Raw genomic sequence first — 111781 nt, 5'->3', positions numbered from 1 at the left:
AATTTCGCCATAGGCGCAGACGATCCCGTCCGGACCTCGGCGACTAGCTTCGTCCAGCCCAGTTTGGCCGTAGCGTTCAGTACGCTAGGTTGCTTGAACGTGCGCCAAGGATTCACAAACATATTGAAGAGTATTCCGGAGATCCAGACGCACGCTGTTTGCTTTGGCGAGCTACAACTCGGGGCCCGGCAATATTTCAAGGATGGCCTGCGGCCCTTAGCCCCGCTGCGCGGAGTTAGCCTGCGCTGAAACCCTGGGTGTTACGCCTTCACGTGAAGGCCACACTCCTTGGACTCGGGGTTTTCCCACCACCAGCGTCCTGAGCGGACGTCTTCCCCAAGCGAGATCGCGCGGGTGCACGGTGCGCAGCCGATGCTCGGGTAGAACTTGTCGTGCAGCGCGTTGTAGGGCACGGCATGCCGCTTGATGTAGGTCCAGACTTCCTTTTCGCTCCAGTCGGCGAGCGGGTTGAATTTTTCGAGGCCGTTGCCGTCGTCGTATTCGCGGAAGGGCAGGCCGACGCGGGTGGCTGCCTGCTGGGCGCGCAGGCCGGTGATCCAGGCCTTCTTGCCGGCGAGGGCGCGGCGTAGCGGTTCGACCTTGCGCATGAAGCAGCAGCCCTTGCGCAGTTCGATGGATTCGTAGAAGGCATTGATGCCGTTGGCGCGCACGTAGGTCTCGACGGCTTCGGACTGCGGGAAGTAAATCTTGAGCTTGAGGCCGTATTGCTGCTGCACAGCGGCCATCAGGTCGTAGGTTTCGAGCGGCAGGCGGCCGGTGTCGAGGCTGAAGATTTCGATCGGCAGGCCGGACTTGACGATCAGGTCGGTTAGCACCATGTCCTCGGCACCGAGGCTGTTGGCGAAGGCGGCCGGCGACCACTGGCCGGCGATGTCGGCGAGCAGCGCCTGCACGGCGGTAGACTTGGTCGCGACGCTGGCGGTCAGTTCGGGGGTGATGTTGAGCAGGCTCGGGGTCATGGCGGGCTTATCGTGGCAATCAGGCGCGGCGGCGGAAATGGGGTTGCGGCTGGCTGGTCGAGGCCTGATAGGCGTCGCCGAAGGTGGTGAAGCCGGCGGCGATGGCGTAGACCACATCCTTCTCGCCCTTCAGGGCATAGGCGTCGAAACCGACACGGCGCATGAAGAAAAGCTGGTCGTGCAGGACGTCGCCGACGGCGCGTAGTTCGCCCTGGTAGTGGTAGCGCTGGCGCAGCAGGCTGGCCGTCGAGTAGCCGCGGCCATCGACGAATTTCGGGAAGTCGACGGCGATGACGATGAAGTAGTCGAGGTCGCCGGCGATGTCCTCGATGCGGTCATCCCCCTTGAGCAGCAGGCCGATGCGCTTGTGGCAGGAGACGATCTCGGCCTTGCGCGCCTGCCAGACGGCGAGCGGGAAGATGATGTCGCCGGCAGGCAGGACGACGCTTTCCGGCGTTTCGCCTTCGGCCAATTCCAGCGTTTTCCAGGGGTCGACCGCAACTGCCTGGTTCTTGATAATGTGGGCCATCATGCAGCCTCCTTCTGTGCGACCTTCGCCTTGCCGTGGGCACGGCCTTCGTAAACGCGGTTCTTGAACGGGTCGATGCCGATGCGGTCGAGGGTGTCGAGGAAGCGCTCGTCAGCATGGCGGTTCTCGATATAGACCTTGATGATCTTGTCAACGACATCGGGCATTTCCTCGGCCGAGAACGAGGGGCCGATGACCTTGCCAAGCTTCGCGTCGTTGCCCTGGCGGCCGCCGAGCGTGACCTGGTAGAACTCGGCGTCGTTCTTGTCCACGCCGAGCACGCCGATGTGGCCGACGTGATGGTGGCCGCAGGCGTTCATGCAGCCGGAGATGTTGAGGTCGATCTCGCCGATGTCGAACAGGTAGTCGAGGTCGTCGAAGCGCTGCTGGATGGCGGTGGCGATGGGGATCGACTTGGCGTTGGCGAGATCGCAGAAATCGCCGCCCGGGCAGCAGATGATGCCGGTCAGCAGGCCGATGTTCGGCGTCGCCAGGCCCGCGGCCTTGGCCTTCTGCCAGACTTCGTAAAGGTCGGACTGCTTCACGTCGGCGAGGATGATGTTCTGCTCGTGGCTGATGCGCAGTTCGCCGAAACTATAGCGGTCGGCGAGGTCGGCGACGGTTTCCATCTGCTCGGAGGTGATGTCGCCCGGTGCGATGCCGTGCGGCTTGAGCGAGAGGGTGACGGCGGCGTAGCCGGCGACCTTGTGCGGGTGGGTGTTGCGGTCGACCCACTTTTGAAAGGCTTTTTCGTCGGGCAGCGCGACGTCGCCGACGGCGGCGTAGGCGGGCGCCGCGAAGTGTGCGGCGACGCGGTCGTATTCGGCCTGGGTGAGGGTCGCCGGGCCGTCCTTGAGGTGCGCCCATTCGGCTTCCACTTGTCTGGCGAATTCCTCGACGCCGAGCGCTTGGACGAGAATCTTGATGCGCGCCTTGTAGGCGTTGTCGCGGCGGCCGAAGCGGTTGTACACGCGCAGGATGGCCTCGCAATAGGTGAGGATGTCCTGCCAGGGCAGGAAGTCGCGGACGATCTGGCCGCGGATCGGCGTGCGGCCGAGACCGCCGCCGACGATCACGGTGAAGCCGACCTGGCCGTCTACCTCCTTCAGGTGCAGGCCGATGTCGTGGAACCAGGTGACGGCGCGATCCTCGCGGGTGCCGGAAATGGCGATCTTGAACTTGCGCGGCAGGAAGGCGAATTCGGGGTGGAAGGTGCTCCACTGACGCAGGATCTCGGCCAGCGGACGCGGGTCGATCACCTCGTCGGCGGCAACGCCGGCAAACTGGTCGGTGGTGACGTTGCGGATGCAGTTGCCGGAGGTCTGGATGGCGTGCATCTCGACCTCGGCCAGGTGCGCTAGCATGTCGGGCACGTCCTCGATCTTCGGCCAGTTGAGCTGCAGGTTGTGGCGCGTCGTGAAGTGGCCGTAGCCGCGGTCGTAGGTGCGGGCGAGGAAGGCCAGCTTGCGCAGCTGGGCCGAATTCAGCATGCCGTAGGGCACGGCGATGCGGAACATCGGCGCGTGGCGTTGCACATAGAGGCCGTTCTGCAGGCGCAGCGGGCGGAACTCGTCGTTGCTCAGCTCGCCCGATTTCCAGCGGCGGACCTGATCGCGGAACTGCTCGACGCGCTCGTTGACGAGTTGGCGGTCGATGGCATCGTATTTGTACATCGTACTTCCTTAAGCAAAGACCAGCTTGCTGCCGATCAGCACAAGCATGGAGGCCAGGATGCGGCGCAGGATGTGCTCCGGCACCTTGGCGGAAACGTGGGTGCCGAGCCAGATTCCGGGCAGCGAACCGAGCAGCAGCGCGCCGAGCAGCGACCAGTCGACGCCGCCGAGCATCCAGTGGCCGAGGCCGGCGACGAGGGTGAGCGGCACGGCGTGCGCCACGTCCGATCCGACAATGCGGACCGGCGAAAGTTTGGGGTAGAGGAAGAACAGCGCGGCGACGCCGAGGGCACCGGCGCCGACCGACGAGATCGTGACCAGCACGCCGAGGATGGCGCCGACGGCGACCGTGATCTTGCCCAGGCAGCACTGGCGCAGCGCAGAGTCCTCGTGCTTGCTGGCGTAGTCGCGCAGCTTGCGGCCGAACAGGATGGCGATGGCGGTGAGCAGCAGGGCGAAGCCGAGGCCATTGGAAATCACGGCGCCGATGGCGTTGCTGCCCTTGGGCAGTTGCGACAGGATGTAGATGGTGATGGCGGCGGCCGGGATGCTGCCGAGCGCCAGGCGGCCGGTGATCGCCCAGTCGATATGCCCCTTGCGGCCGTGCGCGATGGTGCCGCCGGCCTTGGTCAGCGCCGCGTAGAGCAGGTCGGTGCCGACCGCGGTGGCCGGATGCACGCCGAAGACCAGCACCAGCAGCGGCGTCATCAGCGAGCCGCCGCCAACGCCGGTGAGGCCGACGATGGCGCCGACGGCAAAGCCGGAAAGGGTGTAGAGGGGATCCATGGCGCGCATCGTAGCAGTGGCCATTTGAAACAAAAAGAATATTGGGTTAGATTGTTATATCCATGAGTTATTAAGCGCCGCCATGAAACTTCAGCAACTGCGTTACATCGTCGAGATCCAGCGCCAGGGCCTCAATGTCTCGGAGGCGGCGGAGTCGCTCTACACCTCGCAGCCGGGCATTTCCAAGCAGGTCAAGCTGCTCGAGGACGAGCTTGGTATCGCCATTTTCGAGCGCAGCGGCAAGCGCTTCACCGGCGTCACCGAGCCGGGCCGGGTGGTGCTGGCGATCGCCGAGCGCATCCTGCGCGAAGCCGAGAACCTGAAGCGCGCGAGTTCCGAATTCGCGACCGGCGACAGCGGGCGTCTGGTGCTGGCCGCCACGCACACCCAGGCGCGCTACGCGCTGCCCGTCGTGGTTCGCGATTTCGTCGCCCGCCATCCCAGCGTCAAGTTGGAGATGCACCAGGGCAGCCCGACGCAGATCGCCGAGTGGGTGCTGGCCGGCGACGCCGACATCGGCATCGCCACCGAGGCGCTCGACCAGTATCCGCAGCTGATCACGCTGCCGGTGCGCCAGTGGAGCCATTGCGTGATTGCGCCCGAGGGCCATCCGATCCTCAAGTCGGCGCCGCTGTCGCTGGCCGAGCTGGCGCGCTGGCCGCTGATCACCTACGACACCGCGTTCACCGGCCGCTCGCGCATCAACCGCGCCTTTGAGCGCATCGGCGTCTCACCCAACGTCGCGCTGACCGCCCTCGACGCCGACGTGATCAAGACCTACGTCAGCCTTGGCCTCGGCCTCGGCATCATTTCGGCGCTCGCCTTCGACGCGCAGCGCGACAGCGGGCTGGTCGCGGTCGACGCCGCGCACCTGTTCGAATCCAACACGACGCGGCTGGCCCTGCGCCGCGGCACCTACCTGCGGCGCTGCGACTACGACCTGATCGCCCTGTTCGCCCCGCACCTGTCGCAGCGCGTGGTCGAGATGGCGATGCAGGGCGGTGGCGCGGAATATCAGTTGTAGGGGGTGATCGGCGGCCGCATGCGCGGCGCCGTGTCGCGCAGGATCAGGGCGGGGGCGGAAAAGGGCGCCAGCCGTTCGAGAAAATCGAGTAGTTCGAGCACCGGCGAGTTGCGGAAGAAGCGGGCGGCCGGCGTTTCCATCCAGATGCGGTCGGCGTATGCCAGCAGGTCGTAGGGGCGGTCGCCGAAACCGTCGCCGTCGCCGTCGAAGCCTTCGTAGCCGTCCCAGTAGTTGCCCCACCAGGTGTCGTTCAGCGGGTCGCCGTCGCCGATGACGGTGACCGGCCACAGGTTGCTGCGGAAGGTGTTGGCGATGGCGATGTGGCCGCCCTTGGCACCATAGAAATAGACGCCGGTGATGTTGTGGGCAACCAGGTTGCCGATGAAGACGATGCGGTTGGTGGGGTTCATCGGCGAGTCGGCCATGATGCCGTGCGCGCAATGGACGATCTCGTTGTTCTCGACCAGCGCCGCCGAGGTCTCCTTGAGCGCGATGCCGGCGCCGGAAGCGTCCATCGCATGCAGGATGCGGTTGTTGCGGATGGTCAGGCCGTCGGAATTGAGGGCGATGATGCCGGTCGAGTTCATTTCGAGATGGTTGCGGTCGACCAGGCTGCGATGGGCAAAAAGGAAGTTGAAGGCGCGCCGGCTGTCACGGATGGTGTTGCCGGTGAAGCGGTTGCGCGGCGAGTTGGTCACCGTCACGTCTCGGATCTGCGCGATGTCGTTGTCCTCGATGCGGTTGTGCGTGCTGTACCACAGGCGCAGGCCGTCGCCGCGGTCGGCGGAATCGACCGGGCGCGAGCGGATGCGGTTGCCGCGCACGACGCTGTTGCTGGTCCGGTGCAGCGAAATGCCGAACAGCACATCCTCGATCACGTTGTTCTCGATCAGCAGTGCACTGCCCTCGGCCATCAAGCCGCCGTCGAGCTGGTCGTGCGAGTCGCCGCTGTTGCGCAGGGTCAGGCCGCGCAGCGTGACGCGGTCGGCGCGGACGGTGAGGACGGTGCCGTGGCCGCCGGCGTCGATGACGACCTGGCCGTCGCCTTCCAGCGTCAGCGGCTTGGAAATGACGGCCGGCCCCTCGTAGACGCCGGGCGGCAGGCGAATGCTCGCGCCCGGCAGGGCGGTGTCGAGCCAGGGCTGGAGCGGCAGCGCGGCGAGCGCCGGCAGCGCTTGGCCGAGGCAGAGGAAAAGGGCAAGGCGAAAAAGGCGCATCAGGGCGCAATTTAGCTGCCGGGGCCAGCTTCTGGCGTGAATCTGCATCAAGTTTTGCGCCGATCCCCCGCGCTGGCGATATAGAATGCTGCCTTGGCCCTGTCTCCGGAATGGTCTTTCGCGTCGCCGCCGCCTTCCGGACGTGGATTCCCGCTGCATCCCAGTGATCGCCCATGTCGATGGCTTCTTTCCGGTGCGCCTTCCTTTTCAGCCTGAGCCTGGCCTGCTGTCTGCTCGCCGGTACGGCGCGGGCAGAAGCGCCGGCGCTCCGCGTGGCGGTGCTGGAAGAGTCGCCGCCGCTCGGCTACCGGGATGCCAACGGCAACCTGACGGGATTCGCCACCACCATCGCCCGCGCCCTGTGCACCGAAATCGGCGCCCGCTGCGAATTCGAGGCGACCCGGCTCGACTCGCTGATCGACCGGGTGGCGGCCGGGTACTTCGACATCGCCGCCATCGGCCTGCTCAACACGCCGGAGCGCAGCCGCAAGGTCGTATTCACGAAGCCGGTCTACCGTTCGGTGACCCTGTGGGTCGCCCGCCCCGGCATCCAGCCCGGCGACGTCGCGGCGCGCGTCTCGATCTTCCGCGGCTCGGCCCATGAAACCTACGCCCGAGCCCAGCGCTGGCAGGTGATCGGCGCCCAGAACGAAGTGCAGATGATCGAACAACTGGCCGCCGGCGTGGCCCAGGCGGCCATCGTGCCGCTGATGACCAGCCTCAGCCTGCGGCGGCATCCGCTGTTCCAGCAGCTCGGCCTCAGCGCAAGCGTGCTGCAGCAGCCGGAACTGGCCGGCAACGCCTCGTTCGCCATCAATCCGCAGCGCGCCGAGCTCAAGGAAGTGCTCGACGTCGCGCTGGAGAACATCAAGCGCAACGGTACCTACGACCGCATCAACACGGAATTCCTGCCCTTCCGGGTCGAGTGACGCAGCGTCACAGAACGATCTGCGACCCCAGTTCGACGACGCGGTTCGACGGAATCCGGAAGAAGGCGGTGGCGCTGCCGGCGTTGCGGAACATGGCGACGAACAGCAGTTCGCGCCAGTAGGCCATTTCCGAGCCGAGCCTGGGGATCAGCGTTTCGCGGCCGAGGAAGAACGAGGCGTCCATCATGTCGATGTGCAGCCCGGCGTCGGCGCACAGGGCGAGAGCCGCCGGGATGTCGGGTTCGTCCTTGAAACCGTACTGGACGATGACCTGCGCGAAATTGCCGGGCAGCCGATGCACTTCGACGCGGTCGATATCCGGGACGCAGGGCACGTCGAAGACGCTGACGCTGAGGATGACCACCTGCTCGTGCAGCGTCTTGTAGTGCTTGAGGCTGTGTAGCAGGGCGTGCGGGACGGCATCCGGTGCCGGGGTCATGAAGATCGCGGTGCCGGGCGTGCGCCCGACGCCGCCGGCCATGACATTGTCGATGAAGGGCCTGAGTTCGAGCGCATCGGCGGCGAGCCGGCTGTGCAGCAGTTCGCGGCCGCGCTTCCAGGTCGTCAGCAGGATGAAGACCGCCAGGCCGAAAGCGAGCGGGAACCAGCCGCCGTCGGGAATCTTGATCGAATTGGCGAGGAAGAAGCCGAGGTCGATGCAGATGAAGGGCAGCGCCCCGAGCACGGCGCGCAGCGGGCTCCATTGCCACAGGCGCACGGCGACGGCGATGGCCAGGAGGTTGGTGATCAGCATGGTGCCGGTGACCGCGATGCCGTACGCAGCTGCCAGGTTCGACGAGCTGCCGAAGCCGACGACGAGGGCGATGATGGCGACCAGCAGCAGCCAGTTGAGCGCCGGCAGGTAGATCTGGCCGATTTCCTCGTCGGAGGTGTGCTGCACTTCCAGGCGTGGCGTGTAGCCGAGCTGGATGGCCTGCCGGGTGATCGAAAAGGCGCCGGAAATGACGGCCTGCGAGGCGATGACCGTGGCGACGGTGGCGAGGACGACCAGTGGGTAGAGCGCCCAGTCCGGCGCCAGCAGGTAGAACGGATTTTCGATGGCGGCCGGGTCGGCTAGCAGCAGCGCGCCCTGGCCGAAATAGTTGATGAGCAGGGCCGGCAGCACGTAGCCCAGCCAGGCATACTGGATTGGTTTCGCGCCGAAATGGCCCATGTCGGCGTAGAGCGCCTCAGCGCCGGTGATGCAGAGGACGACGGCGCCCAGCGCGAAGAAGCCGAGCGCCGAATTGCCGAGCAGGAAATTGACCCCGTACAGCGGGTTGACCGCAGCAAGCACCGCCGGATGGCGGACGATGGCGAAGGCGCCGAATACGGCGAGGGTGGCGAACCAGAGCAGCATGATCGGCCCGAACAGGGCGCCGACGCGCGCCGTACCGTGGCGCTGGAAGAGAAAGAGGCCGATCAGGATGCCGAGCGTGATCGGCAGGATGTAGGGCTTGAAGGCGGGCGTGATCAGTTCCAGCCCCTCGACGGCGGAGAGCACCGAGATCGCCGGCGTGATCACCCCGTCGCCGTAGAACAGGGCGGCGCCGAACAGGCCGAGGGCGACCAGCAGGCGCTGCCGGCGCGAGGCCGGGTCGCCGTTGTGCAGGGCCAGCGTCATCAGGGCGATGATGCCGCCTTCGCCCTTGTTGTTGGCGCGCATGATGAAGGCCACGTATTTCAGCGTGACGACGACGATCAGCGACCAGAAGAACAGCGACAGGATGCCCAGCACGTTGTCGGGGTTGATCGGCACCGGATGGTGCGCGCCGCCGAACACCTCCTTGATGGCGTAGAGCGGGCTGGTGCCGATGTCGCCATAGACGACGCCGAGCGCGGCCAGGGTCAGCGTCGCCAGACGCTTGTTGTCTTGCGTTTGCATGGAGTTTCCTTCAGGGCTGGAAGCGGTAGCCGACCCCGGTTTCGGTCAGAAAGTGTTTGGGCTGGGTCGGGTCGTCCTCGAGCTTCTGGCGCAGGTGGCCGACATAGACGCGCAGGTAGTGGCTGCTCTCGACGTAGGACGGACCCCAGATTTCGCGCAGCAGGTTGCGCTGGGTCAGCACCTTGCCGGGGTGGCCGAGCAGGGTGGCCAGCAGGCGGTATTCGATGGGCGTCAGGTGCACCGCCTCGCCGGCCCGGGAAACCCGCCTCTGGGAGAGGTCGACCGTGACCGTTCCGAACTCGACGACCGGCGTCACCGCCTCGCCGCTGCGGCTGCGCCGGCGCAGCAGGGCGCGCACGCGGGCGCGCAGTTCGCCGACGCTGAAGGGCTTGGTCAGGTAGTCGTCGGCACCGGCGTCGAGGGCATCGATCTTGTCGTTTTCCTGCGAACGCGCCGAGAGAATGAGGACTGGGACGTCAGACCAGCCGCGCAGGTCGCGGATCAGGTCGATGCCGTTGCCGTCCGGCAGGCCGAGATCGAGGATCAGCAGGTCCGGCTTGCGCGACCCCGCCTCGATCAGGCCGCGGGCGACGGTTTCCGCCTCGATCACCTGACAACCTTCCTCCTCGACGGCGACCCGGACGAAACGGCGTATCGGCTTTTCATCCTCGATCAGCAGGACCTTGGGGGCGGGCGCGTTCATGCCTTTTCCTCCTCCAGCACCGGCGGCACGCCGCGCGGCAGGGTGAAGCGGACACTGGCGCCGCCGGCCGGGCGGTTTTCGGCGCCGATGGTGCCGCCGTGCGCTTCGACGATGGCGCGGCAGATCGCCAGCCCGAGCCCGCTGCCCGGCTTGCCGGCGGCGCCGGTGCCACGTGCGAACATGTCGAACAGCGCATCCAGGTTGCCGGCCGGGAAACCCGGGCCGTGATCGCCGACCCGGATTTCGACGCTGTCGCTGCCCAGGGCGGCGGTGATTTCGATGTCCGTGCCGGCCGGCGCGTACTTGGCGGCGTTTTCCAGCAGGTTGCAGAACACGCGTTCGAGCAGCACCGCGTCGAACTCGAGGAGCGGCAGGTCGGCGGGCAGGGCGACACGGACCGGATGGCCGGCGAGCGCGTTGCCGAGCAGCTTGATGCTGGCGCCGATGACTTCCTCGAGCGGCTGCCACTCGCGGCCCAGGGTGACGTTGCCGGCGTTCAGCCGGGCCATGTCGAGCAGGTTGCCGACCAGGCCGGCCAGGCGGGCCGCCTGCTCGTGCATGGCCTGCGCCGTTTCCAGGGCGGGCGGCGGCAGGGTCGGGCGGATCAGGAACAGCGAGTCGGCGAGGCCGACCAACGCCGTAAGCGGCGTGCGCAGGTCGTGCGAGAGGGCGGAAAGGATGGAGCTGCGCAGCCGTTCGGAAACCATGTCGACCTGCGCGGCCTGCGCCACATCGACGTAATGCAGGCGTTCGACGGCAATGGCGACCAGTGACGCCAGGGCTTCGAGCAGGGCGAGGTCTTCCGGCGACAGGTCGGGCGAAGCGGGTGCGCAGGCAACCGCCAGCACGCCGCGCACCCGCATCGAGGCGCGCAGCGGCAGGTAGAGCGAGGCGTAGCCGCTGCCGGCGATCTCGTTGTCGCGGACCGGCTGCCCGCTGTCGAGCGCCACCCGGGCGAGGTGCGGCTCGCAGCGGAAGCCGTCGGCGGGCGCCGCCTGAGTCAGGGCGCCGACGGTATCGGGCAGCAGCACGGTTGCCTCGGCTGCGAGTTGCATGCGGATGTATTGGCGGGCGATGTCGATCACCTGCTCGACGGCGATCGTGCCGGCCAGCTGGCGGGCCACATCGTAGAGCGCCCGGGTGTTCCGCTCGCGGGCCTGCGCCTCGTGCGCCTTCTGCTTGAGGCCGGCGGCCAGCTGGCCGACGACGAGGGCGGTCGCCAGCATGACGGCGAAGGTCACCAGGTACTGGATGTTGCTGACCGCCAGCGAGAAGCGCGGCGGCACGAAGAAGATGTCGAACAGGAGAACGCTCAGCACCGCCGCCAGGATGGCGGCGCCGCGCCCGAGGCTGACGGCGATGAGCAGTACCGTGAGCAGGAAGAGCATCACGATATTGGCGAGGTCGAGATGACCGAGCAGCGGCGTCGCCAGCAGCGTCGTCGCGGTACAGGCCAGCACCGTGAGCAGGCCGCGCTGCCAGGGGGCGAAACGTTCCGCCTTGTGCATGGCCAGTTTGCCTTCGCTTTGCATGGATTGCGTCCGCTGGTTCAGTGCTTCCAGACTAGGTTACCGGTCGTAAAAATGCTGCAGATTCTGGCAAGGCCGCCGTAAAAATGTTGTAAAGATTGAAACTGGAAACCGCACGGCCTGTTCCGGGGCCGGAAATGAAAAATGCCCGCCGGTGAGGGCGGGCATTTCAGGGGGCGGGGCAGGTCGCTTAGTTGACCTTGGCGCCTTCGCGCAGTTTCTTGACCAGGGCCTCGACCTGCTGCTGGCTGGCGCGCTGCTGCAGTTGCGGCTTGACCTGCTCGTAGGGCGGCGGGGTCAGCGGGCGGGTGTCGTCGAGCTGGATGACGTGGTAGCCGAAATCGGTCTTGACCGGCGTCTTGGTGTATTCGCCCTTCTTCAGCTTGGTCATCGCCTCGGAGAACGGCTTGACGTAGGCGTTGGGGGCGCTCCAGCCGAGTTCGCCGCCGTTGTCCTTGGAACCGGGATCCTTGGACTGCTTGGCGAGGTCGGCGAACTTGTCGCCCTTTTCGAGCTTGGCGATGATGCCCTTGGCTTCGTCCTCGCTCGCCACCAGGATGTGCCTGACCTTGTATTCGGTGGTGCCGAGGCTGGCCTTGATCGCTTCGTAGTCCTTCTTCAGCTTGTCTTCGCTGACCGGGTTAGCGCGCACGTAGTCGGAAAGATAGGCGCGGATCAGCACGGCCTGCTTGGCGAGTTCCATCTGGCCCTGGATTTCCGGCTTCTTGTCGAGGCCCTTCTTCTTGGCTTCCTGGGTCAGCAGTTCACGACGGACCAGTTCTTCCTTGACGGCGTTCTGCAGTTCCGGGGAATCCGGCGCACCCTGCGCCTTCTGCTCGGCGACGAAGGCGTTGTAGGTGTTTTGCGAGATGGCCTGGCCGTTGACCGTGGCCACGGTGCCGGCGGCGCTGCCCTTGTCGGCGGCGAGGGCCGGGGCGGAAACGATGGCGCTGGCGACCAGCAGAGCGGCCAGACGGGAGAGCTTGATCATTAGGTTTTCCTTACTCGGGGGGTAAAAACGTGAAGATTATACTTCGTCGGGTGAAAATGCACGGATGCTGAGGGCATGGATGCGTCCGCGCATCAGGTCGCCGACCGCTGCGTGGATGAGACGGTGGCGCTTGACCGTATTCTGACCGGCGAAGGCGGCGGCGACTATGGTGATTTTGTAATGGCCGCCTTCCTTGGCGCCGGCGTGGCCGGCATGCAGGTGCGATTCGTCCTCGATGGCGAGCGATTGCGGCGCCAGCGCCGCCAGGCGTTCGCGCAGCAGGGCGGCGGTTTCGGCGCTCACGCCGGCAGGACCTTTTTGAACGGCTTGATGGTCACTTTTTCGTAGACGCCGGCGGCGACGTAGGGGTCGGCATCGGCCCAGGCCCGGGCGGCGGCCAGCGAGGCGAACTCGGCGACGATGACGCTGCCCGAGAAGCCAGCCGGGCCGGGGTCGGGCGAGTCGATCGCCGGGCAGGGGCCGGCCAGAATCAGGCGGCCGTCGGCCTGCAGCGCCTGCAGGCGCTCGACGTGGGCGGGGCGGGCGAGCATGCGCTGATCGAGCGTGCCGGGACGATCTTCACCGATGATGACGTAAAGCATTTACTGTTTGTCCTCGACATATTTCGACAACATGAGGCCCTGCCCGAGCACGAACAGGAGCAGCAAGCCCATGCCGCCGAAGAGTTTGAAATTGACCCAGGTATCGGTCGGGAAGTTGAAGGCGACGATCAGGTTGAGCGCGCCCATGAACAGGAAGAAGGCGATCCACGAGAGGTTGACCTTGCCCCACACCGGCTCGGGCAGCGTCAGCTGCTCGCCGAGCATCGCCTTGATCGGGTTCTTTTTGAGCACCAGCGCGGCGAAGGCCATGCTGCCGGCAAACACCCAGTAGAGGATGGTCGGCTTCCACTTGATGAAGGTCTCGTCCTGGAAGACGAGGGTCATGCCGCCGAAGACGACGACCAGCACCAGGCTGACCCACAGCATCCTGTCCACCTTGCCGTGGCGGAAACGGACCCAGGCGATCTGGGCGATGGTGGCGAGGATGACGACGATCGTCGCCAGCAGGATGGGCGCCTGCTTGGCGTCGACCGCGGCGCTGCCGAGCAGCGTGCCGACCAGATGGGCGGCGGATTCCGGATTGTTGCCGGAAACCTTGAAGGTGACGAAAAACAGGATGACGGGGAAAAGGTCGAAGAGCAGTTTCATGGCGGCGAATTATATACCCGCGCCCTCGGGCAGCCGGAGATGGGCGGCCGCGTCGGCCGGCCGAGCGCCCGGCAGGTGCGGCACGCAGCCGAGCAACGGCACGCCGAGGCGCTGTTCGAGCGCGGCGATGTTTTCCGCCCGGCGCGGCATCGCGGGGTCGATGCAGTTGGCGACCCAGCCGGCGAGTTTGAGACCGCGCGCGGCGATCGCCTCGGCGGTGAGCAGCGCGTGGTTGATGCAGCCGAGGCGCAGGCCGACGACGAGGATCACCGGCAGGCCGAGGGCGACCGCAAGGTCGGCGCTGTCGCAGTCGACGCCGAGCGGGACGCGAAATCCGCCGACGCCCTCGACGATGACCAGGTCGGCCTGTTGCCGGGCCTGCTCGCAGGCGGCCAGGATCGGCGCGAAGTCGATGACGACGCCTTCCTCGGCAGCGGCGATGTGCGGCGCGATGGCGGCGGCGAGGCACCAGGGATTGACGATCGCGCGCGGCAGGACGACGTTGCTGGCGGCGCGGATGCTCTCGACATCCTCGTTGCGGCCGGCGGCGTCGGTCCCGGCGGCCACCGGCTTGATCCCGGCGGCCCGGAGGCCGCGCTGCGCGGCATGGTGGAGCAGGGCGCAGGTGACGAAGGTCTTGCCGATTTCGGTGTCGGTGCCGGTCAGGAAATAGGCTTGGCTCATTTGCGGGCGTAGAGGTAGGTGACGTCGTAGGTGAGCGGCAGGCCGGCCGGCGTGCGCAGCGTTTCGCAGGCGGCCTCGGCGCGGGCGAAGGTGGCGCGGCTCATCAGGCTGGTGCGGCGGCCGCTGCCCAGCTGGTTGGCGCCGATCGCCTTGACCGCCCGGAGCAGCGTCCGGAAGTCCGGGTAGTGGGCGATTTCCAAGCCATTTTGCACGTCGACCGCAGCCAGGCCAGCGGCGGCCGCCAGTTGGCGAACTTCGGCCGGGCTGTGGAAGGCGAGCGTGTGATGGTACTCGTCGACACCGGCGAAGGCGGTGCGCAGTTCGTGGAAGGTCGCCGGGCCGAGGCTGGCGAGCGCGAGCCGGCCGCCGGGCCGCAGCACGCGCCGCGCTTCGGCCAGCGCCCGCGCCAGGTCGCACCATTGCACGGCGAGGCTGGACCAGTAGAGGTCGATGCTGGCGGCGGCCAGCGGCAGGTCTTCGAGGTCGCCGGCGAGGCGGTGGCAGGGCGTGGCGACGCGCTGCAGCATGGCCGACGAGAGATCGAGCGCAATGGCCTCGGCGGCGGGAAAGCGCGCCTGCAGCAGGGGCTGGGCGAAACCCGTGCCGCAGCCGGCATCGAGCAGGCGGGCGACCGCCGGCAGATCCGGCAGCCGTTCGGCGAGGCGGGCGCACACGTGGCGCTGGACGGTGGCGGCGCTGTCATAGGTCGGCGCGGCGCGCTCGAACGACTGGCGGACGCGCGCCTTGGAGGGTCTAGTCATTCAGGAAGCGGCGCACCCGGGCGAGGAAATCGTCCGGACGCGAGATGAACGGGGCGTGCGCGCATTCGGCGAAGGCGGCGAGCTGCGCGCCGGGGATCAGCGCGGCGAGCGCCTCGGCGGCGGGTAGCGGCATCAGCGGGTCGGCGGCGCCGTGGACGAGCAGGGTCGGCGCGGCGACCTGTGGCGCGGCGGGGCGCAGGTCGACATCGCGCAGCCAGTCCAGGCCGGTGGCCAGCGTGGCGGCCGGCGGAAGTGGGTCGGCGAGGTCGAGCAACTGGCGCGTCACCTCCTTGCTGCGCGCATCGCCGCGGTTGAAGCCGCCGACAAAGCGCGGCAGCATGGCCTCGACGTCGGCGGCAATGCCGGCGGCGAATTCGGCCAGCATGTCCGGCGGCATGGCGTGCGGCCAGCCGTCGCGCTGGACGAAGGAGGCGGTGCCGGCGACCAGCACCAGCCGGCCGACCTTGTGCGGGGCGCGGGCGGCGACGGCGAGCGCCAGCTGGGCACCGAGCGACCAGCCGCAGAGCGTGGTGCCGGGTTTCAGGCGGGCGGCGATGTCGTCGGCGGCGGCGTCGAAATCGCCGATCAGCGGCGCATCGCCGTAGCCGGGCAGGTCGAAAATCCGCCCGTGCAGCGCGTCGACCGCAGCATTCAGCGGGCCGCGGCCGAGGCACCAGCCGGGGAGGAAAACGAGGGGAGCGGTCATGACAGTTCCTTGAGAGCGCCGATCAGACGGGCGATATCGGCTTCAGTATGGGCAGCGGAAACGGAGATGCGCAGGCGGGCCGTGCCCTTGGGGACGGTCGGCGGGCGGATCGCCGGCACCCACAGGCCGCGCTCCCAGAGCGCCGTCGCCAGGGCCAGCGCCGCCTCGTTGTCGCCGACGACCATCGGCTGGATGGCGGTCGGCGAGGGCAGCAGCCGCCACGGCAGGCCGCCCAGGCCGTCGCGCAACTGGGCGATGCGGGCGAACAGGTTGGCGCGCAGGGCGTCGCCGTGTTCGATGAGGTCCAGGCTCTTGCTCAGGGCGCAGGCGATGGCCGGCGGCGCGGCGGTGGTGAAGATGTAGCTGCGCCCCTTCTGCAGCAGGTATTCGATGGCCGTTGCCGAGCCGGCGACGAAGGCGCCGCCGACCCCGGCCGCCTTGCCGAGTGTGCCCATCAGCATGATGCGCGGCGCCGCCGGCAGGTTGAAGTGGGCGAGGCTGCCCTGGCCATGCGCGCCGAGCACGCCGAAACCGTGGGCGTCGTCGACCACCAGCCAGGCGTCGTAACGCTCGGCCAGGGCGAAGAGGGCGGGCAGCGGGGCAAGGTCGCCGTCCATGCTGAACACGGCGTCGGTGACGATCAGCTTGTTCCTGGCGCCGCTGGCGGCGAGCTGGCGTTCGAGCGCCGCGACGTCGTTGTGCGGGTAGCGCTGGACATCGGCGCCGTTGGCCTTGGCCAGCTGCATGGCGTCGATCAGCGAGGCGTGGTTCAGCTTGTCGGCGAACACGGCGTCGCCGCGCCCGGCTAGGGTCGGCGTCACCGCGAGGTTGGCGAGGTAGCCGGTGGAGAAGGTCAGGGCGCGCGGGAAGCCGGTGAAGGCGGCGATCCCCCGCTCCAGCGCCTCGTGCGGGGCCAGGTGGCCGCTGACCAGGTGCGAGGCACCGCTGCCGGCGCCCCATTGGCGGGCGCCTTCCGCCAGCGCCCGGGCGATTTCCGGGTTGCCGGCCAGGCCGAGGTAATCGTTGCTGGCGAAATTGAGCATTTCCCGGCCGTCGACCGCAGCGATCGGCCCGCAGGGCGATTCCAGCACGCGCCGGCGGCGGGTGAGGCCGGCGGCGGCGAGGTCGGCGAGTTCAGTGGTCAGGTGGGTTTCGATCACGTTGAATATCCAAGCGACCAAACTACGATTCCATCGGCGCCTGATGTTTCAAAATATCCGGCGTTGTGATCGGGACTCATGAATAGCACGTAGCGATGCTTTGCTTTGGCTTTTGAAACCTTCTCAATGTCGTTGGCCAGCTTTCTGTTGTTTCGAGGGGCAACGGATGCAAATACCTCTGCGGCTATTCCGCCTTCCTCCGATGACTCGATATCCGAACCTGGACTAGTGCCAAGGTTAAGAGTCAGTTGCTTCAGGTTCTGGTGTTGTGAGAATAGAAAGGCAGCTCCTTCGAATGATGCGAGATACGTAAATGTTTGGTTTAGTTGCTCAATCAAGTTGAGTTGCCGGGAAGCCAATGGATTACAGCCGATGGCTTGAAACTTTAACTGCGACAAAAATTCAAGCGAGTCTGTACCGCAAGCGAGCCCGGAAATCTTCGTCCGCGTTTGATCAGCTGATTTGCGCAGACGCTGTTTGTAATCTTCAATTTCAGACTTGGTAACTGATATCTGTTTAGTCATGGCTCAAACTCAAGCCAACCGAAAGCGCTTCCGCCCCGGCAGACGGTAAGTTTCGAAATCGGCGCGATCCAGAGTCCAGACGTCAATGCAGCCTGTCCTTATGGCGGTGACGACCAGCGACGCATCGGCGAGATCCATCGGGCGGTCGGCGTAGCGGCTGATCCAGTCGATGGCACTGACCAGTTCTTCGCGCCCGAGCGTTGCCACTTCCATTCCGCCGCGTTCGATCCACTGATAGAGGGCGAGCGTGGCGTTGATCGAGCAGGCCAGGTGTGAAAATTCCGTGAGCACCGCCCAGGTGGTGAGCAGACGGCCGTGATAGCTTCGGAGAAACGTGCTGCATTCCTGATGGTATTTGTCCCGTTTGTTGGCGAGCGCGACGAGCGGCCCGGTATCGACGAGCAGAAGATTCATTCGCCGGCAGACCTGCCATGCTTGCGGGCGATTGCTTCCCTGGCGCGCGTTCCGGCCTGACTGGCGGTATCTTCGTCCAGTTCGAGCGAGCCGAGAAAGCCGGATTCGCAGGCGAGTTCGTAGGGGCTCTTTTCCGTTTGTTCGCCAGAGAAGCGCTGTTCCAGCAATTCGATGATGACTTCCGACTTGCTGCGGCGATGCTCGACACAGTAGCGCGCAAGCGTCTGCTCGAGGCGAGGCGGAAGGCGAACGGTGGTGGTCATGGCAGGCTCCGGGAAGGATGTGTATTAACGGTAATACAAATCCGTGCTTGCCGCAAGAATCGCTGATCGGATCACTTTGCTCAAGTCAGCGCTTCAGCCAGCGCGCCGATTGCCGACCGTGCCAGCAGTTCGATTTCCTCGTCACTGACCACATATGGCGGCATCAGATAAACGGTATTCCCGATCGGCCGGATCAGCGCTTCGCGGTCCAGCGCGGCGCGGTAGAAGCGGCGGGAAAAGTGGGGATCGTCGGTGGCGACGTCAAAGGCAGCGATCATGCCCCGCTGGCGCAGGTGCCTTACTTGCGGGTGGTTGGCGAGCGGGGCGAGGGCGGCAGCGATTTTGGCTGCTTTCCGGTGGTTGACCGCAATGATGTCGTCCTCTTCGAAGATGTCGAGTGTCGCCAGCGCAGCGCGGCAGGCGAGCGGGTTGCCGGTGTAGCTGTGCGAGTGCAGGAAGGCGCGGGCGACCGAGTCGTCGAAAAAGGCCTCGTAGATCGTGTCGCTGCACAGAACGATGGAGAGCGGCAGGTAGCCGCCGGAGATGCCTTTCGACAGGCACATCAGGTCGGGGCGGATTCCAGCCTGCTCGTGGGCGAAGAAGGTTCCGGTGCGGCCGCAGCCGACGGCGATTTCGTCGCAGATCAGGTGCACTTCGTGGCGGTCGCACAGGGCGCGGGCGAGGCGCAGGTATTCCGGGTCGTACATCGCCATGCCGGCGGCGCCCTGGACCAGCGGTTCGACGATCAGGGCGGCGATGTTTGCGGCGTATTGTTCGAGGTGCTTTTCCAGCGCGCCGGCAGCACGGCGGGCGACATCGGCCGGCGTTTCGCCATCTTCAGCCAGGCGGAAATCGGGCGACGGAACGACGGTGGCCGCGCGCACCAGCGGCGCGTAGGCGTCCTTGAAGATGGCGACGTCGGTGACGGCCAGCGCACCGACCGTCTCGCCGTGGTAACTGCCGGCCAGGCAGAGGAATTCCGCCTTCTCCGGACGGCCGACGTTGCGCCAGTAATGGAAGCTCATCTTCAGCGCGATCTCGGTCGCCGAGGCGCCGTCCGAGGCGTAGAAGGCGTGGCCGAGGGCGCCGCCGGTCAGCGCCGACAGGCGCTCGGACAGCTCGACTACCGGCTGGTGCGTGAAACCGGCGAGCATGACGTGCTCCAGCGTTTCCAGCTGTTCGCGCAGCGCCGCGTTGATGCGCGGATTGGCGTGGCCGAAGAGGTTGGTCCACCAGGAACTGATGCCGTCGAGGTAGCGCTTGCCGTCGAAGTCGTAGAGCCAGGCGCCGCTGCCGCGGGCGATCGGCACCAGCGGCAGGTGGGCGGGGCTGCCGGCGTCGGCGTGGTGCCGCATCTGCGTGCATGGGTGCCAGACGGCGGCTTGGCTGCGCGCCAGCCAGTCCTGGTTGGCCGACTTCGTGTTCACGTCAATGCAGCGCCTGTGAGTTGGCGGCGGCCTGTTCCGGCATTTCGGCGTGCACCAGTTCGGCCTCGGCGTTGGGGTAGAGCGGGGCGCCGCAGTCGTCGCAGAATTCCATCGGGAAATGATGGTCGAGGAAGAGCACGTCCTTGACGCCGGTTTCGCGCAGCACGGCTTCGATTTCGCTGGCGGCATCGGTCGCTTCGTCCTCGGCGCCGAGCAGCGGCCAGACGATGCCGTGGTAGGTCTCGTCCTTGTCCTTGGGGCCGAGGCCGACGCGGTATTCCTCCATGCGGCGATCGTAACAGGGGCCGACGACGGCGCGGACGTCGGCCGGCATCAGGCCGAGCATGGTCTGCAGGAAGGCGACCGAGGCCTTCAGCGAATACGGGCGCGACAGGCGGTCGGCGTTGCGGCAGGCGGCGTGGTAGGCGTCGGGCAGCAGCGGCTGCCAGGCGCAGCCGGTGAGCAGCGGTTCGAGGTTGGGGCCGCCCTGCCGGATCCATTCCTGCAACGCGCCGTCCTTGCTGCCGTCCTTCTCGTTCCAGCGGAACAGCGCCTTGCCGCGCGGCAGGGCGATGCAGCCGACGAGGTAGCGCACGTCTGAGAGGAAGCGGTTGGTTTCGGCCATGCCGGTAGTGTCGACCGCGAGCGCCTGCCCGGCCAGCGCGGCCTGGCCGAGCGCCTGGGTCAGTTGCCAGGTGTCGCAGAAGCTACGCGGCAGCTGGTCGGGGCTGAACAGGAAATCGGCCAGCGCGACGCGGGTGTCGGCGCCGAAGACGTGGGCGCCGAGGTGCACGGCCAGCGCGTCGACGGCGCTTTTCGGCAGCGGCGCGGCGGGGATCGAAAAGCGCGACCAGGCGAGGATGGGCGCGGCGAAGAGCTGGATGTCGAATTCCTGGCCGAGGGCTTCGAGGCGGCCGGTTTCGGCGCGCGCCTCGACCATGTCGGCGAGTTCGTCGTGGGCGCGCGGGTTGGCCTCGAACAGGCGGTCGAGCGCGGTGTTGATGTCGTCCTCGGCGCCGTTCTTGAGCAGGCTGTCGACGGTTTCGGCGAGCTGGCTTTCCCAGTAGCTGTCTTCCAGCTTGCCGCCGGATTCGGAAAGACCGCCGGCCAGGCGCTGGAGTTCTGCTGCGTCACGGGAAAGGCGGTCGCGCGCGCCGAAGCGGGTTCGTTTCATGGGTGTTCCAGAAAATTCAAAGAAAGAATTTTACCAGCCGGTAAAATCCGGCGTATCGCAATGCACAAAATTCACCCCAGGCTGCGCCCATGCTGATCTTCCTTTCCCCTGCCAAGTCGCTCGATTTCAAGACGCCGCCACATGTCGCGACGCATACCCAGCCGGCCTTCCTGAAGCAGTCGGAAACCCTGATCAGGCAGTTGCGCAAGCTGGCGCCGGCCGACATCGCCGAACTGATGAACCTCTCCGACCCGCTGGCGCTGCTCAACTTCAACCGCTATGCCGACTGGCAGCTGCCATTCACGCGGGAGAACGCCAAGCAGGCCGTGCTCGCCTTCGACGGCGATGTCTACGACGGCCTAGCCGCCAGAACGCTAAGCGCCGACGACCTCGATTTCGCCCAGCAACACGTGCGCATCCTCTCCGGCCTCTACGGCATCCTGAAGCCGCTCGACCTGATGCAGCCCTATCGCCTGGAAATGGGGACGAAATTCGCCAACAAGGCCGGCAAGGATCTCTACGAATTCTGGGGCGAGCGCCTGCTCAAGGCGATCAACACCGAACTGGCCGACGCGCCGCGGCCGGTTGCGGTCAACCTCGCTTCCGAGGAATATTTCAAAGCCGCCGTCGGCCGCAAGATCAAGGGCGAACTGATCAAGCCGGTATTCGAGGACTGGAAGAATGGGCAATACAAGATCATCAGCTTCTACGCCAAGCGGGCGCGAGGGCTGATGACGCGCTTTGCCGTGGTCAACCGGTTGCGCGAACCGGAAGGGCTGAAGGATTTCGACTACGACGGCTATGCCTTCGCGCCGGCGGTGTCGGACGATACGACCTGGGTGTTCCGGCGGCGTCAGTGAAATGACCTACAGCGCCGTCGTTGGCACCCGCCGCTACAACTTTGCCGACCTCAAGGCAGTGCTGGCGAAAGCCAGCCCGGCGCGTTCCGGCGACAGCCTGGCCGGCATTGCGGCCGACACGGCGGTCGAGCGCATGGCAGCGCGTCTGGTTCTGGCCGATCTGCCGTTGCGCCGCTTTCTCGATGAAGCGCTGATTCCTTACGAAACCGACGAGGTCACGCGCCTGATCGTCGACCAGCACGATGCCGCGGCCTTCGCGCCGCTGGCTGCGCAGACGGTGGGCGAGTTCCGCGAATGGCTGCTTGCCGAGAGCACGGGCGAAGCGCAACTGGCGGTAATCGCTCCCGGCATCACGCCGGAAATGGTGGCGGCGGTGAGCAAGCTGATGCGCAACCAGGACCTGATTTCCGTCGCCCGCAAATGCCGGGTCGTCACCGCCTTCCGCAACACGATCGGCCTGTCGGGACGGCTGGCGGTGCGCCTGCAGCCCAACCACCCGACCGACGACGCCCGCGGCATTGCCGCCTCCCTGCTCGACGGCCTGATGTACGGCGTCGGCGATGCGGTCATCGGCATTAACCCGGCCTCCGACAGCATGGCCGCGCTGACGACGCTGTGGCGGATGCTGGACGACCTGATCGGGCGATTCGCCATTCCTACCCAGTCCTGCGTCCTGACCCACGTCAGCAACCAGATTCGGGCCATCGAAATGGGCGTGCCGGTCGACCTGGTCTTCCAGTCGGTGGCCGGGACGGAGGCCGCCAACGGCGGTTTCGGCATCAATCTGGCAATGCTGCTGGAAGCCCGCGAGGCGGCGCTGTCCTTGAAGCGCGGCACGGTCGGCGACCACGTGATGTATTTCGAGACCGGCCAGGGCAGCGCGCTGTCGGCCGATGCCCACCACGGCGTCGACCAGCAGACCTGCGAGGCGCGGGCCTACGCCGTGGCCCGCCATTTCAGGCCGCTGCTGGTCAATACCGTGGTCGGCTTCATCGGCCCTGAATATCTCTACGACGGCAAGCAGATCATCCGCGCCGGGCTGGAGGACCACTTCTGCGGCAAGCTGCTCGGGCTGCCGATGGGCTGCGACATCTGCTATACCAACCACGCCGAGGCCGACCAGGACGACATGGACAACCTGCTGGTCCTGCTCGGCACCGCCGGCGTCAATTTCATCATGGGCGTGCCGGGCGCCGACGACATCATGCTCAACTACCAGAGCACATCCTTCCACGACCAGCTTTTCGTGCGCCAGGCGCTGGGGCTCAAGCGGGCGCCCGAATTCGAAGTCTGGCTGCAGACCATGGGCGTGACCGATGACGCCGGGCGTCTGCTGCCGGCCCACCCGGATCATCGCCTGTTGCGCGATCTTTCACGGGGTCTCGCATGAAGTCGGCGATCAGGCCCGATCCCTGGCGGCCGCTCGGCGCCTGGACTGCCGCGCGCATCGCGCTCGGGCGTGCGGGTTCCGCTCTGCCGACCCGCTCCGTTCTTGATTTCGACATTGCCCATGCACTCGCCCGCGATGCCGTGCAGCAGCCGCTCGATGCCGGCGGCTTGATGGCGGCTTGCCGCGAACAGCTCGCCCGGGATGTCGTCGTCGTTCATAGCCGGGCCGGCGACCGTTCGACCTACCTGCAACGCCCGGATCTCGGACGCCGGTTGGACGCTGCCGGTGTGGCCGCGCTGGGCGAGCGGCCCGGCTCCTGCGACCTGGCCATCGTCATCGCCGACGGGCTTTCGGCTACCGCCGTGCAGGCGCATGTCCTGCCGCTTCTGGAGGCGCTGCTGCCGCTACTCGATGGCCTGCAGGTGGCGCCGCTGGTCATTGCCGAACAGGGGCGGGTGGCGCTGGGTGACGAGATCGGCGCGCTGATGGGGGCGAGCCTGGTGTTGGCCCTGCTCGGCGAACGCCCCGGCCTGTCTTCCCCCGACAGCCTCGGGGCCTATCTGACCTTCGCCCCGCAGTTGGGGCGACTCGATGCCGAGCGCAACTGTGTTTCCAATATCCGCGACGGCGGACTCCCCCCCGAAATCGCCGCCCGCAAGTTGGCCTGGCTCGTCCGTGCGGCGCTGGCTTGCCGGTTGACCGGCGTCGGCCTCAAGGACGACAGCGAGGCGCCACCGGTGGCGGCGGTCGTCGGTTAGCGAATGAAACCCGCTGTCCGGGTTGGCTGGCGCGCCAGCATGAAGCCGGGGTCGAAGGTGCTGAAATCCGATTTCGGCAGTTCGGCGAGCGCCCTGTCGTTGGTGCCGAGATGCTCCTGCAGCATTCGCCACTGGTCGCGGAAGGTCTTGCTCGGGCCGATTCTCGCCAGGAGGTAGTTCGAGCCGGCCTTGGTTTCGACGACGTGAAATCCATTCACGGTATGGGCGCCGACGATGAGGCTGGTGCGGATGTGGCTGCCGTCCCGGGCCGACTTGTGTCCGTAGATGGTGCCCGTCGCCACGATACCGATCGTCGTATTGAAAAGAACGCCGTGAATCTGCAAGGCCGGCGATGCGTCGGAAATGTGCCTGGCCTGTGCGAGGAAGTATTCGATGGACTGTTTCATGGCCGGATGCTCGACGGTTGTTTCTGACGCTCCGATTGTCATTCAAGTCGGCCCGGGCAGACCGTTACGGATTTCACGGATTGCAACGAATTGCTCGGGCCAGGGGCCGCGTCCGGGGCCGCCCAGCGGATTTTCAGGGCCGCTGTCTCAGGGCGCTATCAGGGCCGCTGCCTGCGCGGGCTTGAGGATCTGAAATTCCAGCTTCGTTCGGCCGCGCAACTTGAGCAGCGCCTTGTCCTTGCTGACCAGCACGTCGGCGCTGCAGCGCGCGGCGAGTTCGAGGAACTTCTGGTCGTCGCGGTCCTTGCAGCGCGGCAGCGGCGGGGTTTCGCCCGTCGCGACGAGGCGGACCAGGCTGCTGTAGCGCGCGTAGCGCTCGGCGATCATGTTGGGCGTCAACTTGAGCTGGGGGTAGGTCAGTACGCGCTGCAGTTCGTCCAGCGTGCGTTCGTCGGCGAAACAGGTGATCCGGCCGCCTTCCAGCGCCGCCATGATCGGCACCGCATCGACGTTGCCCCAATGGAAGAGGTCGAGGACGACATTGGTGTCGAGGACAAGGCGTAGCATGTCCGGCTAGGCTGCCTGCTTGAGTTCCGCAGCCGCCTCTTCGCGCACGCGCCTGGCTTCGTCGAGCAGGTAGCGTTGGTAGTCTTCGAGGTCGCCGTCGAAGGGGCCGACGCCGCCCTTGGAGACCAGCCAGAATTCGTCGCAGACCGAGCGCAGCAGGGCACGGTCGTGGCTGACCAGCATCACCGTGCCTTCGAATTCGTTGAGCGCCACGGCCAGCGCCTCGCGGGTGGCGAGGTCGAGGTGGTTGGTCGGTTCGTCCATCAGCAGCAGGTTGGGGCGTTGCCAGACCAGCATGCACAGCACCAGGCGCGCCTTTTCGCCGCCGCTCATGGTTCCGACGGCCTGCTTGACCATGTCGCCACCGAAATTGAAGGTGCCGAGGAAATTGCGCAATTCCTGTTCGCGCCCCGGCACATTGGTCCGACCGGCGGCGATGGCTTCCTTGGCGAGGCGGATCATGTGTTCCAGCGGCGTGTCCTGCGGCCGCAGCACGTCGAGTTCCTGCTGTGCGAAGTAGCCGATGTTGAGGCCCTTGCCGACGGTGACTTCGCCGGCAATCGCCTTGAGATCGCTGGCGATGGTCTTGACCAGCGTGGACTTGCCCTGGCCGTTGGCACCGAGGATGCCGATGCGCTGGCCGGCCATCACCGAGCGGTTGATGCCGCGGACGATGACGGTCGGGGGCGTACCTTCCGGCGCATCCTCCGGCGGTGGATAGCCGATGGTGGTATCGACCATCGACAGCATCGGGTTCGGCAGATTCTGCGGTTCCTGGAATTCGAAGGTGAATTCGGCCTCGGCCAGCACCGGCGCGATTTTCTCCATGCGGTCGAGCGCCTTGACCCGGCTCTGCGCCTGCTTGGCCTTGCTCGCCTTGGCCTTGAAGCGGTTGATGAAGGATTGCAGGTGGGCGATTTTCTCGGCTTGGCGGGCGGCGGTGGCCTGCTGCAAGACGATCTGCTCGGCGCGCATGTCCTCGAACTTGCTGTAATTGCCGCCGTAGCGCACCAGCTTGGCGTTGTCGATGTGCAGCGTGACGCCGGTGATGGCATCAAGAAATTCGCGGTCGTGGCTGATCATCACCAGCGTGCCCTGGTAACGCTTCAACCAGGCTTCCAGCCAGACCAAGGCGTCCAAGTCGAGGTGGTTGGTCGGTTCGTCGAGCAGCAGGATGTCGGACGGGCACATCAGGGCGCGGGCCAATTGCAGGCGCATGCGCCAGCCGCCGGAGAAGCTGTTGACCGGGTTGTGCAGCTCGCTGACCTTGAAGCCGAGACCGAGAATCAGCGACTGGGCGCGCGCCTCGGCGTCGTGTTCCCCGGCATCGTTGAGCGCCATGTAGGCCTCGGCCATGCGCATGCCGTCGTCGCTGGCTTCGGCGTCATGGACTTCGTTGCGGGCGGCGAGCAGCTTGGTGTCGCCGTCGATGACGAAGTCGGTTGCCGACTGCTCGGTTTCCGGCATGTCCTGCGCCACCTGGCCCATGTGCCAGTTCTTCGGGATCGAATAATCGCCGCCATCCTCGTGCAGCGTGCCGTTGAGCAGCGCGAACAGCGTCGATTTGCCGGCGCCGTTGCGCCCGACCAGGCCGACCTTCTCGCCGGGATTGATGGTGACCGAGGCCTTGTCGAGCAGCACTTTCGAGCTGCGACGCAGGGTGACGTTCTTGAGGATGATCATGGGCGGAGCTTTCGGGGAAGACGCGCATGATAGCCAGCTACAGGTCGCGCACCTACGGGTATTTGCGGGTTGGGCGGCTCAGGCCGGGTCGCTGTTGTTGCGGCGCACCATATAGACGTAAAGCGACTCAACCCGCTCGCGCGCCCACGGTGTGCGGCGCAGGAACTTGAGGCTGGAGGCGATGCTCGGGTCGTGGGTGAAGCAGCGGATGTCGATCTGCCGCCCGAGTTCCTCCCAGCCGTAGTGCGCCTGCAACGCGGTCAGGATTTTCTCGAGCGTGATGCCGTGGAGCGGGTTGTTCGGCTGGGGCGTGGTCATGGGCGGATTATAATGCGCGGCTATTCAGCTTCAGCCCCGGAATTCCCATGCCCCGCATTCTTCTCGCCCCGATGGAAGGACTCGCCGACAATCTGCTGCGCGGCGTGCTGACCTCGATTGGCGGCTACGACTGGGCGATCTGCGAATTCATCCGCGTTTCCGGCAGCGTGTTGCCGGTCAAGACCTACGAGCGCATCTGCCCGGAGCTGCTCAACGGCAGCAAGACCGTTGCCGGCACGCCGATGCGCGTGCAACTGCTCGGCTCCGACCCGCATTTCATGGCCGAAAATGCCCGCCGGCTGGTCAGCCTGCATCCGGCCGGCATCGACCTCAATTTCGGCTGCCCGGCGCCGACCGTGAACCGCCATCGTGGCGGCGCGGCGCTGCTCGGCGAACCGGAGCTGCTCAACCAGATCGTCAGCGCCGTGCGCGCGGTGGTTCCGGTCGACCTCCCGTTTACGGCAAAAATGCGCCTCGGCATCGACGACACCAGCCGCGCCGTCGACTGCGCGCAAGCCCTGGCAGCGGGCGGCATCGATGAACTGATTGTGCATGGCCGGACCAAGCTGGACGGCTACCGCCCGCCGGCGCGCTGGGCCTGGATCGACAAGGTGAGGGCGGCGGTCGACATCCCGATCATCGCCAATGGCGAGGTGTGGACCGTGGAAGATTTCGTGCGCTGCCAGCAGGAAACCGGCTGCGCCGACATCATGCTCGGTCGCGGCGCCATTGCCGACCCGCTGCTGGCGCGGCGCGTACGCGGCGAGCAAACCGGCGGCTGGGAAGAAGTCATGCCCGGGGTGGCCGCCTACTGGCTGGGCGTGCGCCACAAGGTGGTGCCGGAACACGCCGGCGGCCGCCTCAAGCAATGGCTGGCGCTGCTGCGCCGCAACTACCCGGAGGCCGAGGTGCTCTACCAGCGCCTGCGGCCGATCAAGGCGGCGCACGACATCGACGCGGCGCTGGTTTCCGCCGGCATCCTCGGCGAACTGACGCTCGCGGCATGAACGGAAACTCGCGCCTCATTGTCAGCGCCCAGGACGGGCCGCATCGCGATCTGGAGGCGCTGGTACGCCGCCACATGGCGCATCCCTTCAGGAAGCCGATCCTCGACTACAACCGGGCCGCCTTCGCCGCCGCGCTGGCGGCCCGCGACGCTTGGCAAGCGGATGCGCCGCTGATCCTCGATGCCGGTTGCGGCGTCGGCTGGAGCACGCAGCGCATCGCCGAAACTTATCCCGATCATTTCGTTTTTGGCGTCGATCAGTCGGTCGACCGCATCAGTCGCGGTCGACCGCTCCCAATGCCCAAAAACGCCCTGTTGATCCGCGCCGACCTCGTCGATTTCTGGCGCCTGCTCGCGGAAAGCGGCATCGAGTTGGCTCGGCACTACAACCTCTACCCCAACCCGTGGCCAAAGATCGGCCATCTCGCGCGGCGCTGGCAGGGCCATGCCGTGTTTCCGGTGTGGCGCGAACTGGGCGGCGAACTCGAATGCCGCAGCAACTGGCGCATCTACATCGAGGAAATGGCGCAGGCGCTGACCCTGCTGACCGGCCAGCCGGTCGCCGCTGAGCCTTACGAGACCGACGACCCGATGACGCCCTTCGAAAAGAAATACGTCGCCTCCGGCCACGAACTGTGGCGTTGCCGGGTGAGTCTGCCATGAACGTCTGCCAGACCTGCGGCGCCTGCTGCGCTTCCTTCCGGGTCGACTTCCACCCCGCCGAACTGGCCGGCGGTGCTTTTGCCTGGGGGCCGGGCGTGCCGAGGGAAATGACCGTCACGGTCACGCCGGCCATCGTCCGCATGGGCGGTACCGACGCCACCGAGCCGCGCTGCGTGGCGCTGGCTGGGGAAATCGGCAAAAGCGTGAATTGCACCATCTACGACGGTCGACCGTCGCCATGCCGGGAATTCGATACGGAACATGCAGCCTGCAATCGGGCGCGGCAGAGGTGTGGCTTCATGCCATTGTAGGTGGGGACAAATGGGCAAGAGAGTGGCTTCTACTCGCCCGTTGCTGTCGTAGCAGGCATTTGGAATGCGGTCACTCAGAGCGTAAATGTACGGCGGACAGTAGTAGGAATACAAACGCCTGCCGATAGTGCGTCCGCGTCGATTGCCAAAGTAGACTACCCCACGACTGACTGCGCGTATCCCATCACGCGTGCGGCCAATGCAAACAAGTCCTTGCCTGATATTTGATGTAGCTCCGACAGAGCAAAGATCGTCTGATATTGCTCTTCTCGACCTGATCCCGGATCAGGGTAGCGCCCCGCCCAAACGAGGTAGTACGTCAACAGTTGCAACGTCGCTTTGTCTTTTTCGTTCAGATCAGGAACAAACTCGGCTAGTCGTACTAGGTCGTGGTGCTTATGCGCCCGCTCTTCAGCGACGTAGGAGTCAATGCCCTTGCGCAGGATGATCATCCCCTTGAGGCAAATTTCAAGGCTGTACCCCACAAGCATGAGCCCCACTGCAAAGTATTGGCTGTGGCAAACGCCCTTGGTGAAAATTGGTAGATGCGCCAAGTTTGGCTCACCTCGAATGACTTTCGATGCCGCTTCTGATAGCGCATTCGCGTGTGATAGCCAAAGGATGGGAGATTTCAGGTCTTGGCTCGTCGGAGGCTTTTCCGGATCGACATCGAATCCCGCTATGTTCTGTGCGATAGCCCACCGCGTCCACGCCAAACCGGCATAACCGAATGGGTCTGCCTCAAATGCAGATCGATCAGGTGCAAGAAATTGATCAAGCGATCGCATAATACTTTCTAGCAGTTGCTTTACTTCGACAAACTCCGCATCGCCCGCTCCAGCCCATCGATGGTCAGCGGAAACATCCGTTTCCCGACCAGTTGCTCGATCATCTGGATCGATGGCGTGTAGTTCCAGTGCGCTTCCGGCAGCGGGTTGAGCCAGGCGGCGTGGGGCCAGGTGGCGAGCAGGCGTTCGAGCCAGACGGCGCCGGCTTCCTCGTTCAAGTGTTCGACGCTGCCGCCGGGGCGGGCGATTTCGTAGGGGCTCATGCTGGCGTCGCCGACGAAGACGAGCTTGTAGTCCGGGCCGTAGGTGTGGATGACATCCCAGGTCGATAGTTTTTCGTTGTGGCGACGGCGGTTGTCCTTCCACACGCCTTCATAGACGCAGTTGTGGAAGTAGAAGTGTTCGAGATGCTTGAACTCGGCGCGGGCGGCCGAGAACAGTTCCTCGCAGGCCTGGATGTGGTCGTCCATCGAGCCGCCGATGTCGAGGAACAGCAATACCTTGACGGCGTTGTGGCGTTCCGGCCGCAGGTGCAGGTCGAGCCAGCCGCCGTTGCGGGCGGTGCCGGCGATGGTGCCGTCGAGGTCGAGTTCGGTCGCCGCGCCCTTGCGAGCAAAGCGGCGCAGGCGGCGCAGGGCGACCTTGATGTTGCGTACGCCGAGATCGACCGTGTCGTCGAGATTGCGGAATTCGCGCTGGTCCCAGACCTTGATGGCCGTGCGGTTGCCGACCGATTCGCCGCCAATGCGCACGCCCTCCGGGTTGTAGCCGCCGTGGCCGTAGGGGGAGGTGCCGGCGGTGCCGATCCACTTGCTGCCGCCGGCATGGCGTTCCTTCTGCTCGGCCAGCCTTTCCTTCAACTGCTCGAAAATCTTTTCGTAGCTGAGCTTTTGCAGCTTGAGCCGGTCGGCTTCCGAGAGATGGCGACGCGCCGCCAGTTCCAGCCATTCCTCCGGCACTTCCGGCGCGAAGCCGGGCAGGGCTTCGATGCCGCGAAAATACTCGCCGAAGGCGCGGTCGAAGCGGTCGTAGAGCGCCTCGTCCTTGATCAACAGGGTGCGTGACAGCAGGTAGAAATCGTCGAGGCTGCCGCTGACCAGCCGGGCTTCGAGCGCTTCAAGCAGGGCCAGCAGCTCGTTGGTGGAAACGGGGAGCTGGCGGGCCTTCAGGTGCAGGAAGAAGTCGACGAGCATTTACGGCTGTTTGCGGCGAGCCATGAAAGCCAGGCGTTCGAACAGATGCACGTCCTGCTCGTTCTTGAGCAGGGCGCCGTGCAGCGGCGGGATGGCGTCCTTCGCCTCCTTGGCGCGCAGGGCTTCGGGCGGGATGTCCTCGGCCAGCAGCAGCTTGAGCCAGTCGATCAGTTCGCTGGTCGACGGCTTCTTCTTGAGCCCGGGCACCTCGCGCAGGTCGAAGAAGACTTCCAGTGCCTCGCGCAGCAGATCGCGCTTGAGTGCCGGGAAGTGCACGTCGACGATGCGCGTCATCGTTTCCTTGTCCGGGAAGCGGATGTAGTGGAAGAAGCAGCGGCGCAGGAAGGCGTCGGGCAGCTCCTTTTCGTTGTTCGAGGTGATGATGATCAGCGGGCGGTGTTTGGCCTTGATCGTGCGGTGCAGCTCGTAGCAATGGAATTCCATGCGGTCGAGTTCGCGCAGCAGGTCGTTGGGGAATTCGATGTCCGCCTTGTCGATCTCGTCGATCAGGACCACCGACGGCTGGTCGCATTCGAAGGCCTGCCACAGCACGCCATGCACGATGTAGTGCGAAATGTCCTCGACGCGTGGGTCGCCGAGTTGCGAGTCGCGCAGGCGGGAAACCGCGTCGTACTCGTAGAGCCCCTGCTGCGCCTTGGTCGTCGACTTGATGTGCCACTGGAAGAGCGGCATGCAGAGTGCCCGCGCCACTTCTTCGGCGAGCAGCGTCTTGCCGGTGCCTGGCTCGCCCTTGATGAGCAGCGGACGTTGCAGGGCGACGGCGGCATTGACCGCCAGCGTCAGGTCGCGCGTCGCAACGTAGGTGTCGGTACCCTGGAATTTCATGGTGGCTGGTGACCGATGGTCGAGTGGATGACCATCGGATTGTACGGGCAAACCGCAGGCGCCGAATGGAGTGCTCCGAAGTGGGTGGCGTTGGCTTACGGTGCTGATTTGTTGCGGTGCAGGATATTTCCGGCAAAAAAAGCCCGCGCGGGGCGCGGGCTAATTCCAATCCTTGGAGGAGGAAGTGGAGGAGACGGTTCCACTATGCTGGAAAATTTATTGCGCTGCAACATTTATTTTCTGTCTTGCCCAGAATGCTTGTTTTCTCATGTTGCGGGCATCTTGAATGGCAGGTGCTGCGCGGCTGCCTCGGCGTAGGCGATCACCGCCGGCCGGTTGCGTTCGAGGAACTGCCCGATCAGTTGGCGCATCCGGGCATCCTCGATCCAGTGGCAGGAGCGCACGATGGTCGGCGCGAAGCCGCGTGCGACCTTGTGTTCCCCGCCGGCCCCCGGCTCGAAGGTGGTCAGCCCCTCGCGCAGGCAATACGTGATGCCCTGGTAGAAGCACAACTCGAAGTGCAGGCTGTGGAAATCACCGTTGCTGCCCCAGTAGCGGCCATAAAGGGTGTCGTCGCTGCGGAAGCACAGCGACACGGCGACCGGCGCGTCCCTCTGGCGAGCGATGAAGACCACCATGCGCCGTCCCAGTGCGGCTGCCAGATCGGCGAAGCAGGCCGCCGAGAAGGCGGCGTAATTGCCGTACTTGTCGAAGGTGGCGGTGTACAGCCGGTGCAGCGCCGGCCATTCCTCGGGCGCGATTTCGTCGCCGTGGCGGACGTCGACCGCAACGCCGCTGTCCGCGACCTTGCGGCGCTCGGCCCTGACCTTGCGGCGCTTTGCCGAAGGAAACGCGGCCAGGAAACCGTCGAAATCGCCGTAGCCGTGATCGCGCCAGTGAAACTGCACATCGTGGCTGACCAGCAGGCCGTGGGCGCGCAGCAGGTCGACCTCGTCGTCGGCGGGCAGGGCGACATGCCAGGATGAGAACCCGTTGTCGGCGACCAACGCCTTGGCCGCCTCGATCAGCTGCCCTTTCACTTCGTCGCCGCCGGCGCCCGACGCCACCAGAAGGCGCGGTCCCGAGGCGGGCGTGTGGGGCAGGCCGCTCAGCAGTTTCGGGTAGTAGGTCTTGCCGAGTTGCCCGTAGGCGGCAGCCCACGACCAGTCGCGCACGAAATCGCCGTGCGAGTTGGCCTTGATGTAGGTGGGCAGGATGCCGATGGCAGCGCCGTCCGCATCCGTCGCCAGCAGGTGGCGGGCATGCCAGCCGCAGGACGGGCCGGCCGTTCCGTGCTGTTCCAGCAGATTGAGGAAGTCGGCGTTGAGGAAGGGATGCCCGCCGGGGGCGAGGTGCTCCCACGCTTCGCGTTCGATCTGCCGCGCGGCACTCAGGGCGGTGATGGTTATGGGCGGCATCGGGGCTGGGCGGTTTCGCGCGGGTCAGGCGGGCGCGCCATTCTCGCGGGTGGTTGCGTTCGGTCCATGGTCGATCTAGGTCTGGAACTGGTAGCTGTCCGCCGGGCAGACCTGCCACTCGCTGTTTCCGGCGAGTTCAAGAACCTGCCGGTGAAATTTCACGAGGGCGGAACGGTGGCCGATGCTGATCACCGTCGTGTCGATTTTCGCCAGCTCCCGGTAGAGGCGTTCCTCGTTGGCGACATCGAGGGCGCTGGTGGCTTCGTCCAGCATCGCGTAGCGCGGCTTGGTCAGCAGCACGCGGGCAAAGGCGAGCCGCTGCTGTTCACCGACCGAAAGAACCTTCTCCCAGTCCATTTCGGTATCCAGCCCGCAGAACCGTTCGGCGAGATCGCCCAGGTTCACCCGGTCGAGCAATTGCAGGAGGTCGGCGTCGGAAACAAACCTTTCCTTGTTGGGATAGAGCAGCTGGCTGCGCAGCGACCCGATCTGCATGTAAGGCTGCTGCGGCAGGAACAGGAGATCGTCCGGCGCCGGGCGGACGATCCGGCCGCTGCCGGAGCGCCAGAGGCCGGCGATGGCGCGCAGCAGCGAACTTTTGCCGCTGCCGCTGGCGCCGACGATCATCAGGTTGGCGCCCGGATCGACGTTCAGCGTCAGCTCCCTGATCAGGATGCGTTCGTAGTTCGGCGTCTGCAGGGTGACGTTTTCCAGCGCCAGGCGGGAATCGTCGACCGATTCGATGACGCCCTGGGCGCGCGCGCGGCCCGCCGGGGGGGCGCTCATCGAGCGGGCGAAGTCGCTCAGGCGGTCGATCCCCGCCGCGAAGCGGCTCAGGTATTCGAAGTTTTCGATGACCACCGAGATGGCGGTGAGGATAGCCGCGAACGCGCCGGCCGCCTGGACGGCGCTGCCGACCTCGAGTTCGCCGGACAGTACCTGCGAGGCGATGATGGCGCTGGGCAGGACGATGGTCAGCATGCCGTAGGCGTACTGGAACAGGTTCAGGAAGAACTGTTGCCGGATGATCCGGTTGTAGTTGTTGAAGGCGTCGGTGAAGCGCCGCCGGACGGTCTGCGATTCCAGGGCTTCGCCGCGGTAGAGGGCGATCGACTCGGCGTTTTCGCGAACCCGCACCAGGCTGAAACGGAAGTTCGCTTCGCGCCGGAGTTGCTGGAAATTGAGGCCGATCAGCGGCTTGCCGAAGACGTAAACCGTGATGAACGTCCCGGCGACCGCATAGAAGGCCAGGAAATAGACGAGTCCCCGGGAGATCGACCACAGCACGTTGCTGAAGGCGACCAGTTGCAGGATCGAGCCGATCAGGATGAGCAGGAAGAACAGTGAGCGCTGGGTGAAGGTGCTGATGTCCTCGGCGATGCGCTGGTCGGGGTTGTCGATCGTGCTGTTGGAATTCAGGTCGTAGAAATGGCGTTTGGCGAAATACTTGTTCAGGAAACGGTTGGTCAGCCAGCGCCGCCAGCGGATGCCGAGCTTGTCCCGGACGTAGTAGAAGAAGGCATGGATCGGCACCGCGATGACGAGCAGTCCCAGACTTATTTTGATCGCATCCCAGAAGCGATCTTCGTTGCGGGCGGCGAGGGCGGAAGTGAATTCCCCCGTCTTTTCGTTCAGCAGCACCGCGAGTCGTGTTTGCGCCAGCAGCAGGATGACCAGGAGGGCGAGCATGCCCCACGCCTTCCATTTTTCCTCCTGGCGCCAGTAGGGCGATGCAACCCGCCAGTAGCGCTGCAACAGGTGGCGGTCCAGTGTCTTCATGGGCTTTTTCATTTTCACCCTTCATGAGGATCGTCCGCCCATGCTAGCCCACCCGGGCACGGAAAGACATCGCCCGGCCGACGAGGCGCGAGCGGCCGTTCGCATTTATCCCCGTTTCGCATGGGTAAGTCTGTGGATAAGCACTGGAAAGTTCGCCTAATCCGTTGTGCCGGAAGGGTTTTCGCTGCATTGCACAAAAAACTTGCAAAGGGCGCGACCATGCACGGCGACAGGCTCGTCGGGTCTGGTACTGCGGTGATCTAACATATAAAATATATAAGACTTGCAAGTGCCGGCCGGGAAGGTGTTACGCCGAACTATTCGGCCGCCGCAGCTGTCGTAGAATATTTGTTTCCCAGAGCAACCCCTTACGAAAGGAAGTCGCCGTGCTTGAAGCCTATCGCGCCCACGTCGCAGAACGTGCTGCCCTCGGTATCCCCCCGCTGCCGCTGTCCAAGCAACAGACCACCGAGCTGGTCGCCCTGCTGAAGATTCCGCCGGCTGGCGAAGAAGCCAATCTGGTCGAGCTGATCACCTATCGCGTGCCGGCCGGCGTCGATGATGCCGCCAAGGTCAAGGCCGAGTTCCTGGCCAAGGTTGCCAAGGGCGAGGAAGCCTGTGCGCTGATCTCCAAGGTCAAGGCCACCGAACTGCTCGGCACGATGCTCGGCGGCTACAACGTCAAGCCGTTGATCGACCTGCTGGCCGATGCCGATTGCGGCAGCGCTGCGGCCGAAGGCCTCAAGAAGACCCTGCTGGTCTTCGATTACTTCCACGATGTCGCCGAACTGGCCAAGGCCGGCAACGCCAACGCCAAGGCCGTCATGCAGTCGTGGGCAGACGCCGAGTGGTTCACCTCGCGTCCGGAAGTCCCGGCCTCGCAAAAGCTGACCGTCTTCAAGGTTACCGGCGAAACCAACACCGACGACCTGTCGCCCGCCCCGGATGCCTGGTCCCGTCCTGACATCCCGTTGCACGCCCTGGCCATGCTGAAGAACCCGCGCCCGGGTATCGAAGCCGACGAGCCGGGCCAGCGTGGCCCGATCAAGCAACTGGAAAAGCTTGCTGCCAAGGGCAACCTGATCGCCTACGTCGGTGACGTGGTCGGTACCGGTTCTTCCCGCAAGTCCGCCACCAACTCCGTGCTGTGGTTCACCGGCGAAGACATCCCCTACGTGCCTAACAAGCGCTTCGGCGGCGTCTGCCTGGGTTCCAAGATCGCTCCGATCTTCTTCAACACCATGGAAGATGCTGGCGCACTGCCGATCGAAATCGACGCCGGCCAGATGGACATGGGCGACGAGATCGAACTGAAGGTTGACGGCGCCACCGGCAAGGTCACCGCCACCAAGAACGGTGCCGTGATCGCCGAATCCCAGCTCAAGACCCTCGTCATCCTCGACGAAGTCCGCGCGGGCGGCCGTATCCCCCTGATCATCGGTCGTGGCCTGACCGCCAAGGCGCGTGAAGCCCTCGGCCTGCCGGCTTCGACCCTGTTCCGCCTGCCGCAGCAGCCGAACGATCCGGGCACCGGCTACTCGCTGGCCCAGAAGATGGTCGGCCGCGCCTGTGGCCTGCCGGAAGGCAAGGGCATCCTGCCGGGTACCTACTGCGAACCGAAGATGACCACCGTCGGCTCCCAGGACACCACCGGCCCGATGACCCGCGACGAACTGAAGGACCTGGCCTGCCTCGGCTTCTCCGCCGACATGGTGATGCAGTCCTTCTGCCACACAGCCGCCTATCCGAAGCTGGTCGACGTCAAGATGCACCGCGAACTGCCGACCTTCATCGCCAACCGTGGCGGTGTTGCGCTGCGTCCGGGCGACGGCGTCATCCACTCCTGGCTGAACCGCCTGCTGTTGCCGGATACCGTCGGTACCGGTGGCGACTCGCACACCCGCTTCCCGATCGGCATCTCCTTCCCGGCAGGTTCCGGTTTGGTCGCCTTTGCCGCTGCCACCGGCGTCATGCCGCTGGACATGCCGGAATCCGTGCTGGTTCGCTTCAAGGGCTCGCTGGAAGAAGCCGGCAAGCGCGGCATCACGCTGCGTGACCTGGTCAACGCGATTCCGCTGTATGCCATCAAGGCCGGCCTGCTGACCGTCGAGAAGAAGGGCAAGAAGAACATCTTCTCCGGCCGCATCCTGGAAATCGAAGGCCTGCCGGATCTGAAGGTCGAACAGGCCTTCGAGCTGTCCGACGCCGCCGCCGAGCGTTCCGCCGCCGCCTGTACCGTTGCGCTCAACAAGGCGCCGATCGTCGAGTACATGCGCTCCAACATCACCCTGATGAAGTGGATGATCGCCGAAGGCTACCAGGATGCCCGCACCCTGAAGCGCCGCATCAAGTCAATGGAAGACTGGATCGCCAACGGCACCCTGCTCAAGGGTGACGCCAACGCCCAGTACGCCGCAGTCATCGAGATCGACCTGGCCGAAGTCACCGAGCCGATCCTGGCCTGCCCGAACGATCCGGACGATGTCAAGGTGCTGTCCGAGGTCCAGGGCGACAAGATCGACGAAGTCTTCATCGGTTCGTGCATGACCAACATCGGTCACTTCCGCGCGGCCGGCAAGGTGCTGGACGGCAAGTCCGACATCCCGACTCGCCTGTGGATCGCCCCGCCGACCAAGATGGACGCGCTGATCCTGACCGAGGAAGGCTATTACAGCGTTCTAGGCAAGGCCGGCGCCCGCATGGAAATGCCGGGCTGCTCGCTGTGCATGGGCAACCAGGCGCAGATCCGCAAGGGCTCGACCGCCGTCTCCACCTCGACGCGCAACTTCCCGAACCGTCTGGGCATCGACACCCGCGTCTATCTGGCTTCCGCCGAACTGTCCGCCGTCGCCGCGCTGCTCGGCCGTCTACCGACCGTCGCCGAGTACCAGGAACAGGTCCAGGCCGTGAATGCCAAGGCTGCCGAAGTCTACCGCTACATGAACTTCGACCAGATCCCGGCCTTCGTGGAAGTCGCCGAAACGGTTGAAATGTAATTGGCGAAAATCGGCCGGTCTTGCCGGTCGACCGCAGCCAATTGAAAAAACCCCGGCCGGGAAACCGGTGGGGTTTTTTTGTCCCCATGAAATCTGGTTAGAATGAAACGGCGTCGCTCGTCGGGCGCCCGCTTCAACCATCGGAAGGACAATGCCGTGTTCGGGAAAACGTTTCGTTGCCGCACCAGCCTCGTATTCCTGACGACGCTGCTGGCCGGCCTGTCCGCCCTGGCGCAGGATGGCCTGCCCGGAGGCGCCGCTTACCGGGGGGAAATCCGTCGCGGACCCGATGGCAAGCTGACCGTGCAGCAAGCTGCGCCGGTGAGCGACAACCCGGCTGCCAGCGCGGGTGAGGGCTCGGCTGCCGGCAGCGACGCCGTGCCACGCAGTGCGCCGCCAGCGAAGCGCATCGATCCCGGCCCGCCCGACATGTCCTGCCTCGCCAGCGGGACGAAACTTTCCCCGACCGAGCGGGCGCTGGCCGCGATGCCTGCCGACAGCTGGTTGGCGTTGCCCGGCACGGCCTTTCGCACCTTCTGCAAGGCGCGGGAAAAGCGTGCCCTGCAGGCCAACGGCGACTGCACGATGGTGATCGGCGCGTGGTCCGGCGGCGTCTTCGACGAACGCCTCCGCCGGCTGCTGGTCATCGGCGGCGGCCACATGGATTATTGGGGCAACGAAGTCTATGGCTTCGAGCTTGCCAGCGGGACGTGGACGCTGGTCAGTACCGCCTCCGGCCTCGGCAACGCCGGCATGCCGAGCGAGCCGATGCCGGACGGCACGCCCGTCTCGCGCCATACCTACGACGGACTCGCCTACATGCGTCACCTCGGCCAGGTGTTCATGTTCGGCGGCGCCACGTCGCCAAACGGCTACTCGACGAACAACGCCTGGTCCTTCGACACGGACAGCGGCACCTGGTTGGTGCGGGCCGCCGCACCGTCGACGGGGGCGGGGCACTACTACATGGCCTCGGCCTACGACCCGGTCACGCGCAAGGTCTACGTGCGCAACCAGCACGGCTTTTACGCCTACGATCCCGATGCCGACCGCTGGTCGGGGCCGATCGTCAGCTTCAACCACCCGCCCTACTATCCGCGGATGCAAAACTACAACTATCGGCGCGGCGTGCTCCTTTCAGCGCAGCGTCTGTTCCTGGCCGCCGGCGGGAAGCTCGCCAATCCGCCGGCGCCGGATGTGTTCATCTACGACCTGGATGGCCGCGGCGACGTCACCGACGCCTATCCGATGAGCGGCGATACCAGCGTGATCTCGGTCGCCGGCCCGGGGCTGGATGCGGATGCCAGGACAGGCTCGCTGGTGGCCTGGGCGGGCGGCGCGCCGGCGATCATGGATCCGGCGACCTGGCACTGGCGGCGCGGCAGTGCGCGCGGGGCACCGCCGCAGGCGGTGGGCAACGGCACCTACGGGCGCTTCCGTTACATCCCCTACCTGAACGTCTTCATCCTCGTGAACAAGCCGGAGGAGGACGTCCATTTCTACAAGCTGTCGGCCGGCTGCGGGCCTCGGGACAGCATCTCGCCGGCACCTGCCAAGCGCTAGGCACGCCGGCCTGCGCCGGCGCCGGGGCCGGGAAAATCGGCATCTTTTCGGCGTCGACCGCAGCAGCCGGGTTGTTCGGCCGCGGATTGCCCCGCGGCCGACCGGGCCGGCGCATTGACAGACCCTGCGGCCTCGCCTAGAACTCAACAACAGGCGGCCCGAAAATTCACGCAAGCGGGGGGCGGATGTTGACGCAGCGAGACTTCGTCGAGTGGTATCTGGCCAACCGGCAGCGGTCGAGGGCGCTGTTCGATCTGCTCGATCCGGACGCCTACTTCCTGAAACCGATTCCCCTGCGCAATCCTGTCGTCTTCTACGAAGGCCATCTGCCCGCCTTCAGCACCAATACCCTGCTGCAGAAGGGGCTCGGTCGTCCGCCCATCGACCCGCATCTGGACCGCCTGTTCGCGCGCGGGATCGACCCCGCCGACGAGGCTTCCGCCCGGCCGCGCGTGCCGGGTGCGTGGCCGTCGCGGGCCGAGGTCGCGGATTATGGGCGGCAGGTCGACAACGCTGTCGTCGCCGCCCTGGACAGCGCGGATTTTGACCCCGGAGACCGCCGGCTGACCGAAATGGCGTATGCGATCCTCGAGCATGAAGCGATGCACCAGGAAACCCTGTGCTACATGTGGCACGAACTGGCGCATCGCTACAAATCGCCGCCGCCGGAGGGCGACCCGCCGGCGCCGGCGGCCGGTGGGGCGGCGGCAACGCCGCGGGTGCGGGTCGCGGCCGGGACGGCCACCCTGGGCGTGGCGCCGACGGCGATTCCCTTCGGCTGGGACAACGAGTTTCCGGCGTGCCGGGTTGCCGTGCCGGCTTTCGAGATCGACGTGCATAACGTCAGCAACGGCGATTTCATGGCCTTCGTCGAGGCCGGCGGCTACCGCGAGCGGCGCTGGTGGAGCGCCGAGGGGTGGGCGTGGCTGCAGGAAAAGGCGATTGCGCACCCGCATTTCTGGTCGCACCAGGGGAGCGGCTGGGCCTGGCGCGGCATGTTCGCGCTGCGCGACCTGCCGCTCGACTGGCCGGTCTTCGTCAGCCATGCCGAAGCGGCCGCCTACGCGCGCTGGAAGGGCGCGCGCCTGCCGAGCGAGGCGCAATACCAGCGCGCGGCGCATGGTGCGCCGGGCGGCGAGGAACGCCGCCATCCATGGGGCGACGCGCCGCCCGACGCGCGCCGCGGCAATTTCGACTTCGCGCGCTGGGATCCACTGCCGGTCGGTTCGTGCCCGGCCGGGGCCAGCGCCTGGGGCGTGCACGACCTGGTCGGCAACGGCTGGGAATGGACCACGACGCCGTTCGCCGGCCATCCCGGCTTTGCGCCGATGGCGTCCTATCCCGAGTACTCGGCGGATTTCTTCGACGGGCAGCACTACGTCCTCAAAGGCGCCTCGCCGGCTACCGCCGCGGCGCTGATCCGGCCGACCTTCCGCAACTGGTTCCGCGCGACCTATCCCTACGTCTATGCAACTTTCCGCACGGTTGGCGCCTCTGACGGGGCAGAAGGCTGAAAGACCGCGCAATCTGCCTGGGGAGGACCAGCATGTTCGCCGATGACGTTCGACAGGGACTGTCCGCCACGCCGAGGCAGCTGAATCCGGCCTATTTCTACGATGCGCTGGGTTCCTGCCTGTTCGACGCCATCTGCCAGCTGCCCTTCTACAAGATCACCCGCACCGAACTCGCCATGCTCGACGCCCATGCCGGCGCGATCGTCGCCGGGCTGCCCGATCCCGCCTGCCTGATCGAACTGGGCTGCGGCAACGGTGAGAAGATCGCCCGTCTGGTCGCCGCTCTCGATCGCGCCGGGCGGCGCGCGACAGTCCATCTCGTCGATGTCTCGGCCAGCGCCCTGGAGCAGACCACGCACCGTCTGGCGCGCTGGCACGGCGTTTCGGTCACCGCGCACCGCTGCCGCTTCGAGGCCGGCCTCGCGCAGGCCATCGCGCAGTGCGGCGCGCGCGGCGCGGTGATGATCCTGTTCCTCGGTTCGAATATCGGCAATTTCGATCCGCCGGCAGCCGCGAGCTTCCTCGCCGGCATCCGCGCCGGCCTGCGCACCGGCGACAAGCTGCTGCTCGGCGTCGACCTGGTCCAGGCCGAGGCCGAACTGCTACTCGCCTACGACGATCCGGTCGGCGTCACCGCGGCGTTCAACAAGAACATCCTGCTGCGCATCAATCGCGAACTCGGGGGAAATTTCGAACTGAGCGCCTTCGATCATCGCGCGCTCTGGAATGCCGATGCCGGTCGCGTCGAAATGCATCTGCTGGCCAACCGGCGACAGGCAATCACCATCCCCGCCGCCGACTGCGCAGTCACCTTCGAAACCGGCGAGGGTATCTGGACCGAAAGTTCCTACAAGTACCGGCCGGAACAGGTCGCGGCACTTGCCGCCGCCGGCGGCTTCGCCTGCGAAACCCGGATTCTCGATGCCGAGCGCAGCTTCTCGCTGAACTGCCTGACCGCCTGAGCGGGCGGCGTCAGGCCGCCGGGCTGCCTTCCTTGAACATGGTTTTCAGCGTTTCACGCAGGGCCGGCGAGTCCTGATGCTGGTGGACCGCGACCGCGTGCTGCACTGCGGCCTCGAGCAGTTCCTTCTCGCTGTCGGCGGACAGCGCGACCGTGCACTTGGCATCGCTGGGGTAATCCCGGCAGTCAATGTATTTGCGTCCCATGATGTTCTCCTCGTGGGTCGATGCACCCGATACCACCACGCCACGGGAATCCCTGCCCAAACTTTCCGCGCGGGTGGAACGCTTCCTCCCGGCTGGCTTCCCGGTGAGCGGGGAACAGCCTTGTTGTCGCCTTGGACTCACCATTTTCTATGTTTCAGTATAGACGCCGGGCGTGCCGATTCCAGACGGCGGCCGCAGCAAGGCACCCCGTTGGCGACAAGCGGACGGGGCGCTGGTTTTTGGCCTTTTTCGGCCGTCGACCGCAGCGGTCACTCGGCGAGCGGCGCGAACTCGATCGGTACCCAGCTATAGCCCTTGGCCTCCTTGCGCACATGGCCGATGCCGGGGAAGGGCAGGTGCATGCCGCCGACCAGCAGCCGCTCCTTCGCCGCCCGGGCGAAGATCTTCTGGCGCGTCGCGACGGCGGCCTTGCGGTCGTTGTCGAACTCGATGGCGACCTGCGGGCGGGCGAACTGGACGGCGTGGTTATGAACCAGGTCGCCCCAGATCAGCAGCTTGTCGTCATCGCTGCCGATCAGATAGGCGCTGTGGCCCGGCGTGTGGCCGTTGGCGGCGACGCTTCGGTCAGTGCGAGGCGCCGAAAAAATCCGGCGATCGGTTGCGGGAGGCGTTGGGTCATCGGGTTCTCCAGGTGGGGGATGGGGGCGCCCGGCGTTGTGCGGACGCAGGCCGCAGTTTGCCATGCCGCCGTGGGTTGACAAATGGATATCGCTGCCGTCTCATGAGGGCGTTCGCTTCGCCGCTGCGATGGATGCCCTGCGCAGTGCTCTTCCGCCCTGGAGTTGCCGATGATTGCCCGATTTCCTTCCCGTGCCGCCTGGCGGCTGTTGCTTGCCGGTCTCGTTCTTCTCGGCAATGCCGGCTGGACCTTCGCCCAGCCGGCGGGCGGCCTGCCGCGGTCGCCAGACTATCGCGGCGAAATCCGGCGCGGGCCGGATGGACGTCTGGTCGCGGTGCCGGAACCGCCGGTCATCGAAACGGCGCCGGTGGAGCCGGCACCGCCGCCGGCAGCGGCGCCGTTGCATCCGCAGTCACCAGCACAGGCGGCGCCGGTACCCGCGGCGCCGAAGCCGGCAGTGCTGGTCGTCGGCCGCGGCGAGCGCATCGCGACGATCACCGAGGCGGCGCGCCAGGCGCGCGACGGCGACGTCATCGAGATCAAGTCCGGCGAGTACCGCGGCCAGCCGGCGGTGTGGACGCAGCGCGACATCACCATCCGCGGCATCGGCCGGCGGCCGGTGATGGTTGCCGACAACCAGCTGGCCGAGGACAAAGGCATCTGGGTCGTGCGCGGCGAACGGGTGCGCATCGAGAACATCGAATTCCGCGGCGCCCGGGTCTCCGACATGAACGGCGCCGGCATCCGCTTCGACCGCGGGAGCCTGACCGTCGTGCGCTGCGCCTTCTTCGACAACGAGATGGGCATCCTGACCGCCAATTCGCCCGAGCTGTCGCTACAGGTGGTCGATAGCGAGTTCGCCGACGCGCAACGGACGACCAACGATTTCCACCACCTGATCTACGTCGGCCGCATCGGCAAGTTCGTCCTGCGCGGCAGCCGCTTCCGCAACGGCTTCTACGGCCATCTCGTCAAGTCGCGTGCCCGCGAGAACCACCTGCTCTACAACGTGATCTTCGACGGTGCCCAGGGACATGCCTCCTACGAGGTCGATCTTCCCAACGGCGGGCTTGTCTACATGATCGGCAATGTCGTCGGGCAGGGGCCGGAAACGGAAAATCCGGCGATCATCGCCTACGGATCGGAAGGCCTGCACTGGTCGCAGAATGCCATCTACCTGGCCCACAACACGGTCATCAACGATGCGTCCCAAGGCAATTTCCTGGCCATCCGGAGCAACCGCGGCCCCAATGCCGTCGAGGTCTGGGCGCTCAACAACCTGGTCGTCGGCCCCGGCGACTTCCAGCGGCCGGCGCAGGGGCGCTTCGAGGGCAACCAGACGGCCCAGCGCAGCAGCCTGGTCGAACAGGAGGGCGTGCCGACGCGCCTGCCGCCGCAGTCGCCGCTACGCGGGACGGTGCGGCCGCCCGGCGAGGCTGGCAACGTCGCCCTGGCGCCGAGCGCGGAATTCGTCTTTCCAGTGGGCACCAAGGCGCTCAAGCTGCCCGCTCAGTTGGCGCCGGGGGCGTTTCAGTAGGGCGTGTTCCCCATCGCCTCGCCCATCCGGATGGCGCGCGTCGGCGACCAGTCCGGATTGAAGGCCAGCGTATCTTTCGGGAAGAGCATGACCACCGTGGAGCCGAGCAGGAAGCGGCCCATTTCCGCCCCTTTTTCGAGGTCGACCGCAGCAGGGCCATCGTAGCGCCATTCGCGGACCACGCCGGGGCGCGGCGGATTGACGACGCCGTGCCAGACGGTGGCCATGCTGCCGACGATGGTGGCGCCGACCAGAGTCAGCACGAAAGGCCCAAATTCGGATTCAAAGACGCACACCACGCGCTCGTTGCGCGCGAAGAGGCCGGGCACGCCGCGCGCCGTGGTCGGATTGACCGAGAACAGGGCGCCGGGCACGTAGATCATCCGCGTCAGCCGGCCGGCGCAGGGCATGTGGATGCGATGGTAGTCGCGCGGGCTGAGGTAAAGCGTCGCAAAGCTGCCGTTCTCGAAACGCTCGGCCAGCGACCGGTCGCCGCCGACCAGGGCGGTGGTCGAATAGCAGTGGCCCTTGGCCTGGAAGATCTGGTCGCGCTCGATGGCGCCGAACTGGCTGATCGCGCCGTCGACCGGGCACAGGAAATCGGCAGTGGCGAGCGGGCGGACGCCAGCCTTGAGCGGGCGCGTGAAGAATTCGTTGAAGCTCGCGTAGCCGGCGATGTCCGGGTTGGCCGCCTCGGCCATGTCGACGCCGTAGCGCCCGACGAACCAGCGGATGACGCTGGTGGTCAGGCCGCCCGCTTCGGCGCTGGCGAGCTTGCCGGCGAGGACGGTGAGCGCCTGTTTCGGCAGCAGGTATTGGGGCAGGACGGCGAGGCGATCGGACACGATAGGGTCGGGCGGAAAAATGGAGGCGCAATTATACGGGCTCGCCCGGCGCCGGGCTGCCTTCGGGTTCGCCGGCGGCAATCGCCGACCAGCGCGCCTTGCGCCATTTTTCCCGTTCGCCGTTGGCACAGAAGGTCCAGGCGACGAAGCGGCTCTGCTTCTGGCCCTGCGCCATCTGAACGACGCGCGACTCGACGACCTTGGCCTTCTTCAGCGCCACCTCGATGTGTTCGAGATTTTCGGCTTTCGATACCAGGCTGGTGAACCACAGCACCCGCTTGGGAATGCCGGCGCTCTGCTCGATCATGTTCTTGACGAAGGCGCGCTCGCCGCCGTTGCACCACAGTTCGGTGCCGCCGCCACCGAAGTTGAGGCGGGGCTGCGCCGCGCCCTTCCTGGCGCCGGGTTTGCCGAGATTGTTCCATTTGCGCTGACTGACGGCGAGGACGTCGTCCGGCGAATTGTGGAAGGGCGGGTTGCAGACGCTAAGTTCGAAGCTTTCGCCCGAGCGCAGCAGGCCGACGAAGATGTTGTCCCAGACCGGCTGGTGGCGCAGTTCGATGGCTGCGGTCGACGCCGGATTCTTGGCCAGAATGGACTGCGCATTGGCCAGCGCCGCGGCGTCGATATCGACGCCGAGAAAACGCCAGCCGTATTCGGCATGACCGATCAGCGGGTAGACCAGGTTGGCGCCGGTGCCGATGTCGAGCACGCGGACATTCGGCCCGGTCGGGACGACCTGCCGGTTGCAGCTGGCCAGCAGGTCGGCGACGTGGTGGATGTAGTCGGCGCGGCCGGGAATCGGCGGGCACAGGTAGCCGGCCGGAATCTCCCAGCCGCGCACGCCGTAATGCAGGGCGAGCAGCGCGCGGTTGAGTGCCCGAACGGCGGCCGGGTTGGCGAAATCGACGCTCGGCGCGCCGCCGGGCGTGCTGACCAGGTATTTGGCGAGCCCCGGCGCGACGGCCGTCAGCGCGGCAAAATCGTAGCCGGCGGCATTTTTGTTGCGCGGGTGGAGTCCGGGTTTCCGGGTGGGGGCCGTCATCTGCTGTCTTCCGGTCGTGAGCGAGGGGCGGAGTATCCCACGGATCGATTGTCGCGGGTCCGACAAAGTCCGGTTTGCCAAGTGATTGTTTCAACGCCGCTTTGTCCACCTTCCCGCTCGGCATGGAATTCGCTCGCTTCCCTGGAACAAACCATCAGGGAGTGGCATTCATGAAGCTGCAAATCGAGCGCGCGCACATCGAGGCGATGCTACAGGTCTTTCCGCGCCTGGCCTTCGTGCTGGAACAACTGCGCTTCGGCAACCGGGTCGAGCTTCCCTTCGGCCAGTTGAGCAACGAGGAACTCGATTTTCTGCGCGGCCTCTACGCCGCCGGCGGGCCGGAACTGCGCGCGCGCGGCGCGCAGATCGCCACGCTGCAGAAAGCGCTGCACGAAGGCGGCAAGCGCTTTGAGCCGGAGGAACTGGAAATGGCGGTGCCGGCCATCGCCCGTTACCTGGCCGAGGGGGCGTCGCGCGGCTGGCTGTTCTCGGCCGGCATCACCGGCAAGCCGCTGGCCTACGTGGTGACGCGGCTGGATTTCACGCCGCCGTCGGAGGAGGAAACCGGCAAGATCTTCCTCGAACTGAAGGCCAACGCCAGGGCGCGGCTGGCGACGGCGACCCTGCGCATCACCGGGCCGGACATCGCCGGGCGGACGATTCCGGAAATCCTGGCCACCAAGGGCTTCGTCAAGGAAACGCCGGAACTGCTCAAGAGCTACGACGAGGGCGCCGAACGCTATTTCGAGTGGCGGGCGCAGTACGGCGCGCAGTTTTCCGGCACCGGCGTCGGCTACTTCGCCGAGAACCCGACGGCGACGCACCGCGACACCGACTATTCGCGCAAGGACGTCATCATCCTGTCGTCGACCGGCAGCCCGGCGCGCCTGGTCAACGACGAGAGCATCCTCGGCGAGCGCGTGCTGGCGCTCGATGCGACCGGCGACATCCTGGCCAAGTTCGTCCGCCGCGTGGCGCGCAATTCACGGCTCTCCGGCAAGGAGGAGGCCGAGGTCGAGGCGGCCCACGAAAGCATCGGCAAAGGCCTGTTCACCGAACTGCCGGTGCATTTCTACATGCTGATGTTCCACCTCGACCTGCACCACTACGTCTGGGTGCACGTCGACGACATGGCGCCCTACGCCTACCAGCCGGAACTCAAGGACAAGCTGGTGCTGCCGCCCGAACAGACCGACCTGATCGACATCCTGACCGCCGAAATGGACGTCCTGATGGACGATGTGGTCGCCGGCAAGTCGGGTGGCACGACGGTGCTCTGCGCCGGGCCGGCCGGGGTCGGCAAGACGCTGACCGCGGAGGTGTACTCGGAGATCATCCGCCGGCCGCTTTACCGCGTGCATTCCGGGCAACTGGGGCTCAACGTCGCGGCGATGGAGACGGCGCTCAAGGAGGTGCTGACCCGCGCCCAGCGCTGGGGCGCGGTCATGCTGATCGACGAGGCCGACGTCTACATCAAGAAGCGCGACGACAACATCACGATGAACGCCGTCGTCGGTGTCTTCCTGCGCGTGCTCGAGTATTTCAACGGCCTCCTGTTCCTGACCACCAACCGCGTCGACGACATCGACGAGGCCATCGTCTCGCGCTGCATCGCGCTGATCCGCTTCCACCCGCCCAACCGCGATGACCGCCGGAAAATCTGGGGGGTGATGACGGCGCAGTTCGGTCTGGCCGTCGAACCCGAACTGCTGGAGCGGCTGCCCGTGATCTTCCCGGAAGCGACCGGCCGCGACATCAAGGGCCTGGCCAAGCTGGTGGCGAAATACTGCAACCAGAAACAGGTGCCGCCGACGGCGGAAGTGTTCCGCCGTTGTTCGATCTTCCGCGGGATGGAGGTGGCGACGGCTTAGGCGACGCTCTCCGCTTCCGGCAGCAGCGCGGCGACCACCGAGCCGCCGATGCCGTCTTCCGGGTCGAGGCGTAGCAATACTTCGAGGGCGTTCGCCGCCGCGGCGACGTTGCCGCGCCGCAGCTCGATGAAGGCATGGGCCTTGAGCGCGGCGAGCGCTGCGCCGGGGGCTGCGGTCCACTGCCGCCAGTCGGTCGAAATGCCGGCCTGGCGGGCGGCTTCGGCCAGCCAGTCGAGGCCGGTGATATGGGCTGCTTCGAACTGGCGCTTGCGGTTGTAATGCTTGAACAGGCAGCGGTAGGCCGGCAGGACGCTCGGGTCGTGGGCGATGGCGGCGCGGAATGCCGCCTCGGCCACAGCCGGATCGGTGAAGTGGGCAGCCGCGCCTCGCTGCAGCAGTATGTCGACGGCGGGCGGCAGGGCGCCGAAGTCGAGCTTGTCGTCGTTGTCGAAGTCCATTCTGGAGTATTTTGTAGTCGGGTTGGGGAAGCGCCATGGTACGGAATCAGGCGCTATTTGTCCCTATATTTTGTAAGGTTATTTTGAGGAAGAAGCCCATGTTTCTGGCAATGAACCGGCTCAGGATCGCGCCCGGCAAGGAGGATGCATTCATCGAGCACTGGCGCAAGCGCAACAGCTATCTCGACAAGGTGCCGGGCTTCGTCAGCTTCAACCTGCTGCGCGCCGAGAGCAACGACGAGTACACGCTGTTCGCCTCGCACACGGTCTGGGCATCCGAACAAGCCTTCGCCGACTGGACGCAGTCGGAAGCCTTCCGCAAGGCACACATGGCGGCCGGCCAGTCGCCGCGCGATTTCTACCTCGGCCCGCCGCAACTGGAGTTGTTCGAGGCGGTGCTGTAGCGGACAGTCGTTTCGGATCGAATCCCGGGAAAGAGACGCTTCGCGGGCGGCGGGTGCGAACCTTCCGCGCCGGGGGCTGTTCCAATGGTCGGGTCCGGTGATGCAGGTGCCGTCCGCCCTGATTTATCGCTGTGAAGGCACGCATGATGCTTCACATTGGCGTAAAATCCTGCGCTCAGCCATGCTTGTGAACACAGAACAGGGCCCGGCTGCTTTCCTGAAGGATGACGATGAAGCGTGTGGACGATTTCCGCTTGCGGTTGGGCAAGCACGAGCTGGTTCCGATCATGATCGGTGGCATGGGGGTGGATATTTCCACCGCCGACCTGGCGCTCGAAGCTGCTCGTCTGGGAGGGGTTGGTCACATCTCCGACGCGATGATCAATACCGTCGCCGACCGCCGCTACGACACCAAGCACGTCAAGGAAAAGCTCGCGCTCTACAAGTACAACGTGCATAACGAGGACAAGTCGTCGGTCAAGTTCGACCTCGGTCGCCTCGTCGAGGCGACCCGCCTGCATGTCGAGGCGACGATGCGCCGCAAGCAGGGCGACGGGCTCGTCTTCATCAACTGCATGGAAAAGCTGACCATGAACGCGCCGAAGGAGACGCTCAAGGTTCGCATGTCGGCGGCGCTCGACGCCGGCATCGATGGCATCACGCTGGCGGCCGGCCTGCACCTCGGCTCCTTCGCGCTGATCGAGGACCATCCGCGCTTCCGCGATGCCAAGCTGGGTATCATCGTTTCGTCCGTGCGCGCCCTGCAGTTGTTCCTCAAGAAAAGCGCCCGTACCGGTCGGCTGCCCGACTATGTCGTCGTCGAGGGCCCGCTGGCCGGCGGCCACCTCGGCTTCGGGATGGACTGGGCGCAGTACGACCTGGCGACCATCGTCGCCGAGGTGCTGACCTACCTGAAGGGCGAGAACCTCGACATCCCGGTGATTCCCGCCGGCGGCATCTTCACCGGCAGCGACGCGGCCGGCTTCCTCGATGCCGGAGCCGGGGCCGTCCAGGTGGCGACGCGCTTCACCGTCACCGAGGAGTGCGGACTCCCGGCCGAGGTCAAGCAGGAATACTTCAAGGCCAACGAGGACGACATCGTGGTCAACGAAATTTCGCCGACCGGCTATCCGATGCGCATGATCCGCAGCAGCCCGGGCATCGGCGACGGCATCCGCCCGAACTGCGAAGCCTACGGCTACCTGCTCGACGCCAATGGCAAGTGCTCCTACGTCACCTCCTACAACCGCGAGGTGGCGGCGCATCCCGGCGCGCGCAAGGTCCAGGTCTGGGACAAGACCTGCCTGTGCACCCACATGCGCAATTTCGATATCTGGACCTGCGGGCAGATGACCTGGCGTCTGAAGGACACCACGCTTCGGCTGGCCGATGGCAGCTACCAGATGCTGTCCGCCGAACACGTCTTCCACGATTACCAGTTCAGCACCGACAACAAGGTGGCACTCCCGGCTGCCGCGACAGTCTAAAAGCCATTGATCCGGGCGGCTCAGGCGAAGTGGCGGTTGCCCCGCTGGATTGCTGTTGCGGGCGAGAAGATGGGGGTTGATATGACGAAAATGAAGCGCTGGGTTTCCCTTGTCTGTGTATCCATGTCGCTGTTGTTCGCCGTGCCGGCGCATGCGCAGCAGGTACTGGGGGCCAACGACCAGCCGATTCACGATGCCGCGCGTGTCGGCAATGGCCAGGAGGTTGGCGCCATTCTGAAGGCGCAGCCTGCGGCGCGGGATGCGAGAACCGCCCAGGGGTCGACGCCGCTGCATCTGGCGGCCACCAACCCGGACATCACGGCCCTCAAAGTGCTGATTGCCGCCGGTGCCGACCCGAACGCCAGGGATGGAGAAGGTGCGACGCCGCTGCACATGGCGGCTTACACGCAGAATGCCAGGCATGCGCAGCTGTTGCTCGAAGCCGGCGCCGATCCCTATGCCAAGACCAACGCCGGGCGCGACCCGACTTCGATGGCGCGCAAGGTCATGGCCAACGAGGCGGCCGGCGTCATTTCCCTTTGGATATTGAAGGGCTGCCAGGCCGGCAAACCCTGCTGACCGCAGCTTGCTTCCGGCATGACGAAGCGGTGGTGGGCGGCTGAATTTCGATGAATATCGAACTGATCGGCATAATCGTTGTCTTCTTGGTTATAGCGATCATTGTCATAAAGGCGCAATAGCCCTGTGGCATGGTTGCAAGACAGGACCAATCGGGCGACTATTGCGGTACCTAAAAAACCACAAAGGAGACAAACATGCCAAACAGACTCATTAGCGACATCATTGCCGGACGCCCTCTGGTTTCCGGTTCGAGCGACATGACCGTCCGCGCGGCTTGCCGGCTGATGGCGGAAAAGAAGATCGGCGCCTTGCTGATTGTCGACCGCAGCCAGATCGCAGGCATATTTACCGAGCGCGACGCCCTGAACAAGGTGCTGGCCGGTGGCCTCGATCCGGATGCGACGCAAGTCGCCCAGGTGATGGTCGGGAATCCGCAAACGATTCGCGAGGACAAGCCGCTGGGCTATGCCCTCCAGTTCATGGTCGATGGCGGTTTCCGCCATGTGCCGGTGGTCGATGCCAGCGGCGCGCCGCTGGGCATGGTGTCGGCCCGCGATGCGCTCGGCCAGGACATGGTCCAGCTCGAGCGCGACCTGCAGTTCCGGGAGCATCTCGAAGAAAATATCGCCTAGCGATCCCTTGGGTTCCAGCCAAAGCGCGCCAGTGTCGCGGCGAATTCGCCGGACACTGGCGCTTTTATTTCCAGCCGGCGGCCGCTGATCGGGTGGTCGAAGCCAAGCTGCGTACAGGCCAGCAACAGCCGGTGGCACGACAGGTGCTCGGCGAAATAGCGGTTATGGCGCCCCTTGCCGTAGGTCGCATCGCCGATGATCGGGTGGGCGATATGTTTCAGGTGGCGGCGCAGCTGATGCCGACGGCCGCTCAGCGGCGTCAGTTCGAGCAGGGCGTAACGGCTGCTCGGGTAGCGGTCGACCGTTACCGGCAGCTCGATTTCGGCCAGCTTGCGAAAACGGGTCAGTGCCGGCTGGGCTTCCATGCTGCTGCGCTCGTCACGAAATTCGTAGGGGTCGCGCTGGCGGCGGAGGGGATGGTCGATCGTCCCGGTGGCCGGCGGGTGTCCGCGCACGACGGCCCAGTAGCGTTTGTCCACCGTTCCGGCCTCGAATTGCCGGCCGAGCAGGCTGGCGATTCCGGGGTTCAGTCCGAACAGCAGGACGCCCGAGGTGCCGCGGTCTAGGCGATGCGCCGGCCAGACGCGCTGGCCGATCTGGTCGCGCAGGATCTGGATGGCGAAGCGTGTTTCGTGGCGGTCGATTTCCGAACGATGGACAAGCAGGTTCGGCGGCTTGTCGATGACGACGATATATTCGTCGCGGTAGAGGATGGTCAGCGGTGCTTCGTTCTGCCGTTCGCTGCGGTCGACCACGTTTTCAGGCAAAAAACCGTTCCCTTGCCACATCCGGAAGTTCCATGCCGGTCACTTGGGCGCGGTCGAGCAGTTCCCAGTAGTAGCGGTAGGAGGCACGGTCGTGCAGCTTGCCGTCGTGCTGGATCGGCCCCCAGTCCCTGTCCTGGGCGGCGATCAGGATTTCGGCGGCGGTCCGGACTTCGGAAAAATCGGGACGCATGGCCTCGACGATCGGCACGATCTGGTTCGGGTGGATGCTCCACATGCGCAGGTAGCCGAATTCCTTGCGGGCGCGCAGGGCGTCGTTGCGGATGTAGTCGATGTCCTTCAGTTCGGTCGTCACGTTGTGCGAGGGAACGACTCCGCAGGCCAGCGCCGCGGCGCTGATTTCGCACTTGGCGCGGGCGACCAGCGGGTGTTCGAACTGGCCCGGGCTTTTCATCGCCGAGCCGGGAATGGCGCCGTGGTGGCCGGAAACGAAATCCATGAGGCCGAAATCCAGGCTCTCGACGCCGGGCAGGGCGGCGATGTCCCAGACCTCGCGCAGCGCGCCGTGGGTTTCGATCAGTACATGGACGGGAATCCTGCGGTCGACGCCGAAATTCTGCTCGATTTCGCGCAGCGCCTCGATCTGCACCTGAACGTCGCCGGCGCTGCAGGGCTTGGGCAGGGTGATGAAGGGCAGGCGGCTGCCGGCGCGGCCGACCAGAATCTCCATGTCCTGCTGCCAGTGGGCGTGGGTGACGTCATGCACGCGGGCGCCGACCCGGTTGAACAGGTTGTCGTCGCTCATGATCACGGCGGCCGCCATCTCGGCATGTTCGCGCTCGGCACCGGCATGGGCGCCATCCTCGCAGTCACAGGTGATGTCGAAGATCGGCCCGAGTTCCTTCTGCAACTGCAGGGCCTTGCGCATCAGCTTTTCGGAACCGGCGTAATGGTCGACCGCAGGCAGGACGGGGAAGGGCTTTTCGCCGGCAAAGAGAACCGCTTTCGGATGGCGCATGTTGGTCGTTGGTTACGGGTTATTAGTTGCGAGCAAAAAGAAAAGGCCGCGGTATTCTACCGCGGCCCCTGGCTTTGCTAGCAGCTAGTGACTAGCAACCAACAGCTGTTACAGCATGTCCTTGACCGCTTCGGCTTCGTCGGTCAGTTCCTTCAGGGTGATGTTGATCTTTTCCTGGCTGTAGGCGTCGATTTCCAGACCCTGGATGATCTTGAAGGAGCCGCCCTTGCACTCGCACGGGAAACCGAACACGATGCCCTTCGGAATGCCGTAGGAGCCGTCGGACGGGACGCCCATCGTGACCCATTCGTCGGAACCCAGCACCCAGTCGCGGATGTGGTCGATGGCGGCGTTGGCAGCGGAGGCAGCGGAAGACAGGCCGCGGGCTTCGATGATGGCGGCGCCGCGCTTGCCGACGGTCGGCAGGAAGACGTCGTTGTTCCAGACGGCATCATTGACCAGGGCCTTGACGCTGTCGCCGTTGGAGGTGCAGTAGCGGTAGTCGGCGTACATCGTCGGCGAGTGGTTGCCCCAGACGACCAGTTTCTTCAGGGAAGAAACTTCGCGGCCGGTCTTGGTGGCCAGTTGCGACAGGGCGCGGTTGTGGTCCAGGCGCAGCATGCCGTGGTAGTTGTTCGGGTTGGTGCGGCCAACCTTCCTGGCGGCGGCGGCGGCGATGTAGGCGTTGGTGTTGCAGGGGTTGCCGACGACCAGAACCTTGACGTCCTCCTTGGCGTTCTCGGCGATGGCCTTGCCCTGGACGGTGAAGATGGCACCGTTGGCGGTCAGCAGGTCGGCACGTTCCATGCCCTTGGTGCGCGGACGGGCGCCGACCAGCAGGCAGACGTCGGCATCCTTGAAGGCGACGTTCGGGTCATCGGTGGCGACCATGCCGGCGAGCAGCGGGAAGGCACAGTCTTCCAGTTCCATCATGACGCCCTTGACGGCCTGCTGAGCCTGCGGCAGGTCGAGCAACTGGAGGATGACCGGCTGGTCTTTGCCGAGCATTTCGCCGGAGGCAATGCGGAACAGCAGGCTATAACCGATCTGGCCGGCGGCGCCGGTGACGGCAACGCGCATGGGGGCTTTGGACATGTATCGCTCCTGTATGAAACAGCGTGGTTGAAATTGTTCGATTCAACTCGAATGCCGGCCCTGGTCACACACCTGGAGGGGGCGGGCACGAGAACTGAAGATGTTAGAAGTTCGCCGTGCGACTGTCAATTCATCATGTGTCTTATATAAGACAACTTTTCGTGGACGGTCCGCCTGAAATGTGCTGAAATTTCCGGCCATGAACCGTGACCCCGCACGTCCGTCCTTTCGCGTCGCTTCGCCGACGTTCAGCCCGCTGTACCGCCAGATCAAGGACTTCATGATCCGCAGTCTGGAGGCTGGCGAGTGGGGGCCGGGCGACGCCATTCCCAGCGAGGGGGAGCTTGCCGCGCGCTTCAACGTCAGTCAGGGTACGGTGCGCAAGGCGATCGACGAAATGGCGGCGGAAAACCTGCTGATCCGGCGCCAGGGCAAGGGAACCTTCGTGGCGAGCCACGACGACCCGCGTTCCTTCTACCGTTTTCTCCGCCTGGTGCCCGACGATGGCAACGCTGCGCATGCAGTCAGCGTGCCGCTTTCGTGCTCGACCCGGGAGGCCGGTCCCGAGGTTGCTGCTGCGCTCAGGATCAAGGTCGGCGATCCGGCGATCTATGTCGAGCGCCTGCTGCGCTTCAACGGCGAGGCGGTGGTTTTCGACCAGATTCACCTGGTCAGCGAACTGTTCGCCGGCCTGACGCTCGACAGCCTCAGCGGCGGCGACCGCTCCCTCTACAGCGTCTTTGAAAACGATTACGGCGTGCGCATGATCCATGCCGAAGAACACCTCCGTGCCGTGGCTGCGGACCCGTACAGCGCCGGGCTTCTTGCCGTTTCCCCCGGGGCGCCGCTGCTGCTGGTGGAGCGCACGGCATACACGTATGGCAACAAACCGGTCGAATGGCGACGCGGCCTGTATTGCACGAACCGGCACTATTACCGGAACGATCTTGGCTAACATGAATAGTGCTTTGTTACTATCCCGGAAAACACGTAGCATGCCGTGTTTCACCTGATTTTGAATGTATAATTACCGTTCTTTTCAAACCACGTAAAAGCGGAAAAACCGCACCTTTTCGCGAGGGATGACGTTCATGGCAGAAATGACCATCAAGAAACGTCCAAAAAATTTGGACTTGACCACAATCCGGTTGCCTTTGCCGGGAAAAGTATCAATCCTTCATCGCGTCAGCGGGGTTGGCTTGTTCCTTTGTTTCCCCCTGCTGCTCTGGCTTTTCTCGGCTAGTCTGAATTCAGCTGAAAGCTTCGCCACCTTCAAGGCGGTGTTTGCCACCCTTCCGGCCAAGGTGATTCTGGCGGGATTGATCTGGGCCTTCGTTCATCATTTTTGCGCCGGTATCCGTTTTCTCCTGCTCGACCTGCATGTCGGCATCGAAAAGGAGGCGGCGCGCAAATCGGCTGCCGTGGTGTTCGCGGTCAGCATTCCGCTGACCCTGATTCTCTGGGGGATTCTGCTGTGATCAACCGTATCGTCGTAGGTGCTCATTACGGCCTCAAGGACTGGATCGCCCAGCGTGCGACCGCCGTCATCATGGCGGTTTATTCGGTGCTGATCGCAGCGGTGCTGCTGGTCGTTCGTCCCGGAACCTTCGAGGCATGGCAGGGGATTTTTGCCAACGGCATCATCAAGTTCCTGACCTTCCTGTTCTTCGTCAGCCTGTTCTACCACGCCTGGATCGGCGTGCGTGACATCTGGATGGATTACGTCAAGCCGGTCGGCCTGCGCCTGACCCTGCACGTGCTGACCATTACCGCGCTGGTGGGCTACACCGCGTGGGCTGCTGCGATTCTCTGGAGGCTGTAAGCGTGAGTATTCCCGTTCTGAAGTTCGACGCAGTCATCGTCGGTGCCGGTGGCGCCGGTCTGCGTTCCGCGATCCAATTGTCCGAGGCCGGTCTGAAGACGGCCGTACTCTCCAAGGTCTTCCCGACCCGTTCCCACACCGTCGCCGCCCAGGGTGGCGTTGCTGCGTCGCTCGGCAACTCCGAGGAAGATCACTGGCACTGGCACATGTACGATACCGTCAAGGGTTCCGACTGGCTCGGCGACCAGGACGCGATCGAGTTCATGGTGCGCAAGGCCAACGAGTGCGTCGTCGAGCTCGAGCACTACGGCATGCCCTTCGACCGTACCGACAACGGCAAGATCTACCAGCGTCCGTTCGGCGGCCACATGTCCAACTTCGGCGAGAAGCCGGTGCGTCGCTCCTGTGCCGCTGCCGACCGTACCGGTCACGCCATGCTGCACGCCATGTACCAGCGCAACGTCAAGGCCAACACCCAGTTCTTCGTCGAATGGATGGCGCTCGACCTGATCCGCGACGAGGCGGGCCACGTCGTCGGCGTCACCGCGATGGAAATGGAAACCGGCCAGGTCGTCATCTTCCATACCCGTGCCACCATTTTCGCGACCGGCGGCGCCGGCCGCATCTTCTACTCGTCGACCAACGCCTTCATCAACACCGGTGACGGCCTGGGTATGGCGGCGCGTGCCGGCATCCCGCTGGAAGACATGGAATTCTGGCAGTTCCATCCGACCGGCGTCGCCGGTGCCGGTGTGCTGATTACCGAAGGCGTGCGTGGCGAGGGCGGCATCCTGCGTAACAGCAGCAAGGAACGTTTCATGGAACGCTATGCGCCGAACGCCAAGGACCTGGCGTCGCGCGACGTGGTTTCCCGCGCCATGACGACCGAAATCAACGAAGGCCGTGGCTGTGGCGTCAACAAGGACTACGTCCTGCTCGACATCACCCACCTCGACCCGAACACCATCATGAAGCGCCTGCCGGGCATTCGCGAAATCGGCCTGCAGTTCGCCGGCGTCGATTGCATCAAGGAACCGCTGCCGGTCGTGCCGACCTGCCACTACCAGATGGGCGGTATTCCGACGCATTACTCCGGTCGTGTCGTCACGCCGCAAAACGGCGATCCCAACACCATCGTCCCGGGTTTCTACGCTGCCGGCGAATGCGCCTGCGCCTCGGTGCACGGCGCCAACCGCCTGGGTACCAACTCGCTGCTCGACCTGCTGGTCTTCGGCAAGTCGGCCGGCGATTCCGCCGTGGAAGACCTCAAGGCTGGCAAGGCGCATCGCGAATTGCCGAAGGATGCCGCCGAGAAGTCGCTGGCCCGTATCTCCGCCATCGACAACCGCAAGGGCGGTGCCAACGTTCACGAAACCCGTCTGGCCATGCAGCGCACGATGCAGAACCACGCCGGCGTGTTCCGTTTCGGCGACCTGCTGAAGAGCGGCGTCGACAAGATTCTGGAAGTCGAGAAGGCGGCACGCCAGCTCGAGATCAAGGACAAGTCGATGGCCTGGAACACGGCGCGTACCGAAGCCCTCGAAATGGAAAACCTGATCGAGGTCGCCAAGGCCACCATGCTCTCCGCCGAGGCCCGCAAGGAATCCCGCGGTGCTCACGTCCGCGACGATGCGCCGGATACCCCGGAATTCCCGAATGGTCGTAACGACAAGGAATGGCTGAAGCACACGCTGTTCAACCCGGTCGACAACACCATCAGTTACAAGCCGGTGAACATGCAGCCGCTGACCGTCGAAACCATCGCGCTGAAGACGCGCTCGTACTAATCGGAGAAGAACATGAGCAAACGCATGGTTCAATTCAGCATCTACCGTTACGATCCGGACAAGGATGACGCGCCCTACATGCAGGACATCTCGGTCGAACTCGAGCCGACCGATCGCAAGCTGCTGGATGCGCTGACCAAGCTGAAGGCGAAGGACGACACCCTGTCCTATCGTCGTTCCTGCCGCGAAGGCGTCTGCGGTTCCGACGCCATGAACATCAACGGCAAGAACGGCCTGGCCTGCCTGACCGATATCGACGAACTGAAGCAGCCGATCGTCCTGCGTCCGCTGCCGGGCCTGCCGGTCATCCGCGACCTGATCGTCGACATGACCCAGTTCTTCAAGCAGTACCACTCGATCAAGCCCTACCTGATCAACAACGATCCGCCGCCGGAGCGCGAGCGCCTGCAGTCGCCGGAGGACCGCGAGGAGCTGAACGGCCTCTACGAGTGCATCCTGTGCGCCTGCTGTTCGACGTCCTGCCCGTCGTTCTGGTGGAACCCGGACAAGTTCGTCGGCCCGGCCGGCCTGCTGGCTGCCTACCGCTTCATTGCCGACACGCGCGACCAGGCGACCAACGAGCGCCTCGACAACCTCGAGGATCCGTACCGCCTGTTCCGTTGCCACACCATCATGAACTGCGTTGACGTGTGCCCGAAGGGTCTCAACCCGACCAAGGCGATCGGCAAGATCAAGGACATGATGGTCCGTCGTGCCGTCTGATGGAGCGTCCCGACTACGAACGCCTGCGTTGGCGCTGCATCCGGCGCGCGCTTCTCGAACTCGATATCACGTTGACGCGTTTTCTCGATGACGGATTCGACAAGCTGAACGAAGCGCAACAGCAGGCGTTTGTGGAACTTGCCGACATGGAGGATTACGATCTCTGGGATCTGCTGACCGGCAAGGAGGAGACCGATGATCCCCGGCTGGCGCCGATCGTGGCCATGCTACGTAAGAGTTAAGTAAGGTTGGCATTTTAACTTCCAAATGTTGACCGCTTTTTTTTGCAGTGCAGTGACAACCAACACCTGACAAGGGAAGACACCATGACGACCGAACGCAAGGCAACTCTGACAATCGATGGGATGGCACCTGTCGATTTCCCGATCATGACCCCGACGCATGGCAACGACTGCGTCGATATCCGTACGCTGGGTGCCAAGACCGGTTTGTTCACCTACGACTCCGGTTTCCTCTCGACCGCCAGCTGCAAGTCGAAGATCACCTTCATCGACGGAGATGTCGGTCAGCTGTTGTACCGTGGCTACCCGATCGAGCAACTGGCCGAGAACTGCAACTTCCTGGAAGTCACCTATCTCCTGAAGAATGGCGAGCTGCCGAACGCCAAGCAGAAGGCCGATTTCGAAAGCACCATCAAGAAGCACACCATGGTGCACGAGCAACTGTCCAAGTTCTACTCCGGCTTCCGTCGTGATGCTCACCCGATGGCCGTCATGACCGGTGTCGTCGGCGCGCTCTCCGCGTTCTACCACGACGCGATGGACTTCTCCGACGTCGAACACCGCAACGTCAGCTTCAATCGCCTCGTCGCCAAGCTGCCGACCATCGTCGCGATGGCCTACAAGTACAACACCGGCATGCCGTTCATGTACCCGGACAACGATCTGGACTACACCGCCAACTTCATGCGTATGATGTTCGGCAACCCGTGCGAAAAATATGTCCCGAACCCGGTGCTGGTCAATGCGCTGGATGTCATCTTCACGCTGCACGCCGACCACGAACAGAACGCCTCGACCTCCACGGTGCGTCTGGCCGGTTCGTCCGGTGCCAACCCGTTCGCCTGCATCGCCGCCGGTATCGCCTGTCTGTGGGGCCCGGCGCACGGTGGTGCCAACGAGGCCTGTCTGCAGATGCTGGAACAGATCGGTGACGTCTCCCGCGTCGGCGAGTACATCAACCGCGCCAAGGACAAGAACGATTCCTTCAAGCTGATGGGCTTCGGTCACCGCGTCTACAAGAACTTCGACCCGCGCGCCAAGCTGATGCGCAAGGTCTGCGGCGACGTTCTCCAGGAACTCGGTCTGCAGAACGACCGCCTGTTCAAGCTGGCGATGGAACTGGAAAAGATCGCCCTGGAAGATCCGTACTTCGTCGAGAAGAAGCTGTACCCAAACGTCGACTTCTACTCCGGCATCGTCCAGAAGGCGATCGGCATCCCGACCGAGATGTTCACCTGCATCTTCGCGCTGGCCCGTACGGTCGGCTGGATGACGCAGTGGGAAGAAATGATCACCGATCCGGAATACAAGATCGGCCGCCCGCGTCAGCTCTACATCGGCGCCGCCAAGCGCGACGTCGTGCCGCTTGCCCAACGCGGCTGATCGACAGAATCGGGCGGCCGCTTGGCCGCCCTTTTTTTACTTGCGGAGGGATGGAGCTCCGCAACCCGCAGCCGCAGAGAAAGAAAACACCCTCAAGGGGACGCCTATGACTACGATGAATCAATTGTTCGACAGCACCATGTTCTTCGGCGGCAACGCGCCGTTTGTCGAAGAGCTGTACGAAAACTACCTGCATGACCCCACTTCCGTGCCCGCGGAGTGGCGTGACTACTTCGACCGCCTGGCGCAGATGCCGGGTTACGTTGCGCGCGATGTCGCGCATGCGCCGGTGATCGCCGCATTTGCGGAATTGGCGAAGGACGGCGGTTTCCGTCCGTCGGCGCCGGCTTCCGCTTCTGCCGAGCACAAAAAGCAATCCGCCGTGGGCCAGCTGGTCACCGCCTATCGCGCGCTGGGCACCCGCTGGGCCGACCTCGACCCGCTCAAGCGTCTGGCTCGCCCGAAGATCGACGAGTTGGAGCCCTCGTTCTATGGGTTCACCGACGGCGACCTGAACCAGACTTTCAGTGTCGGCTCGCTGAAGGGGCTGCCGGACACCGCGAAGCTCGGCGATATCCTGGAAACGCTGAAGCAGACGTACTGCGGCACCGTCGGCGTCGAGTACATGTACATGACGGACTATAACGAGAAGCGCTGGCTGCAGGAGCGTCTCGAAAGCATCCGCTCGCGCCCGTCGTACTCCGCCGACCAGAAAAAGCGCATTCTGGAGCGGTTGACCGCAGCCGAGACGCTGGAACGTTACCTGCACACCAAATATGTCGGCCAGAAGCGCTTCTCGCTCGAAGGCGGCGAATCGCTGATCGTCGCCATGGACGAGGCGATCCGCGTCGGCGGCAAGCTCGGCGTCGATGAAGTCGTCATCGGCATGGCGCACCGCGGCCGCCTGAACGTCCTGGTCAACACGCTGGGCAAGGCGCCGTCGATGCTGTTTGCCGAATTTGAAGGCAAGAAGAAGAGCGATCTTTCCGCTGGTGACGTCAAGTACCACATGGGCTTCTCGTCCGACGTCTCCACCCCGGGCGGTCCCTGCCACCTGACCCTGGCGTTCAACCCGTCGCACCTCGAGATCGTCAATCCGGTCGTCGAGGGCTCGGTCTATGCCCGCCAGCTGCGCCGCGGCGCCGAAGGCAAATCCAAGGTCCTGCCGGTCATCATCCATGGCGACTCGGCGGTCGCCGGCCAGGGCGTCAACCAGGAAATGCTCAACTTCGCGCAGACCCGCGGCTACGGCACCGGCGGCACGCTGCACATCATCGTGAACAACCAGATCGGCTTCACGACCAGCGACCCGCGCGACTACCGTTCGGGCCACTATTGCACCGATATCTTCAAGATGGTCGATGCGCCGATCTTCCACGTCAATGGCGACGATCCGGAAGCCGTCTCGCTGGTGACCCAGCTGGCCGTCGAGTATCGCCAGCAGTTCCAGAAGGACGTCGTGGTGGACATCATCTGCTTCCGCAAGCTCGGCCACAACGAGCAGGACGAGCCGATGGTCACCCAGCCGCTGATGTACAAGATCGTCAGCAAGCATCCGGGCACCCGCAAGGTGTATGGCGACCGGCTGATCGCTGAGGGCATTCTTGCGGCCGACGGTCCCGACCAGATGATCGCCGAGTACCGCGCCCACCTCGACAAGGGCGAGTTGCTCTATAACCCGGTGCTGGCCGGCTACAAGCATCCGAACACCATCGACTGGACGCCGTTCCTGACCAAGAACTACATCGAGAATTGCAACACCACGGTGCCGGTCAAGGAACTGCAGCGTCTGGCGAAGCGTCTGACGACCTTGCCGGAAGGGTTCACGCTGCACTCCCGAGTCAAGAAGATCGTCGAAGATCGCGCTGCGATGGGCGAGGGCAAGCTGCCGGTCGACTGGGGCATGGCCGAGAATCTGGCGTATGCCTCCGTGCTGGTTTCCGGTTACGGCGTGCGCATCTCCGGCGAGGACGTCGGACGCGGCACCTTCTTCCATCGCCACGCAGCGTTCCATGACCAGAAGCGTGAGAGCTGGGACGAGGGCACCTATCACCCGCTGAAGAACCTGCAGGAAAAGCAGGCCGGTTTCCAGTGCTACGACTCGGTCCTCTCCGAGGAGGCGGTGCTCGCCTTCGACTACGGCTACGCCTCGGCCAACCCGTACGAACTGGTGATCTGGGAGGGTCAGTTCGGCGACTTCGCCAACGGCGCCCAGGTCGTCATCGACCAGTTCATCGCCTCGGGCGAAGCGAAGTGGGGCCGTGCCTGCGGCCTCGTGATGCTGCTGCCGCATGGCTACGAGGGCCAGGGTCCGGAACACTCCTCGGCCCGTCTCGAACGCTACATGCAGTTGTGCGCCGAAATGAACATGGAGGTCTGCGTGCCGACCACGGCCGCCCAGGTCTTCCACATGCTGCGTCGCCAGGCGCTGCGCAGCCAGCGCAAGCCGCTGATCGTCATGTCGCCGAAATCGCTGCTGCGCCACAAGGATGCGACCTCTCCGCTGGAAGATCTGGCGAACGGTTCCTTCCAGCCGGTGATCGGCGAAGTCGACCAGGTCGACGCCAAGAAGGTGACTCGCGTCGTGCTGTGTTCCGGCAAGGTCTATTACGACCTGCTGGCCGCCCGCCGCGAGAAGAAGATCGCGAACATCGCCATCGTCCGCATCGAGCAGCTCTACCCCTTCCCCAAGAGCCATCTGGAGAAGGAACTGGCCAAGTATCCCAAGGCGACCGAAATCGTCTGGTGCCAGGAAGAGCCGCGCAACCAGGGCGCCTGGTACTGGATCGCTTCGCGTCATCACCTCGACACCCAGCTGGGCAGCAAGCAGAAGATGCTGCTGGTGTCGCGTCCGGCGTCCTCGTCGCCGGCGGTCGGGTATCTGGCCAAGCACAACGAGCAACAAAAGGCACTGATCGAGTCCGCGCTGGGCAAGATCGAGTACTGATAACTACAGCAGAGTGGAGTCACCATGAGCATTATCGAAGTCCAAGTTCCGCAACTCTCCGAGTCCGTTGCCGAAGGCACGCTGGCTTCCTGGAAGAAGAAGATCGGCGAGGCCGTTGCCCGCGACGAAATCCTGATCGACATCGAAACCGACAAGGTCGTCCTCGAAGTCCCGTCGCCGGGCGCCGGCGTTCTGGTCGAAATCATCAAGGGCGATGGCGAGACGGTCGTTTCGGGTGAACTGATCGCCAAGATCGATACCGAAGCCAAGGCGGGCGCTGCTGCGCCGGCGGCGGAGGCGCCGAAGGCCGCTGCTGCTCCCGCCGCCGCGCCGGCTGCTGCTGCCGCACCGGCGGGCACGGCCAGTCCGTCGGCCCGCAAGATTCTCGACGAAAAGGGGATAGCTGCCGCAGACGTCGCCGGTACCGGCCGCGGTGGTCGTGTGACCAAGGAGGATGCCGTCGCTGCGGCGCCGAAGGCTGGCCCGATTGCCGCGCCGGCTGCTGCCAAGGCCGCGTTGCCGACGCCGGCTGTCGAGATCGCGCTGGGTGAGCGCACCGAGCAGCGTGTGCCGATGACCCGTCTGCGCGCCCGTATCGCCGAGCGCCTGCTGCAGTCGCAATCGACCAACGCCATCCTGACGACCTTCAACGAAGTCAACATGGGTCCGATCATGGCCCTGCGCAAGCAGTACGCCGAGAAGTTCGAGAAGACGCACGGCGTGCGCCTCGGCTTCATGGGCTTCTTCGTCAAGGCCGCCTGTGCCGCGTTGCAGAAGTTCCCGGTGCTGAACGCTTCCGTTGATGGCAATGACATCGTCTACCACGGCTACATCGACATCGGCATCGCCGTCGGTTCGCCGCGTGGCCTGGTCGTGCCGATCCTGCGCAATGCCGACCAGATGTCGATCGCCGAGATCGAGAAGAAGATCGCCGAATTCGGCGCCAAGGCCAAGGATGGCAAGCTGTCGATCGAGGAACTGACCGGCGGCACCTTCTCGATTTCCAACGGTGGTGTCTTCGGTTCCATGCTGTCGACCCCGATCATCAACCCGCCGCAATCGGCGATCCTCGGCATCCATGCGACCAAGGACCGCGCGGTCGTTGAAAACGGCCAGGTCGTCGTGCGTCCGATCAACTATCTGGCGATGTCCTACGACCACCGGATCATCGACGGCCGCGAAGCGGTCCTCGGCCTGGTGACCATGAAGGAAGCCCTGGAAGATCCGTCGCGCCTGCTGCTCGGCGTCTGATCGACGTTTGTCCGGCGCCAGCGTCCCTTTTCGGGCGCTGGCGCTTTTGCACATCTGAAATCTGAAAGGTTTACACATGTCCAAGCAATTCGACGTGCTCGTCATCGGCGGCGGTCCCGGTGGCTACATTGCCGCCATTCGCGCTGCCCAGCTGGGTTTCTCCTCGGCCTGTGCCGAATCCAACCCGTATGCCGACCCGAAGGGCGAGCCGCGTCTTGGCGGCACCTGCCTGAACGTCGGCTGCATTCCGTCCAAGGCCCTGCTGCACACCTCGCACCTGTTCGAGGAAGCCGGCCACTCCTTCGAGGCCCAGGGTATCAAGGTGGGGAAGGCGACGATCGACGTGCCGACCATGAAGGCACGCAAGGATGGCGTCGTCAATCAGCTGACCGGCGGCATCAAGATGCTGCTGAAGAAGAACAAGGTCACCTTCCTGCCAGGCCACGGCTCCTTCGTCGGTAAGGAAGGCGACTACTGGAAGGTCAAGGTCGGCGCCGAGGAAGTGCTGGCCAAGCAGGTCATCGTCGCCACCGGTTCCAAGGCACGTCATCTGCCGAACGTTGCGGTCGACCAGAAGATCGTCATGGACAACGAAGGCGCGTTGAACCAGGAATCCGTGCCCAAGAAGCTGGCCATCATCGGCGCCGGCGTCATCGGCCTGGAAATGGGTTCGGTCTGGCGTCGTGTCGGTGCCGAAGTCACCGTCCTCGAAGCCATGCCTGACTTCCTGGCCGCGGCTGACGTCGATGTCGCCAAGGAAGCGCTCAAGCTGTTCACCAAGCAGGGCCTGAACATCCAGATGGGCGTCAAGATCGGCGACATCAAGACGACCAAGAAGGGTGTTTCGATCGCCTACGAGGACAAGGACGGCAAGGCCCAGAAGCTGGACGCCGACCGCCTGATCGTCTCCATCGGCCGCGTGCCGAATACCGACGGCCTGAACGCCGACGGCGTCGGCCTCAAGCTCGATGCCCGTGGCTTCGTCGAGGTCGATGGCCATTGCCAGACCAACCTGCCGGGCGTCTGGGCGATCGGCGACGTCGTGCGCGGCCCGATGCTGGCGCACAAGGCGCATGAAGAGGGCGTCATGGTCGCCGAACTGATGGCCGGTCAGGCCGGGCACTGCAACTTCGACACCATTCCCTGGGTCATCTACACCTCGCCGGAAATCGCCTGGGTCGGCAAGACCGAGCAGCAACTCAAGGCCGAAGGCGTTGCCTACAAGGCAGGCAAGGTGCCGTTCCTGGCCAATGGCCGTGCCCTGGGCATGGGCGATCCTTCGGGCTTCGTCAAGATGCTGGCCTGCAAGGACAGCGACCGCATCCTCGGCGTGCACATCATCGGTGCCAACGCCTCCGAAATCATCGCCGAGGCTGTCGTGGCGATGGAATTCGGCGGAGCCTCCGAAGATCTGGCGCGCATCTGCCATGCGCATCCGACCCTGTCGGAGACCGTGCACGAAGCGGCCCTGGCCTGCGACAAGCGTACGCTGAACTTCTAGCCCGTTCGGCTGGCGTCGGCGCCAGTTCCGCGAAAAGCACAAAGAGCCCTGCGGGGCTCTTTGTTTTTGCCGGTCTTGCCGCCATACTACGGGTTCAATTGCGGATAATCCCATTCGACTTGCGGAATGCATAACGACAACGATCAACTGGCCTTGCTCGACGACGAGCCGGAACCCGCTGCCGGCAGCGCGGCGAATGCGTGCTGGTATCTGCTGGTGGTCGACGACGACGAGGACGTGCATCACGCGACCGAATTCGCCCTCAGCGATCTGCGGGTTCTCGGGCGGCCGCTGAAATTCCTGCACGCCTTCGGCGCCGAGGAGGCCATCGGCATCCTGAGCCGCCGCCGCGATGTCGCAGTCATTCTGCTCGATGTCGTGATGGAGTGCGAGGATGCCGGCCTCCGGGCCGTCGAGCGCATTCGCAACGAACTGGGTCTCGATGCCATCCGCATCATCCTGCGGACCGGCCAGCCGGGCTATGCGCCGGAACTCGACGCCATCGCCAATTACGACATCAACGATTACAAGACCAAGACCGAGTTGACGCGCGGCAAGTTGTTCACGACCGTCACGGCGGCGATCCGCTCCTTCGACCAGATCCAGCGCCTGGAAGCGAGCCGCAACGGCCTCGAGCTGATCATCGACGGTTCCCTGCGCTTCAACGCCGAGCAGGGCTTGCCGTCCTTTTCCGCCGGGGTCATCATTCAGTTGTCCGGCCTGCTCAGTGTGGCGCCGGTGGGCATGGTCTGCGCCCGTACCGCCAGCGACGCGGCCGGCGGCACCATTCTCGCGGCGCTCGGGCGTTTCGGGGAATCCAGGAACAAGCTGTTGTCCGCAGTGGGCGACCAGCCCGCCCGACAGATGCTGGAGCGCTGCCTGCAGGAGCGTGCCAGCCAATGCAGCGAGCGTTCGCTGGCGTTGTATTTTGCCGGGCGGCACGGCAGCAATTTTGCCGTCTACGTCGAGTCGACCGCAGCAATCGTGCCGATCGACCGCCACCTGCTCGACATATTCAGCGCCAACATCGCCATCTGCGGCGAGAACGTCGCGCTCGTCGAACGCCTGCGCGCGGCGGCCTATATAGACAACCTGACCGGGCTGCCGAACCGCGCCGCGCAGATCGACGTCATCGACGAGTCGCTGGCCGGCGCCTGGGCGGGGAACCATGTCCTGGCACTGATCGACATCGACCAGTTCTCGGAGACCATCGATGCCTTCGGCTACCGTTTCGGCGACCAGCAGTTGCAGGCGGTCGCCGGGCGCCTGCGCGCCATGCTTCCCGACAGCGTGCATGTCGCGCGCGTCGGCAGCGACGTCTTCGGTGTCTATGGTCGTGACGAGGTCGTGAAGCCATCCGGCTTGCGCAACATCCTGCTCGAACCCTTCGACAGCGAGGGCGGGCTGCATACCCTTTCGTTCTCGATCGGTCTCGTCCGCACCGATGCCGCGGATGCCGATGGCGCCGACCTGCTGCGCAATGCCGCCATCGCGCTCAAGCATGCCAAGCTCGCCGGTCCGGGGAACGATGCCTATTACACCACCGAGGTCGGCATGCTGACCCGGCAACGGGTGCATATGCTGCACGACCTGCGCGCCGCGCTGGACAACGGCGATCTCTTCGTCGTCTACCAGCCGCAAATCGACCTTGCCTCGGGGGGCGTCATCGGCATCGAGGCATTGCTGCGCTGGCGCACCGCCGACGGCGAATTCGTGCCGCTCGAACAGTTCATCGCGGTCGCCGAGCAGTCCGGGCTGATCGTCGCCGTCGGGGCCTGGGTGTTGCATGCCGCCCTGGCCGCGCAGCGCGAGCTGGCCGCCCGGGGGTATCCGTTGCGCATGGCGGTCAACGTATCGCCGGTGCAGTTCCGCCAGCCGGGTTTCCTCAGCATGGTTCGCGAGGCGATGGCCGAACACGCCGTGGCGCCGGGCCTGCTGGAACTCGAAATCACCGAATCGGTGGCGCTCTCCGGCTGGGCGCAGACGGTCGAGCGCATGCATGCGATCAAGGCGCTGGGGGCATTGATCGCCATCGACGATTTCGGCACCGGCTTCTCCTCGCTCAATTACCTGGCGCATCTGCCGGCCGATTGCCTGAAGATCGACCGCAGTTTTGTCCACGCACTGGACGACCAGCATTCCGGCACGCCGATCGCGGCGATGGTGATCCAGCTCGGCCGCCAGCTGGGCATGCGCGTCCTGGCGGAAGGCGTCGAGGACGGGCGGCAGTTGCAGACGCTGGTCGAACTCGGATGTTGCGAGGCGCAGGGCATGGTCTATGCGCCAGCGATGGCGCAGCCGGACCTCCTGAACTGGCTTCGCAGCCGCGAGCGCTGAGCGGCGATGCGCCGGTTCGCCGCATGCCTGGTCGTGTTCGCCGTCCTGGCCGGGTGCGGCCAGCGTGAAACATTGCGGGTCGGCTTTCTGGCGGGACTGAGCGGCGGTGTCGCCGATCTCGGCGAGGCCGGACGCAATGGCGCCCAGATCGCCGTCGAGGAAGTCAACCGGGCGGGCGGCATCGACGGTCGGCCGGTCGAATTGGTCGTCCGCGACGATGCCCAGACGCCGGAAAAGGCGATCGCCGCCACCAACGAACTCGTTGCGCTGGGCGTCGAGGCCATCGTCGGGCCGATGACCAGTGCGATGGCCGAAGTCGTCCTGCCGCTGGCCCAGCGCGCCGGGGTCGTTCTCGTCAGTCCGACCGTCACCGCGCGCAAGTTTTTCGGGCAGGACGACAACCTGTTCCTGATTTCGTCGAGTACCCAAGACGAGGCCAGACTCAGCGCCAGGTTCCATTTCAAGGAAAGCGGCATGCATCGCGTGGCCGCCATCTACGACCTGAAAAACCTGGCCTACACCGAAAGCTGGCTGCGCGAATTCACCGTCGCGTTCCAGGAGCTCGGCGGCGATGTCCTGCCCTTCGCCTACGAATCCACTCCCGACGCCAAGTTCGGCACCATCGTCCGGCAGGTACTCAACAAGCGGCCGGACGGCATCCTGCTGATCACCAGCGCCGTCGATGCGGCGCGCCTGGCGCAAAAAATCCGCGAGCGCAACCCGCAGGTGCTCCTGATCGCCTCGCAATGGGCAACCACCGAGCGCCTGATCGAACTCGGCGGCAGTGCGGTCGAGGGCATGGTGCTCCATAATTCGTTCGACCGCGACAGCAAGGCCGAAGGCATGCAGCGATTGCGCAGCGTTTACGCCGAACGCTTCCAGCGCGAACCGGGCTTTGCTGGCGTCGCTGCCTATGACGCCACGCGTGCCGTGCTGGCGGCGCTCACCCGGCGTCACGGCGGCGAGACGCTGCGCGACGCCTTGTTGACGCGCGGTCCCTTTCCCGGCGCCGAGGAAAACATCAGCTTCGACCGCTTCGGCGACAGCCGGCGCGTCCAGCATATCGCCGTCGTCCGCGACGGGCAGTTCATCACGGTGCGCTAGGGGGCAATTTGAACCTGCCAGGGCGGTTGACGGTAACGAGCGAATGGCGGCTGCGCACCTCGCTGACGCTGCTGCTGGTGGTCGCCACGCTGGTTACCTTCGGCATCATCGGCTTCGGCGTGCTGGCCTACCGGGTTCCCGCCATCCTCGAGGAGGACCGCCAGCACCTGCGTAACGACGCGGTCAGCCTGGCCCGCTATTTCGAGCAGCTGATCGACGGCCTCGAAGGTCGCCTGGGAACGCTGGCGGCGCTCGACATGACCATGCAGCCGGCGCATATCCAGCGCTTCCTCGATGCCGTGATTGCTGAAGGCGGGTTCAAGGCCATCTACGTGCTCAACGGCCGTGGGCACGTCGAGCATGTCGGGCTGCCGCAAAATGCCCCCAATGTCCGGCCCAACCTGGTGGGCGCCGACCTTTCGCGCAATCCGCTGTTCGCGACTGCGCACCATCTCGGGCGCCGGGTGTGGAGCGACCGTTACCTGTCGGCGCTGAATGGCGATGCGACGGTCGGGCTGGCCATCCCCTTCGGCGATTACGTGCTGCTCGGCGAGGTGGCGCCGGACTTCGCGGTCGAGGTCCTGCGTGCCGGCGCGGAAGACCTGAAGTTTCCCGTGCTGGTCGTCGATCGCGCCGGCGAATACGTCGTCGGCAAGAACCTGGCCGAAGGCGAGCGTTTGCGCAACTGGTCGGCCGAGTTGCGCGGCACGCCCCTGGAGGCCGACGGCGACATCCGGCTGCTGCGTTTCGCCGGTACGCTCTACGATACCGGCCTGGCGCGCTCGGACAAGCTGCAATGGACCTTCCTGGTCACCATGCCGACCGGGCTGGAAAATCCGCGCGTCAGGATCACCATCGGCCTGGTCCTCGTCGGCTTCGTCGGCTCGATGCTGCTCGCCCTCGTGCTCGCTCCCATGTGGGCGGCACGGATGAGCGCGCCGCTGCGCGACCTGATCGCGCAGACGCGGGCGCTGACCAGCGGACGCTTCGGCGGCAAGGTGTCGCGCGGCAAGATCCTCGAGTTCAACCAGCTGGCCTCCGACATGGAATCGATGGCGGCGGCGATCCGCCAGCGCCAGGGCGAACTCGAGCGCAGCGAGGAGCGCCTGCTGCAGAGCCTGCAGAACGTGCAGCAGCTCAACCTGTTGCTGGAACAACGGGTCGAACTGCGGACCATCGACCTGGCGCGGGCCAACCGCGAGTTGTCCGAGGCCATGGAAACGCTCAAGCTGGCGCAGGGCGAGCTGGTGCGCAGCGAGAAGCTGGCCTCGCTCGGCAATCTGGTCGGCGGTGTCGCGCACGAGCTGAACACGCCGATCGGCAACGGCGTCATGGCCGTTTCGACGCTGCAGGACCAGGTCCGGGCTTTCCGCCGGGAAATGGAGAGCGGCCTGCGGCGCTCGACGCTCGAAGCTTTCGTCGACCGCGTCGAGCGCGGCAGCGAGATCGCCGTGCGCAACCTGCAGCGGGCCAACGAACTGATCGCCAGCTTCAAGCAGGTCGCCGTCGACCAGACGAGCGTCCAGCGCCGCCAGTTCATGCTCGCCGAAGTCGTCGACGAGATTCTCCTGACGCTGCAGCCGACGCTCAAGAGAACCCCCTGCCGGATCGACTGCCGGATTCCCGAAGGGCTGGCGATGGACAGTTACCCCGGGCCACTCGGCCAGGTCCTCACCAATCTGCTGACCAACTCGCTGAACCACGCCTTCGAGGGCAGGGCGCAGGGGTTGATCGAGATCTTCGCCGAGCGCCAGGGCGACGACCAGGTTCGCCTGCTGGTCGCCGACGACGGCAACGGCATTCCGCCGGAACTGCTCGACCGGATTTTCGATCCCTTCGTTACCAGCAAGCTCGGGCGCGGCGGCAGCGGGCTCGGCCTGCACATCGTCTGGAATACCGTCACCGTCGTTCTCGGCGGCAGCATTTCGGTGGATAGCATGCCGGGCCTCGGCACGCGATTCCGTATCACCCTGCCGCTTGTTGCACCGCGTCAAACCTCTGCCGCCTGATATATCATCTCGTCCCATGCCGCACAAAAAACTGAACGTCTCCCCCCGGGGCATGCTCGACGCCTACGAGGCCCTGCTCAAGGCCCGGGGCTATTTTGCCGATGCCGCCCAGATGGCCGCCGCCAGCGCCCTGCAGGCGCTTTACGGAAATCTGCTGGTTTTCAAGGTCGACCGCGGCAGCACCTTCAAACGCCTGCTGTCGCCGCCCAAGCCACCGAGGGGGCTGTATTTCTGGGGCGGCGTCGGGCGCGGCAAGAGCTTCCTGATGGACTGCTTCTACGACGCCGTGCCCTATCGGCGCAAGAAGCGCATCCATTTCCACGCCTTCATGCAGCAGATTCACCACGATCTTGACAAGTACAAGGGCGAGACAGACCCGATGCTCAAGATCGCCGAACAGATCGCCCGCGAGGTGCGCCTGCTCTGCTTCGACGAATTCCACGTCTCCGACATCGCCGACGCGATGATCCTAGGCCGCCTGCTCGACGGGCTGTTCGAGAAGGGTGTCATCCTGGTCATGACCTCCAACTACCCGCCGGACCGGCTCTACCCAAACGGCCTGCACCGTGAAAGCTTCCTGCCGACCATCGACCTGCTCAAGCGCCAGCTCGACGTGCTCGAGGTCGAGGCCGGCATCGACTACCGCCTGCGGGCGCTGGAGCAGGTCGAGATCTACCACCATCCCGCCGATGCCGGCGCCGAGAAGAAGATGCTCGACTACTTCCGCATGGTGGCCGGGGAAGAGGGCAGGAAGGGCGGCCATATCGAGGTGCTCGGGCGCAATATCGACACCGTGCGCCGCGGTCACGGCGTCATCTGGTTCGATTTTCGCACCCTGTGCGGCGGGCCGCGCTCGCAGAACGACTACCTGGAAATCGCCCGCGGCTACCACACCGTGCTGCTCTCGCACATTCCGCGGATGACGCAGCACCAGGCTTCGGAAGCGCGGCGCTTCACCTGGCTGGTCGACGTCTTCTACGATCACAAGGTCAAGCTCATTGCCACCGCCGACTGCCCGGCCGACGCCTTGTACACCGAAGGCACCCAGGCCGGCGAATTCGCCCGCACCGTCAGCCGCCTGACCGAGATGAACTCGCGCGAGTATCTCGCCCTGGCGCACGTCGCGAGCTGACCGCCGTGGATCAGCGCCTCGTACCGCAAGACCTCGCCATCGACCTGCGCCAGCTGGTCATGACGATCGCCAACACCGTCGATCTCGTCGGCGTCGACGACCTCCTGCACGGCCGCCGCGTCGGCATGCTGGCGCGCGAACTGGCGATCCGGCTGGGACTCGACGATCCGACCCAGCTGCTGCTCTACGACGCCGGCCTGCTGCACGACTGCGGCGTTTCGTCGACCCGTGTCCACCGCCGCCTGGTCGTCGACCTCGAATGGTCGGGTTCGCAGGAACACTGCATCCGCGGCGAGGAACTGCTGCAGGATTTCGCGCCGCTGGCGCATCTCGCGCCGATCATCCGCTACCACCACAGCCGCTGGATGTGGCTGGAACAGCAGGAGCTCGACCAGGCGACCATCCGCTACGCCAACCTCATTTTCCTGGCCGATCGCATCGATGTCCTGGCGGCGCCCTTCCACGCCGACAACACGACGCTGGCGCACGCCGAGGAAATCCGCGAGCGTCTGGCCGCCGAGCGTGGCCGGCTGTTCGCTCCCGACCTGGTTGACGCCTTTCTCGCCCTGTCGGAAGGCGAGGCCTTCTGGCTGGAACTGCAGCCGGAGGCCGTGCAGCAGTACCAGGCGGAAATGGAGAGCTTCGGCGACCTGCGCATGATCGGCTGGCACGAATTCAAGCGGTGCGCCGACATCTTCGCGCGCATCATCGACGCCAAGTCGCCCTATACCGAGCAGCACTCGCGCGGCGTCTCCCTGTTGGCGCGCCATCTGGCGGGCAAGCTGGGCCTCGATCCGGTCACCTGCGAGAAGATCGAGGTGGCCGGGCTCCTGCACGACATCGGCAAGCTGCAGATCCCGGACGAGATCATCGAGGGCCACAATCCCCTGACGCCGCAGGAATTCAACATCATGAAAGGGCACAGCTTCGGCACCAGGCAGGTACTGAAGCGCCTGCACGCCATCGACGACCTCGCCCGCTGGGCGTACTACCACCACGAAACGCCGGACGGGCGCGGCTATCCCTTCCATGTCGGCGGCGCCGCGCTGCCGCTCGAGGCGCGCATCATTAACGTCGCCGACATCTTCCAGGCGCTGGCCCAGGAGCGGCCCTACCGCAAGCCGATGGCGCCCGACGAGATCCTGGCCGTCCTCGAAGAGCGCGTCGCCCAGGGGCGGGCCGACCCGGCGGTGGTCGCTGTCGTCGCCGGCGACCTCGTCAATTGCCACCGCGTCGCCCTGTGCTGCGCGGGATGACCGCGGGGCTCGCCCGCCTGCTGCTGTGCCTGGCGGTGCTGTTCGGCGGGCCGGCCGCGGCGCAACAGGAACTCGAGATCATTCCGCTGCGCAGCCAGACGGTTGACCAGGTGCTGCCGACGCTGCTGCCGCTGCTCGAACCCGGCGGCACCCTGACCGGCATGAACGACCAGCTGTTCCTGCGCGCCAGCGCGCGCAACCGCGAGGAGATCCGGCGCGTGCTGGCGACCATCGACCGGCCGTCCCGGCGCCTGCTGATCCGCGTCAGCCACAACCGCGAAAGCGAGGTGGCGAGCCGCGGCGGCGAAGTCAGCGGGCGGGTGGTGATCGGCGATAGCGGGCGCAGCAACGTCGAGGCGCGGCTGTGGGACACGCAGGGCGCGCGCAGCGAGAATTCCGGCCAGATGGTGCAGACCGTCGAGGGTGGCGCGGCCTTCATCCAGGTCGGGCGCTCGCTGCCGGTGCCCATGCGCCAGGCGACGATTGGTCCCGGCGGTGCGGTGATCAGCGAGACGGTGGTGTTCCAGGACATCGGCCGCGGCTTCTTCGCGACGCCGCGCCTCGTCGGCGAGCGCGTGACCATCGACATCAGCCAGCAGGCCGACAGCGCGGCCCGTTTCGGCCCGCCCGGCAGCGTCAGCACCCAGCGCCTGACGACGACCGTTTCCGGGCGTCTCGGCGAGTGGATCGAAGTCGGCGGCACGAGCCGCGAGGCGAGCGCCAGCCAGGGCGGCACCTTCGGCCGCTCGACCGGCGGCGGCCGCGATGCGCAGTCGATCTGGCTCCAGGTGGAGGAAATACGATGACGCCGAAGCGTCATCTCGGCCAGCAGTTCGCGCTGGCTACCGCGATCTTCTGCGTCGTGCTGGCGCTCCCGGCGTTCGGCCTTTTCGTCTGGCTGTGGATCGAACGCGGCCTCGCCGATACCTGGGTGCCCAGCACGCTCGCCGCCGTCGCCTTCCTCGGCGCCTGTGCCGGCGTCCTCTACGTCATGAGCCGTCCGCAGCCGCCGTTGCCGCCGGCCGACGACCGGGAAGCCTGATTCAGGCCAGCAGCTGGCTGATCAGCTGCGGATCGGCGACGCCGTTGGCCGGCAGGCCGTGGCTCGCCTGGTAGCCCTTGAGCAGCGCGACGCTGGTCTGCCCGAAAATGCCGTCCGCCTTGATGTTGACGCCGCGCTCGGACAAACCCAGTTGCACGAGGCGGACGTCCAGCCCGCGCACCAGCGGCGTCTGCAGCGACAGGCTGCGGGTGCCCGGCTGCGGGCCGTCGTAGCAGCCCGGCGGGGTCGCGGCGAGCGTCGTGCGCGAGATTTCGGATTCACGCACGACCAGCGGCAGTTCGAGGCCCCAGTAGCCCTGGTCGATCAGGCGCTGGAAGGCTTCCATGCGATAGACGGTACGCCGCAGGTCGCTGCGCGGATGCGCGGCCAGCCAGGCATGGCGGGTGGCGACGTAGGCGGCGATCCAGTCGCGCTCGCCGAGAGCGGCGATGCTGCCGGCCTGCTGGATGGTGCGGTCGCGCATCTTCGTCCATGAGCCGTGGACGGTGCTGTCGTAGACCACGGCGACGCCGAGCGGCGAGGTGATGCCGAGGTTGGCGGCGCTGCGGGCTGCCGGCCGCCAATAGACCTCGTCGAAAAAGACATCCTGCGTTTCCCGCATGATCGGGTCGTCGGCCGTCGCCCGCAGCAGGTTGTGCAGGCGCAATTCGCCGTCCAGACGCAGGTCGACCGCAGCGAAGCGCGGCAGCCACGGTTGCAGGCGGCCGGCGAAGCGGGCGCCGGCGTTGGCGCCATAGCGTTGCAGCAGCGCCAGGAGGTTGCCGGACGCCAGCGTCGTCTGGGAACGGCCGAAGGTCAGATGGCCGGTGTCGCCGGCGATGACGGTGACGCTGCCGTAGTTGCCGAGCACCGAGCCGGTCTCGAAAATATTGACGATGGATTGGGCCGTCTGCTTCTGGGTCGGGGTGAGCATGGGTCGGACTCCTTCCGGTCGAGGTCGGGCGGTGGCGGGGCAGCAGACTTCAGCATAGATCAACGTCATGACAACGCAAGGCGCCGGCGCTTTCCGGCGCGCCGGAACGGGCAAAAAAAGACCGGGCGCGCGGCCGGGTCTCGCTGCAGCCGGGATGCTGCCGGATCAGGCGGCGTTGAGCGCCTGGTCGAGGTCGGCGATCAGGTCGTCGACATGCTCGATGCCGATCGACAGGCGGATCATGTCTTCCGACACGCCGGCCTTGGCCAGTTCCTCGGGCGACAGCTGGCGGTGCGTGGTCGATGCCGGGTGGCAGGCCAGTGTCTTGCAGTCGCCGATGTTGACCAGGCGGGTGACCAGCTGCAGCGCATCCTGGAACTTGCCGCCGCCTTCGCGGCCGCCCCTGACGCCGAAGTTGAGGATGCCGGAAGCGCGGCCGCCCATGTACTTCTGCACCAGCGCGTGGTCCTTGTGCTCGGGCAGGCCGGCGTAGTTGACCCAGCTGACCTTCGGGTGTTTCTGCAGGAACTGCGCGATCTTCAGCGAATTCTCGCAGATGCGGTCCATGCGCAGGGCCAGCGTTTCGACGCCCTGCAGGATCAGGAAGGCATTGAACGGCGAAATCGCTGCGCCCATGTTGCGCAGCGGCACGACGCGGGCGCGGCCGATGTAGGCGGCGGGGCCGAGCGCTTCGGTGTAGACGACGCCGTGGTAGGAAACGTCCGGCTCGTTGAGGCGCTTGAACCTGGCCTTGTGCTCGGCCCAGGGGAACTTGCCGCTATCGACGATGATGCCGCCGATGGAATTGCCGTGGCCGCCGAGGTACTTGGTCAGCGCATGGACGACGATGTCGGCGCCGTGCTCGAAGGGGCGGCACAGGTAGGGCGAGGGCACGGTATTGTCGACGATGACCGGCACGCCGTGCTTGTGGGCGATCTCGGCGAGCTTCTCGAAGTCGGTGATGTTGCCCAGCGGGTTGCCGACCGATTCGCAGAAGACGGCCTTGGTCTTGCCATCGATCAGCTTTTCGAAGGCGGCCGGATCGCGGTAGTCGGCGAAACGCACGTCGATACCGTACTGCGGCAGGGTGTGGGCGAACAGGTTGTAGGTGCCGCCGTAGAGCGTGGATGAGGTGACGATGTTGTCGCCGGCCTCGGTAATCGTCTGGATCGCCGCGGTGATCGCCGCCATGCCCGACGCCATGCACAGCGCGGCGACGCCGCCCTCCATCGCGGCGATGCGCTTTTCCAGCACGTCCTGCGTCGGGTTCATGATGCGCGTGTAGATGTTGCCAGCCACCTTGAGGTCGAACAGGTCGGCACCGTGCTGGGTGCTGTCGAAGGCGTAGGAAGTCGTCTGGTAGATGGGCACGGCGACGGCCTTGGTCGTCGGGTCGGGCGAATAACCGCCGTGGACGGCGAGGGTTTCGAGTTTCATGCGTGTCTCTCTTGCTCTTGTGGTTGGTGAAAAATGGAGTCTAGCAGGGGTTGACCGCAACAGTCTCGCCACTGGAGCAGGCACATGGATGGCGGGCACCGCAAATGCCAAAAGCCGCCGGCTTGCGCGCGGCGGCTCGTGCGGTTTGCGCCGGCCGGGGTCAGTTCGGCAGCAGGCTGCCGTTGCTCAGGCGCACGTGGTCGCCGACCTGCCAGCGGCTGTTTTCGGCCTGGCTGAAGGTGCGCGTGCTGCCGTCCTCGAAGCGGACGGTGACCTGCTGGCTCTTCTCGGAACGCACGTATTTTTCGGTCTGGTGGCCGGCGAAGGCGCCGCCGACGGCGCCGACGATGGTGGCGGCGGTGTTGCCCTTGCCGCGGCCGATCTGGTTGCCGAGCAGGCCGCCGACGACGCCGCCGGCGACGGCGCCGAGGCCGCTGCCTTCGGCCGGGGTGCTGACTTCGCGCACCGCCTCGACGGTGCCGCAGTCGCGGCAGAGCGGCGGCGCCGCGGCGGCCGGCCGGGCCGGGATGACGTCGATGCCGGCGTCGTTGCCATGGTAGGCGGTGGTCGTCCGCTCGCTGGCGTAGCGCAGCTCGCCGGTCGCTTGCGGCGGCGGGGCGTACTGGGCGGCCGGCTGCGTCTTGTGCGGCTTGGCCGGCGGCGGCGCAAAGCGTTCGGCCTTGGCGGGGGCGGCCTGGGCAGCCGGCGGCGGGGCGAACTGTTCGTTCTTCGCCGGGACGGCTTCCGTTGCCGTCGGCTGGGCAGCTGCGGTCAACGCCGGTTCCGTGGCCGATTTGCCCGGCAACAGGCCGGTCAGGCTGGCGACAGCGGTGAGGCTGGCGATGGTGACTGCGGTGGCGGCGACGATGACGGCCGGATGGGTGCTGCGGGTGGTTTCCTGCATGGTGTGCTCCGTGGGTTCCGCGAGGGGCGTTGGTAGCGAGAATAACGCCTTGCCCCTGGGTTTGGCGCACGCCGAAACAAAGTGTTACGGCTGCTTACGAATCGTCGGCTTCACCCTTACGAATCATCGGCTTCACCGGTACCGCGGCGCACGCTGCGCAGCAGGAAGCGACCGGGGTCGAGGGCGTCGACCAGGTCGCGCTCGAGCGGCAACGGCTCGCCTTCCAGTTGCGAAACCAGCAGGTCGGCCATCAGCGCCGACCAGACGATACCGCGCGCGCCGAAGCCCTGGAGGCACCACAGGCCGGCTTGCCGGGGCAGGGTGGGGAGGCGGGCGTTGGCAGCGGCGGGGCCGGCTTCCGGTACGGCGCCGACGATGGGCAGGCGGTCCGGCGACATTGGGCGGAAGCCGACGCGGCCGTCCACCGTCGCCGGGTCGACGCCGGCGGCGAAGTCGGGCAGCGTCAGGCGGAGGCGGGCGAGGTTGTCGGCGTGGTCGGTGGCGCGCGCTTCGGGTTCATCGTCATCGTAGGACGTCGACGCGCCGATCAGGCGGATGCCGTCGATCTCGGGCATCGCGTAGCCGATCTGGAACAGCACGGTGGGGAGCGACGGGCTGCCGTCGGCCGGCAGGTGGCTGACCTGTCCGCGTGCCGCGTGCTGCGGCAGCCAGGCGAACTGCGCGAAGCGCGGGGCGCCGACGCCGCCGGCCATGACCAGCACCGGTGCCTCGGCGAGCACGGCGCCGGCGGCGTCGAGCGCGCGCCAGCCGGCTTTTGCCCTTTCCAGACGGTCGACCGCAACCGCGCAGCGCGTCGCGATGCGCCCGGGAAAGGCGGCCAGCGCCGCTTGGCACAACGACGGGGGCTGCACCCAGCCGCCACCGGGGAACCACCAGCCGCCGCTGGCGACCGGGCGGCCGAGCAGGCGGCCGGCTTCGTCGCGGTCGACGAAACGGAGCAGTTCGGGCGGCCAGCCAAGTTGTTCGACGGCGCGTCGCTGCTGCGCCTCATGCGCCGCCTCGCGCGCCAGGTGCAGCACGCCGCAGGGCGCCCAGCGGGCGTCGGGCAGGCGGGCGAGCAGGGCGCGGGTGGCGAAGAAGCCGGCGCGGGTCAGGCGCGAGAGGCGGTTGTCGTCGGCGCTGGGCAGCGGGCGCAGCATGCCGGCCAGGTTGCTCGAAGCGCCGCTGCCCGGCGCGGCGCCGCGTTCGAGGACGGTGACCTGCCAGCCGGCGGCGGCCAGCGCGTGGGCGCAGGTGCTGCCGGCGATGCCGGCGCCGACGACGAGGGCGCGGCGCTCGGCGGGCGGGGCGTGGCGATCGGGCCGCCGCGAGCGGAAGCGGCCGACTAGCATCTGCCGCTTGCCGGCGAAGCCTGGGCGCTTTTCGAGGTCGAATTCGGCGGCGGCCAGCGCGTCGCGCACCTGGCCGGCGACCGACCAGGTGGCCAGCGTCGCGCCCGGTGCCGCCAGTCGCGCGAGCGCCAGGCATAGCTGGGGCGACCAGAGTTCGGGGTTTTTCGCCGGCGAAAAACCGTCGAGGAAAAAGGCATCGACCGCGGCGTCGACCGCACGCAGCTGCGTCGTCGCGTCGCCGAAGACGAGGGTCAGGACGACCCGCCCGTCGTCGAGATGGAGGCGATGCATGCCGGGTGTCAGCAGCGGCCAGTGCCGCTGCAGTTCGCCGGCCAGCGCGGCGAATTCCGGCCAGGCGCGCTGGGCGGCGGCGAGGTCGGCGGCGGTGAACGGATGCTTCTCTATGGAGACGAAGTGCAGGCGCCGGCAGCGTTGCGGGTCGTCGCGCCAGGCCTGCCAGGCGGCGAGGAAGTTGAGCCCGAGGCCGAAGCCGGTTTCGAGGATGACGAAACGGTCGCGGTTGCGCCAGCGCGCCGGCAGGTCGTTGCCGCCGAGGAAGACGTGGCGCGCCTGCGCCGGCCCGCCGTGGGCGGAGTGATAGACATCGCCGTAGGCGGCGGAAAACGGGGTGCCGTCGGGGTTGAATTCGAGGCGGGCGGGCTGCAGCGGCATCGCGCGATTTTAACCCGGGGCGCGGCGCGCATTGCCGCGCTGGCCGGGCTCGCCGTCGATTGGCATATGCAGGCGCGGGCGGCAGGTTCATAATCGCCAAAAGACCCGAGAAAAGCATGCGTTCGAGACTGGCTCGCTATCTACTGACCCTGGTGATTCCCTCGGGATTGCTGTGCGCGCTTTTCCTGTGGTCGCTGTACCACGAGGAGCAGGTGCGGGTCCGGCAGAATCTGGAGGTGGCCGAACAGCTCCGGCTGGCCGTCGGCGCCCGTTCGCTGACCAGCGACCTCGACCGCATCGCCAGCGACGTCCGCCTCATGGCCAGCCTGCCCAGCCTTGCAGCGGCGTTCGACAGTGGCGATGCGCCGGCGGTCGCCCGCCTGACCGAGGACTTCGTGGCGCTCTCCGCCAGCCGCCGCGTCTATGACCAATTGCGCTGGATCGACGAGACGGGGATTGAGCGGGTGCGCGTCGATTTCATCCAGAACCGGCCGTTCGTCGTTCCCGAGGAGCGCCTGCAGAACAAGTCGCTGCGCTATTTCTTCAAGGAGGCGATGCAGCTCGAGCCGGGCCAGATCTTCGTCTCGCCGCTCGATCTCAACGTCGAGGAGGAGCGTGTCGAGACGCCGTTCAAGCCGGTCATCCGCCTCGCTACGCCGGTGCGTGACCGGACCGGTCAGCCCCGCGGCATCGTCATCGCGAATTTTTTCGGCAGCTACCTGCTCGACAAGTTCGTCGATGTGACCGAAGCCAAGGAGGGCGCCGCCCGGGTCAACCTGCTCAATCGCGACGGCTACTGGCTGCGCGCGCCGCAGTCGGTGGACGAATGGGGCTTCATGTTCAACCGCAAGGAACATTTCGGCACCCGCTATCCCCAGGCCTGGGCGCAGATCGCCGGCAGCGAGCGCGGCCAGTTCGAGGATGACGACGGGCTGTGGTCGTTCGTCACCGTCCGTCCGCTGCTGATCGGTGTGCCGCGCGACCCGCAGGTGCAACTGGCCGGCAGCGACGAGTACGTGTGGAAGGTGGTTTCGCGCATCCCCCCCGAGGTGCTGCAGCAGGCGGCCAACCAGAACCTCGGCGGCTGGATAATCATCACGCTGCTGTTCATCGGCGCGCTGCTCGCCGGCAGCCTCGTGCTCGCCCGCGCCCAGCGCCGGCGCGACGTCATGGCCGAGAACCTGCGCGCCCTCAACCGGCGGCTGGAGGAGAAGGTGCGCCAGCGCACCGAGCAGCTGCACCAGCAGGCGATCCGCGACCCGCTGACCGGCCTCTTCAACCGGCGCTACCTGGACGAGACGCTGCCGCGTGAAATCCACCGCGCGCTGCGCGAGCGGGAGCCGCTGTCGGTGGCGATGCTCGATCTCGACCACTTCAAGCACTTCAACGACCAGTGGGGCCACGAGGCCGGCGACGCCGTGCTGCTCGGCGTCGCCGAGGCGCTGCTCGACGGCCTGCGCGCCTCGGACATTGCCTGCCGCTACGGCGGCGAGGAACTGTTGGTGGTGATGCCGGGCGCCGATGCCGACGAGGCGGAGAAGCGGATCGCCACCATCGCCTGCGGCGTGCGCAACCTGGGGGCCAAGGTGATGGGGCGCGAACTGCCGCCGGTCACCTTCTCGGCCGGCGTCGCCACCCTGCCGGAGCACGGCGACAACCCCGAAACGCTGGTGCGCGCGGCCGACCGCGCGCTCTACATGGCCAAGGAAACCGGCCGCGACCGTGTGGTCATCGCGCGGCCGCCGGGGCAGGAGTAGTCGCTGCTACGCTGCCGAAGGCAGATTTTGTCTACCGCAGAACGATGGCTGAGCGAGCGCCGGCGAGACAAGGCGCGCGGGCCCGCCGCATAGCAGCGCTATGCAAGGCTGCCGGCAACGCCGAGCCGGCAAGCGCAGCCAGCCATCATCACTCGGGGCGCATCTGGGGGAAGAGGATCACGTCGCGGATCGCCGGCGAATCGGTCAGCAGCATGATCAGGCGGTCGATGCCGATGCCGCAGCCGCCGGTCGGCGGCAGGCCGTATTCCAGCGCACGGATGAAGTCGGCGTCGTAGTACATGGCTTCCTCGTCACCGGCCTCCTTGGCCTTGGCCTGCTCCTGGAAGCGGGCGGCCTGGTCCTCGGCGTCGTTCAGCTCGGAGAAGCCGTTGGCGATCTCGCGGCCGACGATGAACAGTTCGAAGCGCTCGGTGATTTCCGGGTTGGTATCGGACGCGCGGGCCAGCGGTGAGACTTCGACCGGGTAGTCGATGATGAAGGTCGGCTCCCAGCACTGGGCTTCGGCGCAGGCTTCGAACAGCTGCAGCTGCAGGCTACCGAGGCCGCCCGGCTTCAGCGGCTCGCCGAAGTGCTTGATCTTGGCCTTGAGGAATTCCGCGTCGGCCAGTTCGGCGTCGGAGAATTCCGGGTGCTGGCGCTGGATCGCCTGGCAGATGGTCAGGCGGTGGAAGGGCTTGGAGAGGTCGAGTTCGCGCCCCTGGTAGACGAACACTTCCTTGCCCAGCGCCTCGCGCGCGGCGTGGCGCAGCAGGCCTTCGGTGAAGTCCATCAGCGTGTGGTAGTTCGCGTATGCCTCGTAGAACTCCATCATCGTGAATTCGGGGTTGTGACGCGGGCTCAGGCCTTCGTTGCGGAAGTTGCGGTTGATCTCGAACACCTTCTCGAAGCCGCCGACGACCAGGCGCTTGAGGTAGAGCTCGGGCGCGATGCGCAGGAACTGCTGCATGTCGAGCGCGTTGTGGTGCGTGACGAACGGCTTGGCGGCGGCGCCACCGGGGATCGGGTGCATCATCGGCGTCTCGACTTCGAGGAAGCCGTGGCCGGACATGTAGTTGCGGATCGAGGCGACGATGCGGCTACGGGCGAGGAAGGTGAAGCGGGTTTCCTCGTTCATGATCAGGTCGACGTAGCGCTGGCGGTACTTCAGTTCCTGGTCGGCGAGGCCATGGAACTTGTCGGGCAGCGGGCGCAGCGACTTGGTCAGCAGGCGGATTTCCGATGCCTGGATGGTCAGCTCGCCGGTCCGGGTCTTCATCAGCGTGCCGACGACGCCGAGGATGTCGCCGAGGTCCCAGTGCTTGAAGTCGGCATAGACGTCCTCGCCGACCTTGTCGCGCGTGACGTAAACCTGGATGCGGCCGGAGAGGTCCTGCAGCGTGGCGAACGACGCCTTGCCCATGACGCGCTTCAACATCATGCGGCCGGCAACCCTGACCTCGACCGGCAGCCCTTCGAGTTCCTCGCCGGATTTTTCGCCGTAGCCTTCGAGCAGCTTGGCGGCGGTGTTCTCGCGCTGGAAGTCGTTGGGGAACGCCTGGCCCGTCTTGCGCCATTCGGCCAGCTTGGCGCGGCGCTCGGCGATGAGCTGGTTTTCGTCCTGCTGGACCGGGGCTTGCTGTTCGGGGTTGGACATGAAGAATCCTTGGGAAATGGGGGTTTGCTGCGGTCGACCGCGTAAAACGATGAATTTTCGCCGATTTCACCCCGCCGGGACAAGGCCGGCCGATTATTTTCGGAAGCGTCGGCGGCGCGTCGTTTCCGGCCACGGCAATGGGATAATCGCGGCATGGAAATCTTCATCGACATCATTCTCAAGGCCGGCCGCTCGGCGGTCGAACTGTCGCTGTTCGTGCTGCTGCCGGTCATGGTCGTCATGCTGTCGCTGATGCGTCTGCTCGAGGCGCGCGGCGTGCTCGACTGGGTGGTCGCCCGCCTGGCGCCGGTGCTCAAGCCGTTCGGGCTGACCGGCCTCGGCGTCTTCGCGGCGCTGCAGATCAACTTCGTCAGCTTCGCGGCGCCGCTGGCGACGCTGACCATGATGGAACAGCGCGGCGCCTCGGACCGCCACATCGCGGCGACGCTGGCGATGGTCTTCGCCATGGCGCAGGCCAACGCGGCGCTGCCGATGATGACGATGGGCCTCGGCATCGGCGTCACGCTGCTGTTCTCGCTGGTCGGCGGCCTGATCGCCGCGGCGGCGACCTACTACCTGTTCGGCAAGGGGCTGTCGGCGGCCGAGGCGCAGCTCGACGAGACGCTGCAGCATCCGGTCGCCGAGAGCGCCAAGGGCGTGCTCGACGTCATCAACCGCGCCGGTGCCGAAGCCTTCAAGATCGCGGTCGGCGCCATTCCCATGCTGGTGCTGTCGCTGGTCGTCGTCACCGCGCTGCGCACTTCCGGCGCCATCGACGCCCTGACCCGGCTGCTTTCCCCGCTGCTGACGGCGCTTTCGATCAATGGCGTGCTGATCCTGCCGACCCTGACCAAGTACCTGGCCGGCGGCACGGCGATGATGGGCGTCATGGACGAGATGCGCAAGGCCGGCCAGGTTAGCGTCGAACTGCTCAACGCCAGCGCCGGCTTCCTGATTTCCCCCTTCGACCTGCCCGGCGTCGCCGTGCTCATTTCCGCTGGCAAGCGCATCGCCGCCGTCTGGAAGCCGGCGGCCCTCGGCGCCTGCATCGGCATCGCCGTGCGCACCGCAGGGCACATCGTTGTCGCCTAGAATCAAAAAGAAAGGACGAGTTTCATGCGCAAAGTTTCACAACTGCCGATGATCGCCCTGTGCGCCGGATTGCTGGCGGGCAGCGTGCAGGCAGCGCCGCTCAACATCCTCGGCTTCGACGACATGTCGTGCGCCGCGTGGATCGCCTCGAAGGGCGACGCGGACCAGCGCAACCTTTACGTCGTCTGGATCCGCGGTTTCCTGACCGGGCACAACTACGGCCAGCAGGGCCAGCAGGTGTCGAGCATTTCCAGCGGCACCATCGAGGTCAATGTGAACAGCTATTGCGCCCAGCATCCGACCGGCCTGTTCAGCGATGCGGCGTTCCGCCTGAGCGACCAGTTTTCGGGGCGCAACCAGCCGCTCCGCAAATGATCCCTGCCGCAGGCGCGGGGCGGGAATTTTTCCTGGCTGAAGCTTTCGAAGCCCTTGTCGCCAAACCGGGGAGCCAGCGATGCGCAGCTTCCGCAAGATAGCAGCCGTGCTGGCCGTCGGGTTGGCGGCATCAGCGCCGGGGTTTGCGGCGGGCGCGAACGACGTTCGGATCGTCGCCGAGGCCACCGGCGGCCAGTTCAAGGCGACGCAGGGGAAGTATTTCGAGACGGCCTGCAACGAGCGCCTCGATTACGAGGCCGAGGTCGTCGACCTCAACGGCGACGGGCAACCCGAGGTATTCACCAGCGTGCAGGGCACCTGCCTGGGCGGCATGGCCGGGGTGCACATGAACCTCTACATCAGGGGCGCCGACGGCCGCTGGCAGCCGCAGTTCGGCTTTCCCGGCATCTATAGCGTGCTCAAGACCAGGAACAAGGGCTACCCGGACATCGGGATCGGCGGGCCCGGCAACTGCTTCCCGGTCTGGCGCTGGAACGGCAAGGCCTACGCGCTCTACCGCAAGTGCCGGTAGCCGGGTTCGTCCCGGCCACCACACCATCGGCGATCAGTCGAGATTCGCGGCGAGCCTAGCGCGCTGCGGCGTCGCGCTCTGCCTGGCGCGTGCCTGAAGGTCGGCAAGGATTTGCGCGTCGTTGCGGCGGTTGTTCGCCAAGTGTTCCAGGCGGTCGCTTTCGTCGATCAAGGCCAGTGCCTGCTGGCGCCAGGCTACCATCTGCGGTTCGTGCTCGTGGTGCAGGTGGTGCCTGCGGTGCATCGTGTACCAGCGGTGCGCCTCTTCGGGATTCACCTCGACGCCCTGGCCGGTCTGGTACATCAGGCCGATCTGGATCTGCGCCACCTTGTCGCCCTGCTCGGCGGCCTGCCGATACCAGCGCAGCGCCCTGGCGTAGTCGAGGGTGACGCCGTCGCCGTGCTGGTGAATGACCGCCAGGTTATAGGCGGCGTCGACATTGCCCTGGCCTGCCCAGGATTCCCAGATTGCAACCGCCTGCGCGGTATCGCCGGCCTTGTGGAGTTTCGCGGCACGGCGCAGATCGTCGTCGGCCAGGTCGGCGAGGGCGGAAAAGCTCAGCAAGGCGCCAATGACGGCGAGACTGCGGCGGGCGATCAGGGCAGGGGGCATCGGCGATTCTCCGGAAAAAACCCGCGCCGGAGAGTGAGGGTTCATGGGAGGTGAGAGACTCTCTGGATGGTGGCGCGGGACGGTCGCATCCTAAGCGCAAGGGCAGGGCGAAGGAATTAGACAAATTGCCGCGCGACAATTTGTCGCATCCCCCGCGCGCGCGAAACCCGTTAGCATTCGCCCATGCGTGAGGGAGAGGGAGAGCGCCATGAACCAGAACCAGAACACCCAGTCGTCTCAGCCGGAAATGGCTTCGTTGCTGCTTGGCGCAGGATTCGCGCTGGCGTCGCTGATCATCCTGCCGGCGGTCGCGCAGCGGGTCGGCCTCGGGTCGAGCGTGACCATCGCCCTGCGTGGTGCGCTGATGCGGGCGGCCAACCGTTTTTGATGCGGGTGCTGGCGCAACGCAGTTGAAACGGGGCAGACTTCGCGTCTGCCTTTTTTGTCTTTCCGGACCATGAAGTCACGCATCCTGATGGCGGCCGTGCTGGCTGCCGCCCTGCTTGCCGGCTGCCAGCCGGGGCGCGATCCCAGGCTGCCGGCCGGCGCCGATTTCGTGCTGCAGACCGCCGATGGCCCGCTCGAATCGAAAACCCTGCGCGGCAAGGTGCTGCTGGTCTATTTCGGCTACACCAACTGCCCGGATGTCTGCCCGGCCTCGCTGGCGGCCGGCGGCAATGCCTTGAAAGCCTTGTCGCCGGAGGAGCGCAAGAAAGTCAGGCTGGTGATGATCTCGGTCGATCCCGAGCGCGACAGCGTCCGGCATCTCAAGGAATACACCGCCTTCTTCCATCCCGAGATGGTCGGCGCCACCGGTACGCCGGAAGAAATCGCCGCCCTGGCCAAAGCCTTCGGCGCTGGCTACATCAGGCAGCCGGCCAGGGCCGATGGCAGTTATGCCGTGGATCACACCACGTCCACCTATGTCGTCGGGCCGGATGGCCGGCTGGCGCAGGTGATCGACCTCAATGCCGGCAGCGACGCCATTGTCGCCGCCGTCCGCAAGCTGCTGTGATGCGCCCGTCTGCGCTCGTCCTCGCCCTGCTCGCCGGGCTGGCGCTCGCATTCGCTTTCATTTTTGGCCATTTTTCCGGGTCGACCGCAACCGACGCCGAACGCCTCGCCGCCAACCGCGCGCTGGTCGAGCACTACGGCCTGACCGACCTGGCGCTGTTCACCGAGGCCCGCTACACGCGCCACCCGAGCCAGGCCGACCTGCATTCGGCCTTCCAGGATCATCCGGCCGCCCTCGAACATTTCCCGACCGGCTCGCTGGTCTCTCCCCGTTCCCTTCCCCTGTTCCGCGATGCGCCCCTGGCTGGAAAAACAACTTCACCTGATTGACTTCACGCTGGCCTCGCTGGCCCGGCGCAAGACGAAGAACGTCGGCCTGCTGCTGGCCTACACGCTGATCGTCTTCGTGTTGGCCTCGCTGTCGCTGTTCACCCACGCGCTGCGCAGCGAGGCAAGCTACGTGCTGGCCGGCTCGCCGGAGGTCATCCTGCAACGCATGGTCGCCGGCCGCCACGACCTGATTCCGCCCGGCTATCTCGACAAGATCGGGCGCATCCGCGGCGTGCAGAAGAAGGAAGGGCGGCTGTGGGGCTACTACTACGACCCGGTGGTCAACGCCAACTACACCTTCATGGCGCGTCCGGCGAGCGAGGTCGCGGACGGCACCATCATGGTCGGCAGCGCGCTGGCGCGCGAACGCGGGCTGGCGCCGAACAACACCATTTCCTTCCGCTCCTACGCCGGCAAGCTGTTCGGCTTCACCGTCGCTGCGGTGCTGTCGCCGGATTCCGAACTCCTTTCGGCCGACCTCGTGCTGCTCTCGGAAAGTGATTTCCGGCGCTTCTTCGAATACCCCGAGGGGCACTACACCGACATCGCCCTCTCGGTCGCCAACCCCCAGGAGGTGCGCACCGTCGCCGCCAAGCTGTCGGCGGCGCTGCCCGATTCGCGCCCGATTCTGCGCGAGGAGGTGTTGCGCACCTACCAAAGCCTCTTCGACTGGCGCGAAGGCATCGTCCTCACCGTGTTGGCCGGCGCCATCCTCGCCTTCGCCATCCTCGCCTGGGAAAAGGCCTCCGGCCTTTCGGCCGAGGAGCGGCGCGAGATCGGCATCCTCAAGGCGATCGGCTGGGAAACCGGCGACGTCATCCGCATGAAGGTCTGGGAAGGGCTCGTCATCTCTTTGACGGCCTTCCTGCTCGGCGGCATCGCCGCCTACGTGCACGTCTTCCATTTCGGCGCGGCGGTGTTCGCGCCGGTGCTCAAGGGCTGGTCGGTGCTCTACCCGCGGTTTACGCTGGTGCCGGCGGTCGACGGCCTGCAGATCGCGACGCTGTTCTTCTTCACGGTGGTTCCCTACACGGCGGCGGTGCTGGTGCCGATCTGGCGCGCGGCGATCACGGACCCCGACGCGGTGATGCGCGCATGATCGAACTTGCCAATATCCGCAAGGCCTTCAACCAGGGCCGCCACAACGAATACTGGGCGCTGCACGGCATCGACCTCAGCGTCGAGGCCGGCAAGGTCACAGCGTTCCGCGGACCAAGCGGTTCGGGCAAGACGACGCTGTTGACCATCGTCGGCTGCCTGTCGCGGCCGACCGAGGGGCGCGTGCGCTTCAAGGGCGAGGACATTTCCGGCCTGCCGGAACGCTTCCTGACCGACATCCGCCGCCAGAGCTTCGGCTTCGTCTTCCAGCAGTTCAACCTGATCAAGGGACTGTCGGCAGTTGACAACATCATCCTGCCCGGCATGCCGACCGGCCGTTCGCGCCGTAACCTGGTCGAACGGGCCGACGAACTGCTCGACCAGTTGAAGCTCGGCCACCGCAGCCGCGCCCGGGTCGAGTGGCTGTCCGGCGGCGAGCAGCAGCGTGTCGCCATCGCCCGCGCCCTGATCAACGACCCGCAGGTCATCATCGCCGACGAGCCGACGGCCAACCTCGACACCGCGCTGTCGAGGGAATTCCTCGCCATCCTCGAAGGCTTCACCGCCGCCGGCAAGACGGTGCTGCTGACCAGCCACGACCCGCTGGTCGTCGAATCGAGCGCCGTGCATCGCGTCATCGGCATGCGCGACGGCCGTCTGACCGCCGACTGATGCTGTTCCAGCCGGCCATCATCGCGCTGCTGCTGGCCGCCGGCCTGGCGGTGCTGATGCTCGCCGGCGCCGCACCGTTCGCCGTGCAGGTCATCCGCCACTGGGACATCGGCAGCGGCTCGGAGCGGCAACTGGCGCTGGAACGGCGCACCTACCTGTTTTCGACGTTGCTCGCCTTCGTGCTGGTGGCGCAGTTGGCGGCACTGCTGCTCTTCGTCTTCAACGCCGACCGGCTGGCTGCGATGTTCGTCGGCGCCATGTGCGCGGTCGGCACGCTGAACGTCAATGCCTGGGGCTTTCCCTCGCTGCTCATGCAGACCGCCGTCTTCTTCCTCGCCGCCATGTGGCTGGCGCTCAACCATGTCGACACGCTGGCCCGCGACTACCCGCTGGTGCGCATCAAGTACGCGCTGCTGCTCCTGCTGCTGCCGGTACTGGCCACCAATTTCTGGCTGGAGTTGAAGTATTTTCTCGGCCTCAAGGCCAATGTCATCACCTCGTGCTGCGGCAGCCTGTTTTCCGGCGAAGGGAAGACCATCGCCGCCGAAGCCTCGGGCATGGGGCCGGGGCCGGCGCTGGTGCTGTTCTACGCCGGGCTGGCGCTCGCCATCGGCGCCGCGCTGTGGCACTGGCGGCGCGCCTCGCGGCTCAGCGGCTACGCGACGCTGGCGGCCAGCGCCGCCGGTTTCGTGGCGAGCATCGTCGGCGTGCTGTCTTTCGTTTCGCTCTACATTTACGAACATCCGCACCACCACTGTCCGTTCTGCATCCTGAAACCCGAATACGGCTACCAAGGGTATGCCTTGTACGTGCCGCTCTTTCTCGCCACAGCCGCCGGGCTGGGCGCCGGGGCGATACAGCCCTTCGCCCGCATCGCCAGCCTGCGCGCCGTGCTGCCGCGCGTCTCGGCGCGGCTGGCGGGGCTGGCGGCGGCGGGCTACACTGCATTTGCCGCGCTGGCGACCTGGTTCGTGCTGCATTCCAACCTGATCCTGATCGAACACTGACATGCGCCTTCCTGCACTGCTTTTTGCCCTGACGCTCGCTGCCTGCGGGCAGGAGGCACCCAAGGTCAATATCAACGTCGGCAGCAGTGCGCCGACCTTCCAGACCGTCCGCTTCGACGGCGCCGCCGAGCAGTTCCCCTCTGCCTTCGCCGGCAAGCCGCTGGTCATCCGTTTCTGGGCCGACTGGTGCAAGTATTGCGAAGGCGAGATGAAGGGCATCGAAGCGGTCTACCAACGGCACAAGGACAAGGGCTTGACGGTGCTGGCGATCAATGCCGGGCAGGACAAAAAGACGATCCAGTCCTTCATGGCCAAGATCGGCGTCACCTATCCTGCACTGCTCGACGAGAACTCGGCCATTGCCAGAAGCTACGGCGTGGTCGGCCTGCCGACGACCTTCTTCATTGATGGCAAGGGTATCGTCCGCGGCAAGATCGTCGGCGAGGCGGATGAGGCGACTTTCGAGCGCCACTTGCTGGAACTGCTGAAATGAGCGACCACGGCGCCTGCGACCTGTGCGGCCTCGATGTCGGGGTCAGGCCCTTCACGCTGAACACGGCGAAAAAACAGTACCGCTTCTGCTGCGAGGGCTGCCGGGGAATCTACGAGATGTTGCATGACATCAAGGAAATATCCGTCGACAGTGACGATAATAATTCAGATAAATCCCGAAAGGAATGACCATGATGACCGAAGAAATGATGAAGCAGATGCCGCACATGATGGGTCAGGCCGGCCAGATGATGGGCCACCCGATGGCCACCGGCGCGATGATGGCGGCCACCGGCTTTGCCGCCGGGCGCGGCCTGCTCGGCACGACGCTGCTGCGCAACCCGCTGGCGCTGCTGGCGGTCGGCGCCGCTGGCGGCGTGGCGGCCGGGTTCCTGCTGTTCAAGTACCAGAAGGAAATCGTCGACGGACTGACGAAGGTCACCGGCATGGGCAAGGATTTCGCGCTGCACCAGAAGGAAAACCTCAACGACCTGATGGCGACCGCCGAGGAGAAGCTCGAAGGCCGCGCGACGCCGCCGGCACCGGCCGCCGAGCAACCGCCCGCCGCCTGAGGAGAGGCCATGCCGCAAGCCGCCCAACTGGCCGGACGCATCGTCGTCGTCCACCGTGAGCCGGGTTACCTGCGCCTGGAATTGCCGGGCGAACTTTGCGGCAGCGATGTCGCCGCCGACCTCGAGGCCGGCGTCGGGACGCTGGCCGGCGTGACGATTGTCGCGGTCGACCCCGGCTGGAAGCGGATTTCCATCCGCTACGACGCCGCCGCGCTGAGCACCGCGCAAGTGGCCCGGCAATTGTTCGACGTGATCGACGCGCTGCCTGACGAAGCCGTTGCAACGCCCGAAGCGCCTGCTGCAGCGCCGGCAAACAGTGGCATCCTCGACCGTGGCATCCAGCCCCTGCTCGACAAGGTCAAGGCAGCGGTGATTCCGCCCGGCGAAGTGCCGGCTGGCTCGCTACGCGCCCGTTTCCAGCCGATGGTCGAAAGCGCGCTGACCGAAAAGGCGGTGACCAATTTCTTCAACGACATCGTCGCCTTCTACCTGATCAAGGTGCATTGGGACCTCATCACCAAGCGCTGGCTGCAGAATCCGCTGGCCAACAGCAATGCCTGGCTGACGACCTTCTACCTCGTCTTCCTGCTGGTCCGCTACCGCAAGCGTCCATGAAGCATTGCCGCGTCGTCCATCGCCTGTCGCGCCGCATCCGGGTCATCGCGCCGGCGCTGGTCAGGGACGCCGAGCGCTGCTACATCCTGGAAATCCTGCTGCGCAAGCACCCGGCGGTGCAGGACGTGGCGCTGGTGCCCGACATCGGCTCGCTGGCGATCCGTTTCGACCCGGCCGCCTTGCCCGAGCAGCGCCTGCTGGCGACCCTCGACGCGGTACTCGGCAACCTCATCGCCGCGCCCAAGGCGCCAACAGCCCCTGTTGCCCCGGTCGACGGCCCGGTCAGCGAATGTTCGCTGGCGGTCGAAGGCATGACCTGCGCTTCCTGCGCGCTGCTGATCGAGATGAAGCTCAAGCGCGACCCGCGGGTGCGCGACGCGACGGTCAATTTCGCCGCGGCGACGGTGACCGTGCACGGCGTGATCGACCGCGACGGGGTGGCCGACGTCGTCCACCGCCTCGGCTACGAAACGCGGCCGATGGACACGCTGGCCCAGCGCCGCCTGCTCGTCGAGCGCGAGAAGGTGCGCGTCGAGGAGGCGAAGAAACGCTTCGTCCAGTCGGCGCTGCTGACGGCGCCGGTGATGATTTCCGGCATGCTGATGCACCGTTCGCCGGCGCTGCGCCTGATCGAGCTGGGCCTGTCGTCCGCCGTCCTGTTCGGCAGCGCCGACAGCATCTTCCGCAAGGCCTGGGCACTCGCCAGGCAGGGCGAGGCCAACATGGATACGCTGATCGCCATTGGTTCCGGTGCGGCGTGGGCCTACAGCATTCCCGGCGTGTTCAAGCTGCACCACCACGTCTATTTCGAGTCGGCGGCCGCCATCTGTACCTTCGTGCTGCTCGGCCGCTACATGGAGGAACGCGCCAAGGGCAAGGCCGGCGAGGCGATCCGCAAGCTGATCGAACTGCAGCCGGAAACGGCGCTGCGCATCGACGCCGATGGTTCCGAACGGGAAATCCCGATCGACGACGTGCAGGTCGGCGACGTGCTGCGCGTGCGCGCCGGCGATAAGATTCCCACGGACGGCCGGCTCATCGACGGCCAATCCGCGATTGACGAAGCGATGATCACCGGCGAGTCGTTGCCCGTCGCCAAGGTGGCGGGCGACAAGGTGATCGGCGGCTGCCTGAACGGCAACGGCAGCTTCACCATGCGCGTCACCGCCGTCGGCGGCGACACCGTGCTGTCCGGCATCGTCAAGCTGGTCGACCACGCTCAGGGCAGCAAACTGCCGGTGCAGAAGCTGGCCGACCGCATCTCGGCGCGCTTCGTGCCCGCTGTCGGCGGCATCGCCGGGCTGACCTTCGCCGGCTGGTCGCTGGCCGGCGCGCCGGTTTCCGCCGCGCTCGCCCATTCGGTCGCCGTGCTGCTGATCGCCTGCCCGTGCGCGCTCGGGCTGGCGACGCCGACGGCGATCATGGTCGGCACCGGCCAGGCGGCCCGGCGCGGCATCTACATCCGCAACGGCGAGGCGCTGGAAACCGCAGCCAAACTGACCACCGTCGTCTTCGACAAGACGGGCACGATCACTGAAGGCAAGCCGGCGGTGACAGACGCTTTCATCCTGCCCGGCATGGGCGAGGCGCGCCTGGCAGCGCTGATTGGCGCCGCCGAGGCCGGTTCCGAACACTTCCTGGCCCGCGCGCTGGCCGACTGGAGCCGGCCGCGCGCCACCCAGGCTCTGACGGCGACGGTCTTCGCCGCCCATCCCGGCCGTGGCGTCACCGCCGAGGTCGATGGCGTCGGGGTGGTCATCGGTAACGCGGCGCTGCTCGGTGAGCGCGGCATCGATGGCGCACCGCTTGCCGCCGAGGCGGCGCGGCTGGCCGAGCAAGGCAAGACGCCGGTGTTCGTCGCGGTCAACGGCCGGGCGATGGCTATTTTCGCCATTGCCGACCAGCCGCGGCCGGGCGCCCGCGAGGCCATCGCGTTGCTGCACCGGCTTGGACTGAAGACCGTGATGGCCACGGGCGACCTTGAAGCGGTCGCCGGCCACGTCGCCCGCGAGGTCGGCATCGACCGCGTGCTGGCCCGCTGCACGCCGGCCGACAAACTGGCCGTCATCCGCGAGCTGCAGGCCGCCGGCGACAAGGTCGGCATGATCGGCGACGGCATCAACGATGCGCCCGCCCTGGCCGCCGCCGACGTCGGCTTCGCCATCGGCGGCGGCGCCGACATCGCCGTCGAGTCGGCCGACGTCACGCTGGTGGGTGGCGACATCGCCCGTCTCGCCGCCGGCATCGACCTTTCGCGGCGGACAATGGCGATCATCCGCCAGAACCTGTTCTGGGCATTGGGTTACAACGTCGTCGCCATCCCGGTCGCCGCCGCCGGCCGGCTCAACCCGATGATCGCCGCAGCGGCGATGGCGATGAGTTCGGTGTCGGTGGTCGCCAACTCGCTGCGCCTGCAACGCTGAGGCGCGGAAACTGTTCATTTTCGCCGGTTGACCGCGACAGCCCATGGATCATTCGCACCACCAGGCCATCGCCGAGTTTTCGTACTGGCTCGCCTTCATGACCGGCCTGCTCGGCAGCGGGCACTGCCTGGGCATGTGCGGCGGGCTGGTTTCCGGCTTCTTCATGAAGCTCGGGGCCAAGGGCGTATGGCCATACCTGGCCTATCACGGGGCGCGGGTGAGCCTCTACGCGGTGGTCGGGCTCATTGCCGCCGCCATTGGCGCGGTGCTGGTGTCTACCGGGCAGATCGGTCTCTGGCAGGGCGCGCTGCAGATCGTCGCCGGGATCGTCGTCATCCTGCTCGGTCTCGACCTGCTCGGTGTTTCGCCGGTGCGCAACCGGTTTGGTTTCGCGCCAATTGCCTGGCTGCGCAAGCAATTCACCCTGGCGGTGCAGAAGGGCCCGGTGGTTGGCGCGTTGATCGGCGGCGCGATCAACGGCCTGATGCCGTGTTCGATGACCATGGCGATGGCGGTCAAGGCGACCACGGCGCCGTCCGTCCTCGAAGGCGGCCTGCTGATGCTGGCCTTCGGCGCCGGCACGCTGCCGTCGATGCTCTCCGCCTCCTTCCTCTTCGGCAAGCTCGGGCCGCGCCTGCGCGGCTGGCTACTCAAGGGGGCGGCGCTGTTCGTCATCGCCCTCGGCGTGTCGACGCTGTGGCAGGGGCTGCGCTATTACGCCGTGATGCGTAGCCTGATCGGCTAGGTGCGACTTTTTGCCGCATTCGCGACGCATCGATGAAGACTAATATTCCCGCTATCCAATAACGACAGGGAGAATGACCATGAAGCGCCGCGATCTGCTCAAGATATCCATGCTGTCCGGGGTGACCGCCGCAACGAGCGGCCGCGCCGTTGCCGCCGATGCCTGCCCGGCGGACGGTACGCCGGCCCAGTTCGTTCCCAAGACGGCGCCCGACGCCAATCCGCTGGAGAACGAACTGACGAAGCACCCGAAATGCCCCTACTGCGGCATGGATCGCAAGGAACACAACCGCGCTCGTATGCTCGTCCAGTATTCGGACAACCTGACCGATGGCGTCTGCTCCATCCATTGTCTGGCGCTGAGCCTTGGTCTCAACATTGACCGCGAACCGAAAATGATCTGGGGTCCCGACTACGCTTCTACAGTCGATCCACGTCCACTCTATCCGGTCGATCAACTGACCTATCTGATCGGCGCCGATCTCAAACATGCGATGACCAAGCGCAGCAAGCACTCTTTTGCCTCCGCTGAGCAGGCGAAGGAATTCCAGGCCAGATTTGGCGGTTCACTGGCCAAGTTCGACGAGGCCTTGCGCGAGGCCTATGTCGACATGGCGGCCGACGTCAGCATGATCCGCAAGATGCGCGAGGAGCGGCGCCAGCGGGCTGCCCAGCAGAAGCAGGGCTGATGCTGCGCCGCAGCCTGATCCTGTGCGGCCTGCTGTTCTGCGCGGTCGCCGGATTCGCCCAGAACGTGCCGCGACCGGGGCCGAAGGATCTCTGCCCTGTGTGTGGCATGCTGGTCTCCAAGTATCCGAACTGGGTCGCCGTCGTTACCTGGAAGGATGGCCATGCGCATTTCTTCGACGGCGCCAAGGACATGTTCAAGTTCCTGCACGACCTGCCGAAATTCGCGCCCGGCCACCGCAAGGAAGACATCGGCGGAATCTACGTGACCGACTTCTACAACCTTGAACGCATTGACGCGCGCCAGGCCTGGTTCGTGACCGGTTCCGACGTGCTCGGCCCGATGGGCCACGAATTCGTGCCGCTCGCCACGCGTGCGGACGCCGACGATTTCCTGAAGGATCACAAGGGGAGGGCGATTTTCGCCTTCGGCGGCGTCACGCCGCCGGTCGTCGAACGCGTGGACACCGGCAAGCCCTGAGGCGCGCCGACGGCCTCAGGCCGCGTAGTGCACCGCCAGCCAGATGGTGATTTCGCCGGGCGCCGTCCACTCGACGCGGTGGCGGCGATGCGGGGCGATATCGACGAAATCGCCGGCGGCGAGCCGGCGGGCTTCGGGCTCGTCGGCGAAGCGCAGGCGGGCGGCGCCCTGGAGGAGCAGCACCCATTCGCCTTCCGGCTGGTCGTACCAGAAATCCGGCGGGCTGCACTGGCCAGTCGACACGATGCGCTCGATGCGCAGGCAGGGGCGCCCGAGCAATTGCGAAAATTGCTCGTCGCTTGCGGTCGACCGCGGCAGACCGGCAAAAATGCTGTCCATCAGGCGTGCGCCCGCGGCAGGTGCCGCTTGATCCAGGTCACGGCATCGTCCACGTAGGTGAAGACGACGGGGATCGCCAGCAGGCTGAGGAAGGTCGAGGTGATCAGGCCGCCGATGACGACGATCGCCATCGGCGCCCGGAAGCTGGGGTCGGTGCCGATGCCGATCGCGATCGGCAGCATGCCGGCGCCCATCGCGACGGTGGTCATGACGATCGGCCGGGCGCGCTTGCGGCAGGCGTCGAGCAGGGCGCTCCAACGATCCAGCCCGTGCTCGCGGCGGGCGAGGATGACGTAGTCGATGAGCAGGATCGAGTTCTTGGTGGCGATGCCCATCAACATGATGAGGCCGATCATCGACGGCATCGACAGCGCCGTCTGCGTCACGAACAGCGCCAGGAAGGCGCCGGGCACCGAGAGCACGAGGGCGGCGAGGATGGTCGCCGGCTGCACGAAATCCTTGAACAGCAGGACCAGCACGATGTAGATGCAGAGCACGCCGGTCAGCATCGCCAGCCCGAAGCTCTGGAACAGTTCGCCCATCGCCTCGGCGTCGCCGACCGTGGTCTGCAGGATGCCGGGCGGCAGATTGGCGAGGCTGGGCAGGGCCAGCGCCTGCTTCTCGACTTCGCCGAGCGGCTGCTGGTTGAGCTCGATCTCGAAATTGATGTTGCGCAGGCGGTCGTAGCGGTCGATCTCGGCCGGGCCGCCGGCCAGTTCGAGCGTCGCCACGTTGCCGATCATCACCGGGCCGTGCTTGCCGGGTACGGTCAACCGTTCGAGCAGGGGCAAATCCTGGCGCGCTTCCGGCGGTAGCTTGACGACGATGGGGATCTGCCGCTGTGTCAGGTTGAGCTTGGCGATGTTCTGGTCGTAGTCGCCGGCGGTGGCGATGCGCAGGGTGTCGGCGATCGCCGCCGAGGTGACGCCGAGGTCGGCCATGCGCGCGAAGTCGGGGCGCACGACGAGTTCCGGGCGCACCAGGCTGGCCGTCGTGGTGACGGCGCCGATACCGGGAATGCTGCGCAGCTCGCGCTCGACGACGCGGGCGTGTTCGGCGAGCAGGTCGCCGTTCTCGCTGGCCAGCACCAGCACGTATTTCTCGTTGGATCCGCCGAGGCCGACCTTGACCTGGACGCCGGGCAGGACGGCCAGCGCCTCGCGCAGCTGGCGTTCGACTTCCTGCTTCCGGACGCCGCCACGCTGGGCGCGCGGCGTCAGGTTGATGGTCAGCGTCGCCTTGCGCACCTCCGGCGCGCCCTTGGGGGCGAACGGGTCGCTGCCCGAGGCGCCACCGCCGATGGCGGTGTAGATCATGCGGACGTGCGGGTTGCGTTCGACGATGTGGCGCGCCTCCTCGGCGGCGGCGAAGGTTTCCCGGAAGGTGCTGCCCGGCGGCAGCGCGAGGTAGACCTGCGTCTGCGAGAGGTCGTCGGGCGGGATGAAGCCGGTCGGCAGCAGCGGCACCAGCGCGAAGGAGCCGAAGAAGAAGACCGTCGCCGCGAACAGCGTCGTCAGCCGGTGCTTCAGGCACCACGCCGCCCAGCCGGCGTAGACCGTCATCCAGCGCGGCTCGTGATGCATCTTTTTCGGCGGCTTGAGCAGGTAGGCCGCCATCATCGGCGTCAGCATGCGGGCGACGACGAGAGAGAAGAAGACGGCGATCGCCGCGGTCCACCCGAACTGGACGAAGAATTTGCCCGGCACGCCGCTCATGAAGGCGGTCGGCAGGAACACGGCGATCAGCGTGAAGGTGGTGGCGATGACCGCCAGGCCGATCTCGTCGGCCGCTTCCATTGCCGCCTGGTAGGGCGTCTTGCCCATGCGCAGGTGGCGGATGATGTTCTCGATCTCGACGATGGCGTCATCGACCAGGATGCCGACCACCAGCGACAGCGAGAGCAGGGTGACGACGTTGAGCGTGAAGCCCATCACGTACATCGCAGCGAAGGTCGGGATGATCGACAGCGGCAGCGCGGTGGCCGAGACGAAGGTGGCCCGCCAGTCGCGCAGGAAGAGCCAGACCACCAGCACGGCGAGCAGGGCGCCCTCGATCAGCAGCGACATCGAGCCGTCGAAATTCTCGACCACCGGGTCGACGAAGTTGAAGGCCTCGGTGATGGTGATGTCGGGGTGCTCCTTCTTCAGCTTTTCCAGCGCCGCGCGCACACCGTCGGCGACCTCCACCTCGCCGGCGCCGCGGCTGCGCACGATCTCGAAGCCGACCACCGGCTTGCCGTCGAGCAGGGCCGCCGAGCGTTGTTCGGCGACGGTGTCGCTGACCGTGGCGAGCTGGTCGAGGCGGATGCGGCGGCCGTCGGCGAGCGAGATTTCCATCGCCCCGAGCTCCTCGGCGTTGCGCACGGTGGCGATGGTGCGCACCGACTGCTCGACGCCGCCGACGTCGGCGCGGCCGCCCGAGGCCTCCTGCTGGATCTGGCGCAGCTGGCGCGAAACGTCGGCGGCCGTGGCGCGCAACGCAAGCAGGCGGGCCGGATCGAGCTCGATGCGGATCTCGCGCGTGACGCCGCCGACGCGCGCCACGGCACCGACGCCGCGCACGGAAAGCAGCGCCTTGGTCACCGTGTTGTCGACGAACCACGACAGCGCCTCGTCGTCCATGCGCGTCGAGGCGACGGTGTAGGTCAGGATCGGCGCGCCGGCCAGGTTGACCTTGGAAATCACCGGGTCCTTGAGGTCGCCCGGCAGGTCGGCGCGGATGCGCGAAACGGCGTCGCGCACGTCGTCGAGCGCTTCCTGTGTCGGCTTTTCGAGGCGGAATTCGACGGTGACGATGGCCGTCCCGTCCTGCACCTTGGTGTAGATGCGCTTGATGCCCTGCAGGGTGGCGACGGCGTTCTCGATCTTGCGCGCCACCTCGGTTTCCATCTGCGCCGGCGCCGCGCCGGGCAGGCTGGCGGTGACCGTCACCGTCGGCAGGTCGATGTCCATGAACTGCTGGATCTTCATCGCCCGGAAGGCCATCAGGCCGACCAGGGTGAGCATGACGAAGAGCAGGACGGCCGGAATCGGATTCCGGATGGACCACGCCGAAACGTTCATGGCTGCGCCTTGCCGGCCGCCGGCGCGGCGACCACGCGCACGGTGTCGCCGTCGGCGAGGAAGCCGGCGCCGCCGGCCGCGACGCGGGCATCGGCGGCCAGGCCGCTGACCTCGATGCGCTCGCCGGCGCGGCGGCCGGTGCCCACCTTCAGCTGCGTCACCCGGGCCAGTTCGCCGTCACCCGGCTCGATGCGGAAGACGTAGGCGAAGCCCTCGCGCAGCAGGACGGCCGATTGCGGGAGGGTCAGCGCCGGCTGCTGGCCGAGCTCGAAGCGGCCGCGCGTGAACATGCCGGCGCTCAGCGCCTGGCCGGCCTCCGGCGGCAGGTCGACGTAGACGATGCCGTTGCGCGTCTGCGGGTCGACGGTCGGCGCCACGGCGCGCACGGTGCCGGTCACGCCGGCGCCGTTCGGGGTCTCCAGCCGCGCCGGCTGGCCCGGGCGCAGGCGGGCGAGCTCGGCGGCCGTCACCTCGGCACGCCATTCGAGGCGGCCGCCGCGGATCAGGCGGAACAGTTCCTCGCCCGGCTGCGTCAGCGAGCCGACGGTGGCGCTGCGCGCCGAGATGATGCCGTCGTCCGGCGCCACGACGCTGGACTTGGAGCGCTTGAGTTCGGCCGACCTGAGCCGCGCCCTGGCGGCGTTCAGGCGGGCCAGCGCGGTATCGGCGGCGGTCTGCGTCTGCACGCCCTGTTGCGGGCTGTAGAAACCCTTCTCGCGCAGCTGCCGGGCGCGCTCGTTGATCGCCCGCGCCTCGGCCAGCGTCGCTTCGGCCTCGGCGACCGCCGCCTTGCTCTCGTCCAGCTCGCTGTCCACGGCGTCGCTGGCGATGCGCGCCAGCACGTCACCCTTTTTCACCTGGTCGCCGACATTCACCCGTACCTCGGTGATGCGGTAATTGCTGATCTCGGGGCCGATCACCGCCTCCTGCCAGGCCGCGACATTGCCGCTGGCGGCCAGCGTCTGCGGCCAGTCGAGCGATTGCGGGACGGTGGCGGTAACGGTGAGCGCCGGCTTGCCCGCCGCGGCCGGCGTCGGGGCAGCGTTCCGGTCGCCGCAGGCGGCCAGGGCGAGGATGATGGTTGCGGTCGACAGTCCGGAAACGAGGTTTTTCATGGTGCGTGGCGTTGGCGTGGGCAGAAATTAAAAAGCCGGGAGAGGCTGCTTCCCGGCTTTTGCGCTTGGGCGTCAGACCCCCTGTTTGAGGCTGGCCTCGATGAAGCCGTCGAGGTCGCCGTCGAGTACGGCCTGCGTGTTTCCGACTTCGTAGTTGGTGCGCAGATCCTTGATGCGGCTCTGGTCGAGCACGTAGGAGCGGATCTGGTGGCCCCAGCCGATGTCGGACTTGGCGTCCTCCAGCTTCTGCTGCTCGGCCTGCTGCTTGCGCAGCTCGTGTTCGTAGAGGCGGGCGCGCAGCATCTTCCAGGCTTCGTCGCGGTTGCGGTGCTGCGAGCGGTCGTTCTGGCACTGCACGACGATATTGGTCGGGACGTGCGTCAGGCGCACCGCCGAGTCGGTCTTGTTGATGTGCTGACCACCGGCGCCGGAGGCGCGGAAGGTGTCGGTGCGCACGTCGGCCGGGTTGATGTCGATCTCGATCGAGTCGTCCACCTCGGGGTACACGAAGACCGACGTGAAGCTGGTGTGGCGGCGCGCGTTGGAATCGAAGGGCGACTTGCGGACCAGGCGGTGGATGCCGGTCTCGGTGCGCAGCGTGCCGTAGGCGTAGTCGCCGGAGAATTTGACGGTGGCGCTCTTGATGCCGGCGACGTCGCCTTCCGACTCTTCCATGACCTCCACGGTCAACCCCTTCTTTTCGCCGAATTTCAGGTACATGCGTAGCAGCATGGAGGCCCAGTCCTGTGCCTCGGTGCCGCCGGCGCCGGCCTGGATTTCCAGGAAGCAGGGGTTGGGGTCCTGCGGATTGCTGAACATGCGGCGGAATTCGAGGGCCGCGATCTTCTTCTCGAGTTCGCCGGCATCGGCCTCGACGGCGTGCAGGGTGTCGTCGTCGTTTTCCTCGCGGCCCATCGCGAACAGTTCGCGGCCGTCGTTGAGGCCGGCGTCGACGGCTTCGAGGACGAGCACGACGTCTTCCAGCGATTTCTTTTCGCGGCCCAGTTCCTGGGCGCGTTTCGGATCGTCCCAGATTTTGGGATCTTCCATCTCCTGGTTGAGGAGGGTCAGGCGTTCGCGTTTGTGGTCGTAGTCAAAGATACCTCCGCAGCTCGGCCGCGCGCTGCGCGATGTCGTCGAGCTGGTTGGCGATGCTGTTCAGTTGTTCGGCTTCCATGATGCTGTTCTCGTCGTGTTGCAAAGCCGCAATTATAGCCGTCGCTGCCGGCGGTGGATTGACTGGGGCATGGCGGGCGCCGATACTTACCGGTTAAGGCGCCGCCGGGCGCCCCGACCTTCATTGCAGGAATCGCACCCATGCTCCAGAAGCTTTCTTCCTTCGCCGGCGTTCCCGGCCCCGTCGTCGTCATCGTCATGGACGGCTACGGCCTGCCGAAAACCGATGTCGGCAGCGCCATTGCCGCCGCCAGCAAGCCGACCCTCGACCGCCTGTTCGCCGCCTACCCGAACATCCGCCTGCGCGCCCACGGCACCGCCGTCGGCATGCCGTCCGACGACGACATGGGCAATTCCGAAGTCGGCCACAACGCGATCGGTGCCGGCCAGGTCTATAGCCAGGGCGCGGCGCTGGTCGCCAACGCCATCGCCGACGGCTCGATCTGGGCCGGCGAGGCCTGGCAGCAGGTAGTGGCCGGGGCCAAGGCCGGGCGCGGTGTCATCCACTTCATCGGCCTCTTCTCCGACGGCAACGTGCATAGCCATATCGACCACCTGAAGGCGATGGTCGTCCAAGCCAAGGCCGAAGGCGTCCGGACGGTACGCATCCACGCCTTGCTCGACGGCCGCGACGTGCCGGAAACCAGTGCGCTGGAATACGTCGTGCCCTTCGAGGCCTTCCTCGCCGAAATTTCGACCGGCGGCTTCGACGCCCGCATCGCCTCCGGCGGCGGCCGCCAGTACATCACCATGGACCGCTACGACGCCAACTGGCCGATGGTCGAGAAAGGCTGGCGCACTCACGTGCTCGGCGAAGGCCCGCAGTTCGCGAACGCGACGGCTGCGGTCAACGGCCTGCGCGAGCGGAATCCGGGCACCATCGACCAGGACCTGCCGGAATTCGTCATCGCCGAAGGCGGAAAGCCGATCGGCACCATCGAGGACGGCGACTCGGTCGTCTTCTTCAATTTCCGCGGCGACCGCGCCATCGAGATCACGCGCGCCTTCGAGGAGGCGCATTTCGATAAGTTCGACCGCGTCCGCACCCCGCAGGTGACCTACGCCGGCATGCTGCAGTACGACGGCGACCTCAAGCTGCCGGCCCGCTTCCTCGTCGCCCCGCCGGCGATCCGGGACACCTCGGGCGAGTGGTTCAGCAAGCTGGGCATCAGCCAGTACGCCTGTTCCGAAACCCAGAAGTTCGGCCACGTGACCTATTTCTGGAACGGCAACCGCTCGGGCAAGTTCGCCGGCGAAACCTGGGAGGAGGTGCCGAGCGACGTCGTGCCCTTCGAGCAGCGGCCGTGGATGAAGGCCGCCGAAATCGCCGACGCGATGATTGCCGCCATCCAGTCCGGCCAGTACCGGACCCTGCGCTGCAACTTCGCCAACGGCGACATGGTCGGCCATACCGGCAACTTCGAGGCGGCGCGCATCGCCATTGAGGCCGTCGACCTCTCGCTGGCGCGACTGCTGCAGGCCATCGACGCGGCCGGCGGCGTGGCGCTGATCACCGCCGACCACGGCAACGCCGACGAGATGTTCGAGCTCGACAAGAAGACGAAGCAGCCGGCACAGAACAAGGACGGCTCGTTCAAGGCCAAGACGGCGCACACCCTGAACCCGGTGCCGCTGATCCTCTACGACAACGCGACGGGCGGCAAGCTGGGCCTGCGCCAGACGGAACAGGCCGGCCTCTCGAACATCGCGGCGACCGTCGCCAACCTGCTCGGGCTGGAAAAGCATCCGGCGTGGGACGAAAGCGTGCTCGAAATCCGCTGAGGCGATCCGGCTGAAAAAAAGCGGGCGCGGCGCAGTGCGGCACGTGCCCGTTTTTCATTGTTCGGCGCGGTCGACCGCAGCTGCTGCCTGGCTTTCCGGGCGCTGCAAAAATAAATTGTTGCAGTGCAACAATTTCTAAATATTTGCGCTATAATGATTCACAGCAGCAAGTAACAAATCCCGTATTCCACACCTTCAGGAGACTTCCATGTCCGTCAATGCCGAACAATTCGCCGCCGCCAACAAGGCCGCTGTCGATTCCCTGCTGTCCGTCGCCAACACCGCCCTGGCTACCGCCGAGCGCATCGCTGCCCTGAACCTGAACGCCGCCCGTTCGGCCCTGGAAGATTCCGCTTCCGGCGCCAAGGCCGTCATGGAAGCCAAGGATCCGCAAGCTGCCCTGGCCGTCCAGTCCGCCCTGGCCCAGCCGGCCGTCGAGAAGGCAGTCGCCTACTCGCGTTCGGTCTACGAGATCACTTCCCAGTCCCAGCAGGAACTGGCCAAGCTGGTCGAAGCCCAGTTCGGTGACTTCCAGAAATCCATCGCCGGCCTGCTCGACAAGGCTGCCAAGTCCGCTCCGGCCGGTTCCGAAACCGCCGTCGCCGCGATCCAGAACGCCATCGCTGCCGCTACCTCGGCCTTCGGCAACATGAACGCGGTTGCCAAGCAATTCGCCGACGCCGCCCAGGCCAACGTGGCCGCCGTCACCAAGGCGACGACCGCTGCTGCCAAGAAGAAGTAATCTTCGGCCCTTCGGCAACGAAAAGCCCCGCGGGATCCGCGGGGCTTTTTGCATTTCAGGGCAGCGGCGTGGGCACCGGCCACGCCGCTGCAGCGGCCGCCAGCGTTGCGGGAATGCTGAAAATTCTGGGAAGCCGGCATTCCTCGCAAATTTGTGTTGCAGTGCACAATATTGTTTGGCATACTGGGAACCGTCTCCTCCATCTCCTCCAAGAAATGGATTCAAGCCCGCCCCGTGCGGGCTTCTTTTTTTCGTGGCCCGGTTTCAGAACGGCGACAGCGTCGCCACCACCTTGCCCGGTTCGATCCTGACCGAGCGCAACAGCCAGCGGGCGGCGATTTCCTGGGCGCTGCCGTCTTCGCGCAGGACGTACACCGGCCGGCTGCGGAAGTAGGCGGTCAGCAACTGGCTCACGGCACGGCGCACGCCGGGTTCGAGCTCGCGGCGCAGGGCTGCGGATTCGACCGACTCGGCGACCGGGCTTTCGAGGAAGAAGGCCTTGCTCTGGTCGTCGTAGCGAATGCCGGCGTGGCCCTTGACGTCGACCGCGATCGGCGGATTGCCGACCAGCGTGATCTCCATGCGCGCACTGATGCCGGCGCGGCCTTCGGGCACGCCGAGGCGGATCGTCGGCACTTCGCGCAGCGCGACGGTCAGCAGGCCGGCGTAACGCTTTTCCGGCGGGCTGTGGCGCGCCAGCGCCGCCTGGACTTCGGCTTCCGAGAAGGCGATTTCCTTGTCCCCGAGGCCGGCGCAGCCGGGGGTCGAAACTGCCGTCAGGGCGGCGAACAGCAGGGCGAGGGAGGTGGCGCGCATGGTGTTCCTTGTCGTCAGCCGACAGTCTGCCGATTTTTTCGCCGCGTGCAATGCTCGCGCGCGCCATGTTGGATGGCATATTTTTTCCGAACTGGGCGTAGAATGGGGTTGTTGCATCGCAGCATCCGGCCCCGGCCCGTGCCAGGGCTGCATCAAGCTGCCAGCCTGCGGGCCGGCAGCCGGTATCGCCAGGAATCGTCATGAACAAGATGCTCACCATCGACGGCAACGAAGCCGTCGCCTCGGTTGCCTTCCGGGTTTCCGAAGTGATCGCGATCTACCCGATCACCCCCTCGTCCGGCATGGGCGAACTTTCCGACGAATGGGCCGCCGCCGGCAGGGTCAACATCTGGGGCAGCGTGCCGCGGGTCGTCGAACTGCAGTCGGAAGGCGGCGCCGCCGGCACCGTGCATGGCGCGCTGCAGGCCGGGGCGCTGGCGACGACCTTCACCGCGTCGCAGGGCCTGCTGCTGATGATTCCCAACATGTACAAGATCGCCGGCGAACTGACGCCGACCGTCTTCCACGTCGCTGCCCGCGCCGTGGCGACGCACGCGCTGTCGATCTTCGGCGACCACTCCGACGTCATGGCCACGCGCGCCACCGGCTTCGCGCTGCTGGCCTCGAACTCGGTGCAGGAGGCGCACGACATGGCGGCCATCGCCAGCGCGGCGACGCTGGCCGGACGCATTCCGGTGCTGCATTTCTTCGACGGCTTCCGCACTTCGCACGAAGTCGCCAAGATCGTTGCGGTCGACGACCAGACACTGGCCAAAATGCTGCCGCAGGAACTGCTCGGCGCCCAGCGCGCTCGCGCGCTGTCGCCCGAGCGCCCGGTGCTGCGCGGCACGTCGCAGAATCCCGACGTCTTCTTCCAGGCCCGCGAGGCGCAGAACCCTTGGTTCGACGCCTTCCCCGACATCGTCCAGCAGCGCATGGACCAGTTCGGCAAACTGACTGGCCGCCACTACAAGTTGTTCGACTACGTCGGCGCGCCCGATGCCGAGCGCGTCGTCGTCCTCATGGGGTCGGGCGCCGAGACGGTGCAGGAAACCGTCGAGCACCTGAATCGCCAGGGGGCGAAGGTCGGCCTGCTCAAGGTCCGCCTGTTCCGCCCGTGGGCGCCGGCCGCGCTGCTCGCCGCCCTGCCGCCGACGACGCGCGGCATCGCCGTGCTCGACCGCTGCAAGGAGCCGGGCGCCGCCGGCGAGCCGCTGTACAAGGACGTGCTGGTCGCGCTGGCCGAGGACCAGGCGGGCGCCGCGCCGCGCTTCGCGGTCATGCCGCAGGTGATCGGCGGGCGCTACGGGCTCGGTTCCAAGGAATTCAACCCGGCCATGGTTTTGGCCGTTTTCGAGGCGTTGACCGCAGCCGTGCCGCCACGCCGCTTCACGGTCGGCATCCACGACGATCAGACCGGCCTCTCGCTGCCCTTCGACACCTCCTTCCGCACCGACGCGGCGCACGACACCTTCGCCGCCGTCTTCTACGGGCTGGGTTCGGACGGCACGGTGTCGGCCAACAAGAATTCGATCAAGATCATCGGAGACGAGACCGATCTCCACGCCCAGGGCTATTTCGTCTACGACTCCAAGAAGTCGGGGGCGATGACCGTCTCGCACCTGCGCTTCGGACCGAAACCGATCCGCTCGGCCTACCTGACCGGCGACGGCGACGCGAAATTCATCGCTTGTCACCAGCCGCTGTTCCTCGAAACGCACGACCTGCTGGCGCATGCGGCGCCGGGGGCGGTCTTCCTGCTCAACACCGGCGTGGCGCCCGAGCGCGCGTGGGCCGCGCTGCCACCGGCGACGCAGCGGCGGATGATCGAAAGGCGGGTCAGTTTCTACGTCATCGACGCCTATCGGGTGGCGCTGGAAGCCGATATGGGACGCCGCATCAACACGGTGATGCAGACCTGCTTCTTCGCCATTTCCGGCATTCTGCCGCAGGAAGATGCCATCGCCGCGATCAAGCACGCCGTCGAGAAGACCTACGGCCGCAAGGGGCGGCGCATCGCCGAACTCAACTATCGCGCCATCGACCGCACGCTGGCCTGCCTGCACCGGGTGGACGTGCCGGCCGTCGCCGCCGACGAGGCGGCGCCACCGATTGCCACGCAGCCGGTGGGTGAGTTCGTGCGCCGGGTGACCCTGCCGCTCATCGCCGGCAAGGGCGACGCGCTGCCGGTGTCGCTGTTCCCGGCCGACGGCACCTGGCCGACCGGCACCGCGCGCTACGAAAAGCGCAACCTGGCGCTGCAGATCCCGGTGCTCGAAACCGACCTGTGCACGCAGTGCGGCAAGTGCGTCTTCGTCTGCCCGCATTCGGCCATCCGCGCCAAGGCTTACCCCGCCGAACTGGCGGCCGGCGCGCCGCCGACCTTCAAGCAGATGGCGATCCGCAGCAAGGATTACCCGACCGGCTGGAAGATGAGCTACCAGGTGGCGCCCGAGGACTGCACCGGGTGCACGCTGTGCGTCGATATCTGCCCGATCCGCGACAAGAGCAACGTATCGCGCAAGGCGCTCAACATGGCCGAGCAGGCGCCGCTGCGCGTGGCGGAAGCAGCCAACTGGGACTTCTTCCTGACCCTGCCCGACTACGACCGGCGTCTCGCCAAGCGTGGCACGGTGCCCGGCGCCATGCTCCTGCCGCCACTCTTCGAGTTTTCAGGCGCCTGCGTCGGCTGCGGCGAAACGCCCTACATCCGGCTGGCGACACAGCTCTTCGGCGACCGCATGCTGGTTGCCAACGCCACCGGCTGCTCGTCGATCTACGGCGGCAACCTGCCGACGACGCCCTACACCAGCAATGCCGAAGGGCGCGGGCCGGCGTGGAACAACTCGCTGTTCGAGGACAACGCAGAATTCGGCCTCGGCATGCGCCTCGCCACCGACCAGCTGGCCGCCGCGGCGCGCACGCAGCTAAAGGCGCTGGCGCTGGAGGTCGGCGACCGCCTGGTCGCCGATCTGCTGAATGCCGACCAGGGCAGCGAGGCCGGCATCCACGAACAGCGCGAGCGGGTCGCCGCCCTGCAGGCCCGCCTGGCGCACCTCGCGACGCCGGCCGCCGAGCAGCTGGCGGCCGTTGCCGAGTACCTGATCCGGCGCAGCGTGTGGATCATCGGCGGCGACGGCTGGGCCTACGACATCGGCTTCGGCGGCCTCGACCATGTACTGTCGTCGGGCGCCGACGTCAATATCCTGGTCCTCGATACCGAGGTCTATTCCAACACCGGCGGCCAGAACTCCAAGGCCACGCCGCGCGGCGCGGTCGCCAAGTTCGCCGCCGGCGGCCAGCCCAACCGCAAGAAGGACCTGGCGCGCATCGCGATGGATTACGAAAACGTCTACGTCGCCAAGGTCGCCTACGGCGCCAAGGATACCCATACGCTGAAGGCCTTCCTCGATGCCGAGAGCTATCCCGGCGTCTCGCTCATCATCGCCTACAGCCCGTGCATCGCGCATGGCGTCGACATGTCGCACAACCACCGGCAGCAGGATCTGGCGGTCAAATCCGGCCACTGGCCGCTGTTGCGCTATGATCCCCGGCTGCGCGAGCAGGGGCGGAACCCGATGTCGGTCGACAGCGCGGCGCCGAGCGTTCCCTTCCGCGAATTCGCGCGCAACGAGGCGCGTTTCACCGTCCTCGAACGCCAGCACCCGAAGGATGCCGAACGCTTCATGGTCCAGGCCGATATCGACGCCCGCCTGCGCCACCAGGAATACGTCGAACTCGCCGAACTGGCGCTGCCGGAAGCGGCGATCAGGGAACAGGCCGAGCAGGCCGGCGCGCCCACGGAGACACCGAATGCCTGATCTGTCCACGACCTACCTCGGCCTGGCGCTGAAGAATCCGCTGGTGCCGTCATCCACGCCGCTCAGCCACGACGTCGACGCGATGCTGCATCTGGAGGACGCCGGGGCCGCCGCCGTCGTCATGCATTCGCTGTTCGAGGAGGACGTGCGCAACGACGAGCTGATGATCGACCGCTTCCTCGTCCATCCCGATTCGTTCGGCGAGGCGGCCGGCCACCTGCCGTTCGGGCACGACTACCGGAGCCGGCTCGACGGCTACCTGGAGCAGATCCAGGCGCTCAAGTCGCGGCTGTCGATTCCCGTCGTGGCCAGCCTCAACGGTTCCTCGCTCAACGGCTGGGTCGAGCTCGGCAGGGAAATGCAGGCGGCTGGCGCCGACGCGCTGGAGCTCAACGCCTGGTTCATGCCGGGCGACCCGAAACTCTCGGGGGAGGCGCTGGAAGAGCACCATATCGCGCTGCTCCGCGAGCTGAAGACGGTGGTGAGCATTCCCGTCAGCATGAAGCTGTCGCCCTTCTTCTCGTCGCTGCCGCATTTCGTCCGCCAGATCGAAGGCGCCGGGGCCGCCGGCGTGTCGCTGTTCAACCGCTTCTTCCAGCCGGACATCGACCTGGACACGCTGGGCGTGGTCGACCGCGTCCAGCTGTCGAGTTCCGCCGACGTTCTCCTGACCATGCGCTGGATCGCCATCCTGCGCGGGCGCACCGGCCTCTCGCTGGCGGCCACCGGCGGCGTCCATACGGCGAACGACGCACTGAAAATGCTGCTCGCCGGCGCCGACGTCGTGCACATGGCGAGCGCCCTGTTGCAGCGCGGCCCGCAGGCGCTTGCGGAAATCCTCGACGGCATCGTGCGCTGGATGGAAGTGCGCGAATACGACTCGGTGGCACAGATGAAGGGCTCGATGAGCCAGCAGAACCTGCCCGACCCGAGTTCCTTCGCCCGCGCCGCCTACCTCAACGCGCTGGATTCGTTCACGCCGCCGGCGGGGGTGCGCTACTAGCGCGGCACGGCCGAAAAGCGTTACTTTTGGATGCTTATTTCTAGTAAGTTGCGTATCGTCTTGTGCATCCGTTTGCGCCAGATCAAGCTGGAGCAAGGAAATTTTGCTATCATTCGCCGATTGAAATGATACGCACCTGGGCTGGAAAAAGGCGCCCGAGCTCGCCAAGAAGCGCCCGGTCAGCCAACCCCCGCCTGTCGATGCCATGAGCGACTCCCTGAAAAACCGTCTGGACGAATTCCGCCAGCAGCGCCGGGTTCATGCCGGCTCGCTGATCATTTCCGTCTTTGGCGACGCCATCCTGCCGCGCGGCGGGCGGATCTGGCTGGGCAGCCTGATCCGCCTGCTGGAACCGCTCGAACTCAACGAACGCCTGATCCGCACCTCGGTCTTCCGCCTCGCCAAGGAAGAATGGCTGCGCACCGAAACCATCGGCCGGCGTGCCGACTACGTGCTGACGCCTTCCGGCCGCCGGCGTTTCGAGGAAGCGTCGCGCCACATCTACGCCTCGCATGCGCCGCTCTGGGACCGCCGCTGGCGGCTCATCCTGGTCGTCGGCGAACTCGATCCCAAGGTCCGCGACCAGGTGCGCCAGGCCCTGTTCTGGCAGGGCTTCGGGGCGCTGGGGGCGGACTGTTTCGTGCATCCCAGCGCCGAACTGCCCAGCGTGCTCGACGCGCTGATCGCCGAAGGCCTGTCGGCGGCGCTCGCGGCCTTGCTGCCGCTGTTCGCCGCCGATTCGCGTTCGGCGCTGTCGGCCAGCGATGCCGACCTCGTTCGCCGGGCCTGGGATCTGGGCATCCTGGCCGATGCCTACGGCCAGTTCGTCGCCACCTACCAGCCGATCCTCGATGACCTGCGCCACAGCCATCTCGGCGACGTCAGCGAGCAGGACGCCTTCCTGCTGCGCACCCTGCTGATCCACGACTACCGCCGCCTGCTGCTGCGCGACCCGGAACTGCCGGAAGTCCTGTTGCCCGCCGACTGGCCGGGCCAGCAGGCGCGGCTCCTGTGCAAGGAGCTGTACAAGCGGCTGGAACCGCTGTCCGCCCGCCATCTCGACCAGATGCTCTGCCTCGCCGACGGCAGTGTGCCGGCCGAAGACGCGACGCTACCCGAGCGTTTCCCGCAGTACGACCCGCTGACGCAATAGAGCCTGCGCAAGGAGCCGACGCGCGGTCGGCCCAGGCGCTGAAGCGCCGGCTTCCCATTGCCGCAGCCAGCTCGGTCTGGGCTTGGCACGTTCCGTGCTGCACCAGGGTGTCTATCTGCTTCGGAGAATGGCCATGGACATCGGCTTGACGGAGATATTCCTCGGCGTGACCGCAGCATCGCTGCTTCCCCCCGCGCTGATCGGCGCGTTGAAGATGCTGTGGCGCACCAAATTTGCGAATCGCGACTGACGCAGGCACCAGCCTTGTGCCGGAAGATGCTGGCGACACCGCCGCCGGCGCCGCGTAAAACCGGCGCCGGCGGCGGTCAGCCGCCGCGCTTCTTGAGTTCGGTCAGCGGCACCACGTCCGCCATGTGCCCTCTGCTGCCTGTCGTACCATCACGAGCTCAACCGCAGGTATCTGGAGCGGTCGCACCGGGCGGCTGCCCTGTGACGTCATTCGGTCGAAGCAGCCAGTGAGATCGATTTAGATCAGCGACCGGTTTGCAAGACTAGATGTGATCTCTCTGTAGGTTGTTCACTCGGGGTGTCTCCCCGGAGAATTGGAGGCGCCAACCATACAAGCCTCCGAGGCCCCGAATGAACATCCATAAAAATGCCCGATTGACGCCGCGCGGTCGAGC

107 protein-coding genes are annotated in these 111781 nt (G+C 66.0%); 58 read left to right on the top strand and 49 right to left on the bottom strand.

Translation table 11 applies throughout. The annotated features are described in order from the left end of the window. Positions 1-260 precede the first annotated feature (260 nt). The 4 genes from GH660_RS00535 to GH660_RS00520 are packed head-to-tail and all read right to left on the bottom strand — an operon-like array spanning position 261 to position 3968. A complete protein-coding gene (locus GH660_RS00535; protein WP_153144629.1) occupies positions 261-980 on the bottom strand; it encodes a phosphoadenylyl-sulfate reductase in 720 nt (239 codons plus the stop codon). A gap of 19 nt (positions 981-999) precedes the next feature. Continuing rightward, positions 1000-1512, bottom strand: a complete 513-nt coding sequence (locus tag GH660_RS00530) for a DUF934 domain-containing protein (RefSeq protein WP_228276301.1) — start codon at positions 1510-1512, stop codon at positions 1000-1002. Further along, on the bottom strand, positions 1509-3182 hold the full coding sequence (locus tag GH660_RS00525) for a nitrite/sulfite reductase (RefSeq protein WP_153144628.1): 1674 nt from the start codon (positions 3180-3182) through the stop codon (positions 1509-1511). The genes GH660_RS00530 and GH660_RS00525 overlap by 4 nt, the downstream gene beginning before the upstream one ends. A gap of 9 nt (positions 3183-3191) precedes the next feature. After that, entirely contained in the window at positions 3192-3968 is a 777-nt protein-coding gene (locus tag GH660_RS00520) for a sulfite exporter TauE/SafE family protein (protein WP_153144627.1), read from the bottom strand. 82 nt (positions 3969-4050) lie between these two features. Between GH660_RS00520 and GH660_RS00515 the strand changes: the two genes are divergently transcribed. Then, positions 4051-4992, top strand: a complete 942-nt coding sequence (locus GH660_RS00515) for a CysB family HTH-type transcriptional regulator (RefSeq protein ID WP_153144626.1) — start codon at positions 4051-4053, stop codon at positions 4990-4992. On the opposite strand, the gene nosD is transcribed toward GH660_RS00515, so the two are convergent. Then, positions 4983-6209: a nitrous oxide reductase family maturation protein NosD gene (gene nosD, locus GH660_RS00510; RefSeq protein WP_228276300.1), complete on the bottom strand. Its 1227-nt coding sequence runs from the start codon at positions 6207-6209 to the stop codon at positions 4983-4985. The genes GH660_RS00515 and nosD overlap by 10 nt on opposite strands. Positions 6210-6382: 173 nt before the next feature. Here nosD and GH660_RS00505 point away from each other — a divergent pair, with 173 nt between their 5' ends. Beyond that, positions 6383-7138 (top strand): ABC transporter substrate-binding protein, encoded by a 756-nt coding sequence (locus GH660_RS00505; RefSeq protein ID WP_228276299.1) that lies wholly within the window; start codon positions 6383-6385, stop codon positions 7136-7138. A 7-nt stretch (positions 7139-7145) separates the two neighbouring features. Here GH660_RS00505 and GH660_RS00500 read toward each other — a convergent pair whose 3' ends face one another. The 16 genes from GH660_RS00500 to GH660_RS00425 all read right to left on the bottom strand — a co-directional run bounded on the left by GH660_RS00500 (position 7146) and on the right by GH660_RS00425 (position 20570). Continuing rightward, positions 7146-9023 carry a potassium transporter Kup gene (locus tag GH660_RS00500; protein ID WP_153144624.1) on the bottom strand — a complete coding sequence of 626 codons (1878 nt, stop codon included), beginning with the start codon at positions 9021-9023 and terminating at the stop codon, positions 7146-7148. A 10-nt stretch (positions 9024-9033) separates the two neighbouring features. Continuing rightward, a complete protein-coding gene (gene kdpE, locus GH660_RS00495; RefSeq protein ID WP_153144623.1) occupies positions 9034-9726 on the bottom strand; it encodes a two-component system response regulator KdpE in 693 nt (230 codons plus the stop codon). Next, positions 9723-11258, bottom strand: a complete 1536-nt coding sequence (locus tag GH660_RS00490; RefSeq protein ID WP_153144622.1) for a DUF4118 domain-containing protein — start codon at positions 11256-11258, stop codon at positions 9723-9725. Before GH660_RS00490 ends, kdpE begins: the two co-directional genes overlap by 4 nt. 187 nt (positions 11259-11445) lie before the next feature. Then, the gene (locus GH660_RS00485) at positions 11446-12246 is read right to left on the bottom strand and encodes a peptidylprolyl isomerase (RefSeq protein WP_153144621.1); all 801 of its coding nucleotides are present in this window, start codon (positions 12244-12246) and stop codon (positions 11446-11448) included. 36 nt (positions 12247-12282) lie between these two features. Beyond that, the gene (locus GH660_RS00480; protein ID WP_153144620.1) at positions 12283-12549 is read right to left on the bottom strand and encodes a BolA family transcriptional regulator; all 267 of its coding nucleotides are present in this window, start codon (positions 12547-12549) and stop codon (positions 12283-12285) included. Next, positions 12546-12848, bottom strand: coding sequence for a YciI family protein (locus GH660_RS00475; RefSeq protein ID WP_153144619.1), 303 nt, complete (start codon positions 12846-12848; stop codon positions 12546-12548). The genes GH660_RS00480 and GH660_RS00475 overlap by 4 nt, the downstream gene beginning before the upstream one ends. After that, on the bottom strand, positions 12849-13457 hold the full coding sequence (locus GH660_RS00470; RefSeq protein ID WP_153144618.1) for a septation protein A: 609 nt from the start codon (positions 13455-13457) through the stop codon (positions 12849-12851). A 9-nt stretch (positions 13458-13466) separates the two neighbouring features. Next, positions 13467-14141 (bottom strand): dethiobiotin synthase, encoded by a 675-nt coding sequence (gene bioD, locus GH660_RS00465; RefSeq protein ID WP_153144617.1) that lies wholly within the window; start codon positions 14139-14141, stop codon positions 13467-13469. Then, positions 14138-14902 (bottom strand): malonyl-ACP O-methyltransferase BioC, encoded by a 765-nt coding sequence (gene bioC / locus GH660_RS00460; protein ID WP_153144616.1) that lies wholly within the window; start codon positions 14900-14902, stop codon positions 14138-14140. Before bioC ends, bioD begins: the two co-directional genes overlap by 4 nt. After that, positions 14895-15608 (bottom strand): alpha/beta fold hydrolase, encoded by a 714-nt coding sequence (locus GH660_RS00455; protein WP_153144615.1) that lies wholly within the window; start codon positions 15606-15608, stop codon positions 14895-14897. The genes bioC and GH660_RS00455 overlap by 8 nt, the downstream gene beginning before the upstream one ends. Beyond that, the gene (gene bioF, locus GH660_RS00450) at positions 15605-16768 is read right to left on the bottom strand and encodes an 8-amino-7-oxononanoate synthase (RefSeq protein ID WP_153144614.1); all 1164 of its coding nucleotides are present in this window, start codon (positions 16766-16768) and stop codon (positions 15605-15607) included. The genes GH660_RS00455 and bioF overlap by 4 nt, the downstream gene beginning before the upstream one ends. Further along, positions 16765-17292 (bottom strand): hypothetical protein, encoded by a 528-nt coding sequence (locus tag GH660_RS00445; protein ID WP_153144613.1) that lies wholly within the window; start codon positions 17290-17292, stop codon positions 16765-16767. The genes bioF and GH660_RS00445 overlap by 4 nt, the downstream gene beginning before the upstream one ends. A gap of 9 nt (positions 17293-17301) precedes the next feature. Beyond that, positions 17302-17706 (bottom strand): type II toxin-antitoxin system VapC family toxin, encoded by a 405-nt coding sequence (locus tag GH660_RS00440; protein ID WP_228276298.1) that lies wholly within the window; start codon positions 17704-17706, stop codon positions 17302-17304. Next, positions 17703-17969, bottom strand: a complete 267-nt coding sequence (locus GH660_RS00435) for a CopG family transcriptional regulator (RefSeq protein WP_153144612.1) — start codon at positions 17967-17969, stop codon at positions 17703-17705. The genes GH660_RS00440 and GH660_RS00435 overlap by 4 nt, the downstream gene beginning before the upstream one ends. 80 nt (positions 17970-18049) lie before the next feature. Next, positions 18050-19396, bottom strand: coding sequence for an adenosylmethionine--8-amino-7-oxononanoate transaminase (gene bioA, locus GH660_RS00430; RefSeq protein ID WP_153144611.1), 1347 nt, complete (start codon positions 19394-19396; stop codon positions 18050-18052). 1 nt (position 19397) lies between these two features. Beyond that, on the bottom strand, positions 19398-20570 hold the full coding sequence (locus tag GH660_RS00425) for a DUF2863 family protein (RefSeq protein ID WP_153144610.1): 1173 nt from the start codon (positions 20568-20570) through the stop codon (positions 19398-19400). A gap of 89 nt (positions 20571-20659) precedes the next feature. Here GH660_RS00425 and yaaA point away from each other — a divergent pair, with 89 nt between their 5' ends. From yaaA to eutC, 3 genes are read left to right on the top strand one after another with little or no spacing between them, the layout of a single operon-like run. Next, a complete protein-coding gene (gene yaaA, locus GH660_RS00420) occupies positions 20660-21430 on the top strand; it encodes a peroxide stress protein YaaA (protein ID WP_153144609.1) in 771 nt (256 codons plus the stop codon). A gap of 1 nt (position 21431) precedes the next feature. Next, positions 21432-22820, top strand: coding sequence for an ethanolamine ammonia-lyase subunit EutB (locus tag GH660_RS00415; protein WP_153144608.1), 1389 nt, complete (start codon positions 21432-21434; stop codon positions 22818-22820). Then, on the top strand, positions 22817-23578 hold the full coding sequence (gene eutC / locus GH660_RS00410) for an ethanolamine ammonia-lyase subunit EutC (RefSeq protein WP_153144607.1): 762 nt from the start codon (positions 22817-22819) through the stop codon (positions 23576-23578). Before GH660_RS00415 ends, eutC begins: the two co-directional genes overlap by 4 nt. Here eutC and GH660_RS00405 read toward each other — a convergent pair. The 4 genes from GH660_RS00405 to GH660_RS00390 form a co-directional block, all read right to left on the bottom strand. Continuing rightward, the gene (locus tag GH660_RS00405; protein WP_153144606.1) at positions 23575-23985 is read right to left on the bottom strand and encodes a hypothetical protein; all 411 of its coding nucleotides are present in this window, start codon (positions 23983-23985) and stop codon (positions 23575-23577) included. The two genes, eutC and GH660_RS00405, sit on opposite strands and share 4 nt — an antisense overlap. Before the next feature lie 147 nt (positions 23986-24132). Next, the gene (locus GH660_RS00400; RefSeq protein ID WP_153144605.1) at positions 24133-24552 is read right to left on the bottom strand and encodes a putative toxin-antitoxin system toxin component, PIN family; all 420 of its coding nucleotides are present in this window, start codon (positions 24550-24552) and stop codon (positions 24133-24135) included. A gap of 6 nt (positions 24553-24558) precedes the next feature. Then, positions 24559-26235 (bottom strand): ABC-F family ATP-binding cassette domain-containing protein, encoded by a 1677-nt coding sequence (locus tag GH660_RS00395; RefSeq protein WP_153144604.1) that lies wholly within the window; start codon positions 26233-26235, stop codon positions 24559-24561. Positions 26236-26313: 78 nt separating this feature from the next. Beyond that, on the bottom strand, positions 26314-26553 hold the full coding sequence (locus tag GH660_RS00390) for a VF530 family DNA-binding protein (protein WP_153144603.1): 240 nt from the start codon (positions 26551-26553) through the stop codon (positions 26314-26316). 47 nt (positions 26554-26600) lie between these two features. Between GH660_RS00390 and GH660_RS00385 the strand changes: the two genes are divergently transcribed. Genes GH660_RS00385 through GH660_RS00375 form a run of 3 tightly spaced genes read left to right on the top strand, consistent with a single transcriptional unit; the run spans position 26601 to position 28533 of the window. Continuing rightward, positions 26601-27560 carry a tRNA-dihydrouridine synthase gene (locus GH660_RS00385; protein ID WP_153144602.1) on the top strand — a complete coding sequence of 320 codons (960 nt, stop codon included), beginning with the start codon at positions 26601-26603 and terminating at the stop codon, positions 27558-27560. After that, entirely contained in the window at positions 27557-28222 is a 666-nt protein-coding gene (locus GH660_RS00380; RefSeq protein WP_153144601.1) for an SAM-dependent methyltransferase, read from the top strand. Before GH660_RS00385 ends, GH660_RS00380 begins: the two co-directional genes overlap by 4 nt. After that, the gene (locus GH660_RS00375) at positions 28219-28533 is read left to right on the top strand and encodes a YkgJ family cysteine cluster protein (RefSeq protein ID WP_153144600.1); all 315 of its coding nucleotides are present in this window, start codon (positions 28219-28221) and stop codon (positions 28531-28533) included. Before GH660_RS00380 ends, GH660_RS00375 begins: the two co-directional genes overlap by 4 nt. Positions 28534-28688: 155 nt before the next feature. Here the strand turns inward: GH660_RS00375 and GH660_RS00370 are convergent, their stop codons facing one another. The 5 genes from GH660_RS00370 to GH660_RS00350 all read right to left on the bottom strand — a co-directional run bounded on the left by GH660_RS00370 (position 28689) and on the right by GH660_RS00350 (position 34557). Next, entirely contained in the window at positions 28689-29321 is a 633-nt protein-coding gene (locus tag GH660_RS00370) for a hypothetical protein (protein ID WP_153144599.1), read from the bottom strand. Positions 29322-29341: 20 nt separating this feature from the next. After that, the gene (locus GH660_RS00365) at positions 29342-30514 is read right to left on the bottom strand and encodes a VWA domain-containing protein (RefSeq protein WP_153144598.1); all 1173 of its coding nucleotides are present in this window, start codon (positions 30512-30514) and stop codon (positions 29342-29344) included. After that, positions 30515-31360, bottom strand: coding sequence for a MoxR family ATPase (locus GH660_RS00360; protein ID WP_153144597.1), 846 nt, complete (start codon positions 31358-31360; stop codon positions 30515-30517). Between the two features lie 266 nt (positions 31361-31626). After that, positions 31627-32778: a GNAT family N-acetyltransferase gene (locus GH660_RS00355; RefSeq protein WP_153144596.1), complete on the bottom strand. Its 1152-nt coding sequence runs from the start codon at positions 32776-32778 to the stop codon at positions 31627-31629. A 75-nt stretch (positions 32779-32853) separates the two neighbouring features. Further along, entirely contained in the window at positions 32854-34557 is a 1704-nt protein-coding gene (locus tag GH660_RS00350; RefSeq protein WP_153144595.1) for an ABC transporter ATP-binding protein/permease, read from the bottom strand. A 386-nt stretch (positions 34558-34943) separates the two neighbouring features. On the opposite strand from GH660_RS00350, the gene GH660_RS00345 reads away from it, so the two are divergent. The 4 genes from GH660_RS00345 to egtD all read left to right on the top strand — a co-directional run bounded on the left by GH660_RS00345 (position 34944) and on the right by egtD (position 41592). Beyond that, entirely contained in the window at positions 34944-37553 is a 2610-nt protein-coding gene (locus GH660_RS00345; protein WP_153144594.1) for a bifunctional aconitate hydratase 2/2-methylisocitrate dehydratase, read from the top strand. Positions 37554-37655: 102 nt separating this feature from the next. Next, positions 37656-39116, top strand: a complete 1461-nt coding sequence (locus GH660_RS00340) for a kelch repeat-containing protein (protein ID WP_153144593.1) — start codon at positions 37656-37658, stop codon at positions 39114-39116. A gap of 185 nt (positions 39117-39301) precedes the next feature. Beyond that, positions 39302-40630: an SUMF1/EgtB/PvdO family nonheme iron enzyme gene (locus GH660_RS00335; RefSeq protein WP_153144592.1), complete on the top strand. Its 1329-nt coding sequence runs from the start codon at positions 39302-39304 to the stop codon at positions 40628-40630. Between the two features lie 32 nt (positions 40631-40662). Further along, on the top strand, positions 40663-41592 hold the full coding sequence (gene egtD / locus GH660_RS00330; RefSeq protein ID WP_153144591.1) for an L-histidine N(alpha)-methyltransferase: 930 nt from the start codon (positions 40663-40665) through the stop codon (positions 41590-41592). Positions 41593-41602: 10 nt separating this feature from the next. Here egtD and GH660_RS00325 read toward each other — a convergent pair whose 3' ends face one another. Further along, positions 41603-41797: a DUF1059 domain-containing protein gene (locus tag GH660_RS00325; protein WP_153144590.1), complete on the bottom strand. Its 195-nt coding sequence runs from the start codon at positions 41795-41797 to the stop codon at positions 41603-41605. A gap of 269 nt (positions 41798-42066) precedes the next feature. Further along, the gene (locus GH660_RS00320; protein ID WP_153144589.1) at positions 42067-42501 is read right to left on the bottom strand and encodes an MBL fold metallo-hydrolase; all 435 of its coding nucleotides are present in this window, start codon (positions 42499-42501) and stop codon (positions 42067-42069) included. Between the two features lie 105 nt (positions 42502-42606). Here GH660_RS00320 and GH660_RS00315 point away from each other — a divergent pair, with 105 nt between their 5' ends. Continuing rightward, positions 42607-43974, top strand: coding sequence for a hypothetical protein (locus GH660_RS00315; RefSeq protein ID WP_153144588.1), 1368 nt, complete (start codon positions 42607-42609; stop codon positions 43972-43974). Here the strand turns inward: GH660_RS00315 and asd are convergent. Together asd and rlmF are read right to left on the bottom strand one after the other, a co-directional pair. Continuing rightward, entirely contained in the window at positions 43968-44819 is an 852-nt protein-coding gene (gene asd, locus GH660_RS00310) for an archaetidylserine decarboxylase (RefSeq protein ID WP_153144587.1), read from the bottom strand. The two genes, GH660_RS00315 and asd, sit on opposite strands and share 7 nt — an antisense overlap. A gap of 31 nt (positions 44820-44850) precedes the next feature. Continuing rightward, positions 44851-45864: a 23S rRNA (adenine(1618)-N(6))-methyltransferase RlmF gene (gene rlmF, locus GH660_RS00305; protein ID WP_153144586.1), complete on the bottom strand. Its 1014-nt coding sequence runs from the start codon at positions 45862-45864 to the stop codon at positions 44851-44853. A 170-nt stretch (positions 45865-46034) separates the two neighbouring features. On the opposite strand from rlmF, the gene GH660_RS00300 reads away from it, so the two are divergent. Continuing rightward, positions 46035-47735: an ATP-binding protein gene (locus GH660_RS00300; RefSeq protein ID WP_153144585.1), complete on the top strand. Its 1701-nt coding sequence runs from the start codon at positions 46035-46037 to the stop codon at positions 47733-47735. Here GH660_RS00300 and GH660_RS00295 read toward each other — a convergent pair. Continuing rightward, a complete protein-coding gene (locus tag GH660_RS00295; protein WP_153144584.1) occupies positions 47732-48193 on the bottom strand; it encodes a hypothetical protein in 462 nt (153 codons plus the stop codon). The genes GH660_RS00300 and GH660_RS00295 overlap by 4 nt on opposite strands. Positions 48194-48291: 98 nt before the next feature. On the opposite strand from GH660_RS00295, the gene GH660_RS00290 reads away from it, so the two are divergent. From GH660_RS00290 to GH660_RS00275, 4 genes are all read left to right on the top strand, one after another. Beyond that, complete coding sequence (locus GH660_RS00290; protein WP_153144583.1) at positions 48292-48597, top strand: antibiotic biosynthesis monooxygenase; 306 nt, start codon at positions 48292-48294, stop codon at positions 48595-48597. A 230-nt stretch (positions 48598-48827) separates the two neighbouring features. Then, positions 48828-50084, top strand: a complete 1257-nt coding sequence (locus GH660_RS00285) for a nitronate monooxygenase (RefSeq protein ID WP_153144582.1) — start codon at positions 48828-48830, stop codon at positions 50082-50084. An 81-nt stretch (positions 50085-50165) separates the two neighbouring features. Then, positions 50166-50663: an ankyrin repeat domain-containing protein gene (locus GH660_RS00280; RefSeq protein ID WP_153144581.1), complete on the top strand. Its 498-nt coding sequence runs from the start codon at positions 50166-50168 to the stop codon at positions 50661-50663. Between the two features lie 197 nt (positions 50664-50860). Then, positions 50861-51298, top strand: a complete 438-nt coding sequence (locus GH660_RS00275; protein ID WP_153144580.1) for a cyclic nucleotide-binding/CBS domain-containing protein — start codon at positions 50861-50863, stop codon at positions 51296-51298. On the opposite strand, the gene GH660_RS00270 is transcribed toward GH660_RS00275, so the two are convergent. From GH660_RS00270 to GH660_RS00260, 3 genes are all read right to left on the bottom strand, one after another. Continuing rightward, positions 51295-52065, bottom strand: a complete 771-nt coding sequence (locus GH660_RS00270) for a tRNA pseudouridine(65) synthase TruC (protein ID WP_228276297.1) — start codon at positions 52063-52065, stop codon at positions 51295-51297. The genes GH660_RS00275 and GH660_RS00270 overlap by 4 nt on opposite strands. Next, positions 52058-53041, bottom strand: coding sequence for a CoA ester lyase (locus tag GH660_RS00265; protein ID WP_153144578.1), 984 nt, complete (start codon positions 53039-53041; stop codon positions 52058-52060). Before GH660_RS00265 ends, GH660_RS00270 begins: the two co-directional genes overlap by 8 nt. Positions 53042-53149: 108 nt before the next feature. Next, positions 53150-54136, bottom strand: coding sequence for a malate dehydrogenase (locus tag GH660_RS00260; RefSeq protein ID WP_153144577.1), 987 nt, complete (start codon positions 54134-54136; stop codon positions 53150-53152). A gap of 199 nt (positions 54137-54335) precedes the next feature. On the opposite strand from GH660_RS00260, the gene GH660_RS00255 reads away from it, so the two are divergent. From GH660_RS00255 to GH660_RS00175, 17 genes are all read left to right on the top strand, one after another. Further along, complete coding sequence (locus GH660_RS00255; RefSeq protein WP_153144576.1) at positions 54336-55091, top strand: GntR family transcriptional regulator; 756 nt, start codon at positions 54336-54338, stop codon at positions 55089-55091. 136 nt (positions 55092-55227) lie between these two features. Next, positions 55228-55614, top strand: a complete 387-nt coding sequence (gene sdhC / locus GH660_RS00250; RefSeq protein WP_153144575.1) for a succinate dehydrogenase, cytochrome b556 subunit — start codon at positions 55228-55230, stop codon at positions 55612-55614. Next, complete coding sequence (sdhD, locus tag GH660_RS00245) at positions 55611-55958, top strand: succinate dehydrogenase, hydrophobic membrane anchor protein (protein WP_153144574.1); 348 nt, start codon at positions 55611-55613, stop codon at positions 55956-55958. Before sdhC ends, sdhD begins: the two co-directional genes overlap by 4 nt. Positions 55959-55960: 2 nt before the next feature. After that, positions 55961-57745, top strand: coding sequence for a succinate dehydrogenase flavoprotein subunit (sdhA, locus tag GH660_RS00240; protein ID WP_153144573.1), 1785 nt, complete (start codon positions 55961-55963; stop codon positions 57743-57745). Positions 57746-57757: 12 nt separating this feature from the next. Next, on the top strand, positions 57758-58468 hold the full coding sequence (locus GH660_RS00235; protein ID WP_153144572.1) for a succinate dehydrogenase iron-sulfur subunit: 711 nt from the start codon (positions 57758-57760) through the stop codon (positions 58466-58468). Further along, positions 58468-58710, top strand: coding sequence for a succinate dehydrogenase assembly factor 2 (locus tag GH660_RS00230; RefSeq protein ID WP_153144571.1), 243 nt, complete (start codon positions 58468-58470; stop codon positions 58708-58710). Before GH660_RS00235 ends, GH660_RS00230 begins: the two co-directional genes overlap by 1 nt. Before the next feature lie 84 nt (positions 58711-58794). Further along, positions 58795-60093 (top strand): citrate synthase, encoded by a 1299-nt coding sequence (gene gltA, locus GH660_RS00225; RefSeq protein WP_153144570.1) that lies wholly within the window; start codon positions 58795-58797, stop codon positions 60091-60093. 106 nt (positions 60094-60199) lie between these two features. Next, positions 60200-63040, top strand: a complete 2841-nt coding sequence (locus GH660_RS00220) for a 2-oxoglutarate dehydrogenase E1 component (RefSeq protein WP_153144569.1) — start codon at positions 60200-60202, stop codon at positions 63038-63040. A gap of 24 nt (positions 63041-63064) precedes the next feature. Continuing rightward, the gene (gene odhB, locus GH660_RS00215; protein ID WP_153144568.1) at positions 63065-64291 is read left to right on the top strand and encodes a 2-oxoglutarate dehydrogenase complex dihydrolipoyllysine-residue succinyltransferase; all 1227 of its coding nucleotides are present in this window, start codon (positions 63065-63067) and stop codon (positions 64289-64291) included. 76 nt (positions 64292-64367) lie between these two features. Beyond that, positions 64368-65792 (top strand): dihydrolipoyl dehydrogenase, encoded by a 1425-nt coding sequence (lpdA, locus tag GH660_RS00210; protein ID WP_153144567.1) that lies wholly within the window; start codon positions 64368-64370, stop codon positions 65790-65792. A 126-nt stretch (positions 65793-65918) separates the two neighbouring features. Further along, the gene (locus GH660_RS00205; protein ID WP_153144566.1) at positions 65919-68129 is read left to right on the top strand and encodes a bifunctional diguanylate cyclase/phosphodiesterase; all 2211 of its coding nucleotides are present in this window, start codon (positions 65919-65921) and stop codon (positions 68127-68129) included. 6 nt (positions 68130-68135) lie between these two features. After that, positions 68136-69233, top strand: a complete 1098-nt coding sequence (locus GH660_RS00200; RefSeq protein WP_153144565.1) for an ABC transporter substrate-binding protein — start codon at positions 68136-68138, stop codon at positions 69231-69233. An 8-nt stretch (positions 69234-69241) separates the two neighbouring features. After that, positions 69242-71242, top strand: a complete 2001-nt coding sequence (locus GH660_RS00195) for a sensor histidine kinase (protein WP_153144564.1) — start codon at positions 69242-69244, stop codon at positions 71240-71242. Positions 71243-71258: 16 nt separating this feature from the next. Beyond that, entirely contained in the window at positions 71259-72374 is a 1116-nt protein-coding gene (zapE, locus tag GH660_RS00190; RefSeq protein ID WP_153144563.1) for a cell division protein ZapE, read from the top strand. Positions 72375-72379: 5 nt separating this feature from the next. After that, positions 72380-73630 carry an HD domain-containing phosphohydrolase gene (locus GH660_RS00185; protein WP_153144562.1) on the top strand — a complete coding sequence of 417 codons (1251 nt, stop codon included), beginning with the start codon at positions 72380-72382 and terminating at the stop codon, positions 73628-73630. Then, positions 73627-74436 carry a hypothetical protein gene (locus GH660_RS00180; RefSeq protein WP_153144561.1) on the top strand — a complete coding sequence of 270 codons (810 nt, stop codon included), beginning with the start codon at positions 73627-73629 and terminating at the stop codon, positions 74434-74436. Before GH660_RS00185 ends, GH660_RS00180 begins: the two co-directional genes overlap by 4 nt. After that, positions 74433-74672, top strand: coding sequence for a hypothetical protein (locus GH660_RS00175; RefSeq protein ID WP_153144560.1), 240 nt, complete (start codon positions 74433-74435; stop codon positions 74670-74672). The genes GH660_RS00180 and GH660_RS00175 overlap by 4 nt, the downstream gene beginning before the upstream one ends. 1 nt (position 74673) lies before the next feature. Here GH660_RS00175 and GH660_RS00170 read toward each other — a convergent pair whose 3' ends face one another. The 4 genes from GH660_RS00170 to mnmC all read right to left on the bottom strand — a co-directional run bounded on the left by GH660_RS00170 (position 74674) and on the right by mnmC (position 79971). After that, the gene (locus GH660_RS00170; protein WP_153144559.1) at positions 74674-75606 is read right to left on the bottom strand and encodes a peptidoglycan-binding protein; all 933 of its coding nucleotides are present in this window, start codon (positions 75604-75606) and stop codon (positions 74674-74676) included. 165 nt (positions 75607-75771) lie between these two features. After that, positions 75772-77043, bottom strand: coding sequence for a bifunctional O-acetylhomoserine aminocarboxypropyltransferase/cysteine synthase (locus tag GH660_RS00165; protein WP_153144558.1), 1272 nt, complete (start codon positions 77041-77043; stop codon positions 75772-75774). Between the two features lie 160 nt (positions 77044-77203). Beyond that, entirely contained in the window at positions 77204-77947 is a 744-nt protein-coding gene (locus tag GH660_RS00160; RefSeq protein ID WP_153144557.1) for a glycine zipper 2TM domain-containing protein, read from the bottom strand. 116 nt (positions 77948-78063) lie between these two features. Next, positions 78064-79971 (bottom strand): bifunctional tRNA (5-methylaminomethyl-2-thiouridine)(34)-methyltransferase MnmD/FAD-dependent 5-carboxymethylaminomethyl-2-thiouridine(34) oxidoreductase MnmC, encoded by a 1908-nt coding sequence (gene mnmC, locus GH660_RS00155; RefSeq protein ID WP_153144556.1) that lies wholly within the window; start codon positions 79969-79971, stop codon positions 78064-78066. A 116-nt stretch (positions 79972-80087) separates the two neighbouring features. Here mnmC and GH660_RS00150 point away from each other — a divergent pair, with 116 nt between their 5' ends. Then, entirely contained in the window at positions 80088-81728 is a 1641-nt protein-coding gene (locus GH660_RS00150) for a sensor domain-containing diguanylate cyclase (RefSeq protein ID WP_153144555.1), read from the top strand. A gap of 148 nt (positions 81729-81876) precedes the next feature. Here the strand turns inward: GH660_RS00150 and lysS are convergent, their stop codons facing one another. After that, on the bottom strand, positions 81877-83382 hold the full coding sequence (gene lysS / locus GH660_RS00145) for a lysine--tRNA ligase (protein ID WP_153144554.1): 1506 nt from the start codon (positions 83380-83382) through the stop codon (positions 81877-81879). Positions 83383-83535: 153 nt separating this feature from the next. On the opposite strand from lysS, the gene GH660_RS00140 reads away from it, so the two are divergent. The 3 genes from GH660_RS00140 (at position 83536) to GH660_RS00130 (ending at position 85381) form a co-directional block, all read left to right on the top strand. After that, on the top strand, positions 83536-84474 hold the full coding sequence (locus tag GH660_RS00140) for a nucleoside recognition domain-containing protein (RefSeq protein WP_153144553.1): 939 nt from the start codon (positions 83536-83538) through the stop codon (positions 84472-84474). A gap of 24 nt (positions 84475-84498) precedes the next feature. Then, on the top strand, positions 84499-84849 hold the full coding sequence (locus tag GH660_RS00135) for a hypothetical protein (RefSeq protein ID WP_153144552.1): 351 nt from the start codon (positions 84499-84501) through the stop codon (positions 84847-84849). A 79-nt stretch (positions 84850-84928) separates the two neighbouring features. Beyond that, the gene (locus GH660_RS00130) at positions 84929-85381 is read left to right on the top strand and encodes a hypothetical protein (RefSeq protein WP_153144551.1); all 453 of its coding nucleotides are present in this window, start codon (positions 84929-84931) and stop codon (positions 85379-85381) included. A gap of 33 nt (positions 85382-85414) precedes the next feature. Here the strand turns inward: GH660_RS00130 and GH660_RS00125 are convergent, their stop codons facing one another. After that, on the bottom strand, positions 85415-85993 hold the full coding sequence (locus GH660_RS00125; RefSeq protein WP_194266183.1) for a tetratricopeptide repeat protein: 579 nt from the start codon (positions 85991-85993) through the stop codon (positions 85415-85417). A 208-nt stretch (positions 85994-86201) separates the two neighbouring features. On the opposite strand from GH660_RS00125, the gene GH660_RS00120 reads away from it, so the two are divergent. From GH660_RS00120 to GH660_RS00055, 14 genes are all read left to right on the top strand, one after another. After that, complete coding sequence (locus GH660_RS00120) at positions 86202-86381, top strand: hypothetical protein (protein ID WP_153144549.1); 180 nt, start codon at positions 86202-86204, stop codon at positions 86379-86381. 69 nt (positions 86382-86450) lie between these two features. Further along, positions 86451-87008 carry an SCO family protein gene (locus GH660_RS00115; protein ID WP_153144548.1) on the top strand — a complete coding sequence of 186 codons (558 nt, stop codon included), beginning with the start codon at positions 86451-86453 and terminating at the stop codon, positions 87006-87008. Continuing rightward, positions 87008-87337, top strand: coding sequence for a hypothetical protein (locus GH660_RS00110; protein WP_153144547.1), 330 nt, complete (start codon positions 87008-87010; stop codon positions 87335-87337). The genes GH660_RS00115 and GH660_RS00110 overlap by 1 nt, the downstream gene beginning before the upstream one ends. Then, on the top strand, positions 87300-88436 hold the full coding sequence (locus tag GH660_RS00105) for an ABC transporter permease (RefSeq protein WP_153144546.1): 1137 nt from the start codon (positions 87300-87302) through the stop codon (positions 88434-88436). The genes GH660_RS00110 and GH660_RS00105 overlap by 38 nt, the downstream gene beginning before the upstream one ends. Further along, positions 88433-89107 (top strand): ABC transporter ATP-binding protein, encoded by a 675-nt coding sequence (locus GH660_RS00100; RefSeq protein WP_153144545.1) that lies wholly within the window; start codon positions 88433-88435, stop codon positions 89105-89107. The genes GH660_RS00105 and GH660_RS00100 overlap by 4 nt, the downstream gene beginning before the upstream one ends. Next, complete coding sequence (locus GH660_RS00095) at positions 89107-90114, top strand: hypothetical protein (RefSeq protein ID WP_153144544.1); 1008 nt, start codon at positions 89107-89109, stop codon at positions 90112-90114. The genes GH660_RS00100 and GH660_RS00095 overlap by 1 nt, the downstream gene beginning before the upstream one ends. A gap of 1 nt (position 90115) precedes the next feature. Beyond that, positions 90116-90607 carry a TlpA disulfide reductase family protein gene (locus GH660_RS00090; RefSeq protein WP_153144543.1) on the top strand — a complete coding sequence of 164 codons (492 nt, stop codon included), beginning with the start codon at positions 90116-90118 and terminating at the stop codon, positions 90605-90607. Then, entirely contained in the window at positions 90604-90795 is a 192-nt protein-coding gene (locus tag GH660_RS00085; RefSeq protein WP_153144542.1) for a heavy metal translocating P-type ATPase metal-binding domain-containing protein, read from the top strand. The genes GH660_RS00090 and GH660_RS00085 overlap by 4 nt, the downstream gene beginning before the upstream one ends. A 2-nt stretch (positions 90796-90797) precedes the next feature. After that, the gene (locus GH660_RS00080; protein WP_153144541.1) at positions 90798-91178 is read left to right on the top strand and encodes a hypothetical protein; all 381 of its coding nucleotides are present in this window, start codon (positions 90798-90800) and stop codon (positions 91176-91178) included. A gap of 9 nt (positions 91179-91187) precedes the next feature. Then, a complete protein-coding gene (locus GH660_RS00075; protein ID WP_153144540.1) occupies positions 91188-91793 on the top strand; it encodes a hypothetical protein in 606 nt (201 codons plus the stop codon). Beyond that, positions 91790-94216, top strand: coding sequence for a cation-translocating P-type ATPase (locus GH660_RS00070; RefSeq protein WP_153144539.1), 2427 nt, complete (start codon positions 91790-91792; stop codon positions 94214-94216). The genes GH660_RS00075 and GH660_RS00070 overlap by 4 nt, the downstream gene beginning before the upstream one ends. Positions 94217-94259: 43 nt before the next feature. After that, positions 94260-94961: a sulfite exporter TauE/SafE family protein gene (locus GH660_RS00065; protein WP_153144538.1), complete on the top strand. Its 702-nt coding sequence runs from the start codon at positions 94260-94262 to the stop codon at positions 94959-94961. Positions 94962-95040: 79 nt separating this feature from the next. Next, positions 95041-95649 carry a nitrous oxide reductase accessory protein NosL gene (locus tag GH660_RS00060; protein WP_153144537.1) on the top strand — a complete coding sequence of 203 codons (609 nt, stop codon included), beginning with the start codon at positions 95041-95043 and terminating at the stop codon, positions 95647-95649. After that, complete coding sequence (locus GH660_RS00055) at positions 95649-96128, top strand: nitrous oxide reductase accessory protein NosL (RefSeq protein ID WP_153144536.1); 480 nt, start codon at positions 95649-95651, stop codon at positions 96126-96128. The genes GH660_RS00060 and GH660_RS00055 overlap by 1 nt, the downstream gene beginning before the upstream one ends. A gap of 15 nt (positions 96129-96143) precedes the next feature. Here GH660_RS00055 and GH660_RS00050 read toward each other — a convergent pair whose 3' ends face one another. The 4 genes from GH660_RS00050 to prfB all read right to left on the bottom strand — a co-directional run bounded on the left by GH660_RS00050 (position 96144) and on the right by prfB (position 101821). Then, the gene (locus GH660_RS00050; RefSeq protein ID WP_153144535.1) at positions 96144-96467 is read right to left on the bottom strand and encodes a cupin; all 324 of its coding nucleotides are present in this window, start codon (positions 96465-96467) and stop codon (positions 96144-96146) included. Next, on the bottom strand, positions 96467-99529 hold the full coding sequence (locus GH660_RS00045; protein ID WP_153144534.1) for an efflux RND transporter permease subunit: 3063 nt from the start codon (positions 99527-99529) through the stop codon (positions 96467-96469). Before GH660_RS00045 ends, GH660_RS00050 begins: the two co-directional genes overlap by 1 nt. Further along, entirely contained in the window at positions 99526-100644 is a 1119-nt protein-coding gene (locus GH660_RS00040) for an efflux RND transporter periplasmic adaptor subunit (protein ID WP_153144533.1), read from the bottom strand. The genes GH660_RS00045 and GH660_RS00040 overlap by 4 nt, the downstream gene beginning before the upstream one ends. 72 nt (positions 100645-100716) lie before the next feature. Then, positions 100717-101821, bottom strand: a protein-coding gene (gene prfB, locus GH660_RS00035) for a peptide chain release factor 2 (protein ID WP_153144532.1) whose coding sequence is annotated in 2 segments (ribosomal slippage) — positions 100717-101739 and positions 101741-101821 — 1104 coding nt in all. Because the reading frame shifts where the segments join, the coding sequence is not laid out codon by codon here. Positions 101822-101961: 140 nt separating this feature from the next. On the opposite strand from prfB, the gene gpmI reads away from it, so the two are divergent. Together gpmI and GH660_RS00025 are read left to right on the top strand one after the other, a co-directional pair. After that, the gene (gene gpmI, locus GH660_RS00030; protein WP_153144531.1) at positions 101962-103602 is read left to right on the top strand and encodes a 2,3-bisphosphoglycerate-independent phosphoglycerate mutase; all 1641 of its coding nucleotides are present in this window, start codon (positions 101962-101964) and stop codon (positions 103600-103602) included. A gap of 208 nt (positions 103603-103810) precedes the next feature. After that, positions 103811-104344, top strand: a complete 534-nt coding sequence (locus GH660_RS00025; protein ID WP_153144530.1) for a phasin family protein — start codon at positions 103811-103813, stop codon at positions 104342-104344. Positions 104345-104608: 264 nt separating this feature from the next. On the opposite strand, the gene GH660_RS00020 is transcribed toward GH660_RS00025, so the two are convergent. After that, positions 104609-105160, bottom strand: coding sequence for a DUF1439 domain-containing protein (locus GH660_RS00020; protein ID WP_194266182.1), 552 nt, complete (start codon positions 105158-105160; stop codon positions 104609-104611). A 200-nt stretch (positions 105161-105360) separates the two neighbouring features. Between GH660_RS00020 and nifJ the strand changes: the two genes are divergently transcribed. The 3 genes from nifJ (at position 105361) to paaX (ending at position 111137) form a co-directional block, all read left to right on the top strand. Beyond that, a complete protein-coding gene (gene nifJ, locus GH660_RS00015; RefSeq protein WP_153144528.1) occupies positions 105361-108981 on the top strand; it encodes a pyruvate:ferredoxin (flavodoxin) oxidoreductase in 3621 nt (1206 codons plus the stop codon). Beyond that, the gene (locus tag GH660_RS00010) at positions 108974-109984 is read left to right on the top strand and encodes a dihydroorotate dehydrogenase-like protein (protein WP_153144527.1); all 1011 of its coding nucleotides are present in this window, start codon (positions 108974-108976) and stop codon (positions 109982-109984) included. Before nifJ ends, GH660_RS00010 begins: the two co-directional genes overlap by 8 nt. A 205-nt stretch (positions 109985-110189) precedes the next feature. Then, positions 110190-111137 (top strand): phenylacetic acid degradation operon negative regulatory protein PaaX, encoded by a 948-nt coding sequence (paaX, locus tag GH660_RS00005; protein WP_153144526.1) that lies wholly within the window; start codon positions 110190-110192, stop codon positions 111135-111137. Positions 111138-111781 lie beyond the last annotated feature (644 nt).

This window comes from Dechloromonas sp. H13 (assembly GCF_009469615.1).
In the GTDB taxonomy this organism is placed as follows: Bacteria; Pseudomonadota; Gammaproteobacteria; order Burkholderiales; family Rhodocyclaceae; genus Azonexus.
Note: the sequence above shows the minus strand (reverse complement) of the source record. Positions and strands in the feature narration are given on the sequence as shown.

What these genes read in the sequence shown, in the direction of transcription:
- GH660_RS00535 (WP_153144629.1), bottom strand. Translation starts at nt 980, where the DNA reads ATGACCCCGAGCCTGCTCAACATCACCCCCGAACTGACCGCCAGCGTC.
- GH660_RS00530 (WP_228276301.1), bottom strand. Translation starts at nt 1,512, where the DNA reads ATGATGGCCCACATTATCAAGAACCAGGCAGTTGCGGTCGACCCCTGG.
- GH660_RS00525 (WP_153144628.1), bottom strand. Translation starts at nt 3,182, where the DNA reads ATGTACAAATACGATGCCATCGACCGCCAACTCGTCAACGAGCGCGTC.
- GH660_RS00520 (WP_153144627.1), bottom strand. Translation starts at nt 3,968, where the DNA reads ATGGATCCCCTCTACACCCTTTCCGGCTTTGCCGTCGGCGCCATCGTC.
- GH660_RS00515 (WP_153144626.1), top strand. Translation starts at nt 4,051, where the DNA reads ATGAAACTTCAGCAACTGCGTTACATCGTCGAGATCCAGCGCCAGGGC.
- nosD (WP_228276300.1), bottom strand. Translation starts at nt 6,209, where the DNA reads ATGCGCCTTTTTCGCCTTGCCCTTTTCCTCTGCCTCGGCCAAGCGCTG.
- GH660_RS00505 (WP_228276299.1), top strand. Translation starts at nt 6,383, where the DNA reads ATGTCGATGGCTTCTTTCCGGTGCGCCTTCCTTTTCAGCCTGAGCCTG.
- GH660_RS00500 (WP_153144624.1), bottom strand. Translation starts at nt 9,023, where the DNA reads ATGCAAACGCAAGACAACAAGCGTCTGGCGACGCTGACCCTGGCCGCG.
- kdpE (WP_153144623.1), bottom strand. Translation starts at nt 9,726, where the DNA reads ATGAACGCGCCCGCCCCCAAGGTCCTGCTGATCGAGGATGAAAAGCCG.
- GH660_RS00490 (WP_153144622.1), bottom strand. Translation starts at nt 11,258, where the DNA reads ATGCAAAGCGAAGGCAAACTGGCCATGCACAAGGCGGAACGTTTCGCC.
- GH660_RS00485 (WP_153144621.1), bottom strand. Translation starts at nt 12,246, where the DNA reads ATGATCAAGCTCTCCCGTCTGGCCGCTCTGCTGGTCGCCAGCGCCATC.
- GH660_RS00475 (WP_153144619.1), bottom strand. Translation starts at nt 12,848, where the DNA reads ATGCTTTACGTCATCATCGGTGAAGATCGTCCCGGCACGCTCGATCAG.
- GH660_RS00470 (WP_153144618.1), bottom strand. Translation starts at nt 13,457, where the DNA reads ATGAAACTGCTCTTCGACCTTTTCCCCGTCATCCTGTTTTTCGTCACC.
- bioD (WP_153144617.1), bottom strand. Translation starts at nt 14,141, where the DNA reads ATGAGCCAAGCCTATTTCCTGACCGGCACCGACACCGAAATCGGCAAG.
- bioC (WP_153144616.1), bottom strand. Translation starts at nt 14,902, where the DNA reads ATGACTAGACCCTCCAAGGCGCGCGTCCGCCAGTCGTTCGAGCGCGCC.
- GH660_RS00455 (WP_153144615.1), bottom strand. Translation starts at nt 15,608, where the DNA reads ATGACCGCTCCCCTCGTTTTCCTCCCCGGCTGGTGCCTCGGCCGCGGC.
- GH660_RS00445 (WP_153144613.1), bottom strand. Translation starts at nt 17,292, where the DNA reads ATGACTAAACAGATATCAGTTACCAAGTCTGAAATTGAAGATTACAAA.
- GH660_RS00440 (WP_228276298.1), bottom strand. Translation starts at nt 17,706, where the DNA reads ATGAATCTTCTGCTCGTCGATACCGGGCCGCTCGTCGCGCTCGCCAAC.
- GH660_RS00435 (WP_153144612.1), bottom strand. Translation starts at nt 17,969, where the DNA reads ATGACCACCACCGTTCGCCTTCCGCCTCGCCTCGAGCAGACGCTTGCG.
- GH660_RS00425 (WP_153144610.1), bottom strand. Translation starts at nt 20,570, where the DNA reads ATGAAACGAACCCGCTTCGGCGCGCGCGACCGCCTTTCCCGTGACGCA.
- yaaA (WP_153144609.1), top strand. Translation starts at nt 20,660, where the DNA reads ATGCTGATCTTCCTTTCCCCTGCCAAGTCGCTCGATTTCAAGACGCCG.
- GH660_RS00415 (WP_153144608.1), top strand. Translation starts at nt 21,432, where the DNA reads ATGACCTACAGCGCCGTCGTTGGCACCCGCCGCTACAACTTTGCCGAC.
- eutC (WP_153144607.1), top strand. Translation starts at nt 22,817, where the DNA reads ATGAAGTCGGCGATCAGGCCCGATCCCTGGCGGCCGCTCGGCGCCTGG.
- GH660_RS00405 (WP_153144606.1), bottom strand. Translation starts at nt 23,985, where the DNA reads ATGAAACAGTCCATCGAATACTTCCTCGCACAGGCCAGGCACATTTCC.
- GH660_RS00400 (WP_153144605.1), bottom strand. Translation starts at nt 24,552, where the DNA reads ATGCTACGCCTTGTCCTCGACACCAATGTCGTCCTCGACCTCTTCCAT.
- GH660_RS00395 (WP_153144604.1), bottom strand. Translation starts at nt 26,235, where the DNA reads ATGATCATCCTCAAGAACGTCACCCTGCGTCGCAGCTCGAAAGTGCTG.
- GH660_RS00390 (WP_153144603.1), bottom strand. Translation starts at nt 26,553, where the DNA reads ATGACCACGCCCCAGCCGAACAACCCGCTCCACGGCATCACGCTCGAG.
- GH660_RS00385 (WP_153144602.1), top strand. Translation starts at nt 26,601, where the DNA reads ATGCCCCGCATTCTTCTCGCCCCGATGGAAGGACTCGCCGACAATCTG.
- GH660_RS00380 (WP_153144601.1), top strand. Translation starts at nt 27,557, where the DNA reads ATGAACGGAAACTCGCGCCTCATTGTCAGCGCCCAGGACGGGCCGCAT.
- GH660_RS00375 (WP_153144600.1), top strand. Translation starts at nt 28,219, where the DNA reads ATGAACGTCTGCCAGACCTGCGGCGCCTGCTGCGCTTCCTTCCGGGTC.
- GH660_RS00370 (WP_153144599.1), bottom strand. Translation starts at nt 29,321, where the DNA reads ATGCGATCGCTTGATCAATTTCTTGCACCTGATCGATCTGCATTTGAG.
- GH660_RS00365 (WP_153144598.1), bottom strand. Translation starts at nt 30,514, where the DNA reads ATGCTCGTCGACTTCTTCCTGCACCTGAAGGCCCGCCAGCTCCCCGTT.
- GH660_RS00360 (WP_153144597.1), bottom strand. Translation starts at nt 31,360, where the DNA reads ATGAAATTCCAGGGTACCGACACCTACGTTGCGACGCGCGACCTGACG.
- GH660_RS00355 (WP_153144596.1), bottom strand. Translation starts at nt 32,778, where the DNA reads ATGCCGCCCATAACCATCACCGCCCTGAGTGCCGCGCGGCAGATCGAA.
- GH660_RS00350 (WP_153144595.1), bottom strand. Translation starts at nt 34,557, where the DNA reads ATGAAGACACTGGACCGCCACCTGTTGCAGCGCTACTGGCGGGTTGCA.
- GH660_RS00340 (WP_153144593.1), top strand. Translation starts at nt 37,656, where the DNA reads ATGAAACGGCGTCGCTCGTCGGGCGCCCGCTTCAACCATCGGAAGGAC.
- GH660_RS00335 (WP_153144592.1), top strand. Translation starts at nt 39,302, where the DNA reads ATGTTGACGCAGCGAGACTTCGTCGAGTGGTATCTGGCCAACCGGCAG.
- egtD (WP_153144591.1), top strand. Translation starts at nt 40,663, where the DNA reads ATGTTCGCCGATGACGTTCGACAGGGACTGTCCGCCACGCCGAGGCAG.
- GH660_RS00325 (WP_153144590.1), bottom strand. Translation starts at nt 41,797, where the DNA reads ATGGGACGCAAATACATTGACTGCCGGGATTACCCCAGCGATGCCAAG.
- GH660_RS00320 (WP_153144589.1), bottom strand. Translation starts at nt 42,501, where the DNA reads ATGGCAAACTGCGGCCTGCGTCCGCACAACGCCGGGCGCCCCCATCCC.
- GH660_RS00315 (WP_153144588.1), top strand. Translation starts at nt 42,607, where the DNA reads ATGATTGCCCGATTTCCTTCCCGTGCCGCCTGGCGGCTGTTGCTTGCC.
- rlmF (WP_153144586.1), bottom strand. Translation starts at nt 45,864, where the DNA reads ATGACGGCCCCCACCCGGAAACCCGGACTCCACCCGCGCAACAAAAAT.
- GH660_RS00300 (WP_153144585.1), top strand. Translation starts at nt 46,035, where the DNA reads ATGAAGCTGCAAATCGAGCGCGCGCACATCGAGGCGATGCTACAGGTC.
- GH660_RS00295 (WP_153144584.1), bottom strand. Translation starts at nt 48,193, where the DNA reads ATGGACTTCGACAACGACGACAAGCTCGACTTCGGCGCCCTGCCGCCC.
- GH660_RS00290 (WP_153144583.1), top strand. Translation starts at nt 48,292, where the DNA reads ATGTTTCTGGCAATGAACCGGCTCAGGATCGCGCCCGGCAAGGAGGAT.
- GH660_RS00285 (WP_153144582.1), top strand. Translation starts at nt 48,828, where the DNA reads ATGAAGCGTGTGGACGATTTCCGCTTGCGGTTGGGCAAGCACGAGCTG.
- GH660_RS00280 (WP_153144581.1), top strand. Translation starts at nt 50,166, where the DNA reads ATGACGAAAATGAAGCGCTGGGTTTCCCTTGTCTGTGTATCCATGTCG.
- GH660_RS00275 (WP_153144580.1), top strand. Translation starts at nt 50,861, where the DNA reads ATGCCAAACAGACTCATTAGCGACATCATTGCCGGACGCCCTCTGGTT.
- GH660_RS00265 (WP_153144578.1), bottom strand. Translation starts at nt 53,041, where the DNA reads ATGCGCCATCCGAAAGCGGTTCTCTTTGCCGGCGAAAAGCCCTTCCCC.
- GH660_RS00260 (WP_153144577.1), bottom strand. Translation starts at nt 54,136, where the DNA reads ATGTCCAAAGCCCCCATGCGCGTTGCCGTCACCGGCGCCGCCGGCCAG.
- GH660_RS00255 (WP_153144576.1), top strand. Translation starts at nt 54,336, where the DNA reads ATGAACCGTGACCCCGCACGTCCGTCCTTTCGCGTCGCTTCGCCGACG.
- sdhC (WP_153144575.1), top strand. Translation starts at nt 55,228, where the DNA reads ATGGCAGAAATGACCATCAAGAAACGTCCAAAAAATTTGGACTTGACC.
- GH660_RS00235 (WP_153144572.1), top strand. Translation starts at nt 57,758, where the DNA reads ATGAGCAAACGCATGGTTCAATTCAGCATCTACCGTTACGATCCGGAC.
- GH660_RS00230 (WP_153144571.1), top strand. Translation starts at nt 58,468, where the DNA reads ATGGAGCGTCCCGACTACGAACGCCTGCGTTGGCGCTGCATCCGGCGC.
- gltA (WP_153144570.1), top strand. Translation starts at nt 58,795, where the DNA reads ATGACGACCGAACGCAAGGCAACTCTGACAATCGATGGGATGGCACCT.
- GH660_RS00220 (WP_153144569.1), top strand. Translation starts at nt 60,200, where the DNA reads ATGACTACGATGAATCAATTGTTCGACAGCACCATGTTCTTCGGCGGC.
- odhB (WP_153144568.1), top strand. Translation starts at nt 63,065, where the DNA reads ATGAGCATTATCGAAGTCCAAGTTCCGCAACTCTCCGAGTCCGTTGCC.
- lpdA (WP_153144567.1), top strand. Translation starts at nt 64,368, where the DNA reads ATGTCCAAGCAATTCGACGTGCTCGTCATCGGCGGCGGTCCCGGTGGC.
- GH660_RS00205 (WP_153144566.1), top strand. Translation starts at nt 65,919, where the DNA reads ATGCATAACGACAACGATCAACTGGCCTTGCTCGACGACGAGCCGGAA.
- GH660_RS00200 (WP_153144565.1), top strand. Translation starts at nt 68,136, where the DNA reads ATGCGCCGGTTCGCCGCATGCCTGGTCGTGTTCGCCGTCCTGGCCGGG.
- zapE (WP_153144563.1), top strand. Translation starts at nt 71,259, where the DNA reads ATGCCGCACAAAAAACTGAACGTCTCCCCCCGGGGCATGCTCGACGCC.
- GH660_RS00180 (WP_153144561.1), top strand. Translation starts at nt 73,627, where the DNA reads ATGACCGCGGGGCTCGCCCGCCTGCTGCTGTGCCTGGCGGTGCTGTTC.
- GH660_RS00175 (WP_153144560.1), top strand. Translation starts at nt 74,433, where the DNA reads ATGACGCCGAAGCGTCATCTCGGCCAGCAGTTCGCGCTGGCTACCGCG.
- GH660_RS00170 (WP_153144559.1), bottom strand. Translation starts at nt 75,606, where the DNA reads ATGCTCACCCCGACCCAGAAGCAGACGGCCCAATCCATCGTCAATATT.
- GH660_RS00165 (WP_153144558.1), bottom strand. Translation starts at nt 77,043, where the DNA reads ATGAAACTCGAAACCCTCGCCGTCCACGGCGGTTATTCGCCCGACCCG.
- GH660_RS00160 (WP_153144557.1), bottom strand. Translation starts at nt 77,947, where the DNA reads ATGCAGGAAACCACCCGCAGCACCCATCCGGCCGTCATCGTCGCCGCC.
- mnmC (WP_153144556.1), bottom strand. Translation starts at nt 79,971, where the DNA reads ATGCCGCTGCAGCCCGCCCGCCTCGAATTCAACCCCGACGGCACCCCG.
- GH660_RS00150 (WP_153144555.1), top strand. Translation starts at nt 80,088, where the DNA reads ATGCGTTCGAGACTGGCTCGCTATCTACTGACCCTGGTGATTCCCTCG.
- lysS (WP_153144554.1), bottom strand. Translation starts at nt 83,382, where the DNA reads ATGTCCAACCCCGAACAGCAAGCCCCGGTCCAGCAGGACGAAAACCAG.
- GH660_RS00140 (WP_153144553.1), top strand. Translation starts at nt 83,536, where the DNA reads ATGGAAATCTTCATCGACATCATTCTCAAGGCCGGCCGCTCGGCGGTC.
- GH660_RS00135 (WP_153144552.1), top strand. Translation starts at nt 84,499, where the DNA reads ATGCGCAAAGTTTCACAACTGCCGATGATCGCCCTGTGCGCCGGATTG.
- GH660_RS00130 (WP_153144551.1), top strand. Translation starts at nt 84,929, where the DNA reads ATGCGCAGCTTCCGCAAGATAGCAGCCGTGCTGGCCGTCGGGTTGGCG.
- GH660_RS00125 (WP_194266183.1), bottom strand. Translation starts at nt 85,993, where the DNA reads ATGCCCCCTGCCCTGATCGCCCGCCGCAGTCTCGCCGTCATTGGCGCC.
- GH660_RS00120 (WP_153144549.1), top strand. Translation starts at nt 86,202, where the DNA reads ATGAACCAGAACCAGAACACCCAGTCGTCTCAGCCGGAAATGGCTTCG.
- GH660_RS00115 (WP_153144548.1), top strand. Translation starts at nt 86,451, where the DNA reads ATGAAGTCACGCATCCTGATGGCGGCCGTGCTGGCTGCCGCCCTGCTT.
- GH660_RS00110 (WP_153144547.1), top strand. Translation starts at nt 87,008, where the DNA reads ATGCGCCCGTCTGCGCTCGTCCTCGCCCTGCTCGCCGGGCTGGCGCTC.
- GH660_RS00105 (WP_153144546.1), top strand. Translation starts at nt 87,300, where the DNA reads ATGCGCCCCTGGCTGGAAAAACAACTTCACCTGATTGACTTCACGCTG.
- GH660_RS00100 (WP_153144545.1), top strand. Translation starts at nt 88,433, where the DNA reads ATGATCGAACTTGCCAATATCCGCAAGGCCTTCAACCAGGGCCGCCAC.
- GH660_RS00095 (WP_153144544.1), top strand. Translation starts at nt 89,107, where the DNA reads ATGCTGTTCCAGCCGGCCATCATCGCGCTGCTGCTGGCCGCCGGCCTG.
- GH660_RS00090 (WP_153144543.1), top strand. Translation starts at nt 90,116, where the DNA reads ATGCGCCTTCCTGCACTGCTTTTTGCCCTGACGCTCGCTGCCTGCGGG.
- GH660_RS00085 (WP_153144542.1), top strand. Translation starts at nt 90,604, where the DNA reads ATGAGCGACCACGGCGCCTGCGACCTGTGCGGCCTCGATGTCGGGGTC.
- GH660_RS00080 (WP_153144541.1), top strand. Translation starts at nt 90,798, where the DNA reads ATGATGACCGAAGAAATGATGAAGCAGATGCCGCACATGATGGGTCAG.
- GH660_RS00075 (WP_153144540.1), top strand. Translation starts at nt 91,188, where the DNA reads ATGCCGCAAGCCGCCCAACTGGCCGGACGCATCGTCGTCGTCCACCGT.
- GH660_RS00070 (WP_153144539.1), top strand. Translation starts at nt 91,790, where the DNA reads ATGAAGCATTGCCGCGTCGTCCATCGCCTGTCGCGCCGCATCCGGGTC.
- GH660_RS00065 (WP_153144538.1), top strand. Translation starts at nt 94,260, where the DNA reads ATGGATCATTCGCACCACCAGGCCATCGCCGAGTTTTCGTACTGGCTC.
- GH660_RS00060 (WP_153144537.1), top strand. Translation starts at nt 95,041, where the DNA reads ATGAAGCGCCGCGATCTGCTCAAGATATCCATGCTGTCCGGGGTGACC.
- GH660_RS00055 (WP_153144536.1), top strand. Translation starts at nt 95,649, where the DNA reads ATGCTGCGCCGCAGCCTGATCCTGTGCGGCCTGCTGTTCTGCGCGGTC.
- GH660_RS00050 (WP_153144535.1), bottom strand. Translation starts at nt 96,467, where the DNA reads ATGGACAGCATTTTTGCCGGTCTGCCGCGGTCGACCGCAAGCGACGAG.
- GH660_RS00045 (WP_153144534.1), bottom strand. Translation starts at nt 99,529, where the DNA reads ATGAACGTTTCGGCGTGGTCCATCCGGAATCCGATTCCGGCCGTCCTG.
- GH660_RS00040 (WP_153144533.1), bottom strand. Translation starts at nt 100,644, where the DNA reads ATGAAAAACCTCGTTTCCGGACTGTCGACCGCAACCATCATCCTCGCC.
- gpmI (WP_153144531.1), top strand. Translation starts at nt 101,962, where the DNA reads ATGCTCCAGAAGCTTTCTTCCTTCGCCGGCGTTCCCGGCCCCGTCGTC.
- GH660_RS00025 (WP_153144530.1), top strand. Translation starts at nt 103,811, where the DNA reads ATGTCCGTCAATGCCGAACAATTCGCCGCCGCCAACAAGGCCGCTGTC.
- GH660_RS00020 (WP_194266182.1), bottom strand. Translation starts at nt 105,160, where the DNA reads ATGCGCGCCACCTCCCTCGCCCTGCTGTTCGCCGCCCTGACGGCAGTT.
- nifJ (WP_153144528.1), top strand. Translation starts at nt 105,361, where the DNA reads ATGAACAAGATGCTCACCATCGACGGCAACGAAGCCGTCGCCTCGGTT.
- GH660_RS00010 (WP_153144527.1), top strand. Translation starts at nt 108,974, where the DNA reads ATGCCTGATCTGTCCACGACCTACCTCGGCCTGGCGCTGAAGAATCCG.
- paaX (WP_153144526.1), top strand. Translation starts at nt 110,190, where the DNA reads ATGAGCGACTCCCTGAAAAACCGTCTGGACGAATTCCGCCAGCAGCGC.